The organism is Tenacibaculum sp. IMCC1, from assembly GCF_054906355.1.
The window spans coordinates 1,328,015-1,443,357 of sequence record NZ_CM142818.1; the positions used below are offsets into that span (position 1 = coordinate 1,328,015).

104 protein-coding genes, 1 tRNA gene, 1 pseudogene and 1 riboswitch (2 of these 107 running past the window's edge) are annotated in these 115,343 nt (G+C 31.5%); of the genes and pseudogenes, 37 read left to right on the top strand and 69 right to left on the bottom strand.

Going from position 1 to position 115,343, the window contains the following annotated elements:
* The 4 genes in view from ACXIHB_RS06195 to ACXIHB_RS06210 are tightly spaced (at most 48 nt apart) and all read right to left on the bottom strand, a layout consistent with a single transcriptional unit that may run on beyond the window.
* Positions 1-467, bottom strand: partial view of a Crp/Fnr family transcriptional regulator gene (locus tag ACXIHB_RS06195; protein ID WP_281979706.1) — the 5' portion only. The gene continues 112 nt to the left of window position 1, outside the view; only the first 467 of its 579 coding nucleotides appear in the window; it begins with the start codon at positions 465-467; its stop codon lies off the left edge, out of view.
* 7 nt (positions 468-474) lie between these two features.
* Positions 475-1,107 (bottom strand): transglutaminase-like domain-containing protein, encoded by a 633-nt coding sequence (locus tag ACXIHB_RS06200; protein ID WP_159613127.1) that lies wholly within the window; start codon positions 1,105-1,107, stop codon positions 475-477.
* A 9-nt stretch (positions 1,108-1,116) separates the two neighbouring features.
* On the bottom strand, positions 1,117-1,635 hold the full coding sequence (locus ACXIHB_RS06205; RefSeq protein ID WP_462099191.1) for a peroxiredoxin-like family protein: 519 nt from the start codon (positions 1,633-1,635) through the stop codon (positions 1,117-1,119).
* Between the two features lie 48 nt (positions 1,636-1,683).
* Positions 1,684-2,277 carry an NAD(P)H-dependent oxidoreductase gene (locus ACXIHB_RS06210; RefSeq protein ID WP_073181532.1) on the bottom strand — a complete coding sequence of 198 codons (594 nt, stop codon included), beginning with the start codon at positions 2,275-2,277 and terminating at the stop codon, positions 1,684-1,686.
* Between the two features lie 104 nt (positions 2,278-2,381).
* Here ACXIHB_RS06210 and ACXIHB_RS06215 point away from each other — a divergent pair, with 104 nt between their 5' ends.
* From ACXIHB_RS06215 to ACXIHB_RS06235, 5 genes are all read left to right on the top strand, one after another.
* On the top strand, positions 2,382-2,741 hold the full coding sequence (locus tag ACXIHB_RS06215) for a winged helix-turn-helix transcriptional regulator (protein ID WP_047788396.1): 360 nt from the start codon (positions 2,382-2,384) through the stop codon (positions 2,739-2,741).
* 294 nt (positions 2,742-3,035) lie between these two features.
* Positions 3,036-3,695 (top strand): oxygen-insensitive NAD(P)H nitroreductase, encoded by a 660-nt coding sequence (gene nfsB, locus ACXIHB_RS06220; protein WP_462099192.1) that lies wholly within the window; start codon positions 3,036-3,038, stop codon positions 3,693-3,695.
* Positions 3,696-3,705: 10 nt separating this feature from the next.
* A complete protein-coding gene (locus tag ACXIHB_RS06225; protein ID WP_462099193.1) occupies positions 3,706-4,548 on the top strand; it encodes a DUF4437 domain-containing protein in 843 nt (280 codons plus the stop codon).
* 243 nt (positions 4,549-4,791) lie between these two features.
* Positions 4,792-5,385 carry an NAD(P)H-dependent oxidoreductase gene (locus tag ACXIHB_RS06230; RefSeq protein ID WP_462099194.1) on the top strand — a complete coding sequence of 198 codons (594 nt, stop codon included), beginning with the start codon at positions 4,792-4,794 and terminating at the stop codon, positions 5,383-5,385.
* 3 nt (positions 5,386-5,388) lie between these two features.
* Positions 5,389-7,287, top strand: coding sequence for a monovalent cation:proton antiporter-2 (CPA2) family protein (locus ACXIHB_RS06235; RefSeq protein ID WP_239179077.1), 1,899 nt, complete (start codon positions 5,389-5,391; stop codon positions 7,285-7,287).
* 129 nt (positions 7,288-7,416) lie between these two features.
* Here ACXIHB_RS06235 and ACXIHB_RS06240 read toward each other — a convergent pair whose 3' ends face one another.
* The 7 genes from ACXIHB_RS06240 to prfA all read right to left on the bottom strand — a co-directional run bounded on the left by ACXIHB_RS06240 (position 7,417) and on the right by prfA (position 16,901).
* Complete coding sequence (locus ACXIHB_RS06240) at positions 7,417-8,091, bottom strand: SDR family NAD(P)-dependent oxidoreductase (protein ID WP_159489968.1); 675 nt, start codon at positions 8,089-8,091, stop codon at positions 7,417-7,419.
* A 124-nt stretch (positions 8,092-8,215) separates the two neighbouring features.
* Positions 8,216-9,109 (bottom strand): helix-turn-helix domain-containing protein, encoded by an 894-nt coding sequence (locus ACXIHB_RS06245; RefSeq protein WP_073181540.1) that lies wholly within the window; start codon positions 9,107-9,109, stop codon positions 8,216-8,218.
* Positions 9,110-9,184: 75 nt separating this feature from the next.
* Entirely contained in the window at positions 9,185-10,663 is a 1,479-nt protein-coding gene (locus ACXIHB_RS06250) for an efflux transporter outer membrane subunit (protein WP_462099195.1), read from the bottom strand.
* Between the two features lie 2 nt (positions 10,664-10,665).
* Complete coding sequence (locus tag ACXIHB_RS06255) at positions 10,666-13,806, bottom strand: efflux RND transporter permease subunit (protein ID WP_281979709.1); 3,141 nt, start codon at positions 13,804-13,806, stop codon at positions 10,666-10,668.
* Between the two features lie 121 nt (positions 13,807-13,927).
* Positions 13,928-15,115: an efflux RND transporter periplasmic adaptor subunit gene (locus ACXIHB_RS06260; protein WP_173359852.1), complete on the bottom strand. Its 1,188-nt coding sequence runs from the start codon at positions 15,113-15,115 to the stop codon at positions 13,928-13,930.
* Between the two features lie 203 nt (positions 15,116-15,318).
* The gene (gene rpsU, locus ACXIHB_RS06265) at positions 15,319-15,507 is read right to left on the bottom strand and encodes a 30S ribosomal protein S21 (protein ID WP_047788404.1); all 189 of its coding nucleotides are present in this window, start codon (positions 15,505-15,507) and stop codon (positions 15,319-15,321) included.
* A 317-nt stretch (positions 15,508-15,824) separates the two neighbouring features.
* The gene (prfA, locus tag ACXIHB_RS06270; RefSeq protein ID WP_047788405.1) at positions 15,825-16,901 is read right to left on the bottom strand and encodes a peptide chain release factor 1; all 1,077 of its coding nucleotides are present in this window, start codon (positions 16,899-16,901) and stop codon (positions 15,825-15,827) included.
* A gap of 78 nt (positions 16,902-16,979) precedes the next feature.
* Between prfA and ACXIHB_RS06275 the strand changes: the two genes are divergently transcribed.
* Positions 16,980-17,411: a hypothetical protein gene (locus ACXIHB_RS06275; protein WP_173359853.1), complete on the top strand. Its 432-nt coding sequence runs from the start codon at positions 16,980-16,982 to the stop codon at positions 17,409-17,411.
* A 47-nt stretch (positions 17,412-17,458) separates the two neighbouring features.
* On the opposite strand, the gene ACXIHB_RS06280 is transcribed toward ACXIHB_RS06275, so the two are convergent.
* The 8 genes from ACXIHB_RS06280 to ACXIHB_RS06315 form a co-directional block, all read right to left on the bottom strand.
* The gene (locus ACXIHB_RS06280; RefSeq protein ID WP_159489962.1) at positions 17,459-18,637 is read right to left on the bottom strand and encodes an AIR synthase related protein; all 1,179 of its coding nucleotides are present in this window, start codon (positions 18,635-18,637) and stop codon (positions 17,459-17,461) included.
* 106 nt (positions 18,638-18,743) lie between these two features.
* On the bottom strand, positions 18,744-20,243 hold the full coding sequence (locus tag ACXIHB_RS06285) for a carboxypeptidase regulatory-like domain-containing protein (protein ID WP_173359854.1): 1,500 nt from the start codon (positions 20,241-20,243) through the stop codon (positions 18,744-18,746).
* A gap of 11 nt (positions 20,244-20,254) precedes the next feature.
* The gene (locus tag ACXIHB_RS06290) at positions 20,255-21,601 is read right to left on the bottom strand and encodes a CsgG/HfaB family protein (protein WP_173359855.1); all 1,347 of its coding nucleotides are present in this window, start codon (positions 21,599-21,601) and stop codon (positions 20,255-20,257) included.
* Between the two features lie 31 nt (positions 21,602-21,632).
* A complete protein-coding gene (locus ACXIHB_RS06295; protein WP_047788409.1) occupies positions 21,633-22,049 on the bottom strand; it encodes a curli assembly protein CsgF in 417 nt (138 codons plus the stop codon).
* A 12-nt stretch (positions 22,050-22,061) separates the two neighbouring features.
* Complete coding sequence (locus tag ACXIHB_RS06300) at positions 22,062-22,802, bottom strand: CsgE family curli-type amyloid fiber assembly protein (protein WP_173359856.1); 741 nt, start codon at positions 22,800-22,802, stop codon at positions 22,062-22,064.
* A 1-nt stretch (position 22,803) separates the two neighbouring features.
* Entirely contained in the window at positions 22,804-23,259 is a 456-nt protein-coding gene (locus tag ACXIHB_RS06305) for a hypothetical protein (protein WP_159489954.1), read from the bottom strand.
* A gap of 73 nt (positions 23,260-23,332) precedes the next feature.
* Positions 23,333-24,241, bottom strand: a complete 909-nt coding sequence (locus tag ACXIHB_RS06310; RefSeq protein WP_073181552.1) for a hypothetical protein — start codon at positions 24,239-24,241, stop codon at positions 23,333-23,335.
* A 411-nt stretch (positions 24,242-24,652) separates the two neighbouring features.
* Positions 24,653-26,836, bottom strand: coding sequence for a glutamine synthetase III family protein (locus tag ACXIHB_RS06315; protein ID WP_462099196.1), 2,184 nt, complete (start codon positions 26,834-26,836; stop codon positions 24,653-24,655).
* Between the two features lie 184 nt (positions 26,837-27,020).
* Between ACXIHB_RS06315 and ACXIHB_RS06320 the strand changes: the two genes are divergently transcribed.
* Entirely contained in the window at positions 27,021-28,031 is a 1,011-nt protein-coding gene (locus ACXIHB_RS06320) for a glutamine synthetase beta-grasp domain-containing protein (RefSeq protein ID WP_073181556.1), read from the top strand.
* 68 nt (positions 28,032-28,099) lie between these two features.
* On the opposite strand, the gene ACXIHB_RS06325 is transcribed toward ACXIHB_RS06320, so the two are convergent.
* The 3 genes from ACXIHB_RS06325 to ACXIHB_RS06335 all read right to left on the bottom strand — a co-directional run bounded on the left by ACXIHB_RS06325 (position 28,100) and on the right by ACXIHB_RS06335 (position 32,676).
* Positions 28,100-29,041, bottom strand: a complete 942-nt coding sequence (locus ACXIHB_RS06325; protein ID WP_047788414.1) for a calcium/sodium antiporter — start codon at positions 29,039-29,041, stop codon at positions 28,100-28,102.
* A 78-nt stretch (positions 29,042-29,119) separates the two neighbouring features.
* Complete coding sequence (locus ACXIHB_RS06330) at positions 29,120-30,202, bottom strand: PepSY-associated TM helix domain-containing protein (protein ID WP_462099197.1); 1,083 nt, start codon at positions 30,200-30,202, stop codon at positions 29,120-29,122.
* An 89-nt stretch (positions 30,203-30,291) separates the two neighbouring features.
* A complete protein-coding gene (locus tag ACXIHB_RS06335) occupies positions 30,292-32,676 on the bottom strand; it encodes a TonB-dependent receptor (protein WP_462099198.1) in 2,385 nt (794 codons plus the stop codon).
* A 590-nt stretch (positions 32,677-33,266) separates the two neighbouring features.
* On the opposite strand from ACXIHB_RS06335, the gene ACXIHB_RS06340 reads away from it, so the two are divergent.
* The 4 genes from ACXIHB_RS06340 to ACXIHB_RS06355 all read left to right on the top strand — a co-directional run bounded on the left by ACXIHB_RS06340 (position 33,267) and on the right by ACXIHB_RS06355 (position 34,443).
* Positions 33,267-33,419, top strand: coding sequence for a hypothetical protein (locus tag ACXIHB_RS06340; protein ID WP_047788417.1), 153 nt, complete (start codon positions 33,267-33,269; stop codon positions 33,417-33,419).
* Between the two features lie 11 nt (positions 33,420-33,430).
* Positions 33,431-33,664: a putative signal transducing protein gene (locus ACXIHB_RS06345; RefSeq protein WP_047788418.1), complete on the top strand. Its 234-nt coding sequence runs from the start codon at positions 33,431-33,433 to the stop codon at positions 33,662-33,664.
* A gap of 75 nt (positions 33,665-33,739) precedes the next feature.
* Positions 33,740-33,813, top strand: a tRNA-Arg gene (locus ACXIHB_RS06350).
* Positions 33,814-33,999: 186 nt separating this feature from the next.
* Positions 34,000-34,443 carry a carboxymuconolactone decarboxylase family protein gene (locus ACXIHB_RS06355; protein WP_159489928.1) on the top strand — a complete coding sequence of 148 codons (444 nt, stop codon included), beginning with the start codon at positions 34,000-34,002 and terminating at the stop codon, positions 34,441-34,443.
* Positions 34,444-34,516: 73 nt separating this feature from the next.
* Here the strand turns inward: ACXIHB_RS06355 and ACXIHB_RS06360 are convergent, their stop codons facing one another.
* The 9 genes from ACXIHB_RS06360 to ACXIHB_RS06400 form a co-directional block, all read right to left on the bottom strand.
* Positions 34,517-35,095, bottom strand: coding sequence for a YdeI/OmpD-associated family protein (locus ACXIHB_RS06360; RefSeq protein WP_073181564.1), 579 nt, complete (start codon positions 35,093-35,095; stop codon positions 34,517-34,519).
* Positions 35,096-35,216: 121 nt separating this feature from the next.
* The gene (locus ACXIHB_RS06365) at positions 35,217-35,663 is read right to left on the bottom strand and encodes a heavy-metal-associated domain-containing protein (protein ID WP_462099199.1); all 447 of its coding nucleotides are present in this window, start codon (positions 35,661-35,663) and stop codon (positions 35,217-35,219) included.
* A 13-nt stretch (positions 35,664-35,676) separates the two neighbouring features.
* Positions 35,677-37,377 carry an efflux RND transporter periplasmic adaptor subunit gene (locus tag ACXIHB_RS06370; RefSeq protein WP_462099200.1) on the bottom strand — a complete coding sequence of 567 codons (1,701 nt, stop codon included), beginning with the start codon at positions 37,375-37,377 and terminating at the stop codon, positions 35,677-35,679.
* Between the two features lies 1 nt (position 37,378).
* Entirely contained in the window at positions 37,379-38,602 is a 1,224-nt protein-coding gene (locus ACXIHB_RS06375) for a TolC family protein (protein WP_462099201.1), read from the bottom strand.
* A gap of 1 nt (position 38,603) precedes the next feature.
* Entirely contained in the window at positions 38,604-42,350 is a 3,747-nt protein-coding gene (locus ACXIHB_RS06380; RefSeq protein WP_462099202.1) for an efflux RND transporter permease subunit, read from the bottom strand.
* 105 nt (positions 42,351-42,455) lie between these two features.
* Complete coding sequence (locus tag ACXIHB_RS06385; protein WP_462099203.1) at positions 42,456-42,875, bottom strand: HYC_CC_PP family protein; 420 nt, start codon at positions 42,873-42,875, stop codon at positions 42,456-42,458.
* A 50-nt stretch (positions 42,876-42,925) separates the two neighbouring features.
* Positions 42,926-43,990 (bottom strand): magnesium/cobalt transporter CorA, encoded by a 1,065-nt coding sequence (gene corA, locus ACXIHB_RS06390; protein ID WP_073181574.1) that lies wholly within the window; start codon positions 43,988-43,990, stop codon positions 42,926-42,928.
* Between the two features lie 9 nt (positions 43,991-43,999).
* Positions 44,000-44,377, bottom strand: coding sequence for a hypothetical protein (locus ACXIHB_RS06395; protein ID WP_047788426.1), 378 nt, complete (start codon positions 44,375-44,377; stop codon positions 44,000-44,002).
* Between the two features lie 2 nt (positions 44,378-44,379).
* Positions 44,380-45,213 carry a universal stress protein gene (locus ACXIHB_RS06400; RefSeq protein ID WP_073181576.1) on the bottom strand — a complete coding sequence of 278 codons (834 nt, stop codon included), beginning with the start codon at positions 45,211-45,213 and terminating at the stop codon, positions 44,380-44,382.
* Positions 45,214-45,307: 94 nt separating this feature from the next.
* Here ACXIHB_RS06400 and ACXIHB_RS06405 point away from each other — a divergent pair, with 94 nt between their 5' ends.
* The 7 genes from ACXIHB_RS06405 to ACXIHB_RS06435 all read left to right on the top strand — a co-directional run bounded on the left by ACXIHB_RS06405 (position 45,308) and on the right by ACXIHB_RS06435 (position 50,982).
* Positions 45,308-45,835 carry a mechanosensitive ion channel domain-containing protein gene (locus ACXIHB_RS06405; RefSeq protein ID WP_047788428.1) on the top strand — a complete coding sequence of 176 codons (528 nt, stop codon included), beginning with the start codon at positions 45,308-45,310 and terminating at the stop codon, positions 45,833-45,835.
* A 411-nt stretch (positions 45,836-46,246) separates the two neighbouring features.
* Positions 46,247-47,638: a type III PLP-dependent enzyme domain-containing protein gene (locus ACXIHB_RS06410; protein WP_047788429.1), complete on the top strand. Its 1,392-nt coding sequence runs from the start codon at positions 46,247-46,249 to the stop codon at positions 47,636-47,638.
* Positions 47,639-47,651: 13 nt separating this feature from the next.
* Positions 47,652-48,590, top strand: a complete 939-nt coding sequence (speB, locus tag ACXIHB_RS06415) for an agmatinase (RefSeq protein WP_047788430.1) — start codon at positions 47,652-47,654, stop codon at positions 48,588-48,590.
* A gap of 1 nt (position 48,591) precedes the next feature.
* On the top strand, positions 48,592-49,371 hold the full coding sequence (locus tag ACXIHB_RS06420) for an RMD1 family protein (protein ID WP_053056642.1): 780 nt from the start codon (positions 48,592-48,594) through the stop codon (positions 49,369-49,371).
* A 74-nt stretch (positions 49,372-49,445) separates the two neighbouring features.
* Positions 49,446-50,414, top strand: coding sequence for a deoxyhypusine synthase family protein (locus ACXIHB_RS06425; protein ID WP_462099204.1), 969 nt, complete (start codon positions 49,446-49,448; stop codon positions 50,412-50,414).
* Positions 50,415-50,418: 4 nt separating this feature from the next.
* Positions 50,419-50,700 carry a hypothetical protein gene (locus tag ACXIHB_RS06430; RefSeq protein ID WP_047788432.1) on the top strand — a complete coding sequence of 94 codons (282 nt, stop codon included), beginning with the start codon at positions 50,419-50,421 and terminating at the stop codon, positions 50,698-50,700.
* A gap of 21 nt (positions 50,701-50,721) precedes the next feature.
* On the top strand, positions 50,722-50,982 hold the full coding sequence (locus tag ACXIHB_RS06435; RefSeq protein WP_462099205.1) for a hypothetical protein: 261 nt from the start codon (positions 50,722-50,724) through the stop codon (positions 50,980-50,982).
* A 39-nt stretch (positions 50,983-51,021) separates the two neighbouring features.
* Here ACXIHB_RS06435 and ACXIHB_RS06440 read toward each other — a convergent pair whose 3' ends face one another.
* From ACXIHB_RS06440 to ACXIHB_RS06475, 8 genes are all read right to left on the bottom strand, one after another.
* Positions 51,022-51,447: a tellurite resistance TerB family protein gene (locus ACXIHB_RS06440; protein ID WP_047788434.1), complete on the bottom strand. Its 426-nt coding sequence runs from the start codon at positions 51,445-51,447 to the stop codon at positions 51,022-51,024.
* 2 nt (positions 51,448-51,449) lie between these two features.
* The gene (locus ACXIHB_RS06445) at positions 51,450-51,779 is read right to left on the bottom strand and encodes a hypothetical protein (RefSeq protein WP_156166988.1); all 330 of its coding nucleotides are present in this window, start codon (positions 51,777-51,779) and stop codon (positions 51,450-51,452) included.
* Between the two features lie 461 nt (positions 51,780-52,240).
* On the bottom strand, positions 52,241-52,513 hold the full coding sequence (locus tag ACXIHB_RS06450) for a hypothetical protein (RefSeq protein ID WP_047788436.1): 273 nt from the start codon (positions 52,511-52,513) through the stop codon (positions 52,241-52,243).
* 2 nt (positions 52,514-52,515) lie between these two features.
* The gene (locus tag ACXIHB_RS06455) at positions 52,516-52,791 is read right to left on the bottom strand and encodes an ATP-dependent Clp protease adaptor ClpS (protein WP_047788437.1); all 276 of its coding nucleotides are present in this window, start codon (positions 52,789-52,791) and stop codon (positions 52,516-52,518) included.
* Between the two features lie 5 nt (positions 52,792-52,796).
* A complete protein-coding gene (gene prmA / locus ACXIHB_RS06460) occupies positions 52,797-53,630 on the bottom strand; it encodes a 50S ribosomal protein L11 methyltransferase (RefSeq protein ID WP_047788438.1) in 834 nt (277 codons plus the stop codon).
* Positions 53,630-54,388: a triose-phosphate isomerase gene (gene tpiA, locus ACXIHB_RS06465; protein WP_462099206.1), complete on the bottom strand. Its 759-nt coding sequence runs from the start codon at positions 54,386-54,388 to the stop codon at positions 53,630-53,632. The genes prmA and tpiA overlap by 1 nt, the downstream gene beginning before the upstream one ends.
* A 59-nt stretch (positions 54,389-54,447) precedes the next feature.
* The gene (locus tag ACXIHB_RS06470) at positions 54,448-54,921 is read right to left on the bottom strand and encodes a TlpA family protein disulfide reductase (protein ID WP_462099207.1); all 474 of its coding nucleotides are present in this window, start codon (positions 54,919-54,921) and stop codon (positions 54,448-54,450) included.
* Between the two features lies 1 nt (position 54,922).
* A complete protein-coding gene (locus ACXIHB_RS06475; RefSeq protein WP_159613583.1) occupies positions 54,923-55,999 on the bottom strand; it encodes an ABC transporter permease in 1,077 nt (358 codons plus the stop codon).
* A 63-nt stretch (positions 56,000-56,062) separates the two neighbouring features.
* Between ACXIHB_RS06475 and pyrF the strand changes: the two genes are divergently transcribed.
* Positions 56,063-56,878: an orotidine-5'-phosphate decarboxylase gene (gene pyrF, locus ACXIHB_RS06480; RefSeq protein ID WP_462099208.1), complete on the top strand. Its 816-nt coding sequence runs from the start codon at positions 56,063-56,065 to the stop codon at positions 56,876-56,878.
* A 102-nt stretch (positions 56,879-56,980) separates the two neighbouring features.
* Here pyrF and ACXIHB_RS06485 read toward each other — a convergent pair whose 3' ends face one another.
* The 4 genes from ACXIHB_RS06485 to ACXIHB_RS06500 all read right to left on the bottom strand — a co-directional run bounded on the left by ACXIHB_RS06485 (position 56,981) and on the right by ACXIHB_RS06500 (position 66,448).
* On the bottom strand, positions 56,981-58,630 hold the full coding sequence (locus tag ACXIHB_RS06485) for a RagB/SusD family nutrient uptake outer membrane protein (RefSeq protein ID WP_462099209.1): 1,650 nt from the start codon (positions 58,628-58,630) through the stop codon (positions 56,981-56,983).
* A 12-nt stretch (positions 58,631-58,642) separates the two neighbouring features.
* Entirely contained in the window at positions 58,643-61,711 is a 3,069-nt protein-coding gene (locus ACXIHB_RS06490; RefSeq protein WP_462099210.1) for a SusC/RagA family TonB-linked outer membrane protein, read from the bottom strand.
* A gap of 455 nt (positions 61,712-62,166) precedes the next feature.
* The gene (locus tag ACXIHB_RS06495; protein ID WP_349264449.1) at positions 62,167-63,363 is read right to left on the bottom strand and encodes a RagB/SusD family nutrient uptake outer membrane protein; all 1,197 of its coding nucleotides are present in this window, start codon (positions 63,361-63,363) and stop codon (positions 62,167-62,169) included.
* Positions 63,364-63,373: 10 nt separating this feature from the next.
* Positions 63,374-66,448 (bottom strand): SusC/RagA family TonB-linked outer membrane protein, encoded by a 3,075-nt coding sequence (locus ACXIHB_RS06500; protein ID WP_349264450.1) that lies wholly within the window; start codon positions 66,446-66,448, stop codon positions 63,374-63,376.
* 379 nt (positions 66,449-66,827) lie between these two features.
* On the opposite strand from ACXIHB_RS06500, the gene ACXIHB_RS06505 reads away from it, so the two are divergent.
* Both ACXIHB_RS06505 and ACXIHB_RS06510 read left to right on the top strand, forming a co-directional pair.
* Positions 66,828-67,598 carry a LytR/AlgR family response regulator transcription factor gene (locus ACXIHB_RS06505; RefSeq protein WP_159613575.1) on the top strand — a complete coding sequence of 257 codons (771 nt, stop codon included), beginning with the start codon at positions 66,828-66,830 and terminating at the stop codon, positions 67,596-67,598.
* Between the two features lie 33 nt (positions 67,599-67,631).
* On the top strand, positions 67,632-68,390 hold the full coding sequence (locus ACXIHB_RS06510; protein WP_239179127.1) for an ABC transporter substrate-binding protein: 759 nt from the start codon (positions 67,632-67,634) through the stop codon (positions 68,388-68,390).
* Here ACXIHB_RS06510 and ACXIHB_RS06515 read toward each other — a convergent pair.
* Positions 68,373-68,570 (bottom strand): hypothetical protein, encoded by a 198-nt coding sequence (locus tag ACXIHB_RS06515; protein ID WP_047788449.1) that lies wholly within the window; start codon positions 68,568-68,570, stop codon positions 68,373-68,375. The genes ACXIHB_RS06510 and ACXIHB_RS06515 overlap by 18 nt on opposite strands.
* Positions 68,571-68,796: 226 nt before the next feature.
* On the bottom strand, positions 68,797-69,666 hold the full coding sequence (locus ACXIHB_RS06520; protein ID WP_239179128.1) for a DUF5694 domain-containing protein: 870 nt from the start codon (positions 69,664-69,666) through the stop codon (positions 68,797-68,799).
* Positions 69,667-69,872: 206 nt separating this feature from the next.
* Here ACXIHB_RS06520 and ACXIHB_RS06525 point away from each other — a divergent pair, with 206 nt between their 5' ends.
* Positions 69,873-70,901, top strand: coding sequence for a sensor histidine kinase (locus ACXIHB_RS06525; protein WP_239179129.1), 1,029 nt, complete (start codon positions 69,873-69,875; stop codon positions 70,899-70,901).
* Positions 70,898-71,617, top strand: a complete 720-nt coding sequence (locus ACXIHB_RS06530; RefSeq protein WP_239179131.1) for a LytR/AlgR family response regulator transcription factor — start codon at positions 70,898-70,900, stop codon at positions 71,615-71,617. The genes ACXIHB_RS06525 and ACXIHB_RS06530 overlap by 4 nt, the downstream gene beginning before the upstream one ends.
* Position 71,618: 1 nt before the next feature.
* On the opposite strand, the gene ACXIHB_RS06535 is transcribed toward ACXIHB_RS06530, so the two are convergent.
* The 4 genes from ACXIHB_RS06535 to ACXIHB_RS06550 form a co-directional block, all read right to left on the bottom strand.
* On the bottom strand, positions 71,619-72,326 hold the full coding sequence (locus tag ACXIHB_RS06535) for a DUF4197 domain-containing protein (protein ID WP_159613567.1): 708 nt from the start codon (positions 72,324-72,326) through the stop codon (positions 71,619-71,621).
* Positions 72,327-72,379: 53 nt separating this feature from the next.
* Entirely contained in the window at positions 72,380-72,544 is a 165-nt protein-coding gene (locus ACXIHB_RS06540; protein ID WP_159432107.1) for a DUF5522 domain-containing protein, read from the bottom strand.
* An 82-nt stretch (positions 72,545-72,626) separates the two neighbouring features.
* A complete protein-coding gene (locus tag ACXIHB_RS06545; RefSeq protein WP_159613565.1) occupies positions 72,627-73,154 on the bottom strand; it encodes a DUF4136 domain-containing protein in 528 nt (175 codons plus the stop codon).
* A gap of 11 nt (positions 73,155-73,165) precedes the next feature.
* Positions 73,166-75,160: a urocanate hydratase gene (locus ACXIHB_RS06550; RefSeq protein WP_462099211.1), complete on the bottom strand. Its 1,995-nt coding sequence runs from the start codon at positions 75,158-75,160 to the stop codon at positions 73,166-73,168.
* A gap of 297 nt (positions 75,161-75,457) precedes the next feature.
* On the opposite strand from ACXIHB_RS06550, the gene ACXIHB_RS06555 reads away from it, so the two are divergent.
* A complete protein-coding gene (locus ACXIHB_RS06555; protein ID WP_462099212.1) occupies positions 75,458-75,781 on the top strand; it encodes a hypothetical protein in 324 nt (107 codons plus the stop codon).
* A 70-nt stretch (positions 75,782-75,851) separates the two neighbouring features.
* Entirely contained in the window at positions 75,852-79,292 is a 3,441-nt protein-coding gene (locus ACXIHB_RS06560; RefSeq protein WP_462099213.1) for a methylmalonyl-CoA mutase family protein, read from the top strand.
* A gap of 110 nt (positions 79,293-79,402) precedes the next feature.
* On the opposite strand, the gene ACXIHB_RS06565 is transcribed toward ACXIHB_RS06560, so the two are convergent.
* The 4 genes from ACXIHB_RS06565 to ACXIHB_RS06580 all read right to left on the bottom strand — a co-directional run bounded on the left by ACXIHB_RS06565 (position 79,403) and on the right by ACXIHB_RS06580 (position 82,310).
* Positions 79,403-79,891, bottom strand: coding sequence for a hypothetical protein (locus ACXIHB_RS06565; protein ID WP_462099214.1), 489 nt, complete (start codon positions 79,889-79,891; stop codon positions 79,403-79,405).
* A gap of 6 nt (positions 79,892-79,897) precedes the next feature.
* Positions 79,898-81,217: a hypothetical protein gene (locus ACXIHB_RS06570; RefSeq protein ID WP_462099215.1), complete on the bottom strand. Its 1,320-nt coding sequence runs from the start codon at positions 81,215-81,217 to the stop codon at positions 79,898-79,900.
* 3 nt (positions 81,218-81,220) lie between these two features.
* A complete protein-coding gene (locus tag ACXIHB_RS06575) occupies positions 81,221-81,991 on the bottom strand; it encodes a tetratricopeptide repeat protein (RefSeq protein ID WP_462099216.1) in 771 nt (256 codons plus the stop codon).
* A gap of 112 nt (positions 81,992-82,103) precedes the next feature.
* Positions 82,104-82,310, bottom strand: a complete 207-nt coding sequence (locus ACXIHB_RS06580) for a DUF6140 family protein (RefSeq protein ID WP_462099217.1) — start codon at positions 82,308-82,310, stop codon at positions 82,104-82,106.
* 221 nt (positions 82,311-82,531) lie between these two features.
* Here ACXIHB_RS06580 and ACXIHB_RS06585 point away from each other — a divergent pair, with 221 nt between their 5' ends.
* The 4 genes from ACXIHB_RS06585 (at position 82,532) to ACXIHB_RS06600 (ending at position 85,412) form a co-directional block, all read left to right on the top strand.
* The gene (locus ACXIHB_RS06585; protein WP_462099218.1) at positions 82,532-83,239 is read left to right on the top strand and encodes a WYL domain-containing transcriptional regulator; all 708 of its coding nucleotides are present in this window, start codon (positions 82,532-82,534) and stop codon (positions 83,237-83,239) included.
* A 10-nt stretch (positions 83,240-83,249) separates the two neighbouring features.
* Positions 83,250-83,447, top strand: coding sequence for a WCX domain-containing protein (locus ACXIHB_RS06590; RefSeq protein ID WP_462099333.1), 198 nt, complete (start codon positions 83,250-83,252; stop codon positions 83,445-83,447).
* Positions 83,448-83,636: 189 nt separating this feature from the next.
* Entirely contained in the window at positions 83,637-84,296 is a 660-nt protein-coding gene (locus ACXIHB_RS06595) for a PQLLE family protein (protein WP_369919256.1), read from the top strand.
* 189 nt (positions 84,297-84,485) lie between these two features.
* The gene (locus tag ACXIHB_RS06600) at positions 84,486-85,412 is read left to right on the top strand and encodes a M43 family zinc metalloprotease (RefSeq protein ID WP_462099219.1); all 927 of its coding nucleotides are present in this window, start codon (positions 84,486-84,488) and stop codon (positions 85,410-85,412) included.
* A 61-nt stretch (positions 85,413-85,473) separates the two neighbouring features.
* Here ACXIHB_RS06600 and ACXIHB_RS06605 read toward each other — a convergent pair whose 3' ends face one another.
* The 3 genes from ACXIHB_RS06605 to ACXIHB_RS06615 form a co-directional block, all read right to left on the bottom strand.
* The gene (locus tag ACXIHB_RS06605) at positions 85,474-86,184 is read right to left on the bottom strand and encodes a YqjF family protein (RefSeq protein WP_349264456.1); all 711 of its coding nucleotides are present in this window, start codon (positions 86,182-86,184) and stop codon (positions 85,474-85,476) included.
* Between the two features lie 92 nt (positions 86,185-86,276).
* A complete protein-coding gene (locus tag ACXIHB_RS06610; RefSeq protein WP_462099220.1) occupies positions 86,277-86,660 on the bottom strand; it encodes a hypothetical protein in 384 nt (127 codons plus the stop codon).
* A gap of 762 nt (positions 86,661-87,422) precedes the next feature.
* Positions 87,423-87,929, bottom strand: a complete 507-nt coding sequence (locus tag ACXIHB_RS06615; RefSeq protein WP_462099221.1) for a GbsR/MarR family transcriptional regulator — start codon at positions 87,927-87,929, stop codon at positions 87,423-87,425.
* Between the two features lie 149 nt (positions 87,930-88,078).
* On the opposite strand from ACXIHB_RS06615, the gene ACXIHB_RS06620 reads away from it, so the two are divergent.
* The 3 genes from ACXIHB_RS06620 (at position 88,079) to ACXIHB_RS06630 (ending at position 89,669) form a co-directional block, all read left to right on the top strand.
* The gene (locus ACXIHB_RS06620; RefSeq protein WP_462099222.1) at positions 88,079-88,453 is read left to right on the top strand and encodes a hypothetical protein; all 375 of its coding nucleotides are present in this window, start codon (positions 88,079-88,081) and stop codon (positions 88,451-88,453) included.
* 129 nt (positions 88,454-88,582) lie between these two features.
* Entirely contained in the window at positions 88,583-89,065 is a 483-nt protein-coding gene (locus ACXIHB_RS06625; RefSeq protein ID WP_159613551.1) for an RNA polymerase sigma factor, read from the top strand.
* On the top strand, positions 89,049-89,669 hold the full coding sequence (locus ACXIHB_RS06630) for a hypothetical protein (RefSeq protein ID WP_437823033.1): 621 nt from the start codon (positions 89,049-89,051) through the stop codon (positions 89,667-89,669). Before ACXIHB_RS06625 ends, ACXIHB_RS06630 begins: the two co-directional genes overlap by 17 nt.
* Positions 89,670-89,694: 25 nt before the next feature.
* Here the strand turns inward: ACXIHB_RS06630 and ACXIHB_RS06635 are convergent, their stop codons facing one another.
* The 11 genes from ACXIHB_RS06635 to ACXIHB_RS06685 form a co-directional block, all read right to left on the bottom strand.
* A complete protein-coding gene (locus tag ACXIHB_RS06635) occupies positions 89,695-90,423 on the bottom strand; it encodes a hypothetical protein (protein WP_462099223.1) in 729 nt (242 codons plus the stop codon).
* Between the two features lie 6 nt (positions 90,424-90,429).
* Positions 90,430-92,535 carry a DNA helicase RecQ gene (recQ, locus tag ACXIHB_RS06640; RefSeq protein WP_462099224.1) on the bottom strand — a complete coding sequence of 702 codons (2,106 nt, stop codon included), beginning with the start codon at positions 92,533-92,535 and terminating at the stop codon, positions 90,430-90,432.
* 67 nt (positions 92,536-92,602) lie between these two features.
* Entirely contained in the window at positions 92,603-95,770 is a 3,168-nt protein-coding gene (locus tag ACXIHB_RS06645) for a S41 family peptidase (protein WP_462099225.1), read from the bottom strand.
* A 66-nt stretch (positions 95,771-95,836) separates the two neighbouring features.
* Positions 95,837-96,607, bottom strand: a complete 771-nt coding sequence (gene trpA, locus ACXIHB_RS06650) for a tryptophan synthase subunit alpha (RefSeq protein WP_462099226.1) — start codon at positions 96,605-96,607, stop codon at positions 95,837-95,839.
* Positions 96,608-96,735: 128 nt separating this feature from the next.
* The gene (gene trpB, locus ACXIHB_RS06655; protein ID WP_462099227.1) at positions 96,736-97,911 is read right to left on the bottom strand and encodes a tryptophan synthase subunit beta; all 1,176 of its coding nucleotides are present in this window, start codon (positions 97,909-97,911) and stop codon (positions 96,736-96,738) included.
* 10 nt (positions 97,912-97,921) lie between these two features.
* A complete protein-coding gene (locus ACXIHB_RS06660) occupies positions 97,922-98,551 on the bottom strand; it encodes a phosphoribosylanthranilate isomerase (protein WP_349264462.1) in 630 nt (209 codons plus the stop codon).
* Between the two features lie 115 nt (positions 98,552-98,666).
* Positions 98,667-99,455, bottom strand: a complete 789-nt coding sequence (gene trpC / locus ACXIHB_RS06665; protein ID WP_047788469.1) for an indole-3-glycerol phosphate synthase TrpC — start codon at positions 99,453-99,455, stop codon at positions 98,667-98,669.
* A gap of 122 nt (positions 99,456-99,577) precedes the next feature.
* The gene (gene trpD / locus ACXIHB_RS06670; protein ID WP_047788671.1) at positions 99,578-100,564 is read right to left on the bottom strand and encodes an anthranilate phosphoribosyltransferase; all 987 of its coding nucleotides are present in this window, start codon (positions 100,562-100,564) and stop codon (positions 99,578-99,580) included.
* A gap of 10 nt (positions 100,565-100,574) precedes the next feature.
* Entirely contained in the window at positions 100,575-101,168 is a 594-nt protein-coding gene (locus ACXIHB_RS06675) for an anthranilate synthase component II (RefSeq protein ID WP_462099228.1), read from the bottom strand.
* A gap of 83 nt (positions 101,169-101,251) precedes the next feature.
* On the bottom strand, positions 101,252-102,643 hold the full coding sequence (locus ACXIHB_RS06680) for an anthranilate synthase component I family protein (RefSeq protein WP_462099229.1): 1,392 nt from the start codon (positions 102,641-102,643) through the stop codon (positions 101,252-101,254).
* 206 nt (positions 102,644-102,849) lie between these two features.
* Positions 102,850-103,914 (bottom strand): hypothetical protein, encoded by a 1,065-nt coding sequence (locus ACXIHB_RS06685; RefSeq protein WP_462099230.1) that lies wholly within the window; start codon positions 103,912-103,914, stop codon positions 102,850-102,852.
* Positions 103,915-104,009: 95 nt separating this feature from the next.
* Positions 104,010-104,207: riboswitch (cobalamin riboswitch) on the bottom strand.
* A 251-nt stretch (positions 104,208-104,458) separates the two neighbouring features.
* Here ACXIHB_RS06685 and asnB point away from each other — a divergent pair.
* Entirely contained in the window at positions 104,459-106,120 is a 1,662-nt protein-coding gene (gene asnB, locus ACXIHB_RS06690; protein WP_462099231.1) for an asparagine synthase B, read from the top strand.
* Between the two features lie 88 nt (positions 106,121-106,208).
* On the opposite strand, the gene ACXIHB_RS06695 is transcribed toward asnB, so the two are convergent.
* On the bottom strand, positions 106,209-107,387 hold the full coding sequence (locus ACXIHB_RS06695) for a DUF3103 family protein (RefSeq protein ID WP_462099232.1): 1,179 nt from the start codon (positions 107,385-107,387) through the stop codon (positions 106,209-106,211).
* 429 nt (positions 107,388-107,816) lie between these two features.
* On the opposite strand from ACXIHB_RS06695, the gene gyrB reads away from it, so the two are divergent.
* From gyrB to mdh, 3 genes are all read left to right on the top strand, one after another.
* A complete protein-coding gene (gene gyrB, locus ACXIHB_RS06700) occupies positions 107,817-109,754 on the top strand; it encodes a DNA topoisomerase (ATP-hydrolyzing) subunit B (protein WP_047788474.1) in 1,938 nt (645 codons plus the stop codon).
* A gap of 91 nt (positions 109,755-109,845) precedes the next feature.
* Entirely contained in the window at positions 109,846-110,865 is a 1,020-nt protein-coding gene (locus tag ACXIHB_RS06705) for a DUF6588 family protein (RefSeq protein ID WP_073181637.1), read from the top strand.
* A 145-nt stretch (positions 110,866-111,010) separates the two neighbouring features.
* Entirely contained in the window at positions 111,011-111,937 is a 927-nt protein-coding gene (mdh, locus tag ACXIHB_RS06710) for a malate dehydrogenase (RefSeq protein ID WP_073181642.1), read from the top strand.
* A 372-nt stretch (positions 111,938-112,309) separates the two neighbouring features.
* Here mdh and ACXIHB_RS06715 read toward each other — a convergent pair.
* Positions 112,310-112,832 (bottom strand): annotated as a pseudogene (locus ACXIHB_RS06715) (cell division ATP-binding protein FtsE); the annotation flags it as partial.
* Positions 112,833-112,956: 124 nt separating this feature from the next.
* On the opposite strand from ACXIHB_RS06715, the gene ACXIHB_RS06720 reads away from it, so the two are divergent.
* Positions 112,957-115,343, top strand: partial view of a tetratricopeptide repeat protein gene (locus ACXIHB_RS06720; protein ID WP_462099233.1) — the 5' portion only. Its footprint extends 634 nt past the window's final position; only the first 2,387 of its 3,021 coding nucleotides appear in the window; it begins with the start codon at positions 112,957-112,959; its stop codon lies off the right edge, out of view.

Here is a 115,343-nt window from a genome sequence, read left to right on the forward strand (position 1 = left end):
TCTTTGTATAGTTCATCTGGTGTTTTAGTAATACGATTATATTCAAAAAGTTCTTTTTGTTTCAATAATCGTTGAAACGAAATTTCTATAAATGATTTTCCGCATTCGTAATTATCCAACAGCTTTCTAAAGGCACTTTTTTCAACAGATAATAGTTCTACTTCTGTTATGCATTCTTGATTTTTGTTAGTAGAGATATTATTAATAAACGAACTTAAGTCTGTGATAAATTGTGGTTCGGCATAAAAATTAATGTTGGTCTCCTTGTCTGGTGTAGCATAATACTCTCGCACCACACCAGAATTAAGAAACCTTAAATAATTTTCAGTGGTATTTGCAGCAAGAAGCATTTCGCCTTTAGCTACTTTTTCAACTTTAAATAAACCGAATAATTCTTTTAAACCTTCTTGATTCAGAGGGTATTCGGTGTTAAAAAATGCTTGTATTTGACTTAGTTCTGATTGCAAATCATTCTTATATTTTGATATGATCCTGATCTCTAAATTTTTCATAGAGACTAGGATAATTTGATTTAAATGTTTCCTTTATAAATTCCAAAGGTACATCATCAAAATGACCATAATCTTCTATATAGGTCATAAATTTATGGTCGTCTTTATTGTATTCTTGCAACACTGCATCTTCGACACCATTAAAATCTAAAACATCAACATTGTAAATGGCACACAGTTCTTTATTAAACGCAGGCGAACATTTAACCCATTTATCATTATAAAATACATCTACCAAACCATGAGGAGCTAATTCATTAGTTCCAATCACTTTTTCTAAGCGCTCTGTAGCAATATGGTTGGATACTTTGGCTAAATGTAATCTTGCTGGAATATTGAAGGCACGTAAACAAGCAATGTATAAAATGGCTTTATCAATACAATGTCCATCTGGCTTTTTTGCAATATTACTAGCTTTAAAGTGCTCTTTAGTTAAACCAATATTAAAAGGTAAATAACGCCAACCATCTCTAACCTTTAGATATAATTGCTCTATAATATCTTGTTGAGAGGTAAAATGCTTAACGTCTTTTATAACATCTTCAATAACTGAACTATTATAATCGAAATAATAGGTTTTTTCGGTGTATTTCATATTACAAATTTATAACATTTCGCCTCTTGCAGGATAATCTGAAGACACAATATAATCTACAGCTTTTACAAATGAAGGTAAATAAGGTCTCCCCCAAGGATTACTATTCATAGCAGAATAATAGATTTGATTGTTATTGTCTATTAAAAAAAGTCCTGGTTCACTAAATGTGTTTGGTTCACCATCTTTTATACCTTTGCTTAAATATAACCCCCAGTTTTTAGCAGTTTCTAAATCTAAGTTATACCCTAATTGTAATTCTGATAGCTCCCATTTTTGACGTGATAAGCGTGCTCTAGACTCAGAGTCCATACTTACAGCAACAACATTAACACCTCTTTCTTTAAATTCTGGTAATAACTCTTCTAATTGTTGTAAATATTTTTTACACAACGGGCAATGCAAACCTCTGTAAAAAACCACTAAAGTAAATTTTTCTGGTTGTTGATTGTTAATCTGCCATTCGTTACCATCTAATACTGGAAAAGTTAAATTTGGTGCTGTATGCTTTGGTGTTGGTCTGTTCATTTTATGTGTATTAGTTGTATTCTATTAAACGTGAAAACTTTCAATGGATTATATTTTTTGAAGTAATTCTTCATTAATATGTTTTTCAAATCTTACAAAGTCGCTTTCAATCTCCGGATTTTTCATCACGTCGTAAGCAAAAAATGTTTTTAAAGGTTCTAAACCAAACCATTTAAAGTTGAGATGCATTGGTAATAACAAGTCGTCTTCACTTTTACCAGCAAAAAAAGGCTCATCAGGATTGTTAAAAGCCTCTTTAGGCGCATTTGCAGTTACTGACATCATATATTTGCCTTTTAACAAACCACCTAAACCATAATTCTTTTTTGGTGCTTCAGAAGTACGACCATCACCTTGCGATAGTTTCCCCATCATACCTGCAGTGAATACATCATCCATATATTTTTTAAACGACCAAGTAATTCCCATCCAGTTTAAAGGCGTTTGTAAAAATACAACATCTGCCCAAAGAAATTTTTCTACTTCCTCATCTACATTATAGTCATTTTGAGTTACGGTAATCTTTATATTTAAGTTAGCTTCTTTTAATTGAGCTGATAGTTTTTCAATAAAAGATTGATTTAATTTTCCTTCTGCAAATGGATAATATTGATGACCATTAATGATTAAAATGTTTTTCATTTTTATAAAACTTTAAATTAGTATTGCAAAGAAACTAATAATAGTTTATTTTTGAAACCAAAATAATATAATCACATTAAATAGAGGTTACAAAATGGTAACTAATGGGAAGAAAAGTAATTGATAATCCAAATGTGTGTTCGTTAGTTCACGCGATGAACGTAATTGGAAATAAGTGGAAGCCTATTTTAATTTACTTATTAGCAAACGGAAGTTTACGCTTTGGAAAACTCTTAATATTTACTCCTACTATATCAAAAAAAGTGTTAACAGAACAATTAAGAGAGCTTGAGGAAGATGGTATCATAATTAGAAAAAAATATGCTGAAATACCACCACGAGTTGAATATTCACTATCTGAAAAAGGTGAAGCTTTACTGCCAATTCTTAAAAGTTTGAGTGAATGGACCCAAGATAGTTTTAAGGACATTGAGTTTGAAGCCTGTAGAATAGTAACTTTATAAAATACCAGTAAAATTACCCTAATACTCTTCCCTTTTTAACAACAACTTCTCTCTACTTAACTATAGTAGCCAACAAAATTCTTACGACTTCTTCAAACAGAGTTTATTCGTACTTTACTTTTTATAGTAAATTTAACATTACCTATAAAGCTATTAAAAATAGTAGCTAACAGTGTTTTTTAACATAAAAAACATACTATCATTTTTGACCGTTATTGCAAAAACCTTAAACTATCAATACTTTTGACACTATACTTTTGATAGTTTGAATTAAACAAATAAAAAACAATTAAAATGAATTTAAAAGACATATTAAATTGGAGATATACCACAAAAGAATTTGATCCATCTAAATCAGTTTCTAAAGAAAATATGGAGCAAGTAAAACATTTACTACAAATGAGTCCTTCAAGTGTTAATCTTCAACCTTGGCACTTTATTATCGCTGAAACTAGAGAGGGTAAAGCACGTATTGCAAAAGGCACTCAAGGTTTTTTCCACTTTAATGAACCTAAAGTAACTAATGCTTCAGCTGTTATTTTATTTTGTGTAAAGACTAATGCTGATGAAGATTATTATAAATATATAGCGGAGGTAGATGATAAAAATGGACGATTTCCTAATGAAGATGTTAAAAATGGATTTATAGGCACCGTTAAAACCTTTGCAGATATTCATAAATATGACTTAAAAGATCTTCAACATTGGATGGAAAAGCAAGTATACCTTAACGTAGGAAGTTTTTTGCTAGGTGTTGCAAGTTTAGGTATAGATGCCACACCAATGGAAGGTATAGATGTAAAAGCATTAGATGAAGAATTTGGTTTAAGAGAAAAAGGTTATACCTCATTAGTTGCTGTTTCTATTGGATACAGGGCAAAATCCGACTTTAATTCTACTGATAAAACTCCTAAATCAAGATTGTCACAATCTGAAGTTTTTACAGAAATCTAAAAATATTAAAATGATTAAAACTGTCCTGTTAGCTTCATTTTTTTTAATGTTTACAGTTAAAATCAATGCTCAGACTTCAACTATAGATCACACAAAGACTAAAAACGAAGTAGTAACCACTGAACAAATAGAATGGAGCTGGCTTAATCCGTTACGTGGAGACAAAAGTCCAGCTGCGGGAAAACTTTGGGGTGATCGTACCAAAAACGAACCTTCAGGTTTTTTAGTAAAATTTAAAAAAGGTTTTTCATCTCCACCACACATTCATAATGTCACTTATCGAGGTGTAGTTATTAAAGGGTTATTGCATAACGATGATGAAAACGCAAAAAAACAATGGTTACCTACAGGATCTTTTTGGATGCAGCCTGCAGGCGAAACGCATATTACTGCTGCCAATGCTGAAGACAATTTAGCATATATTGAAATTCAAGAAGGTCCATATTTAGTAAAACCTACAGATGAAGCTTTTGATAATGGTGAACGACCAATAAATGTAGACCAACACAACCTCGTATGGTTAAATGCAAACGATAGTACTTGGGTTACAAATAAGAGTGATATTGAAACTGCATTTTTATGGGAAACACATAAAAACAATAAACTTCAGGCTATTTTAGTTAAATTACCTGCTGGTTTTAAAGGTAATATTAAAAACCTAAGCGAGAATTTTAGAGCTATAATAATAAAGGGTAAAATAGTGCATCAAATAGAAAATAATAAGGTTATAAATGTGCTTGGAGCAGGGAACTACTTTAGTTCTAAAAAAGGAGCTAAACATACAATAGCTGTAAAAAACAACAAAGAGTCTATTCTCTACATAAGAAGCAACGGAGACTTTAAAATCCACTAACAAAAACCTAAAACACTAAATAACAGTGTTATAAATTTATTTTCATAATAAAAAAATATAAGAGCCACCAAATGTAAAACATTCTGTGTGGCTTTTATTTTTATAATTTATAAACTAGCTTAATAATTACTAAAAAAAATTACTCTTGCGCTTTTAGCATAAACAACAATGATTTTAAATTATTAACTTTATCAAAATACAATCATAAAAAACATATTTTCCAACATAAAACTAAATAAACTCATGAAAAAAGTACTTATTCTTTTTGCCCACCCAAAGTTTGAACAATCGAGAGTTAATTCAACTCTAGTTAATCGTTTAAAAAATAAAGTGCATGTAACTTTTCATGATTTATACGAAAACTATCCTAATTTTCATATTAATATACAGCGTGAACAAGAATTATTACTCCAACATGATATTATTATTTGGCATCACCCTTTATATTGGTACAGTAGCCCTGCTATTTTAAAACAATGGAAAGATTTGGTGTTAGAGTTTAATTGGGCTTATGGTCCTGAAGGAAAGGTACTTCATAACAAAACTATTTTTAATGTTATAACCACGGGCGGTTCTCGAGAGGTATATTGTACCGAGGGTTATAATACCTATACAATTAACGAGTTTTTAAGACCATATGAACAAACTGCTAAATTATGTGGAATGAATTATTTATCTCCATTTGCAGTAATGGATACACATAATTTATCTGATGAAGATTTACTGGATTATACCAACCAGTACGAACAATTAATAGATTTATTACAAGGTGATTTTAATACAACGCAATTATCAAATTGTTCTTTTCTTAACGATTTAGAAATTTTAACAACCTAAGGTATGTCTGGAAATTTATTGTTTGAAGCTATTGTATTTCTTGCTGGTGCTATTATTTGCGTTTCTATAGCAAAACGATTAGGGTTAAGTTCTGTTATAGGTTATCTACTAGCTGGTGTACTTATTGGTCCATATGTACTTGGCTTTATTGGTGAAGAAGGTGAAGATATTCTACATTTTGCTGAGTTTGGAGTAGTTGTAATGCTATTTTTAATAGGATTAGAAATTGAACCTAAAAATTTTTGGAATATGCGAAAAACTATTCTCGGTATGGGGGGAATACAAGTCGCTTTAACAATTGGCTTAACTTATATATTGTTTACATTTATAGGTTATGAATGGCAAGTAGCATTGGCCATTAGTATGGCTGTTGCTTTATCATCCACCGCAATAGCTTTGCAGACCATTAAAGAAAAAGGCCTAATGAATACCACTTTTGGCTCTAGCTCCTTTTCCATACTATTATTTCAAGATATCATTGTAATATTTATGATTGGTGCTTTACCACTATTAAGTAATTCGTCGGAACACACAAGTAATGAAGCTTCTCATTCAGCATCAACTTTAATTCAAAGTTTACCTATTGGTTTACAAACATTGGCAATTATACTTTCTGTTGTGATTATTATTTTAGCTGGTCGTTTTATAGTGGTACCAATGTTACGCAAAGTAGCTAAAACTGGCGTTAGAGAGTTATTAATAGCTTCTGCTTTTTTAATCGTTTTTGGAATTTCATACTTAATGGAATTTGTTGGTTTAAGCCCTGCATTAGGTGCTTTTTTAGGTGGTGTTGTTTTATCTACTAGTGAGTTTAAACACGAGCTAGAAAGCACACTAGAACCATTTAAAAACCTTTTACTAGGACTCTTTTTTATGGCAGTTGGTGCGTCTATTAACTTTGTAGTTATTGCGAATAGCCCGTTAACTATTAGTGGTATTTTGCTCGTTATTATTATTATAAAAGCATTGGTTTTATTTATTACAGGTCGTATTTTTAATTTAAAAATAGACCAAAATATACTGCTTACTTTTAGTTTAGCTCAAGTTGGTGAATTCGCTTTTGTTTTATTGTCTTTCGCCTTTCAGCTTAATATTTTAGAACAAGAGCAAATGGACATAATGTTAGTGGTTACCGCAGTTTCAATGTCCTTAACACCTATTTTAACAGTAGTAAACGAACGTTTAATTCTTCCAAGAATTGGCACCAAAGAATTTATTAAACGACCTATGGATCATATAGCTAAATCTCAAAAAGTCATATTAGTAGGCTTTGGCCAGTTTGGTAGTACTGTTGGACGTTTTTTACGTTCACATGGTGTTGAAACAACTATTTTAGATTTTGATTCTAATCGTGTTGATTTTCTACGAAAAATGGGGTTTGAAGTATATTATGGAGATGCAACAAGAGAAGATTTATTAGAGTCTGCTGGAATAGCTGAGGCTAAAATTTTAATTTGCGCTACTAATGAAGTTTCTGTTTCTAAAGCAATTTCAAAAATTGTAAAAAGAAAGTATCCACATATAGAGTTAATGGTTAGAACTAAAAGTAGATTTGATGCTTATGAATTACTTAATTTAAATGTTAATAATATTTACAGAGAATCATTAGATACCTCTTTAGCATTAGCAAGTGATGCTCTTAATAAATTAGGTTTCAGAAAATACACCTTAAATCGTCAGGTACAGAACTTTATTAAATATGATGAAGCTAGTTTAAAAAGATTAGCAGCAGACCCTAATAGAAATGAAAATTATATTTTTAAAGCTAGAAAAGAACTAGAACAACAAGAACAATTATTGGAAGATGATTTTAAAAGAGGAATTGTTGCCTTTGATAAACATTGGGATGGAGAACATATTCGAAATATATTAAGTAAAAATAAAAAAAGTAAAAACTCTTAATTTCTGAGTGCTTTATTTTGTGTGCATATAAAGTTAAATTTATCATATTTAACTTAGAATATAAAAGCCTTCGTTTCAAGAAACGAAGGCTTTTATATTTTATACTTACTTAAAAAGTATAAATTTTATTTAACTCTTTTTTTTATAACTAATAAGCTCTAGTAATTCATCCATAACATCATTACATATTACCACTGAATTATGAGTACAATTTTTTAGAGCAATTGGGTCAAAACCTTTTACACTTATTCTTGAAGGACTAAATTCTTTACTCTGTAAATGTGTATACATATTTAAAGCTGCTTTGGAACTAGCATAAGCAGTCATACAATAATTAGAATAACAAAATGACTCATCCGACATTTTATTAAGGTCTCCCATAGCGCTTGTAACATTAATAATTCTAGGGTCTTCACTTTTCTCAAACAAAGACTTTAATATTTTTACAGTACGCATTACAGCAAAAACATTCATCTCATAAAGAGATTTTACCTCTTCAATATTAATTTGTTCTATTTTCTGACCAAAACCATTAGCTTTTTCAACATTGTTAAACAATAAATCTAAATGACCAAATGTATTAATAATTGTGTTTTTTAACTCAAAAACACTTTCGTCAGATGTAAAATCTGTTCTAACTAATTTGTATTTATGCAAATCATCTGTCTCTATAGACAGGTTATCAAAACTATCTTGGGTTGCAGCTAGAATAACGTTGTACTCATTTTTAAGTAAAGTATTGGCAAAAGTTCTTCCTAACCCATTGCCAGAATCTGTAACTACTGCTGTTCTTTTTACATTCATACATTCTAATTTTAATAATCAAATTTAAATATAAATTAACTTAAAAAATAACCACTTTCTTTACTAAGGCATTTAAAATTAAAAGCTCTATTTTTAAACTTTTGGTAAGTGGTTAAATAATAATTTACATGCCCTCTTGTCTAAAACGGTTTGGTGTAGTACCGCTTAATTTTTTAAAAAATCTGGTAAAATGCGTTGGCTCTTGAAAATTTAAACGATAGCCAATCTCTGCAATATCTAAATCTGAAAACTTCAGTAAACTCTTGCTTTCTAACAATAAACGGTTTTGTATAATATCTTTAGCGCTTTTGCCTGTTTGTTTTTTTATCATAGTGGTTAGATAACTTGGTGTAATATTTAATGCTCTAGCATAATCGCTTACATTTTTAGTATCAACATACATTTTTTCTACCAAATTTTCAAACTTCTGTGTAATAATTTGCTCTCTAGATAAATTGTTTTGAGTAGATTTATGTCGTTCATAAATAGCCTTACAATAGTAGAGTATCGACACCAACATACCTTCCAACATTTTTTCTTGATAAGGGTGTGGGTTTTCAAATACTGAAACCATACGTTTTACATCAAACAGCAAAGAATTCATTTCATCTTCTGTCATCATCAACACTTGATTTTCAGTCATTTTTAAAAACGGAAAATCATCTGTTAACTTAGGTATTCCATTTATTAAAAACTCCTTTTTAAACATTATGTTATACCCTGCAATATCTTCATCTCTAATCCAAGACACCACTTGCCCTGGAACTGTAAACCACAAAGGGTGATTTCCTAAGTCTAACCAATCTGTATTAATGTTTAATCGGCTGTTACCAACATAGGTTAACAAAGCTATTTGAAAAAAATCTTGTCTATATGGAGGCATGCATCGACTAGAAGCAGGCTCTAACTCATCAATTGCGTGAACATCAAAATTAGGTATATGACTTCTATGAGGAAAACCAATAGCTTTATATAAATCATTACTATTTTTAAAAACAGGAACTTGTGTTTTAGACATATTGTTCTGTTGATTAAATACTTTTTTGGTAACGAAACGACCCTATATCGGTCGTTCCGTTTTGCATTTCATTACTTAATTTATTGTAGTTTCTTTTTGCTTTAATTGCATCATTTTCAAACCTATATCTTCTTCTGTTATAATATCCCATCCACCACCTAAAGTTTTATATATAGCAATTAAATATGTAGTTGCTGCAATTTCGCTTGTTGCTAATGAATTTTCTGAAACCAACATGGTATTTTCAGCACTTAAATAATCTATAAAATTATCTAAACCTGCCTCGTAACGTTGTTTAGCTATGGTAGCTGCTTTAGCACTGGCTGCTGATGACGCGCGTAAATTTTCTCGTCGCTGTAACTCGTTAACATAATTTGTTAATGCAGTTTTGGTTTCTTCTAGAGCTTTTAAAACTGTTTTTTCGTACTTATTTAAAGCTGCAAGCGTTAATGCATCATTTTCTTTAATTCGTTGTTTTACACGACCTAAATTAAAGGCTTCCCAAGATATACTAGGTAAAATACTCCATGTAAAAGACTCTTTTTGTGCAAAGTTAGAAAAATCTACTGCCGAAAACCCAATAGAACCACCAAATTGTACTTTAGGATATAAATCAGCTACCGAGATATTGTATTTTGCAATCTGGATTTGCAAGGTTGCTTCGGCACTTCTAACATCTGGTCTGCGACGTAACAACTCGTTAATATTATCATCTAATGCAACCGATTCAGGTAAGCTTGGTAATGGCTGTTCTGTTAATAAGGTATCATCTATCTCTCCTGGTATTTCGCCAATTAACACATTTAAACTGTTTTTTAAGGCTTCAATACGTGCTTTTAAAGGATGAATTGTAGCTCTGGTATTTTCTAATTGTGCCAATGCTCTTGAAACATCTAAATTACTACTTGTACCAGCTTCTAATAATTTTACTGTTAAATCGTAAGTATTTTGTTGACCTTTTAAATTACGTTCAGCAATACCTAACATGTGTTGTGTACCTCGTAACTCCATATAGTTTCTAGCAGTTTCTGCAAACATGCTAATGTATACGCTTTGCATATCTGCTAAAGCTAATTGACTGTTAGCATAAGCGCCTTTAATACGGTTAGACACACGACCAAAAACATCGGCTTCCCAAAATGCATCAAAACTACCATTAAAGTTATTGTACGTTGGGTTTGCACCGGGTACAAAAACATTTTCTCCTAATCGTGTTCTGGTATAATTACCGTTTAACGTTACCGTTGGAAAACGGTCTAATTTTGTGTTTTTTAAAAAGGCACGAGATGCTTCAAAATTAGCTACAGCAACATTAATATCTAAATTATGCTGCATAACTTTATTAATTAATGTATCTAAAATAGGGTCATTAAATTCTGTCCACCATTTTTGAGCAGTTTCTTTACTTACAAAAATACCCTCCTTTACATTATCTTTTAAAAAATAGTTAGATACATTCACACCAGACTGCACATTAAAATCGCGCTTTGTAATACCACAAGATGTTAGTATTATAGTTAGTACGACAAGATTTATATAGTTTATTTTTTTCATTATTATACTGTTTTTTTTGGAGTTGTCCATTTTCTACCTAAATAATAAAATACAGGTGTTAAAAAAATACCGAAGATGGTAACTCCTAGCATTCCACTAAATACTGCGATACCTAAAGATACACGTAATTCTGCACCAGCACCGGTTGAAATTGCTAATGGTACTACTCCAAGAATAAAAGCCATTGCTGTCATTAAAATAGGACGTAAGCGCAATTTTGATGCTTGTATAACGGCTGTTTTTAAATCTGTTCCCTGGTCTTCTAATTGTTTTGCAAACTCAACAATAAGAATCGCGTTTTTACTTGCTAAACCAACTAATACAATTAAACCAATTTGTACCATAATATTGTTGTCTAATCCTGCTAAATCAATACCAACAATTGCCGACAGTAATACCATAGGCACAATAAAAATAACCACTAATGGTAAAACTAAACTTTCAAATTGAGCAGCTAATAATAAGAATACAAACACCACAGCTAATAAAAAAGCGATACCTGCTGTGTTACCCGTTTGTTTTTCTTGGTAGGCCATTTCTGTCCATTGATATGAAATTCCCTGTGGCAAAATTTCTTTTGCTAATTGTTCCATACGCTCTAATGCCTGACCTGAACTGAATCCTGCAGCGACATCTCCATTTAAAGATGCTGAAGGATACAAGTTAAAACGTGGTATTCTAGCTGGACCAGAAATATCTTTCTGTGTAGCTATGGTTCCTAATGGCACCATTTCTCCTTTATTGTTACGTACTTTAATACGAGTAATATCGTCTGGTGTTAAACGGTTTGGTGAATCTGCCTGTGCTGTTACTTGAAAGGTTCTACCTAAATAATTAAAATCGTTTACAAATGCAGACCCCATATAGATTTCCAATGATTGAAATATTTCATTAATATTAACTCCTAATTGTTGCGCTTTGTTTCTATCGATATCTAAATACAACTGAGGTGTTTTGTCGTTAAAAAAAGTAAACACATTACTTAAAACAGAGTCTTGATTGGCAGCCAATGCTAAATTATTTGTAGCTTCTATTAACGCTGCTGTACCCAAGTTAGCACGATCTTGCAGCATCATTCTAAATCCACCAGCATTACCTATTCCTGCAACCGATGGAGGTGGAATAATAAATACAACCGCATCGTCTACAACAGCTACTTTACCACGCAATGTATTTAATAAATTGTGGTAATCAATTCCTTTTTTTGTTCTTTCATCAAAATCTTCTAATGTTATAAAAATAGCTGCTGCATTTGATGAATTGGTAAATGAAGGTGCATCAAATCCTGTAAAAGATACAGCTGTTTTTACACCATCAGTATCTAAGGTTAAATCTAAAATGTTTTTTACCACCTCATCAGTTCTACTTATTGAAGAACCAGGGGGTAACTGTACTACCGTTACAAAGTACTGCTGATCCATTGCTGGTACAAACCCTTGCGAAACACGACTGAACTCAAATCCTGTTAAAGCTATTAATCCACCATAAATTAGCATAACCATAGTACTTGTACGTATTAATTTTTGAACACTACTACCATACTTTTCAGAAATCGTATCCATAAAACGATTGAAGGTATTCCCCAAAAACACAAACGGCTTTAATACCAATGGTGTATTTTTCTTTTTAATTTTATCTTCGTGTCGCATTAATAAAGCTGCCATAGCTGGACTTAAAGTTAACGATACAAATACCGAAATAGCTGTTGCCACAGCAATGGTTACTCCAAATTGTTTATAAAACTGACCTGAAAATCCGTCTAAAAAAGCAGTAGGAATAAAAACAGCTATTAACACCAATCCAATTGCTATTAAAGCACCTCCAACTTCGTCCATAGTTTTAAAAGCTGCTTCTTTTGGTGAATAGCCTTCTTCGAGATAACGTTCCATATTTTCTACTACTACAATTGCATCATCTACCACAATACCAATGGCTAACACCAACCCAAATAAGGTTAAGTTGTTAAGAGAAAAACCAATACCTTGCATAATAGCAAATGTACCTACCAATGATACCGGAATTGCTAAAATTGGAATAATAGCTGCACGCCATGATTGTAGGAATAATAAAATTACTAAAATCACAAGGATTACGGCTTCTAAAATTGTACTGTATACTTGATCTACCGATTTTTGAATAAATTCGGTGGGGTTATATTCTATCTTGTACTCCAAATCTTCTGGAAAGCTTTTGGATAACCTTTCCATAGTTTCTTTAATACTTCTAGCGGTTTCTAACGCATTACCTCCTGGTTGTTGAAAAATAGGCATAGCAATTGCTGGCTTCTTGCCTAAATAGCCTTTTGTAGCGTAATTTTGTGCACCTAATTCAACACGACCAACATCTTTAAGTTTTACTATTCTGTTATCTTCTGCTGATTTAACGATCACATTTTCAAATTCTTCAGGTGTAATTAGTTTTCCTTGCGTCTGAATATTTACCTCGAATGCTGATTGCGTGCCTGATGGTAAGGTGTTTAATGTACCACTAGCTATTTGTACGTTTTGAGCACGTAAGGCTGCAACTACTTCACCAGCTGTCATATCTAAATTAGCAATTTTATCTGGGTCTAACCAAATACGCATGGCGTATTCTGCCGCTCCAAAAATTTGGATATCACCAATACCTTTTAATCGTGCCAACTCATCTTTAAGCTGTAACGTAGCGTAATTACCCATATAAATCTGGTCATAGGTCTCATTAGGTGAAATTAAGTTAACCAACAGTAAAATATCTGGTGATATTTTCTTTGTAGTGATTCCTAAACGTCTTACCGATTCTGGTAAACGTGGTTCTGCGATAGCAACTCGGTTTTGTACTTGTACTTGGGCGCGATCTAAATCTGTACCCAGTTCAAAGGCAATTTGTACTGTTACTCTACCATCAGCTGATGATTGGGAGGTCATATAAATCATACCTTCAACACCATTAATTTCTTTTTCTAAAGGCGCTGCTACAGTTTCTGACAGTGTCTTGGCACTCGCACCAGGGTACATAGCAACTACTTCTACCGTTGGTGGGGCTACATCTGGAAACTGTGAAACGGGTAATGAAAAATAGGATAAACCACCAACAATAAGTATGAGTACACTTAGTACTGCAGCAAATATTGGTCTTTTGATAAATATGTGACTAAATTTCATTGTATTTTGTTAAAATTTGAACATAACTCTAAGATTTTCATATCCTTATTTAAAGACATGAAACTATAAATGAGTTTATTTTTTAATATGGTTTTACTACTAACTTGTTATTGATTTACAGTTAGCTTTTTGGGATTTCTAAATTAGTTTCAACGGGGGTAACTACTGTACCTGGCCTAATTTTTTGAATACTATTAATTATCAACTTATCTGTTTCTAATAATCCTTCTCTAACAATACGAAATCCGTTAGAATGTAATGGTCCTAAAATGATGTTTTTACTGGTTACAATATTGTTTTCTCCTAAAACATAAACATATCGTAGTGACTGGTTGGTACCAATAATATCCTCTGGTATCATAATCGCTTTATGTGCTGTGCTTTCACTTATTCTAGCTTTACCAAACATTCCTGGCTCTAACAGTAAGTCTTTATTTGGTAAAATGGCTCTGTTTTCTATTGTACCTGTACTATTATCAATTTGATTATCTACGAAGTCTATTTTTGCTTCATGTAAAAACTCATCTTCATCTTGAAGTTTAATATGTACCGGAAGTCCGTCTGTGCGAACCGCTTTTCTTTCTCCATTATTTGCCAATCGTACATAACGCAAGTAATCAGACTCGCTGCTTGTAAAATAAAAGTGAATAGGGTTTGTAGCTACAATAGTGGTTAATAATGTAGAGTTTGAAGAACCTCCATCTATAAGGTTTCCTTCGTTCACACGATCTCTACTCACTAAACCTGAAATTGGAGCTTTAACACGTGTAAACTCTAAATTTAATTTAGCATCAGCCACGTGTGTTTCCGACACCTGAATACTAGCTTTAGCATACTCTAGAGCTTGTTTTCTACGATTGAATTCTTCAATAGATACTGCACCTGTTTCCTTTAAATCTTCGACACGCTCAAAATTGTCTTGTGCAATTTCTAAATTTGCTTTGGCTTGAGCTAAATTGGCATTAGCTTTATTTAAGGCTATTTTAAAAGGTCTGTCATCAATAATAAAGAGCGTCTGTCCCTTTTTTACAATTTGTCCAGCTTTAAAATTTACACGCTCTAAAAAACCACTTACACGTGCACGAACTTCTACTTTATTACTTGCTTCGAAACGTCCTGTATACTCATCCCATTCCGTAATAGTTTTGTATATAGGTGTTGTAACTTTTACAGGTAACTTTTGAGAAACTAATTCTGTTTTTTTTACTTCTGAAGAACTAAATGCATAACTAGAAACTATAACTATAAATAAGCCTATAATTGTGTAAGTTAATACTTTATTTTTTTGGGAAGTATTCTTTTTTTTCATCTTAAATTAATCATTTATTATTTGAAGGGCAAAATTAATTTAGATGTTAATGTCTTTTTTAACCAAAATTTTTGCAGGAATGACCAAAATTTAATCTTTTGCTTATTTAGCTAATAAAAAAAAAACTATTAAATGTTAAAAGCTATTCTACAAAAAAACGCAACCCCTTCGGATTGCGTTTTATATTTTGTGTTGTATCAAAATTATTCTTCGTTAAATAATTGCTCTTTATAAGCTGCTTTTTGAATTTGAGCTCTTCTTGTTACTGATGGTTTTACATATTGCTTTCTTTCTCTTAATTCTTGTAAAACTTTTACGTCTCTAAATTTTCGTTTATAACGTTTCAAAGCTCTATCAATATTTTCGCCTTCTTTTACTACTATTCTTAACATATGATATGGTTTTTAATTATTAAATCTTACAACATGAAAGTAACTTCACAGCACTTCATAATAAGTTCTATGATTTTTATATGATATTATTTTTTTGATTAAAAATTCTATTGAAAATAAATTTATAAAGAAACTGAAGACTAAAAAACTGATGTATAACAGAAAAATAGTGTAGAGACTTGTAGATTTTCTCCTAAAAAAAGGATAGAACATTAATATTATGACAAAGGTAGGGTTTCTTTATTGGCTCTACAAGTATTCATAGTTCTAATTCTTTTCTATAAAAAAAAGCGTTACCAATATGGTAACGCTTTTTACTAAATAGTTTCTCCTAATTCTTTTAGTTTAGAAGTATTTTCCGCAAGCATTAACTCGTCTATAATTTTTTGAATATCTCCATTTACAATATTTGATAAATCGTATAAGGTTAACCCTATTCTGTGATCAGTTACACGTCCTTGCGGATAGTTATACGTTCTAATTTTCGCGGAACGATCTCCTGAGGTTACCATCGATCCACGTTTTGCAGCGTCTTCCTCTTGCTTTTTAGCTAACTCTAAATCGTATAAACGAGAACGTAATACCTTAAATGCTTTTTCTTTGTTTTTATGCTGTGATTTTTGATCCTGACATTGCGCCACTAACCCTGTAGGAATATGCGTTAAACGTACTGCTGAATAGGTAGTGTTTACCGATTGACCTCCTGGTCCTGACGAACAGAAATAATCAATACGCACATCTTTTGGGTTGATTTCTACATCAAACTCTTCTGCCTCTGGAAACACCATACATGTTGCTGCCGATGTATGTACACGTCCTTGGGTTTCGGTTTGCGGTACACGTTGTACACGATGTACACCAGCTTCAAACTTTAAAGTTCCGTATACATCTTCACCAGAAACTTCAAACTGAATTTCTTTAAATCCACCATTGGTTCCTTCAGAAAAATCTACCGTAGATACCTTCCATCCCTTGCTTTCACAGTACTTGGTGTACATTCTAAATAAATCACCAGCAAAAATACTTGCTTCATCTCCACCCGTACCTGCACGTAATTCTACTACCGCGTTTTTAGCATCTTCTGGGTCTTTTGGAATTAATAAAAACTTAATCTCCTCTTCCAATTCTGGAATACGAGTTTTTGCTTCATCCATTTCCATTTTAGCCATTTCTACCATTTCTGCATCCGATCCGTCAGCAATAATCTCCTTAGCTTCTTCTATATTATTTAATAAAGTTTCGTACTCGTTTGCCTTTTTTACAACCTTTCCTAAGTCTTTATATTCTTTATTTAATTGTACATAACGTTTTTGATCAGAGATAACATCTGGTTGGATGATTAAATCTGATACCTCATCATAACGTTGCTTAACTATCTGTAATTTATCTAGCATAGTATCTTTTCTTGGGGTGCGAATTTACGATTTTTTATCGAATTTTATTCATATCTTTAATTCATTAAGGCTTTTGTTATGCGAATTTTAATCTTATTTTTTACTTGTACACTACTTTTTTCTTGTCTACAAGAAAAGAAAATTAAAAAACCTACTTGGCTGTTTGGTAAATGGAAACGTATTTATAACAAAGCTGGTAAAAGAACTTACGAGTTTTGGGAAAATGATTTTTCTGGAATTGGTTTTTCCTTACAAAAAAACGATACTGTATTTAAAGAAGTCTTACACATCATTACTAAAAATGATTCTTTGTTTTTACAGGTTACAGGCGTGAATGAAACCTCGACATTATTTGCTTTTACACAACAAACTGATACTTCTTTTACTGCGGAAAACAAACTAAACGAATTCCCTAAAACAATACAATACTGGAAAGAAAACAATCTACTAAAAGCTAACGTTAGTAACGATGAGTTTTCAATTGATTTTGTATTTGAAAAAATGAAATAAAAAAAATCCTCAGAGAAATCTGAGGATTATACTTTTATTTTACAGTATTAATATTCAAAAGTTCCATATTGACTTTTGATTGTTAATTTCTTTTTATCAGAAGTTTCAACTCTACCAACAATCTGTGCATTTACGTTAAACGTTTTTGAAATAGTAATAATCTCTTCTGCTATTTCTGGAGATACATATAACTCCATTCTGTGTCCACAGTTAAACACTTGATACATTTCTTTCCAATCTGTTTTTGATTGCTCTTGTATCAATTTAAACAATGGTGGAATTGGAAACATATTATCTTTTACGATGTGTAAATTATCTACAAAATGTAAAATTTTTGTTTGAGCTCCTCCTGAACAGTGAATCATTCCGTGTACTTCTTCCGAAGAAAATTTCGATAAAATTTCCTTGATAATTGGCGCATAGGTTCTTGTTGGCGATAACACTAGTTTACCAGCGTCAATCGGAGAATTTTCTACTTCATCTGTTAATTTTGTATTTCCTGAATACACTAAATCTGACGGTACTGAAGCATCAAAACTTTCTGGATATTTTTCTGCTAAATAATTATGGAACACATCGTGACGTGCAGAAGTTAATCCGTTACTTCCCATACCTCCGTTGTATTCTTTTTCATACGTTGCTTGTCCGAATGACTCTAAACCAACAATTACATCTCCTGCTTTAATATTTGCATTATCAATTACATCGGTACGCTTCATACGAGCGGTTACCGTAGAATCTACAATAATAGTACGTACTAAATCACCAACATCAGCAGTTTCACCTCCTGTTGAATGAATCGTAACTCCGAATTCTTTCAACTCATTAATTAACTCTTCTGTTCCATTAATAATTGCCGATAAAACTTCTCCTGGAATATTATTTTTGTTACGTCCAATAGTAGAAGATAACATAATGTTATCGGTAGCACCCACACACAATAAATCATCAATATTCATGATTAAAGCATCTTGAGCAATGCCTTTCCATACCGAAATATCTCCTGTTTCTTTCCAGTACATGTATGCTAAAGACGATTTTGTTCCTGCTCCATCTGCATGCATTATTAAACAGTAATCATCATCATTTGTTAAATAATCTGGAACTATTTTACAGAAAGCTTTTGGAAATAATCCTTTATCAATATTTTTTATAGCATTGTGTACATCTTCTTTAGATGCCGATACTCCGCGTTGTGCGTAGCGTTTAGATACTTCGTTACTCATTTGTTGTGTTGTTGTTACCTGCAAATTTAGGTTTTATTACGCTTTTATCAAGAAAAAAGCGAACGTTTTTTATACGTTCGCTCTCTAAGTAATAGTTTGTTTTCTTTTATTCCCAATCTGGCATTGTCGCATTTTCAAACAATGCTGTTCTAGTTGTAGATCCTTCACTAAAAGGTACTTTATAAATTGTTTTTGTAGAAATACCATCATTGGATGTATTCACAAAGATAACTTCAGCCTCATTAGGTGATAAACGTGGGTCTAAATCATTTGTTCCATCTGCTTTTCCTTCTGATAAATCAGTAACTTCTGCCGTAGCAAATTCATATAAAAATAGATGACTGTTTAGTTGCCTATAATTACTTGATTCATATCCAGAAACATCTCTGGTATACAACAGTGAGCTTCCATCTATTGTAAAATTAATTCCCCCCGCAGCTCCTTGCATTCCTGTTAAAACAGTATCAATTATATTTCCTGCCATATCAATCGTATAGATTTGTGCATTATAGCCACTTGTGTTATTGGTTTTCAGTGCTATTTTAGATTCATCATTATTCCAGTCACATTCAGTAATGTAACTACCGTCTGTTGTTTGATAAATTTGCTGTAAACCACTTCCATCTTTATTTATCAAGTATAATTTATCGTAATGCGGATATATAATTCGATCTCCGTTTGAAGACCAGGAGAAATCAACTTCGTTTAAGTCAAATGCAACTACAGGAACATTAGATGTAACTTTTTTAACATCTGAACCATCTGTTTTCATTGTATAAATATGAGTTTCGTTATTATCTGTTCGTAAGAAGGCTACCAAATTTGCCGCTGAGTTTTTTCTTGGTCTCCAAGAGTTTGTTGTTGGTAATGTTAACAGTAATTCATTTACAGAGGCTTCATTGATAAAATCTCCAGAGTATATTACATTATTTCCTCCCTCTTGTCGTGTATAAAAATATCTGTTATTGGGTGTTGATGTAATTTTAAATGTACTCACTGTACTTAATACTTCGGCATTAATACCATCTGATGCTCCTATTTGCCAAAAATATTTTACTCCGAATTTTAAATCGGAAACTGTGTATAAAGTGTCTTTTACATTTTCAAAAGATATAACATCATTATTTAAGTCGTTTTTAATTTCTATCCTGTATATTATTTCATCTTCATCAGGATCAATTGATTTAAAACTTAATTCTACTGTATTATTTAAATCTTCTATGCCATTAGCTGGAGCTCTAAGCTCTGGTGCTGTTGGTGGGTCATTTAATGCTGTTTCTATATCTAATTCAAATACTATATTAATTTCTGTCCCTGCATCTAAACCTACAGGTTGAAAACCTGTTAAATACCCCTCTTTAGTGGCACTTACCGAATATTCTTGTGCTGGTACATCTTCCATTAAGAAGTAACCATCTTCATCGGTAAAACTTGTGTTATTGGTAGGTGATAATGCAATTTTTGCATTTGTAATAGGTTCAAAACTTTTCTTTTTAACTACACGACCTTTAATTGTTCCGAACTCTACATAATCTACAGTATCTTCACTACAATTAAATAAGGTTACACAAATTAAGAGTATTGTTATTTTTATTATTTTTTTCATTATTTCTTTTCTTAAAAATAAACATTTATACCTGCTCCTACTCTCCAAATAAAATCATTTCTCTTTCCTCTAACTAGCTTATCTAAGTTGTCTGAACCTAAAAGATAATTTTCTCCATAAAGAGTTAATCCTATTTTATTTGTTACTAAATACTCTAACCCTAAACCATATTGAAATTTAAACATAGGATGGTCTAGATTTTTCTCTAAAACTGAACCTACACCTATGTATGCATACGGTGTTAACCTATCGTAAGGCATCATATTGTATTCTAGAAAAATACTAGATGTTAAAAAAGTATTTTTAAAAGATTGTTCGTTTTCTAACTCAAACCTTCCTATGCTTCCTCCAAAACTAAATCGAGGGTTCTTAAAAAAATATCTGTATTTTAGGTCAAAACCAAATCTTGCTACGGGTTTTGAATAATCTCCTGAAATTATTGAAGCTCCTCCCATTACACTCATTGAATTTTTTGCTCTTCTTGTTTCCTGCTTTCTATTAAAAAGTAATGTATTGTCTGCTTCATTTTTTTCTTTTAAATACTCTTCTTTAAAGAGGTTAACAACCTTATCACCTCCTTGAGGAGTCCATAAACCATCTACAACACCTTCTATAATCAACTGTTCGACTGCTTTATCTATCGCTTCTTTTACAGCTAATTGCATAGGCTCATTTTTGGTTACTCCTGTTTCTACTTCTAACAATCTTCTTAAAGAAACATATCTATACAAGTTTGCTGAAATTCCTTGAGAGAGTATTGTTTTTGATACGTAAATATTTTTTAAAATTTGTCCATTTGATGTAGATACGGCTCTTAAATAAACGGTTATTCTATCTTGTCTATATTGATTAGATGCTCCTGCTCCAAAATATCGAACTCCTGAACCTCCTGTAATAATATTAGAATCATAAGAAACCACGCCTCCTTCTAAAATAATTCCAGCAAAAAGTAATGGTGGCATTTTTGTAGAATTAACTCCTTGATATTCTTGCCTTGTTGACCTTATTATTTGTCGTTCATTTAATAAATTAGCGATATTTTCTCTTTCTATTGGAGTAAACCATTTTGACTCTTCTAGTGATTTTAATAGAATTGATGTACCTCCTTGCGTTACCGCGGTACTAAATGTAGAACCGTTTTCAGTCGGCTTGTATTGTCCTGTTTGATCTCTAAATTTATAAACTCCTACGATTACTTTTTCGACAGGTAGAATATTCTTAATTAAATCGTTTTGTAAAGAGGTGTTTTCCCCTATTCTAGCATTCGTTGTTTGGAATGGCTGATTTAGGTATGCTCCACAACTAGAAAACAAGATAAAACTTAAAGAGAATAGTAATTTGAATAATAATTTTCTCATAAAATTTAAGTTATGGTTAGTCGTTTTGTTGTTAATTGTTTGGTATTATAATTTGTGTTTGTTCACCTGTTTGGGTATTTAAAATATTTACAGATAAACCTCCACTGGTAGGTGTTACTTCTACTACTAAAGATCCAAACACATAAGTTCCAACAGTTAACCCCTGATCTCCAAATTGTTCTTGAAATAAATCTTGAGATAATGAGTTTAGTAGTTGCCTGTTTAAACTATTAGTAAAGTTTTCTAAGTCTGATGGTTGTTGAAAAGGATCTTGTGTTTCTTCTTGAAAATCGTTTTGTGCATTTGCTGATGCCAAAATTTGCTGATACCCGAATGGATTATTTCCTCCAAAAAATGGATTAACTGGTTTATAAACTAGTTCTTGTGAAAAAGTAAATGAACTTATTAAAAATAAAACAATTGTTATAAGTTTGGTTGCTATTTTCATAACTTACTTTGTTTAAATTTTATAACTTAATAATGTATTTCTCTGTTTTGAGTAACTACTTAATCTTACCAAAGATGCTTTAACAGCTCGTTTAAGAAAATCTTCTCCTGGCATTGTCATGAACTCAAAAATCTTTTTATCATCAGCTTCAATAATTAAAACTGTAGTTCTTCTTAATCCTGGTTTCTCTTTTATTTTTATAATGAAAGGATACTTTAAGCCTGAGAGCAGGTATTCTTGGTAAAAAAAATCATAAAAGTCTTTCCCTATTTTTGTTATTGCTTCTTCAATAACCAATCCTTTTAACACAAAATTAGATTCGTCTATTTTTTCTTTTTTTATTATACCTACCTTTTTAGGTACTATTATTAAAGTATCTTTATCTATTAAAGTTTCCTTGTGCTTTATAAATAAATAAGCTCTTAGCTCTTCATCAGGGTTTAAGCTTAACCTTATTAATGATAGCTCTTTTTTTTCATTAGGTTTTAAAGAAAATTCTCCTGATTGTTTATTGTTAGAGTAGCTTCCATCTTTACTCTTTTTTAACACCAATAAGTTGTAATTAAACTCATCTTTAAACAATACTCCTTCATTTTCAGCTTGTGCTTTTACTGCTATAAAATTGTCTTTTTTAAGAATAAGAATTTTGGCTTTTACCTCGTTTATTTCTTGAGCATAACTTGTTGTTATACAAAGTGAAAACAGAGTAATATATTTTATTTTTCTTTTAAAGAAATTAAACCTTAGCATCATTTTAATAGTTCCTAACTATAATTGTTTTATAATTAGATTTTTGAATGATTTTTACATTTTCCATTAAAGAGTTTGTTCCGTACACCTGTAATGAATTTGCATTCCCCTGTTGAAGAATATTCATTTTTGTAGGAGAAGCATTGTAATAATCTATAAAGCTATAATAGTTGTTTTTTCCCTTTTGCCCCACTAACTGTACATCTCTAACTCCACTTTTTAATTCTGCTACATTATTTATTCCTACTTGATTTATTGTTAGGTAATTTTGATTAGCTGCTGAATAGGTAAAATCTTGTGAATTATTTAATGAATTAATATTTTTCTCTAGTATTACAAAAGAAACATCATTTCCTATTTGAGGTACAGATACAAAATATGTAGATGTTTTTTGCTGTGACATAATAGTAAGATTAAAAGTAACCAGCATTATAAATAATATTGTTTTCATATCTTTCATTACCTTCATTTTAATAAGTTAAGAGAAGAGAGAAGAGTTCCTCCCTTCTCTTAAAGTTTTATTAATAAATAAATTATAGTCCTGTTTGTTCAACACAAGCCTTATTCATATAACCTGCTTGACCGATAAAGCTAGCATTTCCTGAACCTTGTGCGTCTTGAATAACAGACGCATGATTTTCTACACCAAACTGACTAATTAAACTTAAGTTAATACCAGCATCAGCGTTTTGATCAACACAAGCTTCATTCCCCGAACCTGTCTGTCCAATACCAGAAATATTTATCCCCCCTGTTGATGTTTGCGTAGTAGAAGCCATATTTCCGTTTCCAAATTGAGCTATTCCATCTATATTAAAACTACCTCTTTGTACTTGTTTAGCCTTATTATAGTTACCGACTTGTAAAATACCTGCTACACTACCTGGTGCACCATTAGTTCCTGTACTTTGGTCTTGGTGAGCTAAATTTCTTCTACCAGATTGTGCTACAATAGCTACATTATTATCATAACGTTGTTTTTGAATAGAAGTATTTTGACGTCCTGTTTGGTAAGCATATGCTCTGTTATTTTCTGCCCAACCTACACCTACATCTTGTTGTGCGTAGTTTTTATATCCTACTTGATTTACAAAACCAGAATTGTAATCTCCATGTTGTTTAATGTCGGTTTCGTTCTTTCTTCCTCTTTGGTATACAGTTGCTTCGTTTCCTAAACCTCCAGAAAATCCTTGGTTTTGACCATCTTGATCGATATTTGATAAGTTACCTACTCCAGTTTGAACTACACTTGCATCATTCATGTGTCCTGTTTGATCTACGTAACTCGTGTTTATTGCTGCTCCTCTATCTCCATAAGAAGGACCTACTTGTGCTACTGAACACCCTAAACAGTTAGCTTTTGGTGTTGGTAATGGGTTTGCGAACTGTGCGAAAACGGTTCCTGAAGCTAAAAAAATAGCTGCTAATAAAAAATTTTTCATAATAGATAATTTTAAAATACGTTAATTGATTTTTAGCATACTCTATGTATGATATAAGCATACAAATACTAATAATGCTTATTATGGGAGAATGCTAAGTAAATAAGGGTAAGATAAAATTATGGGGTAAAATGTAAGATTAGTTTGGTAACTGTAATTACATCCATCAGTTTAAAATAAAACTGTAAGAATCTATATATAGACTGTTTGTTTAAACATAGCTAATATACAATTTTTTTTAGCTTCAAAAACCAATCAAGATTTCTTTACTTAAAAAAATAAAATAAGAAAAAGCCAAAAACACGCTATAAACGTAGTCTTTGGCTTTGTTTTTTTATTTTCATTTTTATTAAAAAAAGGGGTTTTCCCCCTTTTTTAACAAATGTTTTTTCTCATTCAAAACAGGTTACTTTATCTAGTAAATAAAAGCTCCCTGTACTTAGTTAAAGGCCATAAATTATCATCTACCATTAATTCTAATTTATCACAGTGATAACGAATTTCGTCAAAATAAGGTTTCACTTTGTTACAATAAGCATCTGCATTTTTTTGTCCTTCTAGTTTATTTGCCTTTTTACGTTCTTCAATCATATCTTCTACTTTAGAGTTAATTTCAGCGATATGATTAGATATTTTCTGAATTAAATCGATTTGTTCGTTAGCGTATTTCTCAAAATTATTTCCAAAAATCTCTTTCAGTCCTCTTACATTTTCTATCAACGTATTTTGGTATTGAATAGCAATAGGTATAATATGGTTTCTTGCAATATCACCTAGCACTCTACTTTCTATTTGTATTTTCTTTGAATATTCTTCTAACTCGATTTCATGACGAGCTTCTACCTCAACCTTATTCATCACTTTCATTTCTTCAAAAAGAGAAATTGCTTTTTCAGAAACTTTTGCTTTTAATGCTTCTGGAGTTGTTTTGTTATTCGACAACCCTCTCTTCTTAGCCTCCTTTTCCCATGCTTCTCCATAACCATCTCCTTCAAATCGAATATTCTTTGATGCTTTAATATATTCTCTCAATACATTAAATATGGCTTCATCTTTTTTAAGTTTTTTGGTATCAATTAACTTATCAACTTCTTCTTTAAATTCATTCAGTTGTCTTGCTATAATTGTATTCAATACAGTCATAGGCCCTGCGCAGTTAGACCATGAACCTACTGCACGTAGCTCAAATTTATTTCCTGTAAAAGCAAAAGGTGAAGTTCTGTTTCTATCTGTGTTATCTAATAAAATTTCTGGAATTTTCCCTACAATGTTTAATTTTAAATCTGTTTTTTCTTCAGGTGATAGTTTTCCTTTCGTTACATTTTCTAGCTCATCTAATACCGATGATAATTGTGAACCTATAAAAACTGATATAATTGCTGGTGGTGCTTCATTAGCTCCTAAACGATGATCGTTACTAGCACTTGCTATCGACGCTCTAATTAATTCTTCGTAATCGTGAACTGCTTTGATGGTATTTACAAAAAAGGTTAAGAATTGTAAGTTTTTCATCGGGGTTTTCCCTGGACTCAGTAAATTAACTCCTGTATTGGTAGATAAACTCCAGTTATTATGTTTTCCTGAACCATTAATCCCTGCAAATGGCTTTTCATGGAATAACACTTTGAATTTATGACGTTGCGACACTTTCTCCATCACATCCATTAATAATGAATTGTGATCTACTGCTAAGTTTGCTTCTTCAAAAATTGGCGCTAACTCAAACTGATTTGGTGCTACTTCATTATGTCGTGTTTTAACAGGCACTCCTAAGAGCATACATTCATTTTCCAAATCACGCATAAAGTTCAATACTCTAGTAGATATTGATCCAAAATAATGATCGTCTAACTGTTGTCCTTTTGCTGGTGCATGTCCTAACAATGCTCTTCCTGTCATCATTATATCAGGACGTGCTGCTGCTAATGCTGTATCAATTAAAAAGTATTCTTGTTCCCAACCTAAGGTTGCGTTTACTTTTGTTACATTTTTGTCAAAATATTTACAAACTGCTGTGGCCGCAGTATCAACCGCTTGTAATGCTCTTAATAAGGGTGCTTTATTATCTAACGCTTCACCTGTATATGCCACAAAAACAGTTGGAATACATAAGGTCGTACCATAAATAAACGCTGGTGATGTTGGATCCCATGCCGTATAACCACGTGCTTCAAAAGTATTTCTAATTCCTCCGTTAGGAAAACTTGATGCATCTGGCTCTTGTTGTACTAACTGACCTCCATCAAACTTCTCCATTGCTCCTCCTCCGTCAACAGTTTCAAAAAACGCATCGTGCTTTTCTGCTGTAGATCCCGTTAAAGGCTGAAACCAGTGTGTATAATGCGTTGCTCCTTTAGATAATGCCCAATCTTTCATGCTTACCGCAATCTGATCAGCGGTTTTCCTATCAATCTTAGTCCCAAATTCAATAGCATCCATTACACTTTGATATGCCTCTTTGGTCATATATTGACGCATTGCTTGCTCATTAAATACGTTTTTACCAAACAATTCTGAACGACGTTCGTTTTCTTCTACTACAACAGTTTTTCTATGTAAAACCTCTTGTAATGCACTGAATCTTAAAGTTGACATATAATAAAATATTAAATTAGACACTCAAAAATACAAACTTTAAGCTAAACACCCCTAAAAAAACAGGGGTTAAATTAATTTAAAGTTAATTTTAAACAAAAATACCCTTAAAAATTTTGACTTTCAACAAAAAATACTCAATTTTGCTTCGTAATTAACTCAAAACAACACAAAAACAAAAATCATGAGTAAATCAAAATTAGAATACATTTGGTTAGATGGTCATGAGCCAACTCAAAACATGCGTAGTAAAACTAAAGTTGAAGAAAACTTTAGCGGTAAATTAGAAGACTGTTCTATGTGGTCTTTTGATGGAAGTTCTACTGAGCAAGCATCTGGTGGTGCTTCTGATTGTTTATTAAAGCCTGTTGCTATTTATCCTGACCCGACTAGAAAAAATGGATTCTTAGTAATGTCTGAAGTTTTAAATGCTGATGGAACTCCACATGCTTCAAATGCACGTGCTAAGATTGATGATGATAATAATGACTTTTGGTTTGGTTTTGAGCAAGAGTATTTTTTAATGGATACTAAAACTGATTTACCTTTAGGATTCCCTCGTGGCGGATTCCCTGGACCTCAGGGAAAATACTACTGTTCTGTAGGAGGAAGATACACTTGGGGAAGAGATTTTGTTGAAGAACATGCCGATTTATGTATTGAAGCAGGTTTAAACTTTGAAGGGATTAACCAAGAAGTTGCTCCAGGACAATGGGAATTCCAATTATTTGCTAAAGGAGCAAAAAAAGCTGGTGATGAAATTTGGGTTGCCCGTTACTTATTAGACCGTTTAACTGAAAAATATGGTTACTACATTGAATACCATCCAAAACCAGTAAAAGGAGATTGGAATGGTTCTGGTATGCATGCAAACTTTTCTAATACTACATTAAGAACTTGTGGTTCTCAAGAAACTTACGAGAAAATTTGTGAAGCTTTTAGACCTGTTACAGAAGAACATATTGATGTATATGGAGCTAATAATGACGAACGTTTAACTGGTTTACATGAAACTGCTCACGTATCTGATTTCAGTTATGGAGTTTCAGATAGAGGTGCTTCAATCCGAATTCCTATCATTACTGTAGAAAAAGGATGGAAAGGTTGGCTAGAAGACAGAAGACCTGCTTCAAACGCTGATCCTTACAAAGTAGCTGGAAGAATTATAGAAACCGTAAAAGGTGCCAATATATAATTAACACAACAACACAACTAAAAAGCCGCTAATAGCGGCTTTTTTTATACTTTCTTTCTCCCTCACTTTTAAGAGATCGTTAAATACACAAAAGTAATGTAAGAAACCAACAACAGCACTCCGTCTCTCCAACCTAAACGTAATCCTTTTGGAATAAATACTAAAGGTAATATGGCAAACGAAATTCCTAACATCCAATAAATATCATTATTAATCAAACTATAGGCATCTGGTTTTACCTGAACAGGCGTAATCATTGCTGTAATACCTAAAACGGCTAAAATATTAAACACATTAGATCCTACAAGGTTTCCTAATGAGATGGCTTTTTCTTTCTTTAACACTGCAATAATTGAGGCAGCCAATTCTGGAACACTTGTCCCTACTGACACTACAGTTACTCCAATAATCGCGTCACTTACTCCAAAATGTTGAGCCATAGCTACCGAACCATTAATCAATAGTTCTGAACCGCCCCATAAACCAACTCCTCCAACAGCTAGAAACAAGGCTATTTTATATAAGGGTAACTCTTCATCGTCTTCAGGCATCTCATCAACAACTGCTTGTTTTTGAAAACGTAATAAATAAATTAAAAATACTACCAACATTCCAAATAATATAGCTCCTTCATAAAATTGAATGGTCTTGTCATTCGCTATAAAAAAATACAGTAGTACTGAAGCAATCATCATTACTGGCCAATCTGTTTTATAAAAACTTTTTTCTACATCAATTGACGATAATATAACTGTTATTCCTAAAACCAGACCTAAGTTTGCAATATTAGATCCAATAACATTTCCTACCGCTAACCCAGTAGCTCCATTTAAAGCAGACTTTATGCTTACAATTAATTCTGGTGCTGAAGTTGCAAACGACACTACTGTCATACCTATTACTATTTTTGGTATATGTAGTTTAAGTGATAAGCCTACCGCTGCTTTTAACAGCCAATTTCCTCCTAAAACCAACAATGTTAAACCAATAATAATATATAGAATGCTCATAAGATATTTTTTGGGCGAAGATAAGGTTTTTACCCAGCAAAAATGAAAACAAATTCAAGCTCCTGAACCAATAAAACCTTAATTAAGTTGCCTCTTTAATTTCTTACGTTTTAAATTATAAACTTTAAAGCCTGTTATCAATAACACCAAAGGCACTAAACCAGATACAAATACTAAAACTCTACCCAATATTCCTCCTATTTCTCCTATATGTACTGGGTAAAACTGAGCCGCTATTCGATTATTATTTGCATCAAAATCAAAACTTGACAGTATTCGTAATTTACCTTGCTGATTTAACTCCATTTCTTTTGTTCTTCTAAATCCTGCTTTAATAAATCGATCTTTTATATACCGAAGTTTATATACTCCTAAGCTATCTTTCGGGTAATAAATAGCTCTTAAAGCATATTTTCCATCAGTTTGTAAAACTGCTTCTTCTAATGAAAAAACCTTTTCTTGTTTTATTTCTTCATTCATGATTACTTTATCTGAACTATTGAATATAGATAAAACAGATTTATAGGTTTTATAATAAGTGAAGTACCCCCCTGTAAAGGCTATTACTAGCAAAGGCAACAAAAAATAAATTCCGAATACTTTATGTAGATTGAAGGAAAATCGTTTCTTTTTGGGTTTCCACTTCATCGTAAATCCTTTTGACAGGTTGTTTTTATATATTTTCCACCACATACAAAACCCTGTTGTTAATAAGAAGAAACAAAACAATAAAGCACTTGTACCTATAACATACTTACCAATTGTAGGCATTCCTAACGTACGGTGTAACTTCAGGAGGGTTTCAAAAAACTGTATTGACACCGATTTTTCACCTAACAAAACTCTGGTTTTCGGGTGATAATACAATGTTTTACCGTTTTTATAATTTATTGAAATCGTTTGCTGCTCTCTATAAGGCAAAAAAACTTTATTTACTTTTCCCTTATTCTGTGTAGCTAAAAAATAAGCAGAACTTAAAATTGTTTTTTCGTTTATTTTAGAAAAATCTTCAACCTTTAATAATTTCGGGTTTAGTAATGAAGTTATTTCAGGTTGCCAAACATACAATGCTCCCGTTAAACCAGAAAAAGAAGCAATAACCCCACAACTAAGACCTAACCATAGGTGTATTTTCCAAATTATTTTATGTATCTGATGCAATTGGTATCTTCTATTTTTAAAACCCAGAACCTACAATTTAATAGGCACTGGGTTCTTAATTTTGCAAATGTAAGATGTTGTTTATTATTTTAGAAGCTATACAACACACTTAATTTAGCATTTGTCCCTTCTCCAGTTCCTGTAAAAGTTCTTAAAGGTGCTGCCCATTGTGATCTTGCTGGTAAATAATATTCGTTTAACAAATTATTTACAGCTAATGAAACCGATATATTTTCTTGCAATTTATAGTTCATAGACCAATTAAGTAAAGTGTATCCTTCTACAGGAAATTGTGTATGTCTAAACGTATAATTATCACTTGCATCTAAATACGGATTAAAACGATTTCTATCTCCTAAATTAGTCATACGTAAAGAAGTACTTATTTTCTTTGTTGGAACCCAAGTTACGTAAGCTGTTAATTTTGGAGCTGAAATTACATCACCTCCTAAATAAGTTAAATTATTTTCATCTCCCACATTATGAGTTAAACCTTCAACATAAGAATATGATGTTCCTACTTTTAGTTTACTATTAAAAGCAGTATAATCTATTGCTATTTCTCCTCCATAAATGTTCTGCGGCTTTTTAGATGGCACAAAAGAATTTATATTTTCATCAAATGCAACGCCTGTGCCTAAATTAGAAACACTATAATACCCTACAGCTTCTAACCTAAAGTTTTTAAACTTTGATAAAAATCCGAACTCATAATTTTTGGTTACTGCTGGTTCTAATTGAATATCTTCAATATTATCGGCAGTTGCAGAACGTAAAACAGAACCTAAATCGGCAATTGAAAAACCTTGTGAATAACTTACATAGGGGATAAACTCTTGATGCTTAATATACCTTACACCAGCATTAAACGCTAAATTATCAAATCCTATTTCACCTCCTGTTACCGCTACTGATGGATTAAAATTACCATCTCCTAAAGGTGAGTATGGTAACGTATTATAATCATCTATTGTAAGATTCATATCATCATATCTTAACCCTGCTTTTAAAACCCATTCGTCATTAAATTTTACTGTAGATTGTATGTATTGTGCCCAACTAAACATATTAATATTTGGCACCCATAATCTACCATCTAACAATCCTTGATTGGTTTTATCTTTTAACAAATCTAAACCATAGGTTAATGAAATCTCTGTTGATTCATTTGGAGTAAGTGTAGTGTTAAAATTTGGTCTTAAACCATACTTTTCTGCATTAATTACTGATTGACCTCCGTTTTCAAATTTATCTGAATAAAAGAATATGTTTTTTGTTTTTTGATAATACACATCAGCTGTAAAATCTGTTGTTCCATCAAAAATATTATTTAAATCATATTTCAAGTTACCATTATACAGTTTAGATCCTGTAGGTTCTTGTCCTTCAATAGAGCCTTCAACACCATAACCAGGTGTTAAAGTATAATCTCCATTCTCATTATACACTTCAAAAGATCCAAGAACAGGTACAAATGGAGTGTCTTGTAAAGAATTATACAAGTTTCCTCCAATACTTATTTTTTGTCTATCAGATATTTCATACTCTAACTTAGCTAAAGCTGTATAAATTCTTGTATTATCTAATCCATAAGTAGGAAGTATAACTTTACCATCTGCATCGTATTTATTTCCTGTTTCCTCATAACTACCACTTACGTAGTAATTAAACTTATCTATTTTTCCTCGTAATGACTGATAAGCTCCGAATCCAAAAGCATCTTTCGTTTTTGTTAAGTTAGAAGTTCCCCAAATATTAGTAGTTCCTTCTATCTTTTCATTTGCATTTGGCTTTTTTGTTATGTAGTTAATAAAACCTCCATTTCCTCCATTTCCAAAAATAGAGGTTGCTCCTTTTATTACTTCTACACGACTAATATCGTTAGGACTCACAGATTTTATTCCTAATTGACCGTTGCGTAAAGGAGTAGATTGAGGAACACCATCAATCATAACTAATAAAGAACGACCACGTAATGTTTGTCCCCAGTTAGAAAAGGTTCCTGTAGACACAGCTAAACCTGGAACAGTAAATTCTAAAATTTCATTGATATTAGTTGTTGAGTTTGATAAGTCTGCCAATTGTTTTTGGTTGACAACAGTAATTGATGCTGGTATCTCGGAAAGGTATTCTGAACGTCTACTAGCAGAGACAACAACCTCGCTTAAACTCTCCGAATCTTCTTTTAATATTTGTAAAATCTCCACAGTGTTGTTTTGAGTAAATGCTATTTTTCTTATTTCTGTTTTGAAACCTACCATACTAAAAGTTACCTTAAAAACTCCTTCTTTTATATTTTTTAATATAAAGCCTCCATTTTCATCAGAGGTAGTACCTTTTTGAAGTTCTGAAATATGAATATTAACCCCATAAATTGGTTGACCTTGTTCATCCTTTATTATTCCCTTTAAACTAGACTGAGCTGATACTCCTAAGGTTAAAAATAAAGCCACTGCTGCTATGTAAAATTTCATTATATTTATTTAGATTTATTTTAAATCGCGAATATATCTCCTCTCAAAATAGTAGCAAACATTTATTACAAAAAACTTATTTTTTTCTTTCTGAAGAAATGAAACACCTAAAAACTGCTTATTTTAAAGATACTTTTTCCTTTACTTTTCAAATTCCGTAAAAAAAGCCTCTTTAAAAGCTTATTAAACATGACTAATAGAACACTTTTAAGTTTCATTTAATAATTTAAACATAGATTATAAGGTTATAAATTAAAACTAATAGTGTTTTTATAGATTTAAATCTAAACTCAATCTAATTAAATTAGATTCCAAAGTTTGGTTGTAATATTTCCTTTCTCCTATATTGAAAAAACAATTCCGGAATTCATCATTATTTACTAACTAAAAACACATGAACCTAACATGATTATACTTGCTTTAAAACTAATTCTAATAACTATTAAAATTGCTTATTTATTACTGGAATTGATCTTTTAAGAGATTGATTAACCTAAACCTATACTTTTGGTTTTAAACTAAGTTAAGTTTAGTTTTTCTTATCAGAACAAATTATTTTTCGTTATTTTTGATAGTAGAATCAACTACTAATGAAAAAAAGTTTTTTTAAGTTTTTAGCCAAACTAAACAAGACGCTACTACCTTCCTTTACTAAAAAGGAATTGGATATTTCGAAAGCATCAAAATTTCAATTGGCTATTATTGGATGGCGTGCTTATGTTACAATAAATTCGTTGGATTAAAATTTACCATTATGAACAAGCATATTAAAGTTTTCTCAGGCTCTCAAATCTTTGTGAACAGATTAAGTCAGTTACTTAACGAAATTGAAGTTCCATATTTAGTAAAAGATAATAAAGAAGCTGGAAGAGTTGCTGGTTTTGGAACTTTAGGCAATTCTATTGACGTATTTATCTATGAATCAGACCTTGAAAAAGCTCAAGACACTATTGATAGTTTTAAAGAAGAAATAGCAGAAGAAAAATAAATTAAAAAAGGTGAAAAAATATTATTTTTTTGCTTTACAATTTAAAAAACATTCTTATATTTGCACCCGCAAAACGGCCTCGTAGCATAACTGAATAGTGCACTTGATTACGGCTCAAGAGGTTGCAGGTTTGAATCCTGCCGAGGTCACAAAAACCCTGTTAGAAATCTAACAGGGTTTTATTTTTTATAATATTTCCTACTCAAAATATACTACATAAAAATCAAATTGATTTTTTTAAATTACTTCTAATAGAAAAGTATTATTCTTTCTTAAACCAGCTTAAGTTGTAACAATAGTCATAATAATACCTTTGATTTTATAAAATAAAAATCATGAAACAAAGACTAAACATTCAAGAATTAGAGCCAAATTCTTACAAAGCTATTTTAGAAATTTTTAAATATCTTGAAACAACATCCCTCTCAAAAGACATTAAAAATCTTATAAAAATAAGAAGCTCTCAAATTAATTCTTGTGCTTATTGTATAGAAATGCATACTTCGGAGGCTCTAAAAAATGGAGAAAAACAAAACAGAATTTTTGCTTTAAGCGCTTGGAAAGAATCTCCTTTATTTTCTAAAAAAGAAAAAGCCTTGTTAGCTGCTACTGATGAAATAACACAAGTAAGTAATAATGGATTATCAGAAAACACCTTTCAGAAACTTAAGGAACACTTTACCGATAATGAAATAGCACAAATTATTATACAAATAGGAGAAATTAATATTTGGAATCGTATTGCAGTATCTACACTAATGTTTCATCAATCATCATAATGGTTTGTTATAAGATTAATAAATAAAGTCTTATCTAAATTTTCAATAAAGCTATTCTTTTTGAGTAGCTTTATTACCTTTCATTATGTCCTTTACCTTGGAACATTTTAGGTATGGACTTTTCTATTCTTGACAAACGTGTTTTTGATTGTTTAGCTTTAGAAAAATACAGTAAGTAACTTCTTTGTCTTCCTGGTGTTAAGCCTTCGAAAGCTTTTTGTAAATCTGAGTTTTCTTTTAGGGTTTCTTTAAACTCACTTACCATTTCAAATTCTGAAGTTTTCTTAGTTTCCACCTTTAAACCTGCTTTTTCAACTGCTATCGCTTCAAAAATATATTCTTTAATCGTTTTTGCTATAACAACTATTTCTTCTGGCTTTGTAAACCTAATTTGACGAGCAGATTGTACATTTTCTGTTTGTTGAATTAAAACCTCGTTTGTATCTTTTAACAATGCGCCTTTATGAAAAAGTAGTGCACAATAATCTTTAAAACCATGAATCAATACAATATTTTTTCCTTGAAAGGTGTAACAAGGATGCATCCATTTAAAATCTTCTTCAAGACCACAGTCCAAGCAAATTTGTCGTAACAGCTTTGTTTCTTCTTTCCAGTTTTTTATTTTTTCTATATATTTATCTACTTTCTCCATTACAACTTTTTGTATTCTTTTAAATATGCAGCTTCAACAGAAACTTTGCTTAAAGTTATTAATTTTTTAAGTATAACTTAAAAAAGTGTAACGATATAAACTTCGTTACACTTTTTTATAATTAGTGATTAGACGTTTCGTCTGCTTTTACATCACCTTTTAAACTCATTTCCATATTGTGATCATATTGACAACATCCTGGTAAGTTTCCATAAGCTTCTTCGTTTCCTGCTACCTTATCAGTATCATATCCTGAAGCTGCAATAGCATTATGAATTGCATCTACATTTGTTTTAGAACCATCAAACGATACATTAACTTGTTTTCTTACTTTATCCCAATCTGCTGACGCTACTCCATCTATACCATTTACAGCTTTTTCGATAGTACCTTTACACATTCCGCAGTTACCTCTTACTCCAAAAGTTGTAGTAGTCATTGCTACTTCCTGAGTAGTTGTTTGCTCTGTTTGTGCTTCTTTTGTTTCGGCTTCGTTTTTAGCTTCATTTTTACAACTTACTAAACCAATTGTAGCCAACATAGCTACTCCTAAGATTACTTTTTTCATTTTGAATTGATATTTAATTATTAATTATTTCTTTTACTTCACCACATTTTAGCATACCCTCACCAAAATACGGATTTAACACTTGTTTTTCTTTACTTAACCAATAAGCCCCTTTATCACTATCTGCCATAGGGCAGTATTTTTTATAGGTAACCTCATTTATCCCAAAAGATTGAACTGCCATAATAAAATGCTCTGATAATACTTTAAAATACTTTCGCTGTACATCTACATCAGTAATTTTTGCAATTTCTGCATTACTTGACTTTAGCGCAGGAACTAATTGCATCCATTGTTTATTAGCTTCTTCATTCGTTAACAACTTCATGTCTACTGATGTTAAGGCCTTTTGTAGGTTGCCTGCACTTATTTTTGCTGCATTTGCATCAGTTTTTACCAAAGCATCTTTTAAGACAATGTAGGCTTCATAAGCTTTTTGCAATTGCTCTTTAAACTTTTTTGATGTACTAAAAGATTCCATAATCTCTTTTGTATGATTCATCATTGACTTCTTCCCTTGTAATTGTGCTGATGCATCAATTGTGAACACACCATTCGTAACAATCTCTTCTCCTGACTTCAACCCTTTCTCTACTAAATAGCTCTCTCCTGCTCTTCTTCCTAATACCACTTCTCGCATTTCAAAAACTGGTTTACTTGCGTCAGGCTTTATGTATACAACTGAACGTTTTCCTGTCCATAAAACTGCTGTAACCGGAATACTTAATTGTTGTTCTGTTTGCTTTCCTGTAGCTTCCACCTTTCCTGTAACAAACATAGCTGGTTTAAACTTTCCTTTGTTGTTATTTAACACAGCACGCATGGTTATAGTTCTGGTTTCTGGGTTCATAATAGGGTCTATAAATGAAACTTTAGCATTAAAAACTTTATTCGGATACGCATTCGTAGTAATCGATATATTTTGACCTACTTTAAAATTACTGATTTGATTCTCATATACATCAAAGTTTGCCCATACTGAATTCAAATTAGCTATTTTCAATAAGACCTGTCCTTGACTTACATAATCTCCTTGTTCTACTAGTTTTTCTGATACTGTACCAGAAACTGTAGCATACACAGGAAAGTTTTCTTTGACTTTCCCTGTTTTTTCAATTTGATTAATTTGGTTTTCAGACAGCTTCCACAATTTTAGCTTATTTCTAACTGCTTTATACAATGCTGGCTGATTTTCTTTTACTGACGCTGCTGTTAATAATTCTTGCTGTGCTTTTACCAATTCAGGAGAATATACTGTTGCCAACAACTGGCCTTTTCTTATTTCTTCTCCTGTAAAGTTCACATTTAAACGTTCTATTCTTCCTGCAAAATAACTTACTTGTACTGCATTTGACTTTTCGTTTTCTGCTATTTTTCCGGATAATGTAATTGTATTATCAGCACTTATAGCATTACCAATTACAGTTGTCTGTACATTTGCTAATGCCAATGCATTTTTAGTCAATTTAAACTGATTTGCAGCTAGTCCTTCAGCTCCTGCTTCCGCAGGGATTAAATCCATTCCACAAATAGGACAATCTCCTGGTTCTGGTTGCATAATTTGTGGGTGCATAGAGCATGTCCACATTTTACCTTTTTCTACTGTAGTATGATCATGAGCTACCTCACTTTTTGAGGGACCTCCACCAAAAAGTAGCCATCCTAAAAATATCCCAGCGATTAAAACTCCTATATAGATTATATATTTTTTCATTTTATTGTATTAAGTAATTAATGATAGTACTTTGTGTATAGTAATTTACCACCGACGTAATCATATTTGTTTGAAACTTTAACTGTAATTCTTGAATATCTAACACATCGTTAAAATCTATGGTTCCTGTTTCGTAACTTTTTACCAAAATTTGCTCTGCATTTTTTGCTTGACTTAAATTTTTAAGTTGTGTTTGATAACTTATTACAGATGCTTTTCTATCTGAAACTGCTCTGTATAATACAGACTCTAGCATATTATATCGTTGTTCCTTTTGCGATAAAATTTCCTCTTGCTGTAACTTATTTTGCTTACTTATAGATTTATTCTTCTTATTAAAAATAGGAATTGACAACGATACCATTGGCATTATAATATCTTTTCCATTATCTATCACATTCATATCTGTACGCTTACCAACATTCACATAATCCAGCCCAAAACCAATCATTGGTTGTTTATCTTTTTGGTTTAAGAATTCAGACTTTTCTACAGAAGTATACAACTTGTCAAACTTCACCAACTCTGGATGCAACTTTAAAGTACTTGGTTGTATTTTATCCGTTTCTTTCGGAATATGCAAACTATCAACCACTGAAATTGATGTATTAACATCTTGATTCAGTAGTTTATTAAATGCTTTTTGCATTCCTAAAAAAGTTTCTTGTAACACTTCTTTTTGTTGTGCTAACTCGTTTTGTCTTATTTGTAACCTTAACACATCTACTGCGGAAGCTTTTCCCACTTCAACAGAAGTTAACGCTAACTTTTCATACGTTTCAAGTAACGCAATATTTTCGTCTAATACTTTTTGTTTTGCTTTAACCTCATAAAGCCTGTAATACGACTGTGCTACTGATGTTGCTAGTTTACGTTTTACAACTACGATATCCTGATAAGCTGCATCAGCTAATGAAGACACATAGTTTTCTCGTGCTGTTATGGTTCCGAAAAAAGGAATCATTTGCTTTACAGAAAGTTTAAATTGCTGCGGACCTGTACGTGTTTCTGGTGTACTTACGAAATAACCCGCTCCAAATTCAGTATTGGGTAGTGTATTTACCTCCTCCTTCTTTTCTGAAATACGCTTGTACTTTGTATCGAACTGCTGTACTTCTGGATTATTTTCTAAGGCAATGTTTATATATTCCTGTAGATCTTGTCCTTGCATTTTAAATGCAAAGATTATCGAAACAAGAAACAAGACTACTTTTTTATTTTTCATTTTAAAACTCATCTCTTTTCGTTTTTCGTTTTAATAAAAATTCTTCTCTCCAACTGTACAGTACTGGTACTATAAAGTATGACGTTACATCTATAATCATTCCTCCAAAAGCTGGAATAGCCATCGGAATCATAATATCACTACCTCTTCCTGTTGAAGTTAATACAGGTAATAATGCTAAAATGGTCGTTGCTGTTGTCATTAAACAAGCTCTAATACGCTTACTACCACCATGCAAAGCAGATGCTCGTATAGCTTCAATAGTTTGGGGCTTGTCTATAGTAAATGTTTGTTTTAAGTAGGTTGCCATTACTACTCCGTCATCGGTTGCAATTCCGAACAATGCAATAAACCCTACCCATACAGCAACACTTAAGTTTATTGGATGCATTTGAAATAGTTCTCGTAGGTTTTCTCCAAATACACTAAAATTCAAGAACCAGTCTTGTCCGTATAACCACATCATGATAAATCCTCCTGCAAAAGCTACTGTGATCCCTGTAAATACCATTAATGAAGTAGCTACTGAACGGAACTGGAAATACAGTATTAAAAAGATAATCATCAATGCTAATGGTACTACTACCGATAATGTTTTTTCTGCTCTTAATTGATTTTCATAAGTTCCTGTAAACTGATAAGAGATTCCTTTAGGAACAACTAGCTCTCCTGAATCTATTTTTTGTTGAATTGCTTTTTGAGCAGCTTCTACCACGTTTACCTCAGCAAAACCATCTAACTTATCAAACAACACATACCCTATTAAAAAAGTATCTTCGCTCTTAATCATCTGCGGTCCTTGCTCATAATGGATCGTTGCTAATTCACTTAAAGGAATTGGAGCGCCTTTGGCTACAGGCACATAAATACTTTCCAAATCCGTTGGGCTAGAGCGTAATTCTCTTGGATAACGAACTCTAATTCCATAACGTTCTCTACCCTCTACCGTTTGCGATAATTGCATACCTCCTACCGCTACTTTCAATACATCTTGTACCGTTTGAATGGCAACTCCGTAGCGAGCTAATTTTTCTCTATCAATATCAATTAACAAATAAGGTTTCCCTACAATTCTATCCGCAAAAACGGCTTCTTTTTTAACACCTTCAACCTCTTTTAAAACTCCTTCAAGTTCTACTCCAAAAGCTTCAATTTGTTTTAAATCTTGTCCTTTTACTTTGATCCCCATTGGAGCTCGCATTCCTGTTTGTAACATTACCAATCGAGTTTCAATAGGTTGTAATTTAGGTGCTGATGTTACTCCTGGCAACTTGGTTACTTTTACGATCTCATTCCAAATATCATTAGGTGATTTGATGTGCGGACGCCAGTTACGATAAAACTCTCCATCTTCATCGGGAATAAGTTCCTTATTTGCATCAATAGATTGCCACGCTTCACCATATTTCGCTCGCAATGACATTCCTTCTTTCAGTATAAAATCACCATTTTCATCAACCTTAAATCGCTGGCGTTCTCCATCAGAATTTAATGCATACTCAGGCTTATAGTTAATCACATTTTCATACATTGATAAAGGTGCTGGATCTAGTGCTGAATCCGTTCTCCCTGCTTTACCAACTACCGTCGCTATCTCTGGTATGTTAGCAACTGCCATATCTAACTGTTGTAATACTCGTTTGTTTTCCTCTACACCTGAATGAGGCATAGAAGTTGGCATCAATAAAAATGATCCTTCATTTAACGAAGGCATAAACTCTTTCCCTGTATTTTTAAAAATTAAGAATCCACTAGTTAATACTGTTAGCGGGATGGTTAAAAACAGTAGCTTATTATTCAATGCCCATTGTAATATCTGATTGTAATATTTTTGAAGTAAACTGAAAAAGCCTAACAATCCGAAACAAATAAGCGCTACAAATAAAAGGTTGGTTACAATACTTTTATCAACCCCTAAAGGTCTCCAATATTCTGCTAACAAACCTACAATTGCTAATGCAGATATAACGATATTGATGGTATTTACTGAAAATGAAAAGTGAAAAGTGAAAAGTGAAAAACTAACCTTTGTTTTTCCTAAATAGTTACTCCAAAATTGTACAGCTCCAAAAGCTACTAATACAACTCCTAGCCAACTTCCGTAAAAAACAGCTGTAATACCTAATACTATTAAAACTCCATTTATAAAATACTTAAAGTTTTTTGTCAACTCTTTTTTCTTGAATAAGACAGCTGCAAATGGTGGTATTAAAAACAATGCTACTATAATAGCTGCTATTAAAGCGAAAGTTTTGGTAAATGCTAGTGGGCGGAATAATTTTCCCTCAGCACCAATCATGGTAAATACTGGAATAAAACTAATAATAGTTGTCATTACTGCAGTTACAATTGCTCCTGAAACTTCTGCTGTTGCATTGTAAACTAATGTATTTATCGGTAATTTATTCTCGTCCTTTTCTAAATGACTTATAATATTTTCGGAGAGTATAACCCCGACATCAACCATGGTTCCAATGGCAATAGCAATTCCTGATAAGGCTACAATGTTTGCATCTACTCCAAAGGCTTTCATTGCAATAAAAACCATCAACACCGCCACAGGTAATAATCCTGATATTAATACAGAGGCTCTTAAATTGAAAACCATTACAACAATTACCAAAATAGTTATTAATATTTCCAACGTAAGTGCTTCATTCAACGTATCTAACGTTTCATGAATCAATTCTGTACGATCATAAAACGGAACAATAGTTAATTGAGAAGTTCTACCATCTGTTAACTCTTTACTTGGTAAACCTGCACTTAGTTCTTTAATCTTCTCCTTTACATTGGTAATTACTTCTAAAGGATTTGCTCCGTAACGAGCTACCACTACACCCCCTACTACTTCAGCACCTTCTTTATCTAAAATCCCTCTACGGGGTTCAGCTCCTAACGATACTTTTGCGATGTCTTTTATTCTTATTGAAGTATAATCTTTAGCAGTTACTACAGCATTTTCAATATCTGCTATAGACTTTACATATCCTAAACCACGAACTAAATATTCTGCTTGATTTATTTCTATCGTTTGCGCTCCAATATCTTGGTTACTTTGTTTTACTGCCGCTACAATTTGCTGTAAACTAATGTTGTATTGACGCATCAACTCTGGTTTTACATCAATTTGATATTCTTGCACATAACCTCCTATTGAAGCTACCTCAGAAACTCCATTAGCCGATGAAAGCGCATATTTCACATAGTAATCTTGTACACTACGTAATTCATGCAAATCCCAACCTCCAGTTACATTTCCCTTTTCATCTCGTCCTTCTAATGTATACCAAAAAATTTGACCTAATCCTGTTGCATCTGGTCCTAAAGACGGACTTACTCCTTCTGGCAATAAATTACTTGGTAATGAATTTAGTTTTTCTAGAATTCTTGAGCGACTCCAGTAAAAATCAACATCTTCGTCGAAAATGACATAAATACTAGATAATCCAAACATAGAAGAACTTCGAATGGTTTTTACTCCTGAAATCCCTAACAAAGATGTTGTTAATGGATAGGTTATTTGGTCTTCTATATCTTGTGGTGATTGTCCATCCCACTTTGTGAAAACAATTTGTTGATTTTCCCCAATATCTGGTATGGCATCAACCGCTACAGGATTACTTGGTAAAAAGTCTGTATCTAAATTAAATGGTGCATTTACAGTTCCCCATCCTACAAATAAAACGAGTAATATAACTGCTACCAGTTTATTTTCTATTAAAAATTTAATGCTTTTATTTAGCATAAAAAATGATTTTAAACAATTAAACATTGATGTTAAAAAAACATCGAATACGACAAAATCATCCTAATGAGTTTCTCTAAAGGATAACTAGTTATTGTTTAAAAATCATATTAAATATACTTCATCAAGTACATGAATGTCCTTGATGACCAGTGGAGGTGTATAATCTTTAAAAGGAATTACTTTATTGTGAATTCCTTCAAATAAATTAATATAGCTATAGTAAAATGAAGCTATAAAGACTTGTTGATCAAAAGATAGTTGATCAAAAGACGTAATCTTTAAAGTATCTTGACCTTCAACTACTGAAGCCACATCTTGACAACAGTTCTTTTTCATTACTGAACAGTCTTCAGATTTTGTTTCTTGCTTCATATCCATTCCGCAAGATTCAGCTTTTACAAAATAGCTAGTACCCACTAACATGTCTCCACAAAAGTGACTATTAACGGTAAATGACATTGTAGATAACAACACTACAAAAGCTATTACAATAGATGCTATTTTATGAAATACTTTTTTCATTTTACAACACAAAAGTACAAAAAATTAAATTTCAAAAACTTAAACAATCCTTAAAACCACTTTTTGTATTTAAAATACCCTAACATAATCAACACTGTAAGTAGGATAACTCCCCACATTACAAAATACCCACTACGGTACCTAAGTTCTGGTATATACTCAAAGTTTGTCCCATATATACCCGCTATAAAAGTAATAGGAATAAATATTACTGAAAATATGGTTAGTATTTTCATAATATCATTCAAACGATTATTTACATTCGTTGAATATACCGTTAATTGCTCACTTAACATGTTTTTATAATTTTCAACTGAGTCATAACTTCGTTGTACTAAATCATGTAAGTCATTAAAAAAAGGTTGTTCCTTTTTAGTAATTAATTCTGTTTTTAAAGCTTTAAAGTTATTTATTGCTTCTCGGGCTGGTCTTATTGCTTTTCTAAAGTAATTAAGTTCTATTTTATATTTATTAATTTCTTGTAATATATTTTTATTAGGTTGAAGTAAGATTTTATCTTCTAAATCTTCTACTTTTTCTCCAAAGGTTTCCATTAAGAAATTATAATTATCTACAATTACATCTAATAAACAATACTTTAAATATGTTACGTTATAACTTCTAACTCTTCCTTTTTTATTACGCAACCTTTCTCTTACCGGCTCAAAAACATCTCCCTTTCGCTCTTGAAAAGTAATAAGTATATTTTTCAATAAATACATAGAAACCTGTTCTGCCTCTAACTGATGCTTCTCTTTATTCAAAAACATCATTTTGATGCTCGTAAAAATATAATAATCCTCTATATCTACTCTTGGTCTTTGATCGGTATTTACTACATCTTCCAAAACAAGTGTATGGATGTCAAACAACTCCCCAACCTCTCCTATTAAATCCACGTCATGTAAGCCATCTATATTAATCCAAAGTCTCTTGTATTTATTTATATAATTTTCTAATTCATTTATTGTTTTTAACTCAACTTCTATAAACTCAGTTTCATCATACCCTATTAATCGTATTCTTGTATTTTCTTCTTTTTGACTGCCTACAAAAACTGGACTTCCAGGAATTACATGTTTTGTGTTTTTTTGTTTTATTATAAATCGAGTCATAATTTATTTTTAAGCAAGTTTTAATAGTTTATGCAACTTTGCCAAAATTATGAGTTCTGACTTATTTTTTCCAGCATAGGCATCAGAAATTTCGTGTGATGCCGCTAAAAGATCATGAATTACTTTTTTTGAAAATTCTTTTTTATGTGCCAAATAGTAAGCCTTAAAGTTTTCATAGGCTTCTTCAGAAGTTATTTTTTCTTTAATTAATCCTCTTATAGTCTCATAAATTAGTTCGCTATCGGATTTATTTTCTGAAGTAGACCAATTTATTTCTACTCTTTTAACAATGCTTCTTTTTTCTTCTACAGTCATATTCTTATCGGCCATAGAAACTGCATAGAACAGGTTAGCTATACATTTGTAAAACTCTTCCGTAAATTTCATAATTAAGTTATTTCTGGTAGTATTAATATAGGAATTTTACTATTGAATGCTGATTTTTTTATTACATTTTCTTCTAACAATCGGTTAAAAAAATTATACTTATGGTTTATTAAAACCAATAACTCGCTTTCTGTTTCTTCTATATGATTTTCTAAAGTTAATGTCTCAGAGTCTTTCCAATCTATTTTTTTATATTCAACATTTAATTCATGGAATAATTCTCTCAATTTCACTTTATTCCTTTGCTGATTTTCTGATAAAAAACTTTCCTCTGAAAGATTCACAACTTCTAACATACATTTTTTAATTGTGATTAAATTAATTAAAAATTGTAATTCTTTCACTGTAAACAACCTTTTGTAGTTTGTTGAAAATACAATTTGATGTAATGGTTTATACTTATAATTCATAGGAACCACAAGTATTGGACATTTGTTAACTACATTAATCATTTTCATGGTATTTGTACCAATAAATGTTTCTGCTAAACTTTTTGCTCCTTTTGTACCCGTAATTACTACATCAATATTCCTCTCTTCAATTGTTTTAGTAACCGCTTTTGTTAATGAGTTTGATGCTACAACATACTCATAATTAAAACTGGTATTCTCTCTTCTTAAGACTTCAATTAGATATTTTAATTCATCTTCAATTTCATTATCCATTTCATTAAACCATTTTTCATTTTCTTCGTCGCTCAATAATTCTGACGGTTGACTTACATACACATCTAATAAATAAATAGTTACCTCAACACCTTTAAACAGTTGTTTTGTGTAATTTAAAGCATTAATAGCTGCTTCTGAAAAATTATAGGGTATTAAAACATTCTTCATAACGATATATAATTATGGTTTTCAATCAAATATAATTTTTTATTTTGAGATTATATTTAAAAAACCAGAAGTATATTTGTATAAAAATATAATAATGAAAAATCGCTTTCTAGAGTTATCTATATACAATCCTTTTTTACAATTCTTGCTTTTGACAGCTTCATTATTTTTTTTAATTCATGTAACAAAAAAGTTAACTAGATCTTACATTGTAAAAAATGCTATTGAACCTCATAGGAGAAAACTGATACTAAACCTAAGTTACTTTTTATATTACACATTAGCTCTCTTTATTTCTTTAATTATTTTTGGTATTAATTTTAAAGAAGTAATTGTTTTTGCATCTTCAATACTTGCTGTACTTGGGGTTGGTTTCTTTGCCCAATGGTCTATCTTATCAAACCTAACAGCTAGCATCATCTTATTTTTTTATCATCCAATGCGTATAGGTGATACTATAAAAATTATTGATAAAGACTTCGATTTACAAGGTGTGGTAAAAAACATTACAGGTTTTTACGTTCTTTTATACATGCCAGAAGAAAAGAGAGAAATAACTATCCCTAATACTATTATTCTTTACAAAGGAATTGAGTTAATAAAAAGGCAAAACAACACTTAACACACTACACAACAAATATTTAAAAAAAATAAAAAAAAGTTTGTTGTATTAAAAAATAGTTTACATTTACGGCATCTTATTATATAAGTCGAATGTTACGTTTTACTTATTTCGGTAATAACTTTTACGGGAAGATTAAGGGTTATTTAGTGTTTTGGAAACACAACGAAAAAATTAAGGATTCTTCCATTCCTGAATACTCTCTACCACTGAATTTTTATAAACAGTGCGGTGATTGCTTAGCTTTAAGAGTCTAACTATTCATATTATTTTAGTTTAACAATCTTGTTTGTTATAACAACAACAATGATACTTGTTATACAATTTATTTAAAAAAGTTTTGGCGCACGCCTTAACTGCTTTTTGAATTATCTATCTGTACTCAAAAAACAGATACAACTAAAAATAATAATGAATACTAAATATAAAGACTTAATAGAACAAACGTTTGATTTTCCTCAAGAGGAGTTTCACACAGAAAACAACAACTTATTTTTTCATGGTATTGACTTAATGCAATTAGTCAAGCAATATGGTGCGCCCTTAAAGTTCACTTATTTACCAAAAATATCAGAAAATATAAATAAAGCTAAAGCTTGGTTTCATAATGCTATTGAAAAACACAATTACAAAGGAAACTACAATTACAGCTACTGTACTAAGAGTTCTCACTTTAAATACGTATTAGATGAAGCTTTAAAAAATGATATTCACATCGAAACATCATCTGCTTTTGATATTGACATTGTAAAGTCATTAAAAAAAGAAGGAAAGCTAAGTGATGATGCTTTTGTGTTGTGTAATGGTTTTAAACGCGATCAATACATCGCTAATATTGTTAGTCTAATTGATGGAGGGCATACAAACTGTATTCCAATCATAGATAACTATGAAGAGCTAAATTTACTTTTAGAAGAAACTAAAAGTAAATTTAAAGTAGGAATTCGTATAGCTTCTGAAGAAGAACCCAAGTTTGAATTTTATACTAGCCGTTTAGGTATTGGATACAAAAATATTGTATCGTTTTACGAACGTGAAATAGCTAATAATCCTCAAGTAGAGCTAAAGATGTTACACTTCTTTATCAACACAGGTATTAGAGACAACGCATACTATTGGAACGAATTAATGAAATGTTTAAATGTGTACATCAAGCTTAAAAAAGTTTGCCCAACCTTAGACAGTTTAAATATAGGTGGAGGTTTCCCTATAAAAAACTCATTGGCTTTTGATTACGACTATGAGTATATGGTAGACGAAATTATAAACCAAATTAATGTCGCTTGTAAAGAGGCAGGTGTAAATGTTCCTAATATTTTTACAGAATTTGGAAGTTTTACTGTTGGAGAAGCTGGAGGTGCTATTTACGAAGTGTTATACCAAAAGAAACAAAACGATCGTGAAAAATGGAATATGATTAACTCATCTTTCATTACTACTTTACCAGATTCTTGGGCCATTAATAAACGTTTTATCATGCTTCCCTTAAATAAATGGAATCATAGATACGAACGTGTTTTATTAGGTGGTTTAACTTGTGACAGCGATGATTATTACAACTCTGAACAACACGTAAACGGAATATACCTACCTGTATATGAAAAAGAAAGTCCTCTGTACGTAGGCTTTTTCAATACGGGAGCATACCAAGAAACTATTGGTGGTTTTGGAGGATTACAACACTGTTTAATCCCAACTCCAAAACATATATTAATTAATAGAAACGAAAACGGTGATTTAACCACCAGACTATTTAAAGAACAACAAAAGAGTGAAGAACTATTATCTATTTTGGGATACTAGTAAAAATATTAAGATGAAAAAAAGAAATTACGCAGGAATACCTGATCAATACGCAAAATTAGAGAACGCTAAGGTTGTACTTATACCTGTTCCTTATGACGGAACTAGTACTTGGCAAAAAGGAGCTGACAAAGGTCCTGAAGCTTTTTTAGATGCTTCAGAAAACATGGAATTATACGATATAGAAACTGATAGTGAAGTATATAAAGAAGGTGTTTATTTAGCGGATGCTGTTACAGAAAATTCTTCTCCAGAAGCTATGGTGGAAGCTGTGCATGCAACGACTAAAAAATTTATTAATAAAAATAAGTTTGTAACACTTTTTGGTGGAGAACATTCAATTTCTATAGGAACAATCCGTGCTTTTAACGAATGTTTTAACAATCTTACCGTTTTACATATTGATGCACATGCCGATTTACGTAAGGAATATGAAGGTAGTTCTTGTAATCACGCTTGCGCTGTATACGAAGCGAGTCAAACAACTAACTTAGTACAAGTAGGTATTCGCAGTATGGACATATCAGAAAAGTCATCTATGAATATGGATAAAGTCTTTTTTGCACACGATATGGCTGTAAATGAATACTGGATGGATGAAGTTATTGATCAATTAACAGGTAATGTTTTTATCACTTTTGATTTAGATGCTATTGATCCGTCGCTATTACCAAGTACAGGAACACCAGAACCAGGAGGATTATTTTACTATGAAACCTTAGAGTTTTTAAAAAGAGTGTTTACTGAAAGAAACGTTGTTGGCTTTGATATTGTGGAGTTATGCCCTAACGAAAATGAAAAATCATCAGACTTTTTAGCGGCTAAGTTATATTATAAAATGTTGAGCTATAAGTTTTCTTCTACTATGGAAGATGAAGAAGATTACGATGATGACGAAAGCTCTCCATTTAACAAATTAGCGAAGTTTAAAAACGACGACGACGATTACTAAAATGCACTTACAAACAATTGCATATCACCTTGAAAGACGAATAGCACTTAGTGCTATTCGCTCTCAGTTTGAATCGTATGAGTTAGTAAAAAGAGAACATTCTTTTTTACTATATAAAATCACAAACAATTCATACATCTATATAAAAGATTATGGAAGTGTTGTTTTTATGAACTGTACAAATGATTTAATTAATCAAATTGTTAGTTTTTTAATTAATAAAGAAAATTCAAATATCAACAACTTGCCCTCAGAAAAATACAACATCACTTTTTCTGATACTATAGAAGTTGATTTCGGAACTATTCAAATTAAAGAATTAAATGATGATGTAGCACATATCATTATGCTTAACCTAGCACAATCGGTAGCATTGATGAACTATGTAAACAAAACATCTGATTTGCACGATAAAACATTAGTGTATTCAAAGCAATTAGAAAAGACAGGAAGTTTTAAACTTTCTAAAATTCAAATGCGAAAATTTATTGGTAAAACCTTAAATTTAAAAAATAATATTGCTGAAAATTTATTTGTTTTTGACTCACCAGATGTTGCTTGGAATAACAAAGACTTGTCTGATTTAGATTATAAACTAAAAGATGAATTAGATATTTTAAAACGTCATCAAGGAATAGAAAATAGTTTAAACGTAATTAAAGAAAATTTAGATTTATTTAACGATATACTACAACATAAGTACAGTAGCATGCTAGAATGGATCATCATTCTTCTAATTCTTTTTGAAGTAGTACAGGTAATTATTGAAAAGCTAATTTAAAAAACACAAGGGCTTATAAAGTTATCACTTCTAGCATTAAAGAAGCAATTTTATAAGCTTAAAAAAATAATAAGATGAATAAACCTATAACAAATTTTATAGAAAAATACTTTTTACACTTTAATGCAGCTGCACTAGTAGATGCTGCCAAAGGGTACGAAGCACAATTAGAACAAGGCTCTAAAATGTTAGTATCTCTAGCAGGAGCCATGAGTACTGCAGAATTAGGAAAAATTTTTGCAGAAATGATTCGTCAAGACAAAGTACACATCATTTCTTGTACAGGAGCCAACCTTGAAGAAGACATCATGAATTTAGTAGCGCACTCTCATTATAAAAGAGTTCCTAACTACCGTGATTTAACTCCACAAGATGAGTGGGATTTATTATTAAAAGGATTAAATCGTGTTACAGACACTTGTATTCCTGAAGAAGAAGCTTTTAGACGCCTACAAAAACATATTTTTAAAATCTGGAAAGATGCAGAAGAAGCTGGCGAACGTTATCTTCCTCATGAATATATGTATAAACTATTATTATCTGGAGTTTTAGAGGAATATTATGAAATCGATTTAAAAGATTCGTGGATGTATGCAGCAGCAGAAAAGAACTTACCAATTGTTGTTCCTGGATGGGAAGACAGTACTATGGGAAATATTTTTGCCTCTTATGTAGTAAAAGGAGAGCTAAAAGCATCAACTATGAAGTCTGGTATTGAATATATGACCTTCTTAGCTGATTGGTATACTGAAAACTCAGAAAACGGTATCGGGTTTTTCCAAATTGGTGGTGGAATCGCTGGAGATTTCCCTATTTGTGTAGTACCAATGCTATATCAAGATTTAGAAAGAGAAGACACCCCTTTCTGGAGTTATTTCTGTCAAATTTCAGATTCAACGACTAGCTATGGTTCTTACTCAGGAGCTGTTCCTAACGAAAAGATTACTTGGGGGAAATTAGACATCGATACACCTAAGTTTATTATAGAAAGTGATGCAACTATTGCTGCTCCATTAATATTTGCCTATTTATTAAAAATGTAACCTTATGAAGAGAGTTATTGTAGACTATGCCAAGTTAACTACTGATATTCTAGATTTATTGGTAGAAAGATATCCTGATGGATATGATCATTCAGATATTATTTCCTTTAAAAATAGTAAAGGAGAAACAATAAAAGCGGTAGAAGTAAATACCGAAGATACTCTTTTTTTAGTAAAAATAAGTTCTCAGTTACAACAGTCAATGGAAGACCATGAAACCGACGATGAAGAAAATGACGATACCTTTGATGAAATTGAAATAGCTGATGACTTTGATAATGAATAAATAGTAAACTGTATTTAAACCATGGCTTATTATAACTCACAACAAACAGTTACATTAGTCGGCGTTTATCAAGGATATACAAACGGCTATTATGTTTTTGAATTAGAAAATGGAGATATTATTGATTTTGAACAAATCAACAAAAAGAATCTTGAACATTTAGACTTGAAATCATCTAATTATAAAAACAAAAGTTTTGAAATTACGTACAAAGAAATTTCTGATGATGTAGACGATGAAGATCTTGTAATTTTTAAGTTAGAAAAATTACAGTTACTTTAAAAAACAAATCCCATTCTGTTTAGAATGGGATTTTACTTTTTATAGAATGTTTAATATCAATTTATACTGATCTAAATCAATTTTACCACTAAAAATTTTTATAGTTTTAGAAATAATTTCTTCTGCTTTTTCTTGTGAAAAACCGAGTTGAATAGCATATCGTAAAATTAATTTTAATTCTGCTTCATCAATTTGATGGTCTGAGTAAATTATTTTAAATAAATCTAACAAACGTTCTAACCTATCATCAGTTTTTGCTTGGGGCATTACAGGGTGTTTTTGTGAGTTTTTTATTATTTCATTATACTCATCTTCTGTTATATCTAGTTTCCTAGCAAAACGATTTATTAATTTTTCTTCATCTTCATTTAAATCTCCATCAACAATGGCTAAATTAAAAATAGCATTAAAATGCGCTACATTATTTCTATGTTTGCTTGATTCATATAAATCTACAATACTCATAATTATTTTACTTTTTTTATTGATTGTAATATAGGTTCTTCAATATCATCATCTGATTTTTTATACTCATATATGATTTCAAATTCTTCCTCTAAAAACTTATTATCTTTTAAATTATACATTTTTAATATTTTATCTGATATAGTTTCAAAAGTTACTACATCTTCATCTCCTTCTTCGTTTATAAACGAAAAAGTAAAACCATATTCATCATAGCCTTGAAAAGTTGCTAAAGTTTTAATAGGGTTTGTAAATTTATATTGTTTTGTAGTAAAAGATAAACTTGCTCCCACAAATAAAATAAAAACTGTTTTTATTATAATGTTTCTCATTTTCTTTAAAATTATAGTTATTAAACTTTTTCCTTGGATATTAACCACAACAAGTCCAAGCTTCTTTTAGCAAAAGCTACTCTTTAGCTTTGCTCGTGGTGTTAAAGAAAATGATATTACATAAGCGTTTATTTATCTATATAAAGATACATTATTTTTCATTCTTTTTTACTTTATCTTTATTTTTTTTTAGTTAAAAAAACAATAATAAAAAGACCTTAAACTTATAGTTTAAGGCCTCTTCGTCTAACCAAACTTAGTATAAAAACTAACTACTACTATTTTTAAAAATTAAATAACTTCCCTTTACAAGCTTTAGGCAAAAAAGAGAAGTTATGCATTTAAGAGGTAATATCTTTTAAAAAATTATATTCTTTTATTTTGCTTACATTATTATGACACTATATTTTTAATTTGGTCACCTAAAAACATAAAAAAAACTCAAAATAAATTTTGAGTTTTTAATATAAATATTTTCTAAGTACTATTCTGTGCTCTGGTATAGACTTATCGTAATTTTCTATCAATAGCTCCAGTATTTCTGGTGGCTCCTTCCCTATACTCTTTTTTGAGCTGTATTTTGATACGTACAAGTTATATTGTGAATCTTTTTTTTCAAAAATTAAAAAATGTTCTTTGTTCAGTTCCGAAAAACTTATTTCGTTTTCTTGAAACGTTCCTGAGTTATCTTTTAAAAAACCTGAAAATTCGTAATACCTAAAAATGTTCTCCATTCTTATATTATCTCTGCTGATAAACCTAATTCTAATAATTTAGAGCATCTTGGTTCTAAATCTTTATACTCTCCTGTTTTAACCGAACACTTACCTTTATAATGTACTAAAATAGTACATTGTTCTGCCTGCTCTAATGTATGATCACATACAGTTACAAGGCTATCAATTACAAAATCAAAAGTATTTACATCATCGTTATGCAAAACAATTTCATGCTTTCTTGTTTCATTTAATAAAACATCAAGCTCTTCTTGAATTTTTTCTATCGTACTCATTTGTTTTATTTTTGATACTGCAAAGCTACCCAATTATTTCTTTTTATGGTATCTTTTAATGTTAAACTGTACTTAGAAACCTCATTATCAATCACTGGAATATCTTCACTATAAAATCCACTTAATAATAAAACTCCTTTTTCAGTTAAGCAACTCGTGTAGGTTTCCATATCATTTAACAAAATATTTCGGTTGATATTCGCTATAATAACATCATATTTTTTCCCTTTTAATAAAGATGCATCTCCTTCATAAACCGAAATATGTTTACAGTTATTTCTTTCTACATTCTCTAATGAATTCTCATAACACCAAACGTCAATATCTATAGCATCAATAGGTTGTGCTCCTTTCATTTCTGCAAAAATTGCTAAAATCCCTGTACCACACCCCATATCTAGTACTTTTTTACTCGCTACATCTAAATTAATCAAATGTTGTACCATCATGTGTGTAGTTTCATGATGTCCCGTACCAAAACTCATTTTTGGCTCAATAACGATATCGTACTTCAAGTTAGGGTTTTCATGAAATGGAGCTCGGATACTAACCAAATCGTCTACTTGAATAGGATTAAAATTCTTTTCCCATTCTTCATTCCAATTCGTTTGTTCTATCTCTTTGTGTTTATAGTCAATTGAAAACTCTTCTGAGTTTAAAACAAAAACATCATTTAAAATATCTTTATTCCAATCTTCTTTTTGGATATATGCTATAACTCCATTTTCATTTTCAACAAAACTTTCAAACCCTAAGGCACCTAACTCAGCGATTAGAATTTCTGTAGTTGGTTCTTTTGGTGTTACTTCAAAAGTATATTCTATATAAATATTGTCCATTAAATTGATTTAATTATTGCTGCAAAATCTTCAACTTTTAATGCCGATCCACCTATTAAACCTCCATCAACATCTGGCTTAGAAAAAATTTCTTTAGCATTGGCTGGTTTTACACTTCCTCCATACAAAATTGAAATGATATCTGCTATTTCTTTTCCATACTCTTTAGCAAAAATTTCTCTTACAAAAGCATGCATTTCTTGTGCTTGCTCTGGTGAAGCTGTTTCTCCTGTTCCAATAGCCCAAACAGGTTCATACGCTAAAATAATATTCTTAAAAGCTTCTTCTTTTAAGTGGAACAATGCTTTTTTAACCTGACTTTCAACCACCCCAAAATGATTTCCTGACTTTCTATCTTCTAATAATTCTCCAAAACAAAAAATTACTTCTAATCCGTTCACCAAAGCAGCATCTACCTTTTGAGCTAATAACTCATCCGTTTCACCAAAGTATTCTCTACGTTCAGAATGCCCCAAAATTACTATGCTAACACCTAAATTTGTTAGCATATCTGCTGAAACCTCTCCTGTGAACGCTCCACTTTTAGATTGATGCATGTTTTGTGCGGCAACTTCTACAAGTGATTCTTCAGTGTTTTTTACTGCTGACTCTAGGTTTACAAAACTAGGAGCAACTATCACTCTAGTACCTTCTTCTAAACCAGTTTTTACTTCTTCCTTTATTCCCTCAATTAATTCTTTTGCTTCATCAAGGTTTTTATTCATCTTCCAGTTACCTGCAACTATTTTTTGTCTCACGTGTGTTATTTTTTCTGGTTATTGATTTTATGTTTGCAAAATTACATTTTTTCTAGGCTTTAACGAATTAATTTATCCGACACCTTTGACGATTTAAATATCTCAATACTTCCTTCTTCATCAACAATTAAAAATCGTGGAATTGTTTTTAGTTTTAAAAACTTTCCAAGTTCACCTTTACCTTTCTTCTGAATGTAATAGTGCTGTCCTTTAACAGGAATACTTTCTAAACCTCTTTTCCAATCATGGTACGAATGGTCTACCGATAAAAACACATATTCAAATTGTGAGTTTTTCTTTTGAAATGAAAGCACATCTTTAAAGCTCTTTTGACTATAGGGACAATAGGTTGCAAATATTTGTACAAATATCTTTTTGCCTTTATTTCGCTTTAAGACTTCCTTAAATGAAATTGACTCTCTTTCTAAAGTTAGTAATTCTTCATTCAAAGATGTTTGAGTAAAGTGTTTTGGCTGAAAAACAGCACAACTTGACAAAAAAGCTATGGTGATTAATAGACAAAATTTTCTCATTTTATTGTAATCTTATTCTTGGATCTAACCAGCTATATAAAATATCTACTATAATATTTATGATTATAAATAACGTAGCCACTACTAAAACAGCTCCCATAATTACGGGTAAATCAAGAGTATTTAGCGAGTTTACTATTTCTTTTCCTAATCCGTTCCAGTTAAAAATATACTCTACAAAAACCGCGCCTGCTAACATAGATGCAAACCATCCAGAAATTGCTGTTATTACTGGGTTTAATGAGTTTTTCAAGGCATGCTTTTTTATTACTTGATACATCGTTAACCCTTTTGATTTTGCAGTTCGTATGTAATCTTGACTCAGCGTTTCTAACAACGAGTTTCGCATTAACTGAATTACCACTGCTAACGGGCGAATACCTAACACTATTGCTGGTAGCATTAAATTTTTCCATTGAATATGCATTCCTTCTCCAAAATCATCTACTTCGTACAAACTTCCAGTCATTTCTAAACTTGTGTACTTGTGTAATACAAAACCGAATAACCAAGCAAATAAAATTGCCGAAAAGAAAGAAGGAACACTCATTCCTAAAGTACTAATGACTGCTATGATTCTATCAAAAAATGTATCTTTAAATAAGGCTGAAAAGACTCCTAAAATAATTCCTAAAATTAAAGCAATGGTTATGGCTACCACCGCTAGAATTGCTGTATTGGGTAACGTTTCTTTAATTACTTCGGAAACATTTTTTCCGTTTTTTTGAAATGATTGACGTAAATACGGTGTTTTTATAACCACCTCTGTATTCCCAACAGAAAACAAGGGTTGCGCATTGTATTTCTCTTCAGACAAGAAAGTATAATTCTCTTTATTATTACTGTGAAACGACAACGGAGAAACATCATTCAAATAATACAAATACTGTGTGAATACAGGTTTATCAAATCCGTATTTTTTTCGAATATTTTGTAGTTGTTCGGTGTCTTCTCTCTGATCTAACATCATACGAGCTGGATCTCCAGGTAAAATGTTAAACAGTAAAAAAATCACAGTAACTACACCAAACAGTGTTAAGAATCCGTAAAAAATTTTGTTAACGATATATTGAAACATATATAACAAAGATAACAGAAACTGCTAAATTTATGTACTTTTGCCTAACTTTTACAACAACACATGACAACACAACAACTTGTATCTGAAATTCAAAAAAAGAAATCATTTTTATGTATTGGATTAGATGTTGATTTAAACAAAATTCCAGCACATTTACTTCAAGAGGAAGATCCTATTTTTGCCTTTAATAAAGCTATTATTGATGCTACGCATCATCTTTGTGTAGCTTACAAGCCTAATACTGCTTTTTATGAAGCTTATGGAATTAAAGGCTGGAAATCTCTTGAAAGAACGATTAATTACTTAAACGAAAAACATCCTGAAATTTTTACCATTGCTGATGCTAAGCGTGGTGATATTGGTAATACTAGTACCATGTATGCAAAAGCTTTTTTTGAAGACTTAGCTTTTGACTCGGTAACGGTTGCTCCATACATGGGAAAAGATTCTGTTGAACCTTTTTTAGCTTTTGAAGATAAACATACCATTATATTGGCTTTAACTTCTAACCAAGGCGCTTTTGACTTCCAAACAAAAACTGTTGATGGTAAAGAGTTATACAAACAAGTAATTGAAACTTCTAAATCTTGGAAAAACTCACAGAATTTAATGTACGTAGTTGGCGCTACGAAGGCTGAATATTTAGCTGATATCAGAAAAATTATTCCTGAAAGCTTTTTATTAGTTCCTGGGGTTGGTGCCCAAGGAGGTAGTTTAGAAGAAGTTTGTAAATACGGGATGACTAAGGATACTATAGGCTTATTAATTAATTCTTCTCGTGGAATTATTTATGCTTCTAACGAGAATGATTTTGCTGAGGCTGCTGCTGCTAAAGCTAAAGAGTTACAACAACAAATGGAAAATATTTTAAAATAAAAAAAGCCAAGGTTAATGAGTCCTTGGCTTATGATTAATTCAAATAACTACATTAAATGAAAACAAAAATTTAATGTAATTAGTTTCTTATTCACAACTCTTTTAGTTTTGGTCACTTGGTGTTATATTTGGATTCGCATTAATTTCTGCTTGAGGAATTTTAAAAATCCAGTCATCATTTAAAGAAGGTTTTTCTACCTGATAAGCTCCTTGGTAGAGCACTGCAGAGGCTCCAGAACCTCCATCAGCGGCATGATCTATACCTTCATCCCAGCGGATTTTATCTGTATATCCAAACCCTTCTCCCCATAATTCTACTCCTCTTTGAAACTTAATATGATCCATTAAAGATTCTTGTGTGTTATATATAGTTACATCATAAGCACTATCACGTTCTTCTCCTAAAGGTTTTAAAGCTGCTTGAGCCCCAGCAATATCATTCATCATTGCCTTAGCTTCAGCTTCAATTAAATACATTTCTGAAGCACGCATATAAATTACATCATCAGGATCAATAGATCCTGGGTTTTTTTGCTTCAGCTTAAAATGCATGTACGGATGTGTATTATGACCAGAAACTAACCCATATTCAGACTTAATACTTATAATAGCTGCATCAAACTCTTCTTCTGTGGTATATAAAGGGTTGGTATTATTCTCCCAGCCACCTTCTCCATTTGCTGCTGAAGTATTTGAATTTGGCGCATCTGGTAAAAAAACATCTTTTCTATAATCTGTATTAGGAATTGCATCTACCAATCTTCTATCTGCTATTTTTGGATTATTTCTAATTTGACTTCCATTAAAAGTATTGCTAGCTAAATAAAAGTATGAGCGGAAAAATGTCGTCTCCGTATCTATTACGTTGCTTCCCCAAATAACTTCAGACAAATTATTTGTATTAAAACCTGATTTCCAATCTGATTCATTCATTAATGGATAATTTTGACGTGCAGTTACTGCTGCATCAGCAGCTGTTTGCCAATCTCCTTTAGAAAGAGCCCATCTAGCTTTTAATCCATACGCTACATCTATATTTAACTGAGACTTTACTTCTGGCCCTCCTGATGGTCTTGATGATCCGTTTTCAAAAGCACTAATAGCAGCATCTAAATCTTGTCCTATTTGATTATAAACCTCCTCAACTGTTGATCTTGGCTCACTAGTAAATGGTGATTCTGAAGAAAAAAGTATAGGCACACCAGGATCTGTGCTAGGGTTACCTATCAAATATCCTCGACCATAATGTTGCACTAAAGATAAATACGCATAAGCTCTATACGTATAAGCTTGCCCTAAAATTGTATTTAATGTTGGAGTTTCTGTCAAGTTTCCTTCTAAAATCCCATTAATCAACAGGTTTGCATGCAAAATAATGTTATATCTATGATACCATAACAATTCATTTGTTAGCGATGTTGGTTGTGTATGTGAGTTCCATTGCATTGCATCTCTCCATGACAAATTATTAGCGCTAGCACTATGAATAAGTCCTCCTGACAAATTATCTCCTAACGGAACCCAATAATGGTTATTTGCCCTTGCTGTGTTACCACCTGGAAATATATCTTGAGACTGAGAATACAATCCTCTATGCACTCCATCAAGAACTAATTGCATATTTGTTTCGTTAGCTAACGCATCAGATGCAGAAATAGCATCTGTTGGGGTTCTTTCAAGAAAGTCTTCTTTACAAGATGTTATCGAAATAAGAATAACAGCTATTAATAAGTATTTTAATTTATTTAACATAATGATTTTTTTTTAGAATGAAACGTTAATACCAAAAGAAATAATTCTTGGAGGTGAAAAATCATCACCAGGTGATACTCCTGATAAGTCATATTGAGGATCTAAACCTTTTCTCTCACTTTTTAAGAATAAATTCTCTCCAGATAAATTAAACCTAATATTATCCATTTTAAGCGCCTCTACAACTTTTTTATCTAATGTATAACCTATGTTAACATTTTTTAATGTCCAGAAAGAAGCATCAGTTAAAAACCTGTCTGATTGAGTTCTAACCAAATCAGGATTTCCATTTTCCAATCTCGGAACATTTGTAATATCTCCAGGTTGTCTCCATGCATTCAATATATCTGGATGCAAAGATCTTCCATAACTTCCACTATGCATCATAGATGAATATGCGTTGTCTAACACTTTTCCACCTACACCATAGGTAACTAAAAAATCAAAAGTGAAATCTTTATATGTAATTTTATTTAAAATTGAACCTAAAAGATCTGGTACTGAAGAGTCTCCTGTATAGGCTCTTTCTGTTTCTTGCCAATCGTTTGTCGTTTCTATGTTTCCATTTGCATCTAAAACAGGAACACTTTCTCCATTCTCATCTTGTTCATACATATAGAACAACTGATCTCCATTATCAGGGTCTACACCAGCTGTCCTTAGTAAAAAGTAATCAAACCTAGACCTACCTTCAGCCCAACGTTTTGATCCATTTATAAATGGATCTGGTAATTTTGTGATTTCATTTTTGAATGTAGAAGCTTGTAATGTTAAGTCCCATTTAAAATTTTCTTTATTAAAAAGATGAGCTGTTAATCCTACTTCCCAACCTGAATTAAACATATCTCCTGCGTTTACCGGAACTTCATTCAATCCATTACTTGGTGCAATAGGCAAAAGGTAAAGTAAGTCTGTTGAATTTTTCTTATAATATTCTACAGAACCATCTAAAAAGTTATCGAACAGCGCAAACTCCAATGCTACATCAAAATTCTCAATGGTTTCCCACTGCAAATTAGCATTACCAATATCTGTAAAAATAATTGCTGGATTAGCTGCATTGGATGTTATTGAAAATCGAGCTTGTGATAAGTATTCATCTAACAAATCATCATTACCTACTTCCCCATATGAAGCTCTTAACTTTAATCTGTTTATAAAAGATACATCTTTCATAAAGCTTTCTTGATCAATACGCCAAGAAGCACCTACAGAATAAAAAGTACCCCATCTTTTATCCATATCAAACACAGAAGATCCATCGCGTCGAACAGAACCACTTAGATAATATTTGTTATTATAGTTATAATTCGCTCTAAAAAAATACCCTTCAATGGCCTTATCAAAAGTTGCACCATCTAAATCAACAATATTTGAAAAGTTAGCAAACTCAAAAATTCCATTAGCTGCTTGTATTGTGGCTAGCCCTTCTATATTAGAGAGAGTTCTTTCAAAGCTCTCATGTCCCGCAAGTAATTCTAAATTATGATTACCAAAACTTTTAACATAAGTCAAAATTTGATTAAAGTTTTCTACTTCTCTTCTTCCACGGTCTTCACTTAGCCTTCCATCTGGCTGAGCATCTCCAATAATTGCATTTTCATATTCTCTCTCAAATAACTCATTAATATCTCTACCGTAAGTTACTTTTAAGTTAAGTCCTTCTAAAAGTTTAATATCTCCATAAAACCTAAATCCATAAGTATTATCCTTATCTCTCTCATTATTAAGTAACAATTCTTGAAGTGCATGACGACCTTGGTTAGTGGGTCTGGAACCTATATTATATTCAGCATACCCTTCTCCATTATCAAAAACAGGGTTTCCAAATTCGTCTCTTACAATATTTCCTTGTAAATCATTCACATATACTGGATAGATAGCCCCCATACCTAATGCAAAACTAAATGGGTTAACAATACTTCCTGTTCCCGCTGAACTTGGACCTCTTGCTTCAGTAAGCGCAATATTCGCACTACCTCCAATTTTGATACTCTCACTTACATCAAAATCAGCATTTAACCTTGCTGTTATACGCTCAAAACCAGATGTTACAACATAACTTTCTTCATCTAAGTATGACGCTGAAAAATATACTGTATGATCATCACCTCCTGCTGATATACCTACATTATAGTTATTTCTAAACCCGGTTTGTTGTAGTTCATCAAACCAATCAAGACTCTTATATATAACGCTTGCATTAGGGTTTAACTTTCCATCCACTCCAACTATTTGATCATTTGGCACATTAAACGGATTATAACCTAATTGATTATAAATATTTGCACTAGCAAATGCAGGATCACCTCCACCAGCACTAGAATTCTTCAGAGCCTCCCACATAACTTCATAATACTGACCTGGCGACACTTGGTCATATGTTTGAACACCGTTTGCCACAACTCCAGATTGAGCAGTAAGGTTAACTCTTACTCCGCCTTTCTTTCCTTTTTTGGTGGTAATAATTACAACTCCATTAGCAGCTCTTGAACCATATAATGATGTAGAAGAGGCATCTTTTAGTACTGTAAAAGACTCTATATCTTCTTGATTTATTGTATTTAACTCTCCTTCATATTGAATACCATCCACTATAAATAAAGGATCAGTATCTCCATTTAATGTACCTACACCACGAATTACAATATCTGGTGATGCTCCTGGACCTGCAGATGATGTAAATTGTATACCTGTTGCACGACCTTCAATAGCTGCAATTGGAGAAGTTACGTTACGTGTGGCTAAATCTTTTACACCTAAAACACTCGCTGAACCTGTAAATGCTTCTTTAGTAGTAGTCCCATAAGCTACAACTACCACTTCGTCTAACAAGTTAGCGTCCTCTTCCATTTTAATATTTAAAATAGAAATTACTCCAACTGTTCTTTCGATAGTTTTAAGCCCTACAAAACTAAAAACAAGTATATCTCCTTGGTTTACTTTTATGGCATACTTCCCATCAAAATCTGTTTCAGTACCTTTATTAGTACCTTTTATAATAACACTAACTCCTGGTAGTGCTCCAGTTTTATCAGTTACTGTTCCTGTAACCGTTTTTTCTTGTGCTAATATTGACATATTTACAAGTATTAATATTAGCAATAGGTAATTTTTTAATTTCATAAATTAAAATTTTTAAACTTAAAACTCTCACTACAAGAGCCTTAAAATTGATATCTTATAAAATTAAAAAAACAATAAAATAAAACTAAAAAAACTATAATTTTAACATAAAAAAAGTTAAAAAAATAACAAAAAAAGATAAAAGAAGATAAAAAACAACAAAACAACTATTTATAAAACAAAAAAAGCCAAGGTTAATGACTCCTTGACTTTATAATAATTAATTCAAATAATTACACCAATGAAAACAAAGTTGGTATAAGTTACAGCAAATGTATTAAGCTTAACTTTTCATTATTATAACTTTGATTTGAATCACCCCTTTTTTGAACTGAAAAACTACTACTTTAATATGAAAAGGGCTGAGTTTAAACTCAGCCCTTTCTTTTTAGGGGAATATCTAAATAAAATTACTTAAGTAATGGATTTGAATCTACTGCTCTAGTTGGGTAAGGTAAAATATAAGAAGTTTTCCCTTCTAATTTCAAATCTTCCCATCTTGTCCATTCAAATGACATCTCCAAACGTCTTTCTTCTGCCAATGTTAAAGAAGATTTTCTAGCCGCTTGCAATTCATCCAATCTTGTTGTATTTCCTGCTTCTGCAGAGATCAAATACATCTCAGCAATTCTAGAAACCAATAAGTCAGAATTGTCTTCTGTTTTATATTTCTTTGAATATATATAACCGCCATTAGCTTCTTTACCATCGAAATCAAATAAAATCTTGCGAGTATCTTCTCCTTTAACTAGAGCTGTTAAATCATCTGCTGCTGCAAAACAGTTCCATGTTCTAGCCTCTGGACTCATAATCCACCCCCAAGAGCCAACCTCTTCTGCTTTATTACCTTTATACATAAAGATAACCTCTGGATCTCTTTCTAAAGGGTTCGCCGATAAAGCAAACTTTCCTGATGTAATTAATTCTTCAGCCTCTACTCCAGCTGCTGCTATATTTCCTTGTACTCTATAAACCCTTGCTAAAAGAGCAGAAGCTGCTTCTTTTGTAGGAGTCTTTTGACTTTCTAACAAACTAAGTCCGTTAAAGCTTACACAATTTTCCTTTGCATATTTTAAATCTTCAACGATAAAGTTTAATACATCCTCTTTTGAAGATGGTGCAATAGGTGTTCTATCATAATTTTCATCAATTAAAGGAACTCTTTCAAACATATCATATAATCTTAAGTAACTTAAAGCTCTATTATAACGTGCTGCTCCTTTTTGTGCTTCATTTGCTGAAGGTACTTTTAAAATAGTATTAGCTCTATCAATACCTGCATAATAATCTGCATAGAAATAACTTAATAAAATGTCACCAGCAGGCACTTTATTTTCATAAAAGTTCTGCACTTGAAACCACTGAAACTTAACAGGCTTATAGTTGTCTCCCATAATTTCAGTATTCATGATAGCGAAATACCCATACTGATTAGGGTGTCTCATTTTTTTATACAGCCCTGTTAATAGCTTGTCTACATCTTCTGTTGCTAAGTTTGCATTTGCATCTAAAGATGCTTCAGAAGGTATATCTAACTGATCGCTACAAGATGTAGTTAAAGCCACAAACAGCCCAATGAAAAGTATTTTTGAAATTTTTTTAATCATCTTCATTTTTTTAAAATTTAACATTTAACCCTATTAAGAACGATTTAACGTTAGGAATACCACCTAAATCAACTCCAGCTTCAATTTTACTTCCGTCAGTTCTGTCTTGACCACTTTGAGCTGTTTGATCTACATAGCTTACTTCTGGATCTCCACCAGAATATTTAGTAAATGTAAATGGGTTTCTTACTTGAGCATAAAGTCTCAAACTTTTTATAAACTTCACATCTGAATCTTTTAAGAAGTTAAAGTTATATCCTAAAGTAATATCTGAAATTCTTAAATAATCTGCATCTTCTAAGTATCTACTAGATCTTTGAGTGTTCCATGCAGAAATTTCAGAAGATAAATGAGGCCTCGGATTAGAAGCATTTGTATTTGTTGGTGTCCAATAGTCTAACATTTCTGTTAACATATTTTCAGAATAAGATGGTGCTCCGACTGCTCCTCCATTTAATCCGTCCTCTTTAAAAAGTGCGTATACTTTTTTACCTATAGAGTACTGCCCACTAATTCCTAAATCAAATCCTTTGTATTCAATAGAAGTATTAAAACCACCATAAATAGGAGCTATACCTCCTTCAAATACTTTTTTATCCTCATCAGTAATTTTACCATCACCATTTTGATCAACATAAATCATATCTCCAGCAGCAACTGTTTGTCCATCAACCCCGTCAGCATCTTTATATGTATACTCTTCTGAAGCTACTCCTGCTGATTCTAATATAAAGAACGAACCTAAAGCACTTCCTTCTTTAACAATAGAAGTGAACCCTGTTGTATATTGTCCTGTCTCAGATCCAACCTTTAACACTTCATTATCGTTATATGAAAAGTTAGCTCCAAAATTCCATTTGAAATTTTCTTTTTCGATTATTCTTGCATTAATATTAGCTTCGAATCCTTTATTTGAAATATTACCTACATTTGCTAACATAGTTCTAAATCCACTTTCTTGTGGTACATTAACTCTACTTAAAAGATCTTGAGTTTCTTTTTCATAATAATCTAAATTAACATCTATCCTATCGAATAAAGTAATGTCTAAACCTAAGTTTAAAGCTTGACCTTTCTCCCACTTTAAGTCAGGGTTAAAAATAGTGGTAGCAGCTAAACCTGGTGCTTGATCATAGTTTTCACCAGAACCTATCAAGCTTTGCCCTGAAGCATAAGAAATACCTGTTTGGTTACCTGTATATCCAAAAGAAGCTCTTGCTTTTAATTCATTAATCGCCGGTACATTAAAGAATTTCTCGTTAGAAATGGTCCATCCAATAGATGCTGCTGGGAAACTTCCCCATCTGTTCTCTTTAGTAAATTTTGAAGACCCATCATATCTTGTTGACACCATAAAATGATACTTTGAATCCCAAGATAACTGCAACCTTGTAAAATATGATTCTAATGCCATTGCTTTATAAAAGCTACGTCCTTGATTTATCTCCCCTGCAGAAACTAACCAACTCAAATCACTTGAAGGAAAGTTTTCTCCAGATACGAAAGAATCTTCATATTCCCATTTCTGGAACGAGTGTCCTCCTAATAATGTTAATTTTAGCTTATCATTAGCAAACCTATCTGTATAGGTTACTGTATTCTCAATTAAATAATCTCTGTTATTCTCTGTACTATAGTAACCGTAACCTGTTGGTACTCCATCTCCATTTAAACCTCTTCTTGTGTTAGGAGCATCATATCTATTGTATCTATTACTTCTTATGTTACCACTAAAAGCTGAGTGCCATACTAAACTTTCAATAGGGGTTACATCGAAAAATAATGTACCTCCCAAGTTTTGCCACTTGTCAGTCACTTGTCTTTCAAAAGCAAATAATGGGTTTGAAAAGTTATGAACAGCTATATTACCGTCTGCATCATAAGGACTAACATCTGGTCTTGCTCCTAACGCATTTGAATAAGGTTGATATGTATTATTATCATCTGCAAAAGGTGTTGCTTCTGAAAAAGAAAAGTAAGAATTTACTCCTAACTTTACATAATCATTCATCTTCTGCTCCACATTTAACTTTATACGCCCGATCTTATAATTATCCTTTTTAATAATTCCTTCTTGATCAAATAAAGACGCTGATAAATATGCTCTTGTATTTTCTCCTCCTCCAGCAACACTAAATTGATATCTTTTAACTGTAGCATTATCTCTTAATACTAGCTTCAACCAATCAGTATTATAAGGACTATTTGGCAATGGAGTTAAAATTGTTGGATCTTTTGGCCCAGCTAAAGCTCCGGAAGCAATATCTTGCTCATAGTTTATTCTTGCTGCATCTGATACTTGCTTGTATTGCTCCGCGTTTAATAAACTAGGTCTTTTTATAATATTTTGAAAACCATAAGAAGTATTAAAAGATACGGATATATCTTTTTGATATCCTCCTCTATTTGTCTGAATTAAAACAACTCCATTAGAGGCTCTAGATCCATAAATTGCAGTAGAAGCAGCATCCTTTAAGATACTTATACTCTTAATATCTTCAGGAGAAATCCCTGACATATCTTCTTGTGGCACACCATCAATAATGTATAAAGCACTATTTGAAGCACTTAAAGAACCGTTACCTCTAATACTAATTTGAGTAGCATCACCTGCTCTACCACCTGTACTTACAATTTGTAAACCAGAAGTTTTACCTTGCAAAGCCTGTGTTACATTGGCTACTGGCTTATCTTGTAACTGTTCCACGCCTATAGTTGCTACCGATCCTGTCAAGTCCTTTTTAGAAGTTGATCCATATCCAACAATGACTATCTCTTCTAATAAGTTAGCGTTTTCTTGCATTAAAACATTAAGCTCTGATCCTGCATCTACGACTTTTTCAGTCACTTTCATTCCTACAAAACTGAACACTAAAATATCTCCCTCTTTTGCATTTAATGAATACTTCCCATCAAAGTCTGTCTCAGTACCTGTGGTTGTTCCTTTTAAAATTACATTTACACCAGGTAAAGGCCCTGAACTATCAGACACCACTCCAGTGATTTTTTTCTCCTGTGCGTTCACATTCAGCATAAAGCTGAAAAAGAATAAAACACAGATCACATTTTTTAAATGTAGATTCATAAATTATTAAATTTTTATTAATTAACAGTTGTAAATCTAAAGGCTATAAGTTTTTGTTAACAGCTATTTGAAGTTAACATCCTTTATTTTGATGCGAAAAAACAATTTTAAGAAGTGAGACTTAAAAAGAATAAAACAACCAAATACTAAATAATGTTAATTCTTTTAAAAAAACTTATTTTAGTTCAATTAGAAAAAGATTCTTCTTTATTTTTGCAGCGTCATAATATTATAATTAAATATTGGTCCCCTTCAATGTCTATAGAGCTAATTTGACATTCTTAAATTTTGACTTTTATTTTAACTAATTTTTAACTAGCTTAAATTTAAGACCCTCATTAGGTTCGAATGTTATATCTGTTAAGAAAACAAAATGTAAATGAAATTATCTATTCTAATCGTTGATAACGAAAAAGCTGCTAGATTAAGGTTTAAAAAATTACTAAGTAATTATAATTTTATAGAAATTATTGATGAATGTTCTAATGGCTTAGACGCTATAAAGAAAATCAACACTTTAAACCCAGATGTTGTATATCTTGACACCAAAATAAACGATATGACTGGGTTTGATATTATCGAAAAAATAACTCTACCTAAAAAGCCTATTTTTATTTTCACAGCTTCTTCTAACGAACATGCTGTGAAAGCTTTTGACTACTTTGCTTTTGATTATCTTTTAAAACCATTAAAAGAAGATCGTTTTTATGCTTCTATTAAAAAGGTTATTGATTATAAGAAAATAGAAAAACTTTCAGATTTAGATAACATCATAGATCTAGTAAAAGAGAAGACTCCTATTGAAATGCCTGTAAAAGGAACCAAGATTAATATTAAATCGGGAAACAAAATAATTTTCTTAGAACGAAACGCTATTAAATATATATCCGCTTCAGGTTATTATGTAGAAATTTTCACTACTGATAATAAAAAGTATCTACTGCGTGAATCTTTATCAAGCATAATTAAAAGGTTAAACTCTAATTTTTTTGTTAGAATTCACAGATCTACTATAATCAACTCTAATTTTATTGATGAGATCATCACTTCCAATTATGGTGAGACAGATGTAAAAATTAACGATAACAAAACCTTTAGAGTAAGTAAAAGCTATAAAAAAGATTTTCAAGAACTTATGGGAGTTAAATAACAATCCTTTCTTTTGAATCATTAATTTTGTTTAATGAACACTAACAAAAAATATAAAAGAATTATTTCTTTAGTTCCTAGTCAAACAGAACTTTTAGTTGATTTAGGTCTCGAAGACAATATATTAGGAATAACAAAATTTTGCGTTCACCCAACACACTTAACTAAAACAAAAACTATTGTTGGTGGCACCAAAAACATAAAAATAGATAAAATTAAAGAGCTTCAACCAGACATTATTCTTTGTAACAGAGAAGAAAACACCAAAGAAATAGTAGAAGCCTGCCAGCAAGTAGCGTTTACCCATGTTTCTGATATTTTTACACTTACAGACTCCATAGAGTTAATTTCTTTGTACGGAAGTTTTTTTGAGAAGCAAATTGAAGCTAAAAAAATAACTAATAAATTAGAGTCAAAAATAATTGATTTTAAAAAGTTTATTGAAAATAAAAAAAGTAGAAAAGTTGCTTATTTTATTTGGAGAAATCCTTGGATGGTTGCAGCAAGTAATACGTTTATAAATCACCTGCTAGAATTAAATAAATTTGAAAATGTTTATGCTAACAAAAAAAGGTATCCAGAAGTTGACATAAAAAATATCAATAAGAAAAAACCAGAATTAATTTTACTTTCTTCTGAACCTTTTCCTTTCAAAGAAAAACACATTCTTGAGATTATAGAACACACTAACAACCTGACTCCTATATTGGTTGACGGAGAATACTTTTCTTGGTACGGTAGTAGACTGTTAAAAGCTTTTGATTACTTTAAGGAGTTACACAACAGGGCTTGACATATCTTCATCTAAATATTTTATTCTATTTAGTTTTTCCAATATCTTCATCGCTTTGAATGCTGAGCGATCACTTTTGCACTCATCTTCATATTTATAATCATTAGCTGTCTCAACCAACCTTAGATATCTCTCTTCAAGATGTTTTCTGTATCTACGTAATTGATTAATTCTTGACATTTATAATTGGGTTAACACGGATTATAAATATACATAATTATTTGATTTACAAAAACATAAAAACCCACAAATAATAAAAAAGGGGAAAACCCTCTTTTATTATAATTAACAATCCTTATTCTGTAATTTATAAATCATATTTCTACTCTTAAAATCTTCAAAAAATATCATATACCTTCCAAAAATTATTTTTTATCTAAACTATCTCTATAAAACTTCTTCTATTTTATAGTAAACTACTGAATTCTACAAAGTCATATTCTGGGGAATATTCTATCACATGCCTTAATACAGACGCATGTCCATTACCTATAACTACTAAAATCCTATCTTCTTTTGTATGGTCTATCTTCTGAATATTTCTAAAAATTCGAAGATTACGGTTATACCACCAAATAGATAAAAAATCTGCACCTCTATTATTATCCAATTTAAAATCTCCAACCAAATAAGCACCGTAGTTATTTTTGTGCCCCTCAATAGAATTCATGTGTTTAAAATATTCTAGTAAATTCACTTTAGAAGGAATTTTAGCGTCCTCATCAAATGATTTTTGAACCATTTTACTATAAGGATCATCTGATTTAAAGTCATAATCTTTCGATAACTCTTTCATGAACTCAGGGTTTAATTTAGACAAATCATTACTTAATGTATTTGCATCTATAGAGTAAATAGTATCTAAATTAAAATCATTTGCTATACGCATCCCTAACTGATAATCTTCACCTCTTTCGTTTCTGTGCTCCCCTTTTTTATATTCTTTATATCTTTTATTCATATTCCAACTTGGTTTTGCTTCAATAGCTACTTTAGTTGGTTTAAACTTTTTGATATATTCTACTAATTCTGTTACTTCTGATTTTTTTGGTTCCCTTAGCACATCTATCTTATCATTTTCTTTTGTTTTAGTATAATCTAACCCTGGATAAGAAAAATGAAAGGTTCCAACCACCAACACTTTGGTTTTACTACTTGGATAATAAGATGCATAAGGCTTCAAAATTGTCTGGTCTTTATCTAATAGTTTTTTTTCTTTATTTTGACAAGAAAATTGTAACAATACCCCAAATAACAATACTAAATATTTTTTCATTCTTTTGTTTTTAAAATTCTACACAAGAATACATCGTTAATTCAGCCTATTAGTTTTTATTACACCAACTCCGATTTCTTTTACACAAGTAGTTTCTTTTAACAAAAAACTCATGTTAGTTTTACAAAAACATGCTTTTGTAATAACAAAACATTGATTTGTCCTATTTTTAATCTCTTAAAGAATATTCCACTTATTTTTGAATAATGAAGTTTTCAAAAGAATTAAAATACAACTTACTCATTATAGCCCTACTAATTTTATTAGATTTTGGTTGGAATTTTTTTACCTCATCTAACAGGTTACCTATAAATTACTCCCTCCTTTTTACACTAACATTTAGTATTAGTTTTTTTACGGTATATTTTCTTAACTACTACTATTTACTCCCTAGACTTTTTAATACGAAAAAGTATATACTATTTGGAGCTTCGGTTATTTTTATGGTTTTTGTTTTTGCAGGAATTCGTTTTTTACTAGAAGAAATTCTATCTCCCATATTATTCAATATTAATAATTACAACATTAACAATCAAAGTATAGTTTTTACTTATTTTTTCGATAGCTTCATTTTCAGCTTTAAAGCTTCTTTATATAGTACTCTGGTATATTTATTTTTTAGATATAGAGAAAACAAAAACAAACTTCATTTATTAGAAATAAAACATCAACAAGCACAATTAACCACTTTAAAATCTCAAATAAGCCCACATTTTTTATTTAATGTACTTAATGGTTTTTACATAGAATTATATGATGAACAACCAGAAACTGCTAACGACATTTTAAAACTCTCACATCTACTACGTTATGTTACTTATGAAACATCTGAAAATTTTGTTTTGTTAGAAAATGAAATACAGTTTCTTAATGACTATCTACACTTCTTTAAACGTAGATATGAAAGTAATCTTTATGTTAGTTTAACTATTCACGGAAATCCTAAAAGCCATAAAATACCATCGTTAATTTTAATCAATTTTATTGAAAATGTTTGTAAGCATGGAGTTATAAACAACCCGAATAAACCTGCCAATATAAACATAACTATTGATGATATTAGCTTGGTAGTTACCACTGAAAACCACACAAACACTTCTGAAAAATATATGGAAACTGGTATTGGAACCGAAAACATTCGAAAAAGATTAGAAGTTCTATATAATGACAATTTTTTACTAACTTTTCAGCAAAGTAATAATATTTTTAACGCATACCTACAATTTCCATTATGAGCAAACAACTAATTTGTATTATCATTGATGATGAACCGCCAGCTATTCGCTTGTTAGAAAAGTATGTAGATAAAGTTCCTTTTCTTTCAGTAAACAGTACTTACACAAATCCGTTAGAAGCCTTAATAGAAATAGAAAAAGGGACTATTGATCTAGTTTTTTTAGACATACAAATGCCTGAAATTACGGGCATACAATTATCTAAAATTATTAGCCGTAAAACTAATATTATTTTTACGACCGCTTATCCTCAATTTGCCCTAGAAAGCTACGATATTGCTGCTATTGATTATTTACTAAAGCCTTTTGATTTTGATCGCTTCTACAAAGCTGTTTTAAAAGTTCATAAAAAAATTACCAAGTCAAACCAAAAAATAAACCAGAATACTGAAAATGATTATTTCTTTCTAAAAACAGATGGAAAAAACAAGTTTTCAAAAGTTTTTTTAGATGATATTCTATTTATTGAAGGCTTAAAAAACTACGTTTCAGTTTACTTAAAAAATGAGCGAATTATTACTTACAGCACCTTAAAAAGCCTAGTAAGCAGTTTACCTGAAGATAATTTTATCCAAACACACAGGTCATACATTATTTCAATTAAGGCTATTGATAAAATTGAAAACGATTCATTATGGATACAAAAAAAAGAACTTCCTATTGGTAACACCTACAGAAAGTCCTTTTTTGAAAAAATTGCTAGTAAGCAGTTATAATTTATCTATTATCCTGTAACGCAAATACCTGACGTAATAATGCTGTATTACGTAATCCTACTTTATTACGTATACCTTTTTCTTCAACCGCAATCATAGTAAACACACCATCTAACGCTTCAGTTGTTACATAGTCTGTTAAGTCTGGATTCACTTTTTTAACAAACGGAATACTATTGTATTTCGTGATTAAGTTTGACCAAATTTTATCAGCTCCTACTTTCGAAAATGAGTTTTTAATAACTGGATTAAACTCAGCATATAACGCAGAAGTTGTTTTTCCTTCTAAATAAGAAGTTGCAGCATTATCTGCTCCTAATAATATATTCTTTGCATCATTAAATGTAATTTCTTTAACAGCATTTACAAAAATTGGAGTTGCTGTTTTTACAGCATCCTCAGCAGTTCTATTAATTGCTTTTAATCCTTCATCAGCTAAATTACCTAAACCTATCTTTCTCAAACCCTTGTCTACTGCTTGTAATTCCTCTGGTAATAAAATTTTTACCAAGTCATTTTTATAAAAACCATCTTTTGAAGTTAATTTAGTTACTTGATGCTGAATTCCGTTATCTAAAGCTTGACGCAAACCATTACCAATCTGTTCTTGTGTTAACACCCCTCCTTGTGGTAATTGATTTACTACTTTTTGTAATTCTGCACATCCCATAAAAGTAAGTGCAATAAAGAATACTGTAATTTTTTTCATGTCTACTTGTTTGATTTTATCTATTAGAAACAATAAACTAATTATTGTCACATTTATTTGAAACTATCGGTATTTTTATCATATCCATACGGACAGTGTTTACAACCACTTTTACAACAATATCCTCGTCGTAAATGATACGCTTCTTTAAAAACCCTATACCCTTGCTCATTAGTATAATACTCATCAGGAGTGGGTTTTAATATCTTATTTCTCATACTACAAATATCATAAAAAAATACGTTAAACAGACTTTATAGCTCTGCTTAACGTATTTGTATATCTTAAAAAATTTAAATCTTACTTTTTAGCGTTAGGTGGATACTCCGCCATAATCTCAGCCACAAATTCTTTAATACGAGCTTCCTTTCTTTCTACACTACTTGTACTCAAAGCTCCCGTTCCTATCCCTTGCCATACTAACTCTTTTTTGTCAGCATCTAACAAATCAATAAACAACGTACCTTCGGTATATTGAGAAACAGTTACTGGACTTGGTCCATAATACCATGGATAGTAAAATCCTCCATAGAAATTATCATTCACATTAATACGTTCACGAGACTTAGTAAACAAACTCACTAAAACATCTGGTGTAGCTGACTTTGTCATCCCTTTCGCCGTCAACTCTGCTTCAATAGCACGCATAATACGTTTTTTATCTAAATCAGAGATCGGAGCTTTGTCTATTCCTGTTTTATAAAATGCAAATGTTTTATACTGATTAAAATCAGTTTGAGTATCATAATCCGTTACTACTCTTACTGAACTACATGAAGTAATTAGTAAAGCTACAATTGGCAAAAAAAGTAATTTTAAATTTTTCATTTTCTAAGAGTTTACATGTTTTCTAATAACGCATCGTCCACTAAGTTTGGAAGTGTAACTTTTAGTTTCTTTTCAACTTCCATAGCACGTTTAATAGCAAAAACAGCTTCATTATTTCGTGCCCAACTACGTCTTGCTATTCCGTTATTCACATCCCAGAAAAGCATTGATTTTAAGCGCCTTGATGCATCTTTAGAACCATCAAGAAGCATGCCAAACCCTCCATTAATTACTTCTCCCCAACCTACTCCACCTCCATTGTGAATAGAAACCCAAGTAGCTCCTCTAAAACTATCTCCTATTACATTATGAATTGCCATATCTGCTGTAAAGCGCGAACCATCATAAATATTAGAAGTTTCACGGTAAGGTGAATCAGTTCCAGATACATCATGATGATCACGACCTAAGACTACTGGACCAATTTTTCCTTTCTTAATTGCTTTGTTAAACGCTTCTGCTATTTTCATACGTCCTTCAGCGTCTGCATATAAAATACGTGCTTGTGAACCTACAACTAACTTATTTTCTTGCGCTCCTTTAATCCACTGAATATTATCTGCCATTTGTTGTTGGATTTCTTCAGGAGATTTTTTCATAATTTTCTCCAATACCTTACAAGCAATCGCATCCGTTTTGGCTAAATCTTCTGGTTTTCCTGAAGTACATACCCAACGGAAAGGCCCAAAACCATAATCAAAACACATAGGCCCCATAATATCTTGTACATAACTAGGATACTTGAACTCTCTTCCTAACGTCGGATTTGGGTTCATTACATCAGCTCCTGCTCTACTCGCTTCCAATAAAAAGGCATTCCCGTAATCAAAGAAATACGTTCCTTTTTCTGTATGTTTATTAATCGCTTTTGCGTGACGACGTAAGGTTTCTTGTACTTTTTCTTTAAACAACTCTGGATTATTCGCCATCATTTCGTTTGATTCTTCAAACGACATATCTACTGGATAATAACCTCCTGCCCATGGGTTGTGTAATGATGTTTGGTCGGAACCTAAATCAATATAAATATCCTCTTCAGCAAACTTCTCCCAAACATCTACTACGTTTCCTAAATAAGCCAAAGAAACAACTTCCTTATTTTCTTTTGCTTTTTTAACACGTGCTACCAAAGCGTCTAAATCCGTAATCTTCTCGTCAATCCAACCTTGATCTAGACGAACTTGGGTAATCTTTGGATTTACCTCAGCACACACCGTAATACAACCAGCAATATTTCCTGCTTTTGGTTGGGCTCCACTCATTCCTCCTAAACCGGCAGTTACAAATAGATTTCCTTTGGGTGATTTTCCTATTTTTCTAAATCCGTTTAGCACTGTAATCGTTGTTCCGTGTACAATTCCTTGCGGGCCAATATACATATAACTTCCTGCGGTCATTTGACCATATTGCGTTACACCTAAGGCATTGAATTTTTCCCAATCATCTGGTTTTGAATAATTCGGAATCATCATTCCGTTGGTTACCACCACTCTTGGCGCTTCTTTATGCGATGGAAATAAACCCATTGGGTGTCCTGAATACATTACTAACGTTTGCTTATCCGTCATTTCCGACAAGTATTTCATGGTTAATAAGTATTGTGCCCAATTAGAAAATACTGCTCCATTACCACCATAAGTAATTAATTCGTGAGGATGCTGTGCTACTGCATAATCCAAATTATTTTGAATCATTACCATAATCGCTTTTGCTTGCTCTGATTTCCCTGGATACTCTTCAATAGGACGCGCGTACATCTTATAATCAGGACGGAAACGATACATATAAATTCGTCCGTACCTCTCTAATTCTTCAGCAAATTCTGGTAATAAAGCTGAATGATGTTTTTTATCAAAATAACGCAATGCATTACGTAAAGCCAATTTCTTCTCTTCATCAGTTAAAATTTCTTTACGTTTTGGTGCGTGATTTATGGTGGTGTCATACTCCTTTTTTGGAGGTAATGTAGTAGGTATTCCTTGTTTTATTTGTTCTTTAAAAGTCATTTTATACGGTTTATAGTTTCCAATTAAAAAATGAAAACTTATTAATTTTAAATCTGTTTATAATCGTAAAAATGAAGAAACTATGGATAACGGATATCGGCTCTGTGGTACTGAGCTTCAATCCTCTTTTTATATTTTAGAGTTAAAAAATCCATTTCTTTGAAGTTTGCACAAATATAAGTCTATACAGTTAAAAACAGCATCTTTAAAAAGTATAAATTTTTCTTCTTCTTGTATTTTTACTCTTGTCCTAACAATAAATTGTACCTTTGGTAAGTTTATTGCATGAACAAGTTTATGATATTTATTTCAAAACATATAATACCAAAAGGATTTTCTGGAATGACATTATACCCTTTTATATTCTTAAAAAGAGAAGATTTAAAAGGTGATCCTGTTTTAATAAATCATGAAAAAATACACTTAAAACAGCAATTAGAGTTACTAATTGTCTTCTTTTATCTTTTCTATTTTTTTGAATGGCTTATTAAGCTATTAATTTATCGAAAAACATCATTAGCTTATAAAAACCTAAGTTTTGAACGAGAGGCCTATCAAAATGAACATAATTTAGAATATATCTCTACTCGAAAGAGATGGGCATTCCTTTCTTATTTATAATTGTTAAAACATCCGTCTATTTTTTAAGATTTCCGTAAATTGCGTACCCGAAAATTAAGACAATTTACGAATGGAACAAATAACTCCCTATAAACCTAAACACAAAGTACGAATTGTAACTGCGGCTTCTTTATTTGATGGACACGACGCTGCCATTAATATTATGCGCCGAATTATTCAATCTACTGGGGTTGAAGTAATTCACTTAGGACATGATAGAAGCGTTGAAGAAGTAGTAAACTGTGCTATTCAAGAAGACGCAAATGCAATTGCTATGACTTCGTACCAAGGTGGACATAACGAGTACTTTAAGTACATGTACGATTTATTGCAAGAAAAAGGAGCTGGACATATTAAAATATTTGGAGGTGGTGGTGGAGTAATTCTACCAGAGGAAATCAAAGAATTGATGGACTATGGAATTACTCGTATTTACTCTCCTGATGATGGTCGTGAACTGGGATTACAAGGAATGATTAACGATTTAGTTCAACAATCAGACTTTGCCATTGGAGATGCGTTAAATGGAGAAGTAGACAAATTAGCCGATAAAGAAGTTGGCAGTATTGCTCGTGTAATTTCTGCTGCGGAGAACTTCCCCGAAGTTGCTAAAGAAGCTTTAGAAACCATTCATAAAAAAAATAAAAACTCCAAAACTCCAGTATTAGGTATCACGGGTACAGGTGGTGCTGGTAAATCGAGTTTAGTTGACGAATTAGTTCGTCGTTTCTTAATTGATTTCCCAGAAAAAACTATCGGATTAATTTCTGTTGATCCTTCAAAAAGAAAAACAGGTGGTGCTTTGTTAGGTGACCGTATTCGTATGAATGCTATCAACAACGAACGAGTATACATGCGTTCGTTAGCAACACGTCAATCCAACTTAGCCTTATCTAAATATGTAAACGAAGCGGTAGAAGTTTTAAAAGCTGCCGAATTTGATTTAATTATTTTAGAGACTTCTGGTATTGGACAATCAGATACAGAGATTATCGAACATTCTGATACTTCTTTATATGTAATGACTCCTGAATTTGGTGCTGCAACTCAGTTAGAAAAAATCGACATGCTTGATTTTGCTGATTTAGTAGCCATCAACAAGTTTGATAAAAGAGGAGCTTTAGATGCTTTACGCGATGTAAAAAAACAATACATGCGTAACAACAATTTATGGGATGTTCACATGGATGACATGCCTGTTTTTGGAACCATTGCATCTCAATTTAACGACCCAGGAATGAACTCGCTATACAAAGCGATTATGGACAAGTTGGTTGAAAAGGCGGGAGCTGATTTACAATCTACTTTTGAAATTACAAAAGAAATGTCTGAAAAGATATTTGTAATTCCACCTAGTAGAACACGTTATTTATCTGAAATTTCAGAAAACAACCGCGCTTACGACAAAAGAGTTGATGAGCAAGAAAAAGTAGCTCAGAAATTATACGGAATCTATCAAACCATCTTATCTGTCATTCCGAACGAAGTAACGGAATCTTTCCTTACCAAAAACGGAATTGACCAAGATGAAATTCAGAAACAAGTTCAGGAGGAAGAGCAACCATTTATAAAATTATTATTTGCTCAATTCGATAAAGTAAAACTAAATCTTGACCCACATAACTGGGAGATCATTTTAAACTGGCAAGAGAAAGTAAAAAAATACAAAGATCCTATATACTCGTTTAAAGTACGTGATAAGGAAATTAAAATAGAAACACATACTGAGTCACTTTCGCACACACAAATTCCGAAAGTAGCGTTACCAAAATACCAAGCTTGGGGTGATTTATTACGTTGGAATTTACAAGAGAATGTTCCAGGAGAGTTTCCTTATGCATCAGGATTATACCCATTTAAACGTACTGGAGAAGATCCAACACGTATGTTTGCTGGTGAAGGTGGACCTGAACGTACCAACCGTCGTTTCCATTATGTGAGTTTAGGTATGCCTGCAAAGCGTTTATCTACTGCATTTGACTCGGTTACACTATACGGTAACGATCCAGGACACAGACCTGATATTTATGGTAAAATTGGAAATGCTGGGGTATCTATTTGTTGTTTAGATGATGCTAAAAAATTATACTCTGGTTTCGATTTAAGTCATGCTATGACTTCTGTTTCTATGACTATTAATGGTCCTGCTCCTATGCTATTAGGATTCTTTATGAATGCAGCAATCGACCAGAATTGTGAGAAATACATCAAAGAACACAAATTAGAGAAAAAGGTTGAAGCAAAGCTTAAAGAATTATACGACGATAAAGGTATAGAGCGCCCTAGATATAATGGAGAGCTACCTGAAGGTAATGACGGATTAGGATTACTACTTTTAGGTGTTACAGGTGATCAAATTTTACCTGCAGATGTATACGCTGAAATTAAAGCAAATACTTTAGCACAAGTACGTGGTACGGTTCAAGCAGATATTTTAAAAGAAGATCAAGCACAGAACACGTGTATTTTCTCTACGGAATTTGCATTACGTTTAATGGGAGATGTACAAGAGTATTTTATTGAGAAAAATGTTCGTAATTTCTACTCAGTATCTATCTCAGGATATCATATTGCAGAAGCTGGTGCAAATCCAATTACACAGTTAGCCTTAACACTAGCAAACGGATTCACTTACGTAGAATACTATTTATCAAGAGGAATGGATATTAATAAGTTTGGACCAAACTTATCATTCTTCTTCTCTAATGGTATCGATCCTGAATATGCAGTAATTGGTCGTGTAGCTCGTAAAATTTGGGCAAAAGCTTTAAAACATAAATACGGAGCGAACCCAAGAGCACAAATGTTAAAGTATCATATTCAAACTTCTGGACGTTCACTACACGCGCAAGAAATTGATTTTAACGATATCCGTACAACGTTACAGGCGTTATATGCGATTTACGATAACTGTAACTCATTACATACAAATGCTTATGATGAAGCAATTACAACACCTACAGAAGAATCTGTACGTCGTGCGATGGCCATTCAGTTAATCATCAATAAAGAATTAGGATTAGCTAAGAATGAAAACCCAATTCAAGGTTCATTTATTATTGAAGAATTAACCGATTTAGTAGAAGAAGCTGTATTAACTGAATTCGATAGAATTACGGAACGTGGTGGTGTATTAGGAGCGATGGAAACCATGTATCAACGCTCTAAAATTCAAGAAGAGAGTTTATACTATGAAACCTTAAAACACACAGGTGAATTCCCAATTATTGGCGTAAACACCTTCTTAAGTTCTAAAGGTTCTCCAACGGTTACTCCACAAGAAGTTATTCGTGCTACCGAAGAGGAAAAACAATTCCAAATCAAAACGAAAGAGAATCTGAACAAAGCGCATGAAGATAAAATAGAACAGCTTTTATCTGAAATGCAATCGGCTGCTATTAACAATCAAAATCTTTTTGAAAAATTAATGGATGCTACTAAAGTTTGTTCTTTAGGACAAATTACTTCAGCCTTATTTGAAGTAGGAGGTCAATACAGACGAAACATGTAAAAGGCAATGCCTTTAAATAAATATTTAAAGCCTCACAGAGATTTCTGTGAGGTTTTTAATATATATACTTTTTAATGATTCTTGCCTATTACTTATCTTTAGAAGAACTCTTAAACATCTATGGTAAAATCATCATCATTAAAATTTTTTTCAATCTGATTATCTAAATGTTTTTTTAAATCAGCCATTGGATTATGATTTGCCACGTTTGTCATTGCATTTAATCCTTCTCTAATTTTTTCTATATCATCAGATAACAATCCTGCATCTACCACATCACTTGCTTTGTCCATTTGTTGTTTCTGTTTCTTATATTCAGTATCAATATGCTTATTTATTGTCTGATGATTTTGTTTAATCTTTTCTAATCCTAGTATGGTGTCAGATTTTATCTTTTGAGACTCTGTATAAGTCTTCTGTAATTCATTTACGTCCCCCACTAACTCTTTAGCTTTATCTATTGTTCCTCCTAAATTATTAGCAGTAGAGTTAACATCATCAGCAAATGACTTTCCTTTTTCTACAATTTGCCCTGTTTTGTTAATCGTTTTATTAATTTCCTCAGGTAAGTTACTATGTTTATTTTCTTTAGACTCCATACTTTTTTAATTTGTAATATTTGTTTTTACTTGTTTTAACACCCCAGCAAATCCTATAACATACTTAACATTTTCTGAAATGACTGGAATGGTTTTTAACCTTCTGCGATTGATTTTTTCAAATTCTTGAAATTCTATAGTTTTTTGAGTTTCAAAATCTTTAAAATCACTTAATGTTTTATGTTGCTTTATATTAAGCATATTGGTAATTTCATTGTATCTATCAATTTTGCCAATTTTTTTAATTCTTTTTTTCCAATTAGATAAATAATTTTGGCTTTTATTCTTTATTAAACAGCTCCAAAAAGGAACTTTAATTTTAGTAGTTAACAATTCATTATCTATTTTAATAATCTCTTGTTGATTATCAAATGGCTTTCTTGCTTTTTTATACTCTATATAAGTTGGGTCTGCATTTAACTCTTCAACAATTGGTTTGAGGGTTTTATTATAACAAGTATCAAGAATTACATCACTCTTATCGTAAAGCCTTTTTTGTTTTTCTATTTCATTTTCTTCAATTGAAAGAGAATTGATAACATTACTTATTTCTTCAAGTTGTTCATTAAGCTCTTCGTCTGCTTCCCTTACAGCTTTAATTGCTTTACTATTCTGACCAATCATATTACTAATACCAGCTATTAACTGTCCTGCTACTGCAACACCCACTTCTGTCTTTACTTTTTGTATATCAGACTTAGACCATTCTGTCTTTTTTGATAATTCTTTAAAAGAACCTTCTGTTAAAGTACTGCCTACAGACTTTATAATATCATTCCCAATTGTACCAAAATTAACAGTTTGAATATCTGAGAAATTTAGATTATTTTCAATTATTGTTTCTGATAATTGATATTTTCCAAAATCTTTATATTCCTCAAATACTTGTAAACTATTATTCTCTTTAACTGTAAATGGACCAAAAAATTCTTTTAAAACAAAATCTGTAATCGCAATAATTCTACCATAAACTTCTACTTTATCTTTAGCTAAAATCTTTTCTGCTTTTTGAATAGACTCTCTCCAGTTATTAACCTTTGGAATTAAATCTAATTTTAAGAAATTTACTTTTCTTTCATAATCCTCTTTTGCACTACTTCCAATAAAGTACGTACCACTTAACATATAATTATCAAATAATTCTTGATTACTTTTTTCTGTTATTTTTTTTAAATTATCATCAACTAAAATATTATTATTTATTTTAGTTAATTTGTTACTAATTTCTTTCTTTTCTAATTGTGTCATAGAAAAACCACACTCACAATTACTCTTATTATATTCCAATTGATTTCCACAATTTGAACAAAAAATTATATTAGACATATTTTAAAAGTTTGGTATTGAATTAGTATAAGATAGTATAAAAAAAGTAAGAACAAGAACTATTGGTAAAATCCAAATTACGGGATCTTTTGATATTTCAAGTTCTCCTCCTATTTGACTAACAGCCTTTTTCTCTACTAAAGGTTTAAGAATTAAATGTGATATTGTAACATAGATTACATAGAAACAAAGTAAGATTATAATAAAAATATTTCTATTACTTTTTTCATTTACTAGAAATAAAATTTCATTTTTCTTTTTATCTGCTTGTTTATTTTCAGGATTTAATCTCAAGAGATGATCATAATCTTTAATAGATTTTTCATAATCACCATTTTTAAAATATAATTCAGCTCTTTTACTTAATAGAAGAGTATCATTTTTATTTTTTTCAATCGCAATACTATACTCATTTATAGCTTGTTCAAATTCTTCTCTCCTCTCTAAATATTCTCTCTTTAAAATTGAAGCTTCATTATCATTAGGATTATTTTTTATATATATTTCAATATCGTCTATAAAATCATTATCACCATTTTTGAAATATACTTTAGCTCTGTCTTTATATGCTTCAGAAGTTAAACCTTCTATCTCTATTACTTTTGTAAAGCTATCTTCAGCCTCATCTAACAAGTTTAACTTATACGAAGCTAACCCTTTTAGGTAAATAGCTGTCGGAAGAGTATCTGTTATCTCTATTGCGGCATTACTGTAACTAATTGCTTTTTCATATTTTTCTATTTTCATTAATGAATCAGATTTATTTACATACATAGTATAATTTTTAACTTGCTCCTCATAGCTTATACTAGAACCACAACTAAAAAATAATGATATAAATAATATAAATAGGTATTTAAACATTTTCATAGAATATACTTTGCTTTTAATAAATCTTTAAATATGCGTCATTCAAAAAACCATTAGCTTTTAGATTTGTTATACCATGAACTCTTCTAAATGCATTTTCTATTTTTTCGTATTCATTATACGGAGAATCGAATAAGGTTGTCACTTGAACAGATAACCCTGATTCAAAAATTTCTCCATTAATTGCTATTCTTTGTTTTAATTCTACTGTAAATGTTGCCATAATTATTTTAATAAAGTTTAATTTTTGCTGAATATAGTAAACCCCACTCATTAAAAAAAAATGAGTATGTAATTTCCTTATTCGCTTTTCAATGTTTTTATCATTATTAGGTTTTGATTATACGACAAAATAAAACCATCATTTTCCACGAAAATGGGAACACAATATATTTTCCCGTTTTTTTGGAAAATATGTTATTACTTTTGTTAAAAAGCTAAGCAATGAACAGCAATAAAAACACTATTAGTAAAAAAATACAACGCCAAATAACTATTCTTAACTTTTTAAAATTAGGTACTCAAAAAAGTTCTGATTTATTAAATCATTTAAAGCTTAAAGGACACAGTAACAGCACTAGTACTTTAAGTAACGATGTAAAAAGTTTAAAAGACAGCGGTTTTAAAATTGACGATGCTACAAAAGGATATTATACTTTGTTATTAGATGGATGTAATGAGTTATATTCTCATTTCATAAAATATCAATCTATGGCAATTGCATATCAAAAAGCACTTAACATGCCAAAAAAATATATGCAGTATATATTATTTGAACCAAATGCATTAGAATTTAATGTTGATATATTCAATGATATGTTTGAAGCTATTCAATTAAAACGTGAAGTTCGTTTTAATCACATTCGTTTTCAAAAAAATAACACAATTAAAGAATATGTTTTTAAGCCTTACATCTTAAAAGAGTATCAAAACAGATGGTATGTTATTGGGGAAACTAAAAAGGGATATAGAACATTTTCTCTAGATAGAGTTTCCAACCTAAAACTAACCGGTAATAACATAGATATAAAACTAGATAGCATAGAAGAAAAGTTGCGTTATGTGGTAGGGGTAAGTTTTAACGAAAACACTATAAAACCACAAATTATAAAGCTAAAAAGAATACATCAAGACCACACCTATATTTGTTAATCAAGAAATAATAGAAGAAAAAGAAAACTATTTTATACTAAAAATGTTTGTAGGTAATACAATCGAATTGCGACAACAAATTCTTAAATATGGTAGTAGAATTGAGGTTTTAGAACCAGAAAACTTACGAAATCAAATTATTGAGGAAATTAATAAACTAATAAAATTATATAAAAAACACCCTAAAGGCACACCACCAAACCAGTAAATCACTCAAAACCAACAATAAAAAACACAAAAACACCGTTAAGGAACACAACACAACCCTTAAGGAGCGCACCAAAAGCCATAAGAAAAAGAAAAAGAAGTATAAGGAACGCTCAAACACCTATAAGGAACAGGCAAACATCCGTAAGGAAGTCGCGATAAATTAATAATAACTAAAAAATTTGCAAAAATGGCAACAAAAAGAACATTCTCTGAGGCAGAAACCTTAGAACAGTACAGAGTAGCACTCGAAAACGTAACAACACAAACAGAAATAGCCACCATTATGGCAGAATTTGGTTACGACGAAACAACCCTAACAGAAGGTAAAAACCTACTCGCAAAAACAAGAGAAGCCTTCGACTTTAACAAAAAAGAAGACGACGAAACTTCAGAAGCCTACAACGACTTTGCTACCCAAAAAGAAAACCTTGCAAAAACATACAGTCTTCACAGAAAAAAAGCAAAAGTAATTTTTAGAAAAGACCCAACCACGCTAAGCAAACTAGCCTTAACAGGTAGCTTACCAACCGCATATATTAAGTGGTTAGAAGTAGTTAAAAAGTTTTACACAGTTGTAACCAACGACACAGACCTTCAAACAAAACTCTTACGATTAAAAATAACCACAGAAGAAATAAATAACACCACCCAACAAATAACCAACTTAGAACTAGCAAGAGCAACCTATTTACAAGAAAAAGGAGAAAGTCAAGATGCAACAAAAGCAAAAGACAAAGCCTTCAGTGAAATAGACGATTGGATGAGTGAATTTTATGCAGTAGCTAAAATAGCACTAGAAGACAACCCACAACTTTTAGAATCAATAGGTAAGTTTGTAAGAAGTTAAACCTTAAAATAAACACATAACTAAAATCATAATAGCCTCACTTAATCAAGTGAGGCTGTTCAATTAAAACTTTAAAACCAAATAACTAACACACAAAAAACAATAAAACGTTAAATAAAAAAATTACACGCAACCTTTTACATCCTATAACATCTAGTCAATAATAATTCCATACAACTCCAATACTATATGAAAAAAAACTTCCTAGTAGCCACCCTTTTCTCTTTACTATTTGCTTGCAGTAGCGAAACTAAAATTGATTTACCAGAAAACCCAGAACCTCCTTTAGATAACTTAGAAATCTACACCTTACCTGTAGTCGTACACATAATACATGGCGGAGAAAATATAGGCGAAGACTTTAACCTAGCTACCGAACGTATTAAAGAACAAATTCAATCTTTAAATCACGACTTTAGAAGAGTAGCAGGTACTTTAGGAGAAAACAACTCCCCACTTAGTAGTGACTCTTTTATTCAATTTAAACTTGCAGAAATAGACCCTAACGGAAACCCAACTAACGGAATTAACCGTATTAATTATTACGACAACACTCCCGTAAGAGGTGATAAAGACAGATTTGATTGGCTTCCTGAGTTTGAATATTGGAACCCTAATAAATATATCAACATTTGGGTATATGGCGGATATGCCCCTAATACATTTGCTGGTGCAGCTTCTTTTCCTACTACTAACTTACCTGGAATAAAAGATGAGTTAAAAACCATAGGTGATGGTATTTTAATTAATGTTCATCACTTTGGAAAATCCGATGTTTCTGGAGGTCTCAATCTTGGTAAAACATTAACCCACGAAATGGGACATTTCTTAGGTTTATTACATATTTGGGGAGCTGCTCTTGAAGGAAAACCTTGTTCTGACCATGACGATTTTATTGAAGACACACCACCTGTAAGTAGTTCTATTAATGGTTGTGATGGAGCAATTCCAAAAGCTTGTGACGGACAACCTGCTCCTGTAAACAACTATATGAATCTTACTGATGATAAATGTATGAATGTATTTACCAAAGGACAAATTAAACGAATGAGATATGTACTTGAACATGCAGAAAGAAGAAAAACACTAATTACCTCTGATGTGATAAATAGATAACTTACTATTAAAAATTTTAACTAAGTAAATAAGTAGAAATAGTTTTATCTCTACTTATTTTTTATAAAACTCTTTCAGTACGTAAAACTGTTTTGTTTTCAACACTTATTTCAGAACCTTCTAGCAAAAATACAGAGCTAGGTTTTTGACTCTGTAAAAAAGAAAAATGCGCTCCATAAGTAGCAGTAAAATCAACATCTATTTTATAATCTGTCACTAGATAATAACTCCAAGTAGGGTGCTTCACTTCGTATTCAGTAGTTTTACTTTCACTCTTAGCATATCCCCAATAATGCTCTGCTATAAATTCAATTTCTGTATTCGGTTCAATAGCTATTGATTTTGATAAGCTTTCAACTGATATTGAATTCCATTTCTTATTTATTTTCCATTGATACGATATTTTTAACTTATTATCTTTCTCTACCCAACTATGTTTCATGGGTAATGTTTGATAGTTTTCTTTATAAATAGTATTCGCTACAAAGGTTATAGCTGGCTTGGGTACTATTTCTTTTATAAAAACTACCCCTCTCTTATCTTTTCTTTTTACATAAAATCGAAGATTTACTTCTTCAAAATTTACATGAAAAGGAACTCTTACACCTAATAAGTTTGTATTTAAGAACATAAATCCTACAACACTTATATAGCATTTATTTTCATAAAAATCTAACTTAGTACCTTTAGGTATATACTCTTTTAGCACTTCTGGATTTACCTCATAATTTACCATGACCAATTTTCGCCATTCTGCTTTTAAAAAACTCATATAATTCTATTTTTTAATTAATTTACAAACCTCATAAGTAAAATACTTATGAGGTTTACTTACTCTTTTTCTAATTTGTTAAGTAATTTCCCCTAACTATTCTCTTGTCTATTTAGCTTTAAATATTCCATTTTACTTGCTTTTCTACCTTTCAAAAAGAAAATGATAAAGAAAATCATAACAATTCCCAAGTAAATAGAAAAGCCTCCAATTTTAGCACTTAGTGCTTCAACTAAACTTTTATAATTTGTCAGACTATAAACTTGAATAATTCTTAATGAAAACCCTATGTTTAATAGGTAAAAACCAATTTTAAATAGCTTGTTCGTAGCAAATGCTATTTCTTGTTTTTGATTAAAAATATCTAACATAAAAATCTTACTGTTTTTAAATAAATGCTGAGAAACAAAAGTTGTTAAACCAATGCTAATAGGTAAATAAATTAAATACGCTATTAATTCTAAATTTCCATTCATAACTATTACTTTTTTAAATGTTTGTGAATTAAATGAACCATATAGATATTACTAAAATGTAGTATTCCAATAACTAATAAAATAAAACTGAACCTTAAACATAACTCTACCAATAAAGTATTTATGCCTTCTATTTCATTTATAGAGTTTAAGCTCCAAATAGCCAATCCTATGTTTAAGCAGTAGTATGCAGTAAGTAATGTGTTATTTATTGCGTTACCAGTTGACAAATCATTAGGAAAATAATTTTGTGTGTAGATTTTTCCATTTTGAAAACAAAGGCTACCTACATAAAAAACAACTGCTATAGAAAAAGTTAAATAAGATATATAAGTGAGTAGTATCATTTGGCTAATATTGATTTTAATTTTTCTATAAAAAGAGTTATGAATAAAGCCAATATTACCGGTATAGTATATAGAATATATTTCATAATTAAAATCTCTTTTTCTTTTTCATAGACTACAGTGAAAAATATAATTAGAAAATAACAAAGCACAGTGGCTAAGTAAATTATCTGAGAAAATTTTAAGTATCTATTCATCTCATTCCAAAGATATAGTGTAGTAAAACCAAATAGTATTTGAAAAAAACCTAAGGGTATAGCCAATAATGCTGCAATTGCTAAACAATCATTCTCAATTACACCTAATATTAACAAAACTATAAAGGGAAGCATTAAAAATCTATTAATACAAGAGATTACAGATATTGTATATTTCATATTTTCAGAAATTTTTGAAAGTTAATATTTAAATTTTTTTACTTTTTTATCATTTTGGTAAAGTTAGATAACAACCAATGTTCATCAGCCTTGATTGCTTTTTCTAAAATTCCATTTACAGTTTTGGTTACAGATGATAAATCATTCATTACTTTTTTAAAGGCTTTTGCTTCTTCAGAGTTCTCTTTAACATCCTCTTGTAACTCATCTAACACTTTTAAAACAGGTTCAATTTCCCTTTTCTTACGCTCTTTCGTTACCTGTTTAAATAGTTCCCAGATATCCTTGTCTGCGACAAAAAACTCTTTACGCTCTCCCACTACAAACTCTTTACTTACAATTCCCCAGTCAATCAAAGCACGAACATTCATGTTTACATTACCTCTAGAAATTTTTAGAGTTTCCATAATCTCATCGGCTGAAAGTGGTTTGGTTGAAACCAATAATAAAGCATGTACTTGAGCCATGGTTTTATTAATTCCCCAATTAGTGGCTAAACTACCCCAAGTATGAATGTATTTTAATTTTGCATCTTCTAATTTCATACTACAAACATACAACATTTTATTAAACTTTCAATAATTATTGAAAATAAAAAAACAAAGGTTTTAACCTAACTAAAAACGGTCTTTTTCCTTGAAAACGAATAATAAACTTAGCATACTTTACTATTTTCTAATCAAACAACATAAATATGAGTACACAATTGTATTTTATTACATCTGGTAAAATGACTATCCAATTAAACGGAATGGCCTTTGGTAAACATTTGAAAGATCCTGTAGAAAATATAAAACATTTCGGAACGAAACAACATAGTCTAGAATTAGTTTCTAATAACCCAAATAACTTTACTGATTGGGGGATTATAGAATTGATAGACCTACATCCTTCAATGGGACAGTTAACTGTATCTATTGATTGTGATGATTGGGGATGGTTCGGTACTGCCCAAATTCAATTAAAAATGAACAACCAAATTGTACTTAACGATAATTTTCAATCGGGAGTTAAAGGTCCAATAGGCAATCCACTTCGTATAAAAAGATTTCCTATTACCAATTTTTAAATTCTATTATTACACAAAAAACATTTTATTATCCTTACAATTAATTTTGTAAGGTTTTTTATTTTCAAAAAAATGAAACTTTCTTGTAATAATTTTACTTTTCAGAATACCTATCAAGAAAACCAAATTTTGAGTAACGATTTTTATATAACATCCATTTTACCACATGCTGGTATTATTATTAAAATATGTAGAGCTTATACGGACTCTCAAGAAGATTTTGAAGACTTTTATCAAGAGGCTTGTTTACAAATATGGAAAAGTAGAGATGCTTTTCAGAATAAGTCAAAATGGTCTACTTGGATTTACAGAATTACGCTAAATGTTTGTTTAACCTTAGCGAAGAGAAATGCTAAAAAAGAATATTCTTTAGAGAAAACTCCCAATTTATCTGAGGATAATAAAGCTTTTCAAAACGAAGATTTAAACTTGTTATACGATGCCATTAAAAAATTATCTGAAGTCGACAGAGCGATAATTTTACTGCATTTAGAAGAAAATCCTTACAAAGAAATTGCTGCGATTATTGGAACTAGCGCTAACAATATTGCAGTACGTATTAACAGAATTAAAAAACAATTAAAAATAGTATTAGATGGAAAAATCAATTGAAAAAAGATGGAATGAAGCTTTTATAAATGAACAATCATTAATAGCTCCAAAAATCAACGATATATACAACCAGAAATCTAAATCGGTCATTAATAAAATCCAAAGAACCTATGAATTTGACAATAAAGGATTACTTCCTATGGCAGGAATTGTAGTTATTGGAGGAATACTTTTATCTGAAACTATTATAGGAGCATACGGTGCTTTTTTAATCTTAAGTTTGTATTTCTTTAATACAAAATTGTTAAAAAGATTTAAGACTATTGATGTTAAATCTGACAACTTAACATATTTAAAAAATTATAGAAGTGTAATTAACTCGGTATCTAAAGCCACAAAAAAGTTATTTGTTTTTGCAATTCCACTAGCTATTGTATCAATTTTTGCTCTGGCTTACGGTGTGAAAGAAAAAAGTTTTTTATCTAACTATATTTCTAGCGATTCATCCTTTTTAGACATTATAGGAGTTGGACTTATCGTAGCAATTGTGACTGGAGTTATTGGTTTCGTAGTGTATAATATCTCAACTAGAATTTTATATCATAGCCTTATATCTAAACTAGACGATATTATTAAAGAAATGGAAGAATTAAAAACTTCTTAATTAATCATAAACCAGAATTGTTCTTTTATAATTCTGGTTTATTTTTTGTTCTGGTTCGTTTACGAAGTTTAAAAATCCGATCATCGTAATAGGCTTTTAGTTCGTCAACAAATGACATCGGATTTTTATAAGTTGTTAAAACTTTGTAAGTATAACTATCTAACAAATCCGTTAATTGTTTTTCTAAACGTTCTACCTGATTTATTAAATACGTAGTATTGCTAGTTACTTTCTTAACTATTGTTATATCTTTATTAAAATTCAACGCTGTATTACCTCCAAAAATATGTGCATGAAAAGCCTCTAACTCTTCCAAGCTTCCGTTTTGATATATTTCAATCAGCTTTGTTGTTGTTTCTAATGCTTTTTGTTGCTCATTTTCTTGCATCGAAAATTTATCAGGATGCACATACAACATTGCTTCTTTATATAATCTCTTCTTCTCTTTTTGATTGATTTTCTCTACTTCTTCTTTTTTCGAAACAGGTACAATACCTGTAGGTTCTTTGTAATTTTTACCTTTTCGCTTTTGTGCTAACCTTTTTTCCTTTTTAGCTTTCTTTTGTGCTTTATATAAAATTGTTAATTCTCGTTCTTCTATTAACAAATCAGCAATTGAATTTCGTAACGATTGTTCAAAAGGAAATAGCTTGGTTTCAATTGCTTCAATCTTACCTTTTAACGCTTTTATTTTCTCTTCTAAGTTTAAAATAGCGTCTGAATTAGCATCGACAGGAAAACAGTTCTCGTTCATAATACACTATCCTTTCCTTTGTAAAATGGTCAATCCTACTCGTATTTTTTCATACGGAACTTTCTCTCCTAAAAACTCAAAATAAGGTTTTAAAGCTGTTTCATTTTTCAATACTTTTTTGGCATTTGCTACCAAAGCTAATGTATCTGCCTCTATAAACTCATCCAAACTCACATCTTTTCCCTCTAGGTATAACTTAGATAAATGAGAAAAAATAGTGGTAGGTTTTAACCCTCGGTTCTCTGCTATTTCTTCAACCGTAAATCCTTCTTTATATAGCTTAAACGTTTCTAAAGTGGTATCTTTTTTAGTTTTCTTCTTTTCGTTTAAAAAAGTTTTGATTTCTTCCATAAACTCAGCCCCATAAACTTCTAGTTTTCGTTGCCCTACTCCACTAATTGCTAGAAATTCTTCGTCAGATTGTGGTCTTTCATTCTCTATTTCTTTAAGTGTAGCATCATTAAAAACTAAATATGCTGCTATATCTTCTTCTTGAGCAATACGATAACGTAGCTTTCGCAAACGCTCAAATAACGTATCCTTAACTGCTTTTTTCTTTTTCTCTTTTGTTACCGTTTTTACTTCTTTTGTAAACGCTACTGGAGTTGTTAATTGTACTTTTTCACCTTCAAAAAGCACTTTATTTGAGAACTCTGTAAGTTGCAGACTATTATGTAAATGAAAAGCTATTTGACAATACCCTTGATTCGTTAACTGAATTAAATAATGTTGCCAATCTCTCCAAGAAATATCGCTACCAACACCGTAGGTTTTTAGCTTATCATAGTTTCTATCTAAAACCGTGGCATTTTTTGCTCCTCTTAATACATCAATCACCGTTCCCATCGCTTCTTTTCCTTGTAATCGATAAATAGCTGACAATCCTTTTTGCGCAATAACTGTTCCATCAAAAAATTGGGGTGGATTCTTACACACATCGCAATTCCCACAGTTTTCTTCAATCAGTTCTCCAAAATAACTAAGTAATATTTTTCTTCGGCAAACCGTAGCTTCAGCAAATTGCTTCATACGTTCTAATTTTGCCTCTTGAACTTCTTTATTTCCTGTGTTTTCTATAAACTGACGTAGTTGAATAACATCTGCATAACTATGAAATAATAAAGCTTTTGCAGGTAATCCATCACGACCTGAACGTCCAATTTCTTGATAATATCCTTCTATATTTTTAGGCATATTGTAGTGTATTACCCAACGAACGTTCGATTTGTCAATTCCCATTCCAAAAGCAATAGTTGCGCAAATTACTTCACAATCATCTTTAATAAAAGCCTCTTGAGTCTTAGCTCTTTCTTCAAAAGATAATCCTGCGTGATATGCCTTTGCATCAATATTGTTTTGTTGCAGCTTACTAGCTAATTGTTCTGTAGCCTTTCTACTTAAACAATAAATAATTCCCGCTTCATTAGGCCTTCTTTGGATAAACTTAATAATTTGTTGCACTCTATCATTTGCAGGACGCACTTCTAAAGCAATATTTTCTCTGTTAAAAGAACTTATAAATTGTGTAGCATTAGGTATTGTTAATTGCTCTAAAATATCCTGTTGCGTTGCTTTGTCAGCCGTAGCCGTTAACGCTACAATAGGAACATCTGGTAACGATTTTTTTAAAAATGCTAATTGCTTGTAGGAAGGACGAAAATCGTGCCCCCAAGCAGAAATACAGTGCGCCTCATCAACAGCAATACAACTTATATAAGATTGGTTTAACACATTTTGAAGCAATGATAAACTTTCAGGAGCAACATATAGTAGTTTTATACTTTTTGATGCTATTGCATCAAATACTTGTTGCTGCTCTTCTGTTAATTGACTACTGTTAAAAAAAGTTGCAGGAATTCCGTTTGCTCTCAAGCTATCTACTTGATCTTTCATCAAAGCAATTAATGGAGAAATCACCAACGTAACTCCTTCAAAAAATAATGCTGGTAATTGGTAACAAATAGATTTTCCTCCTCCCGTTGGCATAATAACCAACGTATTTTTTTTTGCTAATATATTTTCAATTATAGCTTGTTGCTCTAAACGAAAACTATCGTATCCAAAATTTACCTTTAATTTTTCTAACAATTCTTGTTCTGTAATCTGCATCATTTGGCAAAAATAGGAATAAAAAAAGCGCAGAGTTTAAACTCTGCGCTTGATCTTTTTTTAGTTCTTATTACTTAATATCTTGTAACAACACCTCGACTGCTTTTTTTAACTGAGCATCTTCTCCTCTATCTTTCCATCCTGGTGCATTTTTTACTAAGTAATCTGGTACTGCAGGTGCTTCGTTCTCCATGTTCTCTCCTGTTTTCTTTACAAACCATGCTCTAAAAGGCATACGAATCATTCCGTTAGCTAATCGTTTACCTCCTGTAGATACAACAGCTCCAAAAGTTGGCTGACCAACTAACTTCCCTAATCCTAAGCTCTTGAAGGCATGTGAGAAAATTTCAGCATTTGAATAACTATTTTCATTACATAATGCTACCACTGGTTTTGTGTTTACCGATAAAATAGCACGTTCATTAAACGGATAGTTATCTGCAAATTTTTGATGATTTTTCAAACTCTTTGCTGCTCCTCTTGGAATTGTATACGCATGTTGATCTACATTTAACACTGCCATTAATCTATCAGTAGTCCATCCACCACCATTGTAACGTACATCAATTACGATTCCTTTTTTACCATAACCACTTGCTTTTAGTTCACGTTCAAAACGCTCGAAACTTGGCATGTTCATTCCTTGAATATGAATATACCCTAACTGACCGTTAGAATATTCATCTACCAATTTCTTTCTAGAGTTTACCCATTCCTCATATTGTAAACTTCTTAACGACCTTTCTGGGCGTAATACTACATCTTTACCATTATCTAAACTCAATAAAACCTCTTTTGATTGTGTATTCTTTAGTAAACTGTAAAAATTCGTATTCTTTTTAATTTCTTGTCCATTAACAGCCGTGATAACATCACCAACTTTTAACTTACTCGTTGATTTATCTGCTACTGAATTTGGTAATACATAAGAAACTTTTACACCTTTTTTAGTGTTTTCTACTTCTAAACCTAATACGCCAACTTTATCGCTTGCATTTCTAGGAGCACTTCCTCGGTAGCCCATATGACTCGCATTTAACTGTCCTAAAAGTAGGTTAAACATATAAGTGTAATCTTCGTGTGTGGTTGTTGACAGTACCCAAGGCTTGTACTTTTTTACTAAAGCATTCCAATTATACCCATGAAATTCTGGGTCGTAAAAACCAGCAGTTAATGCTCGTATACCTTCTTCAAAAACTTGTTGATATACTTCCTCTCTATTAGTTGTATAGGTAGCACTGTGTGGTAACTTCGTTACTTTATCTGATTTTGTGTTTAATTCAGCTAATTTTCCTCTAGAAGTGAAATAAATTTTTCCTTTGTTCTCAGTAAAGTTTCGTGCATTAGCAACTCCTTTTACTAATTTTGGCTTGCTACCATCCCATTTAACTTTATATGTACTTCTTTTTTCTGTAGCAGGGTTGGTTGCTGAAAAATAAATGAAATCACTATCTGCACTAAACACAGGACTATACTCATCATCTTGTAAAGAAGTAACTTGTACTAGACGGTCGTAAATTTTATCTTCATCTATTTTTACAACTACTTTTTTCTTCTTTTTCTTTCCTTTTTTTGCGTCTTTCTCTTTAGAAGGTTCTTCTTTCTTCTCAGGATAATAAGCTCCTTCTTCGTGATCTAGTTTTGACTTTTCCCAATCAGATTTTTCCAACCAAACCATCCAAACATCGTAATTGATTCCGCTTCTATTTGATAAAAATGCTAACTTTTTTCCGTCAGCACTCCAAACTGGATTTCGGTCACTTCTAGGATGCATAGACACATTCATTTTAGTAGAAGGATTCTCTACAGATTGAATAAAAATTTCGCTATCAAAATTTAAGTCTTCTTGAGAATAGGCTATGTATTTACTATCTGGACTCCATGAAACTCCTTCAGCAGCTGCCCAAGAATTAGAGTATTCTTTAGCATTTGTTATTTTTCCTTTTTTAATATCAGCAATCATTAAAATTCCTCTTCCCACCTGATAAGCTATCTTCTTTCCATCAGGAGAAACTAAGGAATATTCAATATCTTCTTTGCTATTTGTTAGTTTAGAAACTTTTGTTTTTAAACTACGGTGCAACCCCACCAAAGTATCTGTAGAAACTGCACTGTACAATTGATAAACTCCGTCTCTATCTGAAGAAAAAACAACTGTTTTATCGTCTAACCACTGTGGATTAATATCTCTATATGGATGCTTGCTCACATTATTTGAGCGCTTCTTTTCTTTATTATTCTCCTTTATAAAGATTTCTCCATTAATTTCTAATGCTACGTTTTTTCCATTAGGTGAAACTGCATAATTACCAATGTTTCCTGAAACTGTTTTAGTTTCTTCTTCTTCAAAACGATTATCTGAAACAATATCTAAGTTAATTTTTTGAGTTTTTCCATTTTCTAACTTGAAAGTATCTGCCCCACTAGTATAAACAATCGTTCCATTATTACTTACTGAGAATGTTTGTACACCGTCTTTTGTTTGATTTGTTAATTGAGTAGCTATACCATTGGCAGTTCCATTTGCAGAAATTGCTTGTTTATAAATATTATAACGTCCACTTTTTGCGCCGATATAATATAAATTTCCTGCTGCATCCCAAACAGGAGAGTGGTCGTTCTTGTTACTCGTCGTTATTTGATGATATTCATCTGTTTCAGTATTATAAACCCAAATATCACGCTGCGCAGAACCTGAGTAATCTTCACGAGCAATACGGCATGCTCCTTTGGTAAAAGCAATTAATTTTCCGTTAGGAGATACCGAAGCCATTTCACCATAAGCAGTTAATAATCGACGAGGTGTTTCTCCCTTTTCATTAACTACATACATTTGTTTATCCCACTCTGGACCTCTTAACACACGACCAGTCGTAAAAACAATATCTCCTTCTTTTGTCCAATCTGTAGGAATATTGGCTGTAGGGTAGTATGTTAACTGTTTAGGAACTCCTCCTTTTATAGAAGTTACAAATACATTATCATTTCCTTTTCTATTTGATGAAAATCCAATTTCAGTTCCATCTGTGCTCCAAACAGGGTTACTTTCGTAACCTTTATGAATGGTCAATCTTTTTGTTTGCTGATTGTTAAAGTTATATAGCCAAATATCGCCATAATAACTAAATGCCATTTGAGAAGCATCAGGGCTTATCATAGGCTTACGAATTAACGTATGCTGTGCAAATAAAAGATTACTTGCTAATAAGGCCACCCCTAAGAATATCTTTTTAGTCATGTTATTTGATTTTAAATCACCAAATTACTTTATTATGACTAAAATTCTCTTAAAATTAGGAATATATTAACAGTTCTTAACAGTTCTCACAAAATTACTTATCTCTTCAATCCCATTTTTTTCTAATTCTTTAATAAAAGCTGAACCTATAATAGCTCCATTCATGTACTCGCAAGCTGTCGCAAAAGTTTTGTTATCTGAAATACCAAAACCTACAATCAACTTACTTTGCAAGTTCATCGCTTGAATTCTTTTAAAGTAATTTATTTGTGCTGATGAAACTTCACCTTTGGCTCCCGTAATAGATGCCGAAGCAACTACATAAATAAAAGCATTTGTTAAAGAATCTATCTTACGAATGCGCTCATCTGAAGTATGTGGAGTGATTAAAAACACGTTTGTAATTTCGTATTTTTCAAACAACTGCTGATAGTGATTTTCGTATTCAACCATTGGTAAATCTGGAATAATTACCGTATCAATGCCACAGTCCTTTACTTTTTGACAGAATTTATCTTCTCCATATTTAATAATCTGATTCAAGTATCCCATTAATACTAAAGGGGTTTTATTTGAACCTTTTATCGTTTGTAATTGCTTAAAAACCACGTCGAGATTCATACCGTTTCTCAACGCTACATCACTACTATGCTGAATAGTTGGTCCATCTGCAAGTGGGTCAGAATATGGCAAACCTACTTCTATAAAATCTACTCCACTATTACTTAACTTAGCAATAACTTTTGTAGTATCTTCTAGTTTTGGAAAACCTGCGGTAAAAAAAATTGATAATAAATTGTTTTCCTTTTTATTGAATATATGTTGAATTGAGTTCATTTTCTATGGTTTTGTCAGTTCGAGTGATTTTCGACTTTAGGAGAAAATCGTATCGAGAACTTATTACATCTCGATACAAATTTATTCGTTCCTCTCAAATTCACTCGATGTGACATTCTTTTTAACTATTAGCTTAAATGTTTTATATACGTTTCTAAATCTTTATCTCCTCTACCTGATAAATTCACCACAATCACCTGATCTTTTTGTAAATCCATTTTTGGTAATACTGCTAATGCGTGTGCACTTTCTAATGCCGGAATAATTCCTTCTATTTTTGTTAGTTCGTAAGCAGCTTCTAATGCTTCTTTATCCGTAGCATTCATAAATGTTGCTCGTTTTGTTTCATGCAAATAAGCATGTAACGGTCCCACTCCTGGATAATCTAACCCTGCCGAAATTGAATATGGTTCTACAATTTGTCCGTATTCATCTTGCATTAAGATGGTTTTACTCCCATGAATAACTCCTACTTCTCCTAATTGTGAGGTTGCAGCACTTTCTCCAGAACTCACTCCTAATCCTGCCGCTTCAACTGCGATTAGTTCCACTTCTTTATCTTCTAAATAATGATAAAAAGCACCTGCTGCATTACTTCCTCCACCTACACAAGCTATAATAGTATCAGGATTTTCTTTCCCTGTTTGTTCTTTTAGCTGTACTTTCATTTCTTCTGAAATCACTGCTTGTAATCGCGCTACCATATCTGGATACGGATGTGGACCTACCACAGAGCCTATTAAATAATAAGTATCTGGATGCTGAATCCAATAACGGATAGCTTCATTCGTAGCATCTTTCAAGGTTTTGCTTCCACTAGTTGCTGGTACTACTTTAGCCCCCAACATTTTCATACGGGCTACATTCGGCGCTTGACGTTGAATATCAGTTTCTCCCATGAAAACAACGCATTCTAATCCCATTAAGGCACATACTGTAGCTGTAGCCACTCCATGTTGCCCTGCACCTGTTTCTGCTAAAATTTTAGTTTTTCCTAAATGTTTTGCGATTAGAATTTGACCAATGGTATTGTTTACTTTATGCGCGCCTGTATGATTTAAATCTTCTCTTTTTAAATAAATAGCTGCTCCATACTTTTCTGATAACCTTTTTGCTAAATACAGAGGACTTGGACGACCAACATAGTGTTTTAATAAATCTTTATATTCCTCTTGAAATTCTTCAGATTCTATAATTTTTATATAATTATCTTCTAATTCTTTTACGTTTGGGTATAACAATTCTGGTATAAATGCTCCTCCAAATTGTCCGTAATATCCGTTATTGTCTGGTTGAAATTTCATATAATTTGTTTTAGCTGTTAGCCGTTAGCTTTTTAAACTTTTTTATTTTTTCTACTGATTTTATTCCTGGCTTGGTTTCAAACTTGCTATTCACATCAATTGCATAGCAGTATTGTGATTCTTTTCTTTTAAGAAAGGATTGTAATTCTCCTACTTCTTCTAAGCCTATTCCTCCGCTTAAAAAGTAAGGTTTGGTTGAATTGTAATCTCTCAAAACCTGCCAGTTAAAAGTTACTCCGTTTCCTCCGCGCTCTTTACCTTTGGTATCAAATAAAAAATAATCTATTACCTCTTCATAAGGTTTTAATATCTCAAAATTAAATTTGTCTTTGATTCCAAACACCTTAATAATTTCTAGTTTTGGTAAATGCCCCTTTAATTTTTGAATATATTCAACAGGTTCATCTCCATGCAACTGAACCAAATCCAGCTGATATTCTTCAACTAAAGAAACTACAATCTCCAAATACTCATTTACAAAAACACCTACTTTTTTGATTCCTTTAGGTAGTTTCGGAATGATGCCTTCAAAATTTCTTGATGATTTTTCATAGAAAATAAACCCTAAATAATCAGGTTGTAATTCAGCTACTTGCTGAATATTTTCTATAAACTTCATTCCACAAACTTTTAGTTTCATATTATTTATATTTCGTCATTTCGAGTAATTTTCGACTTTGTGAGAAAATTGTATCGAGAAGTACTTGTTCTCGACACTAATTTATTCGTTCCTCATAAATTCACTCGAACTGATATTATCTAATTTGATCGATAAACTCTTGACATGCTTGACCTGGATTTTCTGTTTTCATAAAGTTTTCCCCTATTAAAAAACCATGAAAACCATGTTCTTTTAATCCTGTTATAATCCTTGGATCTGAAATTCCACTTTCTGAAACTTTTACAACTGTATCTGGAATTTGACTTGCTAAATTTATTGAGTGTTCTAAATCAACTTCAAACGTCTTTAAGTTTCTGTTGTTAATTCCTATAATTTTATTATCCAAATCTCCAATTTTATCTAAGTCTTCTTGGGTATGGATTTCATATAAGACTTCTAATCCTAAATCTGTTGCTAATTGACCGTAATTCTTCAATTGTTCAGCTGTCAAACAAGTAGCTATTAACAACACCACATCAGCACCAATTGCTTTAGCTTCTACTATTTGAAACCCATCAACAATAAAATCTTTTCTTAAAATGGGTTTTTGTTGATTAATTACTCGTGCTTCCATCAAATCTGCCATGGTACCTCCAAAAAAAGAAGTATCGGTTAAGATTGATTGTGCTGCTACATTAGCATCTAAATATCCATTCGTTACTTCAGTAATCGTTGCTTTGTCATTGATAATTCCTTTAGAAGGCGATTGACGTTTAAACTCTGCTATAATTCCTGTTGAATAAGGCTCCAATAATGATTTTTTCAAAGAAATTGGTTGTCTTTTAAAATTCGGGCTTTCTACCAATTTTTTAACAGCTACTTCAGCTTTTATTTTTGCTACTTCCTGTTTTTTAAAGGCTATTATTTTATCTAAAATAGTCATCTTATATTCTTTTTGTTATTGCGAACAAAATGAAGTAATCTAAATTATTTTCTTTACAGAAAGATTCCTTCACTACCACTTCGACTACGCTCAGTGTCCGTTCGGAATGACGTTTTTTTATTTTAATTTACTAATTTTTCTAACGATTGTTTTGCTTTTAACCCTAATAACGAATCTTTTGCTTCTTCAAATGCGGTTTCAAAACGCTTATTTTTATTAAAAGTTTTTAAGGCAAATGCCGCGTTGGTTAATACCACATTATTTTGAGCTTCTGTTCCTTTTCCATTAATAATATCTACAAATATATCTGCAGCCTCTTTAACGGTATTGCCTCCAAAAATAGCCGATGGAGCAATTTGTTTTTGTCCTAAATCAGATGGAGAAACTTGTTGCTCTGCCTCTTTTGTAAATAATTTAAAATCTCCTGTTAACGATATTTCGTCGTACCCATCTAATGCATGTACCACACCATAATTTACTTCAGATTGTTGCAACATATAATTGTACACTCTGGCAACCTCTAAATTAAATACGCCCACCAATTGATTTTGTGGACGACTTGGATTTACCAATGGCCCCAACATGTTAAAAAATGTTTTTACTCCTAATTCTCTTCGAATAGGTGCTACAACTTTCATCGCCGGATGAAATAACGGTGCGTGTAAAAAACAAATATTTGCTTCTTCTAACTGACGCTTTAACGTAGTCTCATCATTTGTGAAATTGTATCCTAAAAACTCTAACATATTAGAAGAACCTGATGCAGAAGACACACCATAATTTCCATGTTTTGCAACTTTATGTCCTGTTCCCGCCACAATAAATGAGGTTAATGTTGAAATGTTGAACGTATTTTTTCCATCTCCCCCTGTTCCGCATAAATCAATCGTATTAAAATCTGATAAATCTACCTTTATCGCTAATTCTAATAAAGCTTCTCTAAACCCTGATAATTCATCAACCGAAACTGGTCGCATTAAAAACACGGTAATGAATGCAGCTATTTGTGAAGCATTGTATTTTTCTTGTGCAATATTTATCAACACTTCTTTCGATTGTTCCTTGGTCAATCGTTTTTGTTCAAATAGGGTGTTTAGTATTTTTTTCATATCAATAGCTTTAAGCTTTTGGCTTTTGGCTTTCGGCAAAAGCAATAAAATTCTGAATCATTTTTTTCCCATCAGGAGTTAGAATGCTTTCTGGATGAAACTGAACCGCTTCAATAGCAAACTCTTTATGACGTAACGCCATAATACTTCCTTCTTCATCAACTGCTGTTATTTCTAGTTCCTCAGGAAAGTTGTTGTGTGAAGCAATCCAAGAGTGATAACGTGCAGCTTCAAAAGTTTCTGAAATATCTTTAAAGGTAATTGCATTATTTTTAGTTACTTTCATTTCAGTAGCTACTCCGTGAAATACATCATTCAGGTTTTCTAACTCGCCCCCAAAAACTTCCGTTATTGCTTGCAAACCCAAACACACTCCAAAAATTGGAATTTTACCTGCATAGGTTTTTATAGTTTCCTTTAAAATACCTGCTTCATCAGGAATACCTGGTCCTGGTGACAGAATAATAGCATCGTATTTTTTAATTTCATCTACTGAAATTTCATCGTTACGATACACATCTGGCAACTTTCCTGTTATATCCTCTACATAATGTACCAAATTATAGGTAAATGAGTCGTAATTATCTAATATTAATATCTCCATATTTATAGTATTGAGTATTGAGATTTGAGTAATAATAAAACATGTATACCCTACATGTAAATACAAACATCTCAATTCTAATTTTATATTTCTTCTGCTAACACCAATGCTTTTTTAAGTGCTGCTAACTTATTATTTACTTCTTGTAGTTCGTTTTCTTCTTTAGAATTAATTACAATTCCTGCACCTGCTTGGTAAAACAAAGTATTATTTTTACTTACAAAAGAACGAATTGCTATGGCTTGATTTACATTTCCGTTCAGTCCAATAAAACCAACACATCCTCCATAAAATCCACGGGTTTGATTTTCGTATGTATCTATCAATTCCATGGCTTTGTATTTTGGTGCTCCACTTAATGTTCCTGCTGGAAATGTATCTCCAACAATTTCTATTGGGTTTCCTGTAATTTTACCTGTTACTGTTGATACCAAGTGAATTACATGACTAAAATATTGAACCTCTTTGTAGGTTTCAACTGTTACATTGGTTGCATGTTTACTTAAATCATTTCTCGCTAAATCAACCAACATTACATGTTCTGCATTTTCTTTCGGGTCATTTGCTAACTCTTTCGCCAACTCTCTATCTTTTTCATCATCACCTGTTCTTCTAAAGGTTCCTGCAATTGGGTTTATAATTGCTTGTCCATCTGTTATTTTAATTTGTGCTTCGGGTGAAGACCCCATTAACTTAAAACTTCCATAATCAAAATAGAATAAATATGGAGAAGGATTTATAGAGCGTAATGCTCTGTACACATTAAATTCATCTCCTTTAAATTTTTGTTGAAATTGACGTGATAAAACCAACTGAAAAACATCTCCTCTTTTACAGTGTTCTTTTGCTTTTGTTACACTTTGCTTAAATTCCTCATCCGTGATATTCGAAGTTTCTTCTCCTTCAAAAACGAAGTCATATTTAGCAAAAGATTGAGAGTTTACTAAGTTTTCTATTTCTGATAATCGAGATTCTTCTCCTTCTGGTATATTTTCTATCAAAATCATTTCATTTTTAAAATGATTGATTGCTACAATAAATCGGAAAAAGCTATACTGTAATACTGGAATTTCAGAAGGAGCTTTATTTGATTTTAACTGAATTTTTTCAAAGTATTGAACCGCATCAAAAGTTGTATAACCATACAATCCATTAAATGATTTTATTTCCTCTGAACAATTTATCGAAATAACATTGCTATACGCATCAAACTTCTCATAAAAATTTCTTTGAATAGGCTCTCTTTCTAATTCTTCTTTTCGATACGACAATAACAATTCATCATTTTCTGCCTTGATGGTTATCAAAGGTTCTATACACAAAAACGAATAACTATTTTCTTTACTATGATAATCTGAACTTTCTAACAGCAAACTATTCGCATACTTGTCTCTTGTTCTTAAATACAAGCTAACTGGCGTTATCATATCTGCCAATTGTTTTTTTGCTATTGTTTTAAAGGTAATTTTTTTCATTTTATTTAATATGTAAAAAACAAAAAAGGCTTATCATGAGATAAGCCTTTTCGTTGTATTATAGATATAACAAGATGGTCTCACTAACGTAAGTTATGAGTTTTCCACCACCAGTTATTTAATTGTTGTTTTATCATTATGCTACAAATGTATAAAGTGATTTTGATTTTACAAACTTTTTTGTATTAAAAATAAATAAACAATACTTAATTTACAGAAAAATCTTCTTTAGAGAAGAAAATATCTATTGGCGAGTTACCTATTCCTTTTACAGTTTTAAAAACAGATTTATCTTCATTATATATAGTAAGTATACTTTTTTCCGTATCAAAAAAATCTTCTGCGCCTAAAACATATACTTTTTCTGTAATAGGATGCTCTCTTATAACAGTTGTAAGCATTATTCCTTCTGTAGTTGGATTAATAAATTCTTCTGCTTTTTTTGTTTCTGTGTTAAAACGGTGAATCACTCCTGTTGACACTTCTGACCAATAAACATAACTACTTGATTCACTTACAGAAAGCATACTATTCTTATACAAATTCACTCCTATTAATGTAACCGTTTCATCAATACCATAATCAGTTGTCAAACTTACAAACTTAGCATCTCCAACTCTTTTCTCAGTTCCTATCCAAATTTTATTGTTTTTATCTTTTAAGATTCCTGAAATTACATCATCAAATATTACTGTGGTTTTTATTGACTTATCTTTGATATTTAATACTTTCAACTCTTTATCGTCAGCAATCAATATGTTTTCTCCATCTACCAATACTCCTGATTTTGAAAACAATACTTTTGAAGAAACTCCATCAATTTTATCTTTAACTCCTTCACTTACATTAAAAAACGATAAATCATATGTTCTTCGTCTTCCTCTTCCACCAGTAGAAATGATTACTCCATCAGTTTCTGAGTACATGGCCAAGTACGAAGGGCTACTTACCTTAGATGTAGTCACTGTTACTTCTTCTGCAAGATCTTTTAAGTTTAATTTTGTAACAAAATTAGGTCCGTCTTGAGACACTATGAATAAACTATTTTCAAAGTTTGTAAAAGATATTGAATTTTTATTTAGAGACTCATATATATTTGGGGTAAAAACTTGACTTTCATCTAAGTGCCCTACCACTGTTTTGTCCCCCTCATAACTTAGTATAAAAGAATTATCATAAATTGGAGTTGGTTCTTGTTTCGTTGAATCACTTGAACATGAAAAAAAAACTGATATTAAACATACCAATACAATACTATAATTACGTATCATTATTATAATTAAATTTAAAGTTTCTGAAAACAAAAAAATACAAACATTATATTTCAAATGTTCTTTACTGCTTCTTCTTTTAACCCGAAAGAAAAGCAATGAATTAAATTTTGGCAGGTCTCCTGACTAACATCTTGCTACTACCTTCCCGTAAAAACAGTGGCGTAAGAAATAACAAGTATCTATAATTTTAATAGACTAAGTTTACAGTTGCGGGTACAGTTTAGGATTCTCACCTAATTCCCTTTTAATTTTCTTTACAATAAAGAAAAACCGCGGCAAATATATTTTAGTCGTAGGAAAGAAACACTAATTTTACTGTTAAAATTATACTTCCTTCTTTTTCGATAAAAGTAAACTCTCATAATTGTTATAAGAATAATTAAAAAGTAGAATAATAATAGCTTAAAACGCAAATTAAAGTTAATTAAAATATGTTTTTCAACTTTTAAAGTTACAATATATAACCAAAAAAAGCATAATTGTTTAAAAATAAAAACATCATTCAGTTATTTGCATTATAATAAACAATAAAATTAAAATTATGTGTGGAATTGTATGTGCGTTTGATTTAAAACAATCTTCAGATAAATTAAGACCTCAATTATTAGAAATGGCTAAGAAAGTTCGCCATAGAGGTCCAGACTGGAGTGGAATTTATAGCGATGAAAAAACAATTATGGCACATGAGCGACTAGCAATTGTTGATCCTGCCTCTGGACAACAACCTCTATTTAGCCATGACCGTAGATTTGTCTTAGCTGCTAATGGAGAAATATATAATCATAAAGAAATAAGAAAACAACTTAAGGAACAACATGAGTTTTTAACTAAATCTGATTGTGAGGTTATCTTAGCTTTATACAAAGAAAAGGGAGTTGAGTTTTTAGATGATTTAAACGGGATTTTTGGTTTTGCTGTGTACGATTCAATTACAGATGAATATTTAGTAGCTCGTGACCATATGGGAATTATCCCTTTATACATGGGATGGGATAAACACGGAACTTTTTATGTGGCCTCTGAGTTAAAAGCGCTAGAAGGAGTTTGTAACAAAATCGAAATTTTTCCTCCAGGACACTATTATACGCGTGAAGACGGATTACAAAAATGGTATTCTCGTGATTGGATGGAATACGAAGCTGTGAAAGACAATAAGACCTCCATAGATGAAGTTCGCGATGCTTTAGAAGCCGCTGTTCATAGGCAACTAATGAGTGATGTACCTTATGGAGTATTACTTTCTGGTGGATTGGATTCTTCCATCACCTCTGCTATTGCAAAAAAATATGCTGCTAAACGCGTAGAATCTGGTGATAAAGATGCTGCTTGGTATCCGCAATTACATTCATTTTCTATTGGTTTAGAAGGCTCACCTGATTTAGCTGCAGCTAAAAAAGTATCGGAATATATTGATACTATTCATCATGAAATAACCTTTACTATTCAAGAAGGCTTAGACGCAATAAAAGATGTTATTTACAACCTGGAAACTTACGATATTACAACAGTTCGTGCCTCTACTCCAATGTATTTAATGGCACGTGTTATTAAATCTATGGGAATAAAAATGGTCTTATCTGGCGAAGGTGCTGATGAACTTTTTGGAGGATATTTATACTTCCATAAAGCCCCTAATGCAGAAGAATTCCATAAAGAAACTGTACGAAAATTAGATAAATTGTATCAATACGATTGTTTACGCGCCAATAAAAGCTTAATGGCTTGGGGAATTGAAGGTCGTGTACCATTTTTAGATAAAGAATTTATGGATGTAGCAATGCGTATTAACCCAGAAGACAAAATGATTAATGGTGAACGTATGGAAAAATGGGTGTTACGTAAAGCTTTTGAGAGCTATTTACCAAAAGAAGTAGCTTGGAGACAAAAAGAACAATTTTCTGACGGAGTTGGCTACAACTGGATTGACACCTTAAAGGAAGTTGTAGAAGCTGCTATTACTGACAAAATGATGGCAAATGCTCCACATCGCTTTCCTACACAAACACCAAGAGCTAAAGAAGAATACTATTATCGTTCAATATTTGAAGAGCATTTTCCAAGTGAAACTGCTGCTTTAACAGTTCCGTCTGTGCCTTCAATTGCTTGTAGCACTCCTACTGCACTGGCTTGGGATAAAAGTTTTCAAAACCAAAACGAACCTTCTGGTAGAGCTATCAAAGCTGTGCATGAAGACGCTTACTAAGAAAAATTCTTAGTTTTTTTTCAAATTTTAGTTGTAAAGAAAACCTCGCTTATTGGCGAGGTTTTTGTTATTCCTTTAAATTTATTTTTTAATTTGGAGCTACATAAAAAGGAGATAAGTTCACCTTTGCATTTCTTCTAGCCCCATAATAATTATAGTAACTCTTATTTTTTTCAATTGTATAAAACGAATCTACATAATCATCATTATTGGCATACCAGCTATCAGGCATCGCTTGAATTATTGCTCCAGCAACTTGACCTAAAACACTCACCCAAGGTTGTGTTGAAACTGCTCCTATAATTTGAAAAACTCCATTTACAATAGCAGAAACTAAGTCTTTATAATTTGTATTATCATCTTTTTCAAATAACTGAATATTTGCAGCTTGGTATTGATAATCATCCCAAAACAATAATATTTGATTCGGATAATAATCAGTATCATCATGATCTAAATAATACATAGGTATTACCTTAATTTCAGGATTGTTTTTATCATCTTTAATACCTGATGTTATTGCATATACCTCAGCAGCACCACTTATCCAAGGTTCTTCATCATCATTTAATCTTATTTTATCTAACTTCGTGGTTTCCAATCCAGCATTTCTAACAGATTTAGTACTTAAATCTAATGAAGACTTTAAAAACCTGTTGTTTTGAACTCCATTTTCTTGAAGATACTCATTCATATAAATTACCTCTCTCTTCAAGGCTTCAAAACCATCAGTTTCAATAACAATAACTGTTTGACTTGGTGCTTCTTTAGGATCAAGATAAACAACTTCTTTATCTATTGTATACGCTTCAACTCTCTCCCAAGTTTTCTCATCTCCTTCAGGAGCAAAAGAAAATAATACATTAGAAAAATCTTCTATTCTCTCTCCATTGTGCATCCAAACTTCCAAAATCTCTATCTTTTCAGGAGCGGCTTCTTTAGACGCCTTACCTTCTAACATAGTGGTTTTAGACATTAACATTTTATATGACTCTTCATCACTTACAAACTCAGAAGTTTGGTTTAAAATTTTAGACATCGCTACACTTGGTTGCTGATTATTCAACAACTCAAGAGTCTTTTCTTTAAAGCTTTGATTCTTCATCAAATCAATAAATTGAAAAGTAGCTTCTTTCTTATTTGTTAAACTAGAAATTTGCTCTTCTGTCAAACTTTCTGAACCAGTAACTAATTCTTCAGAATTGTTACAGCCAATAAACAACATAGAAGCCAATAAAGCTCCTAATAAAATTCGGGGGGTTTTCATTTTAAAAAAAATTTAATTTATTAATACTAGCTTCAATATTAACAAAAAACACAACAAAAACCTTAAAAAATGTTAATTTTTTACAAAAGCATAAACAAAAAACCATTAAACACTAATTTAAATTCATTTATTTAACACCAAACAAACAATTTTATAACTTTACTTTTATAAAACATTTTTAAAGCCAAATAAGCTATTTTTATAAAAAAAGATTAGACCAAACTATCCATTTATCTTCAAATTCTAATTTAAAAGTGTTTTTAGCCGTTTTAAGGGCTTTTTTATTTCTTAAGCAATTGTTGATAAAACATCACAAAAACCTCTTAAAAACTTTATTTAAAGTTTATAAAATCGTAAATTTGTAATGTAACAAAAATCGCTCCCGAGCGATTTTTTTATGATAAAGACTTTAATTTAATTCTCTTTATAATGAGCGAAGAAAAAAAACATAATTATTCTGCCGATAGTATCCAGGCGCTAGAAGGAATGGAGCACGTACGCATGCGTCCTTCCATGTATATTGGAGATGTTGGAGTACGAGGATTACACCATTTAGTATATGAGGTTGTAGATAACTCTATTGACGAAGCCTTAGCTGGTCACTGTGATGAAATATCAGTAGATATTAATGAAGATAACTCTATTACAGTAAAAGATAATGGTCGTGGTATTCCTGTTGGAATTCATAAAAAAGAAGGAGTTTCTGCCCTACAGGTTGTAATGACCAAGATTGGTGCTGGTGGTAAATTTGATAAAGATTCATACAAGGTATCTGGTGGACTACATGGTGTTGGGGTCTCTTGTGTGAATGCACTTTCTGATCATTTAACTGCAACTGTACATAAAGAAGGTAAAATTTGGCAACAAGAATATGAAAGAGGTAAAACTTTATACCCTGTAAAAACTATTGGAGATACAGATTTTACTGGAACTATTGTTAGCTTCTTGCCAGATAAATCAATATTTCAACAAACAACAGAATACAACTACGATACCTTAGCTACACGTATGCGCGAATTGGCATACTTAAATAAAGGTATCACCATTACGTTAACTGACAAACGTAATCAGGATGATGAAGGGAATAATATTTCTGAAACATTTCATTCTGAGGAAGGTTTATCTGAATTTGTAAAATTCTTAGACGGGACAAGAACACAGATTATTCAAGATGTAATTTCTATGGAAGGTGAAAAGAATGGAATTCCTGTAGAAGTTGCTATGGTGTACAATGATTCGTATGCTGAGAATTTACACTCATACGTAAATAACATTAATACACACGAAGGTGGTACACACCTATCAGGTTTCCGTCGTGGTTTAACGCACACATTAAAAAAGTATGCTGATGAGTCTGGTTTACTTAAAAATGTAAAATTCGAAATTGCTGGTGATGACTTCCGTGAAGGATTGACAGCAATTGTATCTGTAAAAGTAGCAGAACCTCAATTTGAGGGTCAAACAAAAACAAAATTAGGTAACCGTGAAGTAAGCGCTGCTGTATCACAAGCGGTATCTGAAATGTTAACGGATTATTTAGAGGAAAATCCAAATGACGCTAAAACCATTGTTCAAAAGGTTATTTTAGCTGCACAAGCACGTCACGCAGCACGCAAAGCTCGTGAAATGGTACAGCGTAAAACAGTAATGAGCATCGGTGGTTTACCTGGTAAATTATCTGACTGTTCTGAAACTGACCCTGCTCAATGTGAAATATTCCTTGTTGAGGGAGACTCGGCAGGCGGTACTGCAAAACAAGGTCGTGACCGTAACTTCCAAGCTATTCTTCCTTTAAGAGGTAAAATCTTAAATGTAGAAAAAGCTATGCAACATAAAGTTTTTGAAAATGAAGAAATCAAAAACATGTTTACTGCATTAGGAGTTACTATTGGAACAGAAGACGACCCTCGTGAATTAAACTTAACCAAATTACGTTACCATAAAGTAGTTATTATGTGTGATGCCGATGTGGATGGTTCCCACATTGCTACTTTAATTTTAACATTCTTCTTCCGTTACATGCGTGAAATGGTTGAACAAGGATATATTTACATTGCTACTCCTCCTTTATATTTAGTTAAAAAAGGGCAAAAACGCGAGTATGCATGGGATGACAATCAACGTGATTTAATTGCTCAAAAAATGGGTGGTTCAGTAACTATCCAACGTTATAAGGGTCTTGGAGAGATGAACGCAGAACAATTATGGGACACTACCATGAATCCTGAGTTTAGAACACTACGACAAGTTACTATTGACAACTTAACTGAAGCTGATAGAATATTCTCTATGCTAATGGGTGATGAAGTTCCTCCACGTAGAGATTTCATAGAAAAGAATGCAAAATATGCGAATATTGATGCATAAAACAATTTCTTAACGACAAAAAAGCTCAATAAAATTATTGAGCTTTTTTTTATTTTATATTTTTACCGCTTAAAACAACATCCTCATAATTATGAAAAAAATTCTTTTACCACTTTTAACTTTAATGGTAAGCTTTAGTGTTAAAGCTCAGGAATTAGAAACTATTTTATTAGCAAAAGAAGACGCTAGCAAACTAACAAATGCTTATTTAGATCCTGCTATGAAAGGTTTTATTTATAGCATGAACAATGGCTGGTATCATACTGCTAAAGTTCACAAAAAATTTGGCTTTGATATCACTATTGGTGCTAATGCTTCTTTTGTACCTTCTGAAGATGAAATATTTAATCTAACAAAAATAGGATTATCTAGTAATACTACCTATAACCAAAATACTACACCAACAGTTACTGGAAGCAATTCCCTAACTCCTGCAGAATTAACATATAGAACAACCGTTAATGGACAAGAAGTTGAAGCTAACTTTACAATGCCTGAAGGCGTTAAAGATGATCTACCTGCTAATGCCGTACCAGCTCCTTCTGTTCAAATTGGATTAGGACTTCCTTATAAATTTGAAGCAATGGTTAGATATGTACCAAAAGTAGGCTCTGATGATGTAAAAGGAGGATTGTTTGGAATAGGAGTAAAAAAAGAAATTACCAATTGGTTTGGTCCTATGGATAAAACACCATTGCATGTTTCTTTACTAGCTGCCTACACCAATATGAATGTTGATTATACAATAGGTGATGTTTCTGGTGATGTATCAACCGAAAATGCTTCTGCAGAATTTAAACTAAATTCATATACTGTACAAGCAATCGCATCTTTAAACTTTCCTGTTATTAATATTTACGGAGGTGTAGGATATAATGGAGGTAATACCAGACTAAATATGCTTGGAACCTACATTCTTAGATACGAATTCAATAATATTCCAGTAGATGAAGAAAGAGTTACTGACCCTTTATCTTTAAAGACTAATACGGGTAGCTTTAACACCACATTAGGTGCTCGTTTAAGTTTAGGTTTCTTTAAAATCTTCGGAAGTTATACCTTACAAGAGTATAACTCTGTTAATGCAGGTATTGCTTTTAGTTTTAGATAATTTTTACCAAAAATAAACTCTAGAACAAACCCGTTGAAATATCAACGGGTTTTTCTTTTATATCCATAGCCAAATCGCTATTTTTGTGCATCTTGTGCGGATTCCGCACTTATAAACATAATTAATTACAAAAAACATATATAAAATGAAAGTAACGGTTGTAGGAGCAGGTGCTGTAGGTGCTAGTTGTGCTGAGTACATTGCTATTAAAAATTTCGCTTCTGAAGTTGTTTTAGTTGATATTAAAGAAGGTTTTGCTGAAGGTAAAGCAATGGACTTAATGCAAACTGCTTCTTTAAATGGTTTTGATACTAAAATTACAGGAACAACAGGAGATTATAGCAAAACTGCTGGATCAGACATCTGTGTAATTACTTCAGGTATTGCTCGTAAACCAGGAATGTCTCGCGATGAGTTATTAGGAATCAATGCTGGTATTGTAAAATCTGTAGCTGCTAGCTTAGTTGAGCAATCTCCTAACACAATTATCATTGTAGTATCTAACCCAATGGATACTATGACATATTTAGTACACAAAGCGACTGGATTACCTAAAAATAGAATCATTGGTATGGGTGGAGCATTAGACTCTGCTCGTTTTAAATATCGTTTAGCTGAAGCTTTAGAAGCTCCTATTTCTGATGTTGACGGAATGGTTATTGGTGGTCACTCTGACAAAGGAATGGTACCGTTAACTCGTTTAGCTACTCGTAACTCTGTTCCTGTATCTGAATTCTTATCAGAAGAAAGATTAGAGCAAGTAAAACAAGATACTAAAGTTGGTGGTGCTACCTTAACAGGATTATTAGGTACTTCTGCTTGGTATGCTCCAGGTGCTGCTGTATCTGGTTTAGTACAAGCAATTGCTTGTGACCAAAAGAAAATATTCCCTTGTTCTGCTTTATTAGAGGGAGAATATGGTTTATCTGATTTATGTATTGGTGTACCAGTAGTATTAGGTAAAAACGGAATTGAAAAAATCGTTGAAATTAACTTAAGCGAGGAAGAAAAAGCTGCTTTAACTTCTTCTGCTGAAGCTGTTAAAAACAACAACACTACTTTAACTTTCTAGGAAGTTAAAAACGTAGAATCTAAAAGTCCTGAGTAAATTCATTACTCAGGACTTTTTTATAATTTTTTGTTAAAATTCAAATAGTGGTGTAAGATTCTGCTAATCTGAACGTCTTTATTATGGAGAAGCATTAGTAGTGTTTCTTTTCATAGTTTTTCATAGCAATTTTCCCACTTCATTTTTGAAGTGGGTTTGTTTTTTTTATAAAAAATTAAACTGCTTGCTGTACTACTTCAAACAATTCTCCACCTTCGCATTTAATTACTTTTTGTTTAAACTTTACAATCAATTGATAATCGTGCGTAGCCATAAGAATCGTTTTTCCACTTTGGTGAATTTCATTCAATAACTCCATCACCTCTAGTGAAGTTTTTGGATCTAAGTTCCCCGTAGGTTCGTCTGCTAAAATTAATTCAGGATTATTTAATAATGCTCTTGCAATTGCTACGCGTTGTTGCTCTCCTCCAGACAATTCAAAAGTTTTTTTATAGTACTTTTCCTTCATTCCTACCTTATCTAAAACTTCATGAATTTTATCTTTCATTTCAGTTTTATCTTTCCACCCAGTTGCCTTTAATACAAACTCTAAATTTTCAAATACGTTTCTATCATTTAATAGTTTAAAATCCTGAAAAACGATACCTAATTTTCTTCTTAAAAAAGGAATATCTTTTTCTTTCATTTTCTTTAAATCAAAATCAACGATGCTTCCTAAACCACGTTGCAAACGTAAATCACCATACAAGGTTTTTAACAAACTACTTTTTCCACTTCCAGTTTTACCAATTAAATAATAAAAATCACCTTTATTTAAGGTAAAGTTTACTTTTGATAACACTAAATTGTCTTGTTGATAAATATCTGCGTTTTCTAGGTGTAAAACAGGATTTTCCATGGAGTGTAGTTTTTTACAAATCTAAAATTTTATAACGTAATTCTCTAACATTTCTTACTTTTGATAAAAAGTCTCCCAACAAAAATAAAAAACTAACGTTATAGTTTCTAGATAACTAAAAAATATGAGATTTAACTGTTTCAAAAAAAGCTGCTACTTATTTCTTTTTTTAACCATTACAACAGCGGTAATAGCGCAAGAATCAGCTATAAATACTGATGTAAATGCCAATTTTCATAAAGCAATGCGCTTGTATAATAATAAAGCATACGCTGCTTCTCAAGAAGTTTTTCGTGAAGTTTCACTAAACTCTGAAAAACATCATAACTTAAAAGCTGATGCTGACTATTATGATGCTATGTGTGCAATAAAATTGCAACAAGATGATGCTGATTATAGAGTTAATCAGTTTGTTGAAAACTACCCTTACAACAATAAAAAAGAAAAGGCATTTTTAAATGTTGGTAATTATTATTTTGCCAACAGAAAAGCTGCTCACGCCCTAAAATGGTATCAAAAAGTAAATGAAAAACTATTGAGTCCAAAAGAAAAAAATGAACTCAATTATAAAATGGGCTATGCGCTATTAGTTTCTAATTACTTAAAAGATGCTAAATCTCGTTTTCAAACCTTGTTAGGAAACCCTATTTATGGTAACGACGCTCGTTACTATTACGGATACATTGCCTATAAGCAAGAAAACTTTGGAGAAGCAGAAGACAATTTAAGTCAACTAGCTAATGATGCTACTTACCAAGCAAAAGCAAATTACTATATATTAGATATTAGTTTTAAAGCTGGAAGGTTCGATAAATCAATTCAAATTGGAGAACAATTACTAAAAACTACGAAAGATCAAAAAGAGATTTCTGAAATTTCTAAAATTGTTGGTGAAAGTTATTTCAACCTTAAAAAATACGAAAAAGCTATTCCGTTTTTAAAAGCCTACAAAGGAAAAAATGGTCGTTGGACAAATACCGATTACTATTATTTAGGTTATGCTTATTATCAACAAAAGGATTATGAAACTGCTATTAGCAACTTTAATAAAATTATTGACGGAAATAATAAAGTAGCACAAAATGCTTACTACCATTTAGGAGAATGTTATTTAGAATTAGATAAAAAACCAGAAGCTTTAAATGCTTTTAAGAATGCTAGTGAAATGGATTTTGATGCTCAAATTACTCAAAGTTCTTCTTTAAATTATGCGAAGTTAAGTTACGAAGAAGGAAATCCGTATGAAAGTGTTCCTGATGTTTTAAAAGGCTTTTTAGCTAAATACCCAACATCTCCATACGCTGCTGAAATTAGCAATTTGTTAGTGACTTCATACTTGCATCAACGAGATTATCAAGGTGCTTTGGACTTTTTAAATACTTCAGAGACTCCAGAAAGTAAAAGTATTATTAATGAGGTTTCTTTATACAGGGGAATTCAATTATATAACGAAACTAAAATAACAGAAGCCAAACCATACTTTGTAAATGCAACTCAGTCAGAGAACCCTACTGTGAGTAACAAAGCAGCTTACTGGTTGGCTGAAACCGAATATTCTTTAGGAAATTATCAAAGTGCCCTTAAACACTTCTTATCTGTTACTGATAAGGATATTAACGAGGCTAAGATGCTTAATTACCAAATTGGGTACACAAACTTCAAATTAAAAAGTTATCCAAATGCTGCAAAATACTTTCAGCAATTTTTAGAACAGAATCTTGATGATAACGATTTAAACGATGATGCTTCCAATCGCCTAGGAGATTCTTTTTATGCTTCAAAAAGCTACACAAATGCTATTAAGGCATATAATAAGGTAATTCAAGAAGGCGGTGTAGGATCTGATTATGCACAATATCAAACAGCTATGAGTAATGGTTTCTTAGGTAAAAACGATGTAAAAGTTCAAAACCTTGAAACTTTAATTAGTAACTATGATGGTTCTCAATTAAAAGACGATGCTTTATTTCAGTTAGCAACAACCTATACAACCATGAATAATGCCTCAAAAGCACAAAAAACTTACGAACGTTTATTAAAGAATCATCCAAAAAGCAACTACGTTCCAAATGTATTATTACGCCAAGGATTATTATATTATAGCAACAACAACAACAGAAAAGCTATCGAAAAATATAAAGAAGTTGTTGCGAAGCATCCTAATTCAAACGAAGCAAAACAAGCAGTAACCAACGTTAAAAATGTATATATCGATATAGGTAAAGTAGATGAATATGCTACTTGGGTTAAAAACATACCTTTTGCTAATGTTAGCAATGCAGAATTAGATAACGCAACCTATCAATCTGCTGAAAATAAATTCCTAGAGAACGACAACACTAAGGCTATTGAAGGATTCAATAAATACTTACAACAATTTCCTAACGGGATTAATGTCTTAAAAGCTCATTTTTACTTAGCTCAAGCGTATAACAACACAAAGTTATTTGATAAAGCTATCCCTCACTACACCTATGTAAACAAACAAACAAAAAGCGAGTTTACAGAAGA

Bases quoted from the DNA above. Each gene is read 5' to 3' on its own strand.
- ACXIHB_RS06200 (WP_159613127.1), bottom strand. From the start codon at position 1,107: ATGAAATACACCGAAAAAACCTATTATTTCGATTATAATAGTTCAGTT.
- ACXIHB_RS06205 (WP_462099191.1), bottom strand. From the start codon at position 1,635: ATGAACAGACCAACACCAAAGCATACAGCACCAAATTTAACTTTTCCA.
- ACXIHB_RS06210 (WP_073181532.1), bottom strand. From the start codon at position 2,277: ATGAAAAACATTTTAATCATTAATGGTCATCAATATTATCCATTTGCA.
- ACXIHB_RS06215 (WP_047788396.1), top strand. From the start codon at position 2,382: ATGGGAAGAAAAGTAATTGATAATCCAAATGTGTGTTCGTTAGTTCAC.
- nfsB (WP_462099192.1), top strand. From the start codon at position 3,036: ATGAATTTAAAAGACATATTAAATTGGAGATATACCACAAAAGAATTT.
- ACXIHB_RS06225 (WP_462099193.1), top strand. From the start codon at position 3,706: ATGATTAAAACTGTCCTGTTAGCTTCATTTTTTTTAATGTTTACAGTT.
- ACXIHB_RS06230 (WP_462099194.1), top strand. From the start codon at position 4,792: ATGAAAAAAGTACTTATTCTTTTTGCCCACCCAAAGTTTGAACAATCG.
- ACXIHB_RS06235 (WP_239179077.1), top strand. From the start codon at position 5,389: ATGTCTGGAAATTTATTGTTTGAAGCTATTGTATTTCTTGCTGGTGCT.
- ACXIHB_RS06240 (WP_159489968.1), bottom strand. From the start codon at position 8,091: ATGAATGTAAAAAGAACAGCAGTAGTTACAGATTCTGGCAATGGGTTA.
- ACXIHB_RS06245 (WP_073181540.1), bottom strand. From the start codon at position 9,109: ATGTCTAAAACACAAGTTCCTGTTTTTAAAAATAGTAATGATTTATAT.
- ACXIHB_RS06250 (WP_462099195.1), bottom strand. From the start codon at position 10,663: ATGAAAAAAATAAACTATATAAATCTTGTCGTACTAACTATAATACTA.
- ACXIHB_RS06255 (WP_281979709.1), bottom strand. From the start codon at position 13,806: ATGAAATTTAGTCACATATTTATCAAAAGACCAATATTTGCTGCAGTA.
- ACXIHB_RS06260 (WP_173359852.1), bottom strand. From the start codon at position 15,115: ATGAAAAAAAAGAATACTTCCCAAAAAAATAAAGTATTAACTTACACA.
- rpsU (WP_047788404.1), bottom strand. From the start codon at position 15,507: ATGTTAAGAATAGTAGTAAAAGAAGGCGAAAATATTGATAGAGCTTTG.
- prfA (WP_047788405.1), bottom strand. From the start codon at position 16,901: ATGCTAGATAAATTACAGATAGTTAAGCAACGTTATGATGAGGTATCA.
- ACXIHB_RS06275 (WP_173359853.1), top strand. From the start codon at position 16,980: ATGCGAATTTTAATCTTATTTTTTACTTGTACACTACTTTTTTCTTGT.
- ACXIHB_RS06280 (WP_159489962.1), bottom strand. From the start codon at position 18,637: ATGAGTAACGAAGTATCTAAACGCTACGCACAACGCGGAGTATCGGCA.
- ACXIHB_RS06285 (WP_173359854.1), bottom strand. From the start codon at position 20,243: ATGAAAAAAATAATAAAAATAACAATACTCTTAATTTGTGTAACCTTA.
- ACXIHB_RS06290 (WP_173359855.1), bottom strand. From the start codon at position 21,601: ATGAGAAAATTATTATTCAAATTACTATTCTCTTTAAGTTTTATCTTG.
- ACXIHB_RS06295 (WP_047788409.1), bottom strand. From the start codon at position 22,049: ATGAAAATAGCAACCAAACTTATAACAATTGTTTTATTTTTAATAAGT.
- ACXIHB_RS06300 (WP_173359856.1), bottom strand. From the start codon at position 22,802: ATGATGCTAAGGTTTAATTTCTTTAAAAGAAAAATAAAATATATTACT.
- ACXIHB_RS06305 (WP_159489954.1), bottom strand. From the start codon at position 23,259: ATGAAAGATATGAAAACAATATTATTTATAATGCTGGTTACTTTTAAT.
- ACXIHB_RS06310 (WP_073181552.1), bottom strand. From the start codon at position 24,241: ATGAAAAATTTTTTATTAGCAGCTATTTTTTTAGCTTCAGGAACCGTT.
- ACXIHB_RS06315 (WP_462099196.1), bottom strand. From the start codon at position 26,836: ATGTCAACTTTAAGATTCAGTGCATTACAAGAGGTTTTACATAGAAAA.
- ACXIHB_RS06320 (WP_073181556.1), top strand. From the start codon at position 27,021: ATGAGTAAATCAAAATTAGAATACATTTGGTTAGATGGTCATGAGCCA.
- ACXIHB_RS06325 (WP_047788414.1), bottom strand. From the start codon at position 29,041: ATGAGCATTCTATATATTATTATTGGTTTAACATTGTTGGTTTTAGGA.
- ACXIHB_RS06335 (WP_462099198.1), bottom strand. From the start codon at position 32,676: ATGAAATTTTACATAGCAGCAGTGGCTTTATTTTTAACCTTAGGAGTA.
- ACXIHB_RS06340 (WP_047788417.1), top strand. From the start codon at position 33,267: ATGAAAAAAAGTTTTTTTAAGTTTTTAGCCAAACTAAACAAGACGCTA.
- ACXIHB_RS06345 (WP_047788418.1), top strand. From the start codon at position 33,431: ATGAACAAGCATATTAAAGTTTTCTCAGGCTCTCAAATCTTTGTGAAC.
- ACXIHB_RS06355 (WP_159489928.1), top strand. From the start codon at position 34,000: ATGAAACAAAGACTAAACATTCAAGAATTAGAGCCAAATTCTTACAAA.
- ACXIHB_RS06360 (WP_073181564.1), bottom strand. From the start codon at position 35,095: ATGGAGAAAGTAGATAAATATATAGAAAAAATAAAAAACTGGAAAGAA.
- ACXIHB_RS06365 (WP_462099199.1), bottom strand. From the start codon at position 35,663: ATGAAAAAAGTAATCTTAGGAGTAGCTATGTTGGCTACAATTGGTTTA.
- ACXIHB_RS06370 (WP_462099200.1), bottom strand. From the start codon at position 37,377: ATGAAAAAATATATAATCTATATAGGAGTTTTAATCGCTGGGATATTT.
- ACXIHB_RS06375 (WP_462099201.1), bottom strand. From the start codon at position 38,602: ATGAAAAATAAAAAAGTAGTCTTGTTTCTTGTTTCGATAATCTTTGCA.
- ACXIHB_RS06380 (WP_462099202.1), bottom strand. From the start codon at position 42,350: ATGCTAAATAAAAGCATTAAATTTTTAATAGAAAATAAACTGGTAGCA.
- ACXIHB_RS06385 (WP_462099203.1), bottom strand. From the start codon at position 42,875: ATGAAAAAAGTATTTCATAAAATAGCATCTATTGTAATAGCTTTTGTA.
- corA (WP_073181574.1), bottom strand. From the start codon at position 43,990: ATGACTCGATTTATAATAAAACAAAAAAACACAAAACATGTAATTCCT.
- ACXIHB_RS06395 (WP_047788426.1), bottom strand. From the start codon at position 44,377: ATGAAATTTACGGAAGAGTTTTACAAATGTATAGCTAACCTGTTCTAT.
- ACXIHB_RS06400 (WP_073181576.1), bottom strand. From the start codon at position 45,213: ATGAAGAATGTTTTAATACCCTATAATTTTTCAGAAGCAGCTATTAAT.
- ACXIHB_RS06405 (WP_047788428.1), top strand. From the start codon at position 45,308: ATGAAAAATCGCTTTCTAGAGTTATCTATATACAATCCTTTTTTACAA.
- ACXIHB_RS06410 (WP_047788429.1), top strand. From the start codon at position 46,247: ATGAATACTAAATATAAAGACTTAATAGAACAAACGTTTGATTTTCCT.
- speB (WP_047788430.1), top strand. From the start codon at position 47,652: ATGAAAAAAAGAAATTACGCAGGAATACCTGATCAATACGCAAAATTA.
- ACXIHB_RS06420 (WP_053056642.1), top strand. From the start codon at position 48,592: ATGCACTTACAAACAATTGCATATCACCTTGAAAGACGAATAGCACTT.
- ACXIHB_RS06425 (WP_462099204.1), top strand. From the start codon at position 49,446: ATGAATAAACCTATAACAAATTTTATAGAAAAATACTTTTTACACTTT.
- ACXIHB_RS06430 (WP_047788432.1), top strand. From the start codon at position 50,419: ATGAAGAGAGTTATTGTAGACTATGCCAAGTTAACTACTGATATTCTA.
- ACXIHB_RS06435 (WP_462099205.1), top strand. From the start codon at position 50,722: ATGGCTTATTATAACTCACAACAAACAGTTACATTAGTCGGCGTTTAT.
- ACXIHB_RS06440 (WP_047788434.1), bottom strand. From the start codon at position 51,447: ATGAGTATTGTAGATTTATATGAATCAAGCAAACATAGAAATAATGTA.
- ACXIHB_RS06445 (WP_156166988.1), bottom strand. From the start codon at position 51,779: ATGAGAAACATTATAATAAAAACAGTTTTTATTTTATTTGTGGGAGCA.
- ACXIHB_RS06450 (WP_047788436.1), bottom strand. From the start codon at position 52,513: ATGGAGAACATTTTTAGGTATTACGAATTTTCAGGTTTTTTAAAAGAT.
- ACXIHB_RS06455 (WP_047788437.1), bottom strand. From the start codon at position 52,791: ATGAGTACGATAGAAAAAATTCAAGAAGAGCTTGATGTTTTATTAAAT.
- prmA (WP_047788438.1), bottom strand. From the start codon at position 53,630: ATGGACAATATTTATATAGAATATACTTTTGAAGTAACACCAAAAGAA.
- ACXIHB_RS06470 (WP_462099207.1), bottom strand. From the start codon at position 54,921: ATGAGAAAATTTTGTCTATTAATCACCATAGCTTTTTTGTCAAGTTGT.
- ACXIHB_RS06475 (WP_159613583.1), bottom strand. From the start codon at position 55,999: ATGTTTCAATATATCGTTAACAAAATTTTTTACGGATTCTTAACACTG.
- pyrF (WP_462099208.1), top strand. From the start codon at position 56,063: ATGACAACACAACAACTTGTATCTGAAATTCAAAAAAAGAAATCATTT.
- ACXIHB_RS06485 (WP_462099209.1), bottom strand. From the start codon at position 58,630: ATGTTAAATAAATTAAAATACTTATTAATAGCTGTTATTCTTATTTCG.
- ACXIHB_RS06490 (WP_462099210.1), bottom strand. From the start codon at position 61,711: ATGTCAATATTAGCACAAGAAAAAACGGTTACAGGAACAGTAACTGAT.
- ACXIHB_RS06495 (WP_349264449.1), bottom strand. From the start codon at position 63,363: ATGATTAAAAAAATTTCAAAAATACTTTTCATTGGGCTGTTTGTGGCT.
- ACXIHB_RS06500 (WP_349264450.1), bottom strand. From the start codon at position 66,448: ATGAATCTACATTTAAAAAATGTGATCTGTGTTTTATTCTTTTTCAGC.
- ACXIHB_RS06505 (WP_159613575.1), top strand. From the start codon at position 66,828: ATGAAATTATCTATTCTAATCGTTGATAACGAAAAAGCTGCTAGATTA.
- ACXIHB_RS06510 (WP_239179127.1), top strand. From the start codon at position 67,632: ATGAACACTAACAAAAAATATAAAAGAATTATTTCTTTAGTTCCTAGT.
- ACXIHB_RS06515 (WP_047788449.1), bottom strand. From the start codon at position 68,570: ATGTCAAGAATTAATCAATTACGTAGATACAGAAAACATCTTGAAGAG.
- ACXIHB_RS06520 (WP_239179128.1), bottom strand. From the start codon at position 69,666: ATGAAAAAATATTTAGTATTGTTATTTGGGGTATTGTTACAATTTTCT.
- ACXIHB_RS06525 (WP_239179129.1), top strand. From the start codon at position 69,873: ATGAAGTTTTCAAAAGAATTAAAATACAACTTACTCATTATAGCCCTA.
- ACXIHB_RS06530 (WP_239179131.1), top strand. From the start codon at position 70,898: ATGAGCAAACAACTAATTTGTATTATCATTGATGATGAACCGCCAGCT.
- ACXIHB_RS06535 (WP_159613567.1), bottom strand. From the start codon at position 72,326: ATGAAAAAAATTACAGTATTCTTTATTGCACTTACTTTTATGGGATGT.
- ACXIHB_RS06540 (WP_159432107.1), bottom strand. From the start codon at position 72,544: ATGAGAAATAAGATATTAAAACCCACTCCTGATGAGTATTATACTAAT.
- ACXIHB_RS06545 (WP_159613565.1), bottom strand. From the start codon at position 73,154: ATGAAAAATTTAAAATTACTTTTTTTGCCAATTGTAGCTTTACTAATT.
- ACXIHB_RS06550 (WP_462099211.1), bottom strand. From the start codon at position 75,160: ATGACTTTTAAAGAACAAATAAAACAAGGAATACCTACTACATTACCT.
- ACXIHB_RS06555 (WP_462099212.1), top strand. From the start codon at position 75,458: ATGATATTTATTTCAAAACATATAATACCAAAAGGATTTTCTGGAATG.
- ACXIHB_RS06560 (WP_462099213.1), top strand. From the start codon at position 75,852: ATGGAACAAATAACTCCCTATAAACCTAAACACAAAGTACGAATTGTA.
- ACXIHB_RS06565 (WP_462099214.1), bottom strand. From the start codon at position 79,891: ATGGAGTCTAAAGAAAATAAACATAGTAACTTACCTGAGGAAATTAAT.
- ACXIHB_RS06570 (WP_462099215.1), bottom strand. From the start codon at position 81,217: ATGTCTAATATAATTTTTTGTTCAAATTGTGGAAATCAATTGGAATAT.
- ACXIHB_RS06575 (WP_462099216.1), bottom strand. From the start codon at position 81,991: ATGTATGTAAATAAATCTGATTCATTAATGAAAATAGAAAAATATGAA.
- ACXIHB_RS06580 (WP_462099217.1), bottom strand. From the start codon at position 82,310: ATGGCAACATTTACAGTAGAATTAAAACAAAGAATAGCAATTAATGGA.
- ACXIHB_RS06585 (WP_462099218.1), top strand. From the start codon at position 82,532: ATGAACAGCAATAAAAACACTATTAGTAAAAAAATACAACGCCAAATA.
- ACXIHB_RS06595 (WP_369919256.1), top strand. From the start codon at position 83,637: ATGGCAACAAAAAGAACATTCTCTGAGGCAGAAACCTTAGAACAGTAC.
- ACXIHB_RS06600 (WP_462099219.1), top strand. From the start codon at position 84,486: ATGAAAAAAAACTTCCTAGTAGCCACCCTTTTCTCTTTACTATTTGCT.
- ACXIHB_RS06605 (WP_349264456.1), bottom strand. From the start codon at position 86,184: ATGAGTTTTTTAAAAGCAGAATGGCGAAAATTGGTCATGGTAAATTAT.
- ACXIHB_RS06610 (WP_462099220.1), bottom strand. From the start codon at position 86,660: ATGAATGGAAATTTAGAATTAATAGCGTATTTAATTTATTTACCTATT.
- ACXIHB_RS06615 (WP_462099221.1), bottom strand. From the start codon at position 87,929: ATGAAATTAGAAGATGCAAAATTAAAATACATTCATACTTGGGGTAGT.
- ACXIHB_RS06620 (WP_462099222.1), top strand. From the start codon at position 88,079: ATGAGTACACAATTGTATTTTATTACATCTGGTAAAATGACTATCCAA.
- ACXIHB_RS06630 (WP_437823033.1), top strand. From the start codon at position 89,049: ATGGAAAAATCAATTGAAAAAAGATGGAATGAAGCTTTTATAAATGAA.
- ACXIHB_RS06635 (WP_462099223.1), bottom strand. From the start codon at position 90,423: ATGAACGAGAACTGTTTTCCTGTCGATGCTAATTCAGACGCTATTTTA.
- recQ (WP_462099224.1), bottom strand. From the start codon at position 92,535: ATGATGCAGATTACAGAACAAGAATTGTTAGAAAAATTAAAGGTAAAT.
- ACXIHB_RS06645 (WP_462099225.1), bottom strand. From the start codon at position 95,770: ATGACTAAAAAGATATTCTTAGGGGTGGCCTTATTAGCAAGTAATCTT.
- trpA (WP_462099226.1), bottom strand. From the start codon at position 96,607: ATGAACTCAATTCAACATATATTCAATAAAAAGGAAAACAATTTATTA.
- trpB (WP_462099227.1), bottom strand. From the start codon at position 97,911: ATGAAATTTCAACCAGACAATAACGGATATTACGGACAATTTGGAGGA.
- ACXIHB_RS06660 (WP_349264462.1), bottom strand. From the start codon at position 98,551: ATGAAACTAAAAGTTTGTGGAATGAAGTTTATAGAAAATATTCAGCAA.
- trpC (WP_047788469.1), bottom strand. From the start codon at position 99,455: ATGACTATTTTAGATAAAATAATAGCCTTTAAAAAACAGGAAGTAGCA.
- trpD (WP_047788671.1), bottom strand. From the start codon at position 100,564: ATGAAAAAAATACTAAACACCCTATTTGAACAAAAACGATTGACCAAG.
- ACXIHB_RS06675 (WP_462099228.1), bottom strand. From the start codon at position 101,168: ATGGAGATATTAATATTAGATAATTACGACTCATTTACCTATAATTTG.
- ACXIHB_RS06680 (WP_462099229.1), bottom strand. From the start codon at position 102,643: ATGAAAAAAATTACCTTTAAAACAATAGCAAAAAAACAATTGGCAGAT.
- ACXIHB_RS06685 (WP_462099230.1), bottom strand. From the start codon at position 103,914: ATGATACGTAATTATAGTATTGTATTGGTATGTTTAATATCAGTTTTT.
- asnB (WP_462099231.1), top strand. From the start codon at position 104,459: ATGTGTGGAATTGTATGTGCGTTTGATTTAAAACAATCTTCAGATAAA.
- ACXIHB_RS06695 (WP_462099232.1), bottom strand. From the start codon at position 107,387: ATGAAAACCCCCCGAATTTTATTAGGAGCTTTATTGGCTTCTATGTTG.
- gyrB (WP_047788474.1), top strand. From the start codon at position 107,817: ATGAGCGAAGAAAAAAAACATAATTATTCTGCCGATAGTATCCAGGCG.
- ACXIHB_RS06705 (WP_073181637.1), top strand. From the start codon at position 109,846: ATGAAAAAAATTCTTTTACCACTTTTAACTTTAATGGTAAGCTTTAGT.
- mdh (WP_073181642.1), top strand. From the start codon at position 111,011: ATGAAAGTAACGGTTGTAGGAGCAGGTGCTGTAGGTGCTAGTTGTGCT.